The organism is Halococcus sediminicola (assembly GCF_000755245.1).
Classification (GTDB): domain Archaea; phylum Halobacteriota; class Halobacteria; order Halobacteriales; family Halococcaceae; genus Halococcus; species Halococcus sediminicola.
The window spans coordinates 57095-172437 of record NZ_BBMP01000005.1 but is presented as its reverse complement, the minus strand read 5'-3'; the positions used below and the strand labels follow the sequence as shown (position 1 = coordinate 172437).

Here is a 115343-nt window from a genome sequence, read left to right as displayed (position 1 = left end):
CCGAAGGATTTGAAGACGGCCCACACCGGCGTTTTCGGCCGCCATGACGTATCCCTCCTCCCGTCGCTGGAGCGTTTCGCTCCGGACGAGTCGGGCAACCCCACCCCAGCTCAGTAGTCCAAAAACGAGGACGATGAGGAACAGACTCCGGCCGAGAACGAACGTCAGGATGAGATAGACGAGAAACGCTGGCACAGCTTGCTGAACGTCGACGTATCGCATCAGCAGTTCGTCGACGAGTCCACCCACGTAGCCGGCGAGCGTTCCGACGGCTGTTGCGATGGGAATGATGATCACCGAGGTGATCAACGCGACTTGCAGGCTTACCCGCATTCCGGCAACCGCGACCGTGAGCATATCGCCGCCGCTTCTCGTCGTTCCGAGTGGATACTGCAGAGTGCCGTGACACCGGCTATCCGTTCCAGCCTGTGTCACCTCGCCGATGCAGTTCAAGGCGACGCTTCCTGCATCGGTCGTGAAGAACATCGGTGGCTGGTATTTGGCGAGGACGTCAACCTCCGGCTTCCCAAGGACGAGCGGGCCAGCCGTGCCGACGACGAGAAATCCAGCCAGATACAGGAGGCTTCCGACAGCAAGCCTGTTCGACCGAAGACGCAGCCAGTACTGCTTGGTTTGCTGGCGATTCTGAGCCAACGGAACAACGATATACGAGATGAGTGCGAGCAGCGAAAGGACGAACAGCCAGTCGAGTTGGGTGACATCCCAGTTGAAGACGCCTCGTGTTCCGAGCGTCGGTTCATTACTCGGAACGACAAACCGATCGTAGCAAAAGAGCACACCCAGAACTCCAATCGAAAAAAGGAATACAGCTGTTCGTCGGCTCACTAGGGGTTTCCTCGCACTCAATTCGTTCCAGTCAATGGATTCGAACTCGGCGTTGGCAGTGGAGTCAGTACCAGTCGCCATCGTTGCAATCTTTTTCTTAATCACTTCGGGTGTGACATAAGTTTTCGTGCGTACGGAATCATCGCCGTCGAACGGGGAGCATGGGACTGTGCTCGCTCGAAAGCGAGACGTAATTTCCGAAGCGGGCCATGAGCGGCCTCAATGCATATGAGAAAGTCTGCACAGCTCAGCAGCCGAAAATTTATTATCTATCAAATCACAGGATTGGTATCGTGTGGCTAATTGTGACGCACGATCTCGCGGCGTCCTTCGCAGTGACAGAGGTGAAACAGTGACTGCAACCGAAAGCTCATACACCGACCCATGAGTTTTCGGTGGCAACTCGTCCGCCGCACCGTTTTCGCGATCGTTGCCATCTATCTGGTTCTGACTGTCACGTTCGGATTCGTCACGCTTACGGGCGATCCGAATCAGGGGGCCATCGCTTGGGAAGCGGCCACAACGCAGGGAGAGGATGCGGCCCAAGCAGCGCTCGCTGAGTACCGCGAGGCAAGAAATCTCGACGACCCGCTGGCCGAGCGGTACGTGCGCTGGCTCGTCGATATGACAACGCTCGACTGGGGCACGTCGTTCAGTCAGAATGCACCGGTAACAGCGCTGATAGCGAAGGCGTTGCCGCAGACGCTGGCGTATGTCGTTCCCGCGATGGGATTCGCGCTCGTCGGCGGTATCGGTATCGGGCTGTATTCGGCGACTCAGCAGGGGACGATTCTCGCCCGTATAGGAGCTGGAGTCGCGTACATTGGTCTCGGTGTCCCGAACTTCTGGCTCGCCGGGATACTGCTGTTCGTGTTTACTGTGCCGCTCGGCCAGTACGGCGAGGCGACTATCGCATACTGGCCGGTACTCAAGACCGTTGTCCTCCCAAGTCTAGTGTTGGGCACCAGCTTGCTGGCTGGTCAGGCCCGCTACGCGCGGGCTGAATCCAGCGAGTACGTCAACGCTGAGTTCGTGAAACTCCTGCGCGCGAAAGGCGCAAGTGGATGGGCCGTTGCCCGCCATCTTCTCCGCAACGCGGCGATTCCGCTGCTCTCGCTGTTTTTCGCCGACCTGCTCATCATACTGGCGCTCAACATCTACGTCATCGAGGTCGTGTTTGGGATTCCGGGCCTCGGGCAGTTGAGCTATGGGGCGATTCAAAACCGGGATTTGCCTCTCATCCTCGGGACGACACTAGTGCTCGTCTTTTTCGGTATCGGTGGCAATCTTTTTCAGGATATCGCATACCGGATGATCGACCCGCGAATCGAGGCAACGAGTAGCGAGTGAGTAGCTTCTGAGCCGTTGTGTTCAAACAAACTCCTTTTTTATTTACGATAGTAGCGCCTGACCGGCACTGTCTAGATAAGCGAGTTCGGGTGAGTGAGTGTAGCTCTCTGGAGAATTCCTTCGAGTTCAGACGAAGATTCTTGATCAACCGGCTGATCGCCTCTCTAGCTCATCACCCGCCGAATCAGCTCTCGTCTCTTTCCATCTCTCACTCCGACCTCTCAAACCCCCGAAATCGTCCGATCCGTCTTAACTAGACAGTGCCAAAATGATTTTTCATAAGTCAATTTGGTAATAACATCAGACAACATGGTATCTGATACGCTTGAATTCTATGACATCAAACAATGTATGTTTTAACCTATGCTATGTTCTATGTATACACGGGTCATGTTCCAAAAGCCGTTGAGTTGGTGCCATAATGGGATAACCGGTTTCGCTGCACAGACAAACCCTCTGACAGGCATGATCCGGACAAAGGGTGCACCCAACAATGGAACCGACCTGCAGACAGCCGACCGAATCAGGAGATGGAGAGGAAGAAATCACGAGTTTCACCATGGAATTCACGATCAAACCACCAACCCATCAAGAGCTGCTGAGAGAGGTTCCCGGCGTACAACTCACACTCGAACAGATAGTAGCCTGTGACCCGGAAACCGTCTCGGCATCGTTCTGGGCGACATGTAGTGGTCCCGAGAGCTACGAGGTCGTGCTTCGACAATCCGATTTGGTGAGAAACGTAACCGTGCTAAACGCACAAGCTGATGAGCGAACGCTCTACCAAGTACATCTTCCCGCCACAGAGACTACTTACTGGTCATGGGCTAGTCTCGGAGGTATCCTCCTTGAAGGGGAAGGTACGCAAAGCGGATGGACACTTCGGATGCGGTGCCCGGACCGCGAGGCGTTGACCGCCTATCGTAAGCATTGCAAAGAACGAGGCATCGACTTCGGATTAGAGAGCCTCAACAGGGGTGCATCTCCTGAAAAGAGCCAATTGACTGCACCACAGTCCAGCTTGCTCAAAGCAGCTATCGAAGGCGGCTACTTTGATATTCCACGCAATATCACAATGAATGAACTCGCCACACAGTTCGACATCTCCAATCAAGCTGCCTCCGAACGCTTGCGACGCGCGCTCTCAAATATCCTCACGAGCCATTCTTTAAACAGCGAGGGAATCCCGTCCTGAAGCCCGAAGTACTCGGTCAAGGGCGCGGACCCTTCACCACCGCGACGGTGCGTTCTATCTTCACCTCTGTACAACAGCGGACGTGGACGAACCCGAACCCGCCGAGCACCCGACGGTCCTTGGCGTGGACCTCGGAATCAAGAACGTGGCGGTCACGTCGACCGGCGCGTTCTGGTCGGCGGCTTGCTCAGTTTGAAGGTACAACGCCACTGATCGACGTGCTTTGTCTGTAACGGGTCTTACCTTGTGTGACAATTAACCCTCGATGAGAACGACAATTCATATAAGACATTATTGGGGGACACCCCCCACTCCGTCCGGATAATTTGTTGAGTAGCAGCGAGCACTTCCCAACCGACTCGCGCTTTCTCCGATTACTGTTCTGGAGAGGTCTTAGCACCTAAGAGAAGATAATTAGTAGAATCCCCTCCCCCCACCATGTCCGCATAATCCGTCTAGATACCCACTGCTACAATCCTCGAAGAGACACGCAAACTCTACAAACTAGACACGACTAGTGCTGTAGGTTATCCGAACCTGAATACTACGGTCTAGGTAGACCACCCATCACTTATAGATTTCCCTCCAAATTGGTCGTCTGATCTCGGACTCTGCATTTCTTTCAGAATTATGCGGACGTGGTGGGGGGAGCGGGTAGAAACTATGCGGACACAGAGGACGCTCCGGACGAGGGGGTTTTATGTGGTAGCACTCTATTGGGTTCGAACAGGAAAACAGGATGGTGGGTGAAGATACGGATTCCGAGAATCCTTACAGCACACTCAACAGCAATCCGTACGGAAAATCTCTTGAAGTATTCGCTGACGAGAGCGTTTTGAAGGAAGATTGGCAACCCGAGCAACTCCCTGAGCGAGAATCCGAACTTGAGGAGATCAGAAATGCTCTCGCACCCGCCACAAGAGGAGTTAACGCTCACAATTTGTTTCTCTACGGAAAAACGGGGCAAGGAAAAACAGTAGCAATCGACCACGAGGTTGAGTTACTACAGGAGTATGCCGATAGTGAAAACGATCTTGACCTGAGTGTCATCAAAACAAGCGCGAACAATCAAACAACTAGCTATCAACTCTGTGCTCATCTCATCAAAGAAATTCGAGGCAAGACGAAGAAGCCCAGCGGAATCGACCAACAGTCTATGTTTGATCTTCTATATCATGAGATCAGTAATCTCGAAAAAACAGTCATCATCGTTATCGACGAGATCGATGCAATCGGAAGTAACGATGAACTCCTGTATGAACTTCCGAGAGCACGAAAGAACGGACACATTGAGGAACAATGGGTAAGTGTAATCGGGATCAGCAACAATCTTCAGTTTCGTGATAATCTTTCGCCCAAGGTCAAAGACTCTCTCTATGATTCCGAAATCGAATTTGCCCCCTACAATGCTGATCAGTTGACGACTATTTTAGAACGGCGTGCGGAACGCGCATTCGTCGAAGGTGCCCTTGACGACGATGTTATTCCGCTCTGCTCAGCATTCGCTGCTCAGGACGAAGGGAGCGCTCGTCAGGCTATTCGTCTTCTGTATAAGGCAGGCGAATTGGCACTCAATCGCGACGAGGAGATCATATTCGAACAACACGTCCGTGAAGCTCGCGACATCCTTGAACGGAAACGGATCGAAGAAGGAATGCGTAGTCTGACTACCCAAGATCAATTTGCGCTTCTTTCTATCGTCGCACTCGAGATCGACGAAGAGACTCCAGCACGGACACGACAAGTATTCCAAAAATACAAATCAATTGTTGACCGACTCAACGGCAACCAACTCGTCGAACGGCGCGTTCGTGATCATCTTCAAAGTCTCGGAATGCAGGGGTTCCTTCTCGTTGAAACACGGAACAAAGGTATTCAGGGAGGGTCTCACTATCGATTCGAACTGAAAACGGATCTTGAGGCTACTCTCGACATCCTTGGGGAGGATAGCCGTATCAACGATATTGTTGAAGATTTGATCGATATATCTGACGTGAAGAACATGTTGTAGTTGAAGACATGGATTAGGAAAGGAATACAGCGCTGTCGGTGACTTCCAGGGTCTGAAGATCGAGAGATTACCCCAGCTCTTGCTGTTGAGTTCGTTTGAGACGCAGGTAGAAAACAGCTGAAGCGGCAATTGCGGACCGTAATGTTCCCCTGCAATGTCCTCTCCTCGCGAGTGTTGGCGGTTCGACCTTGTGTAACGTTCGATAGCCTGCTGATCTTCGCTTGTTACATAAGGCAGCCGCGGTAGAAGAGCTTCTGCCGACACCGTCGGTATCGCTGCCAACGTTTCTCGTTAGATAACTGCCAAAGCAGGATAGTGACATACTCTGGAGCGTACGAATACATCGAGACGCTAGTTGAGAGTGGCGAGAAGGTGGTATAGAGTAGCTGAGAGCTCAGGGACAGCGTTCACTCTTTCCTTACCGGCGGAAGCCCACATCGCACGCTGTGCACCCGAGAAGGATCAAATCGGGCAACTGGTGGGGAGTTCGGCGATAGTCTCGGTTGCCTGCGGAAGCACACCGGAACCGACCACCACGTTGTACGACAGGCGGACCCACGGTTTGTCGAACAGGGTCCTCTCGCACCGGGCCACTACACCGTTTGTCCGCCGCTGCCGGCCTTCGTCCGGCGAACAGTAATACGCACCCCGCGGGTAGCGCCGCCGATGAACGTCGCACTCGTCGTTTGGATACGCTGCGCTTCGATGCCTTCCACGAACAGTTCGACTGGCTGCCGGGGATTCGGTTCACGAATACGTGGGCGACGAGTCACTGGACCGTCCCCGTTCACGCCTCGCTGTTCGCCGGGAAGTATCCAAGCGAACTCGGCATCCACGTCGACAATCAGACGCTCGACTGCCCGGAGCCCGTGATCGCGGAGCAACTCAGCGAGACCGGCTACACGACGCGTGCGTTCGCCAGCAATATCATCCTCGCTAGGCCGTTCGGCTTCGGTCGCGGGTTCGACGAGTATACCGGTACGTGGAAATTCCGTGCGCTCTCGGGCGACGTCTTCGACTGGGAGGCGTTCGCGGACGAGCAGCAGGGATCGGCTGCCTACGCACAGGCAGTCTGGGATTGTCTCACTGAATCCTACGAGACGAGCTGATATGAAGACCGCTTTGCAGCAGTACCATGATGAGTTCAATCAGGGGAACATGGGGTGGTGATATCGAACTCACATTCGGGCGGTCCTGCGAGATCTAGCGGAGATCCACCGACTTCACGATAATCATACGTATACAGCGTACTGAACGGTTTGAAGTCGGTCTGAGCGTAGAATTCGAAGCAGGGAAATGCATCGTGAACACCCGCGAGGCGAATGCCACCGTCGGATTTGACCGTCGCGTGTGTCTCATAGATCACTGGAGCGGCTGCTTCAACTAATGGATTTGCGGCTTCTGCACGCATGAGGAGTTCGCATCCCTCGCCCCAGACGATATCGGTAACCGTGACATTCGACGTGTCAGCTTTTCCCTCGTGGATTTCTGTAGTACCATCCGGTCGTTCTATGCGCTCTTTCGAACGACCGGTGTCTGCATGAGTCTGCACTTCCTCGCGCGCGAAGTCGATCACAACTTCCTGCTCGACGCGTGAACGACCAGTATTGACGGTATGTGGTGTAAAATCACGATCGTCTCCACGGAACTGGAGATTCTCCTCGCCCTCGCGTGGTGAGTCGAGCCAAACAAGGGGGATGAATGTCGCCGCACGGAGCTTGACGATAGCAGCCATGTATAGTGATCCGCGACCGATGAGAAAATACTTCGCTCATCTGATTACGATGACTCGAAGAGCGGTGTGTCCGGTTAAAACACTATCTCTGATCGGTTCTCACGAATCTCTGCATCTTGATATATACCAAGGTTAGTGTCTTCAATGGATGAACAGCAGCTCTTCGGTATCGAACGTCCTGTTTGCGACATTTTCACTTTCAGAAACTGAGGTTGAGTACCCAATTATCGACGAGCGACTTCATGCTTTTAATGGCATTTTCGGTAGGGTGCAGTAGTTAATTCTTCGTTGAAGTCAAGCTCTCGGCTGGAGAGTGCCTGTTCAACACTCTGGTGGGCGGTACGGAGCGTGTCAATGAGACTGATCGCGTCCGTCACCACAGGATAGGTCACCGAGAGCGACTCATAGAGATACTCGCTGAATTCGTGATCAATACGATGGGTACTGGGAACGCGCTGTTCGTTGAGAGTGGCCTGTCGATTAGCGAGTAGCTGCTCGCAGTCTCGTTTGCGCGAGCGGAGACGTTCGTCGACATCAGCGAGTTTCGTCTCGGTCCAGTTGTCGAACGAGCGCCCCCCACAACGTCATCGAGATCAGCACCTAAGCGCGTCAGTTTCTCATCGGCAGCCTCAAGAGCAGTGTGTTCGCTTTTGAGGCCCTGTAGAAGGGACTGACGGCTTTCACGCGCCTGTTGGCTACAATTGACGAGCCGGTCACGGAGCTGTGGTGTGAGCTGGTCGCTGGTTGTCATGGTAGTCGCGACTTCCGGTCCGAACTCCTGAGCAAGGCTTTCCTCTAACGTATCGCCGTAGAGATCAGTGTAGTGATCAACACTCATGACCGTCTCACGGTAGATGTCGCAGATTTCCTCAAGTGAGATTGCTGTGTTCGATGCGTGAGGCGGTGCGATCAACAGCTGTGTCGATGGCTGCTGAAATCCGTCGGTTGATGGGCCAACCACATCAATGTCGAGATCGCCGAGGCAATCAGCGAATGACGCGAACGCATCGCGCTCGTCGAGAGTCCATTGCTGATCCGTCTCGACGATCCCTCTTGCGGACCGCGTAGTGGTCGGGACGAAACGAGTGGTATTATTACTAATACGATGCAGAATGCTATAGTTCTATTCGCCGAATGAAGAGACGGCACAACCGACTCATTTCGTGGATTCGTCTTGTTCTTAATCGCCGGGTAGAATAGCCCTCCGAACTTATTCCATAGATGAGAGCGTTTCATAGAATTCGTCTCGCCCAATAGCCAATCCATTCAGGAAAATAGCGCACGATGTAGAAGGAAAAGAAGGAAATCGACTCATCCGTCTTTAGCCACCGAGGGATAAAGCGCACCTATCGTACTCTGTCATTTTTCTTGATATCGACCTCTATAGGGGATCATATAACTGAACGTGAGAGAGGAGAAACTACAGACGCTTGTTCCACTCGTCCGTCCTGAACTTTGTCTCGGCAAGTCGTTCCGCCGCCATCACTTCATTGTCCGTCAATGAACCCCTCACGCCGCCGTAATTGTCGTAAAATTCATCTTTGAGTCGTTCGATCACAGTCTTTCGGTCCCCGTTGACGTAGTCCGCAATACGGGTGACGCGTTTCTCGGCCGATTTGACAGCCTTATCGGAGAGTTTCTCTTTGCCGATACGAAGCGCTCGGAGCATCGCTTCGATGTCGAGCGCGTAGCTCATCGTGACGTGGTGCAACACTGCATTCGAGCGCCGGAGCTGGGCCGCACCGCCGATCTTTCCGTCCTCGTGAGCGATGTCGTTGAGCGGTTCGTGAAAGGCTGCGAGTCCGAGGTTGCAGAGTGCGTCGATGGCCCATTGGTTGAGTTGTTCATAGCTTCGTTCGATGTCATCAGAGACCATCTCACAGGGGAGGTACATTGAGTAGGTGATCACCGCGCCGGGCTCAGCATACATCGCGCCACCGCCGGTGATCCGTCGCACGACATCGATTCCCTGGTCACGGACGTACTCGTCCTGTACTTCGTCGGCGTATGCTTGAAAGCGACCGAGAGGTACTGCTGGTCCCGTCCGGTACCAAAACCGAATCGTGGGTGTTATCTCGTTATTGTTGAGACGACCGATCAACACTTCATCGAGCGCGTGGTGGGTCGGCTCGTCGTAGACTCCGTCATCAATGATCCGCCAGCTTTCGTCGAGGGTGGCGTCGAGATTGTTCATTGATTGACCGCCTTCCGAACAGCCTCAGCGAGATGGTCGGCCGAAAAGCCGATCAGCCGTGCATCGATTGTCTTGATTGCGTCGACCAATTCCTGTTTCGAAGTCTCTGTCGGTTGTCCCTCAATCACCCGTTCGAGATTCGCCCGTGCCTCGGGTGGTTCGAGAAAGAAATCACCGGTGATCGTCACCGATTCGATGGTGTCTTCGTAGGTTGCAGCCACGTTAACGAGCTTTCCGTTCGGTACCTTCACTGATCCAGTGCGTTCCATATCTACTCGGACGGTCGGACAGAGTGAATATCTGGCCCTGATCGTGTTCGCCCGATTTTTGAACAATTCTCGGTTCTATACCTCTATAGCGATTCAACTGTAATAGTGTTGATCACTTCTCGAAATATTGTCGTATGAGTCGAAGCGTGCTCGATCGGATTCGTCAACTCCGTAGCTTGATGATTGTCTAATCAGTAAGTGGAAAGAAAATCAACTAAGACAGCATCCAAAATTTCAATAATATTCTCTGCCACTCTCATGAGTTGTGGTACCCACCCACAACAACTATTATCTTCCGTTACGTTCGTGTAGCCGCAAATGCCAGCAATCGATCTCGAAACAGAGGAAGGGCGAACAGAAGCGCTACGGCGAATGCTCACGATTCGTGAGTTCGATACGAGGGCAGGCGAACGCTTCGCAGACGGTGAAATTCCGGGGTTCGTTCATCTCTATGTTGGAGAAGAAGCTATCGGGGTAGGAGCCTGTGCTGCCTTAGAAGAAGACGACTACATCACCAGCACTCATCGTGGACACGGCCACTGTATCGCAAAGGGTCTCGATCCGAAACTCATGATGTCCGAAATATATGGGAGACGGGAGGGATATTGCAATGGCAAAGGTGGATCGATGCACATCGCCGACGTGGACTCTAACATGCTCGGTGCAAATGGAATCGTCGGCGCGGGTCCACCGCTTGGGGCGGGTGCAGCACTCAGCATAAAGCAAAAAGGCGAGGATCGGATTGCTCTGTCTTTCTTGGGAGATGGTGCCGTCGCTCAGGGCCAAGTTCACGAGGCAGTGAACCTTGCATCGGCATGGGATTTGCCAGTCATATTCCTCGTGGAAAACAACCAGTACGGGGAAGGAACGGCAGTCAGTGACCAACACAACGCCAAAAACCTCAGCGACACATCTTCCGCATACGACATTCCAGGAATCAATGTCGATGGAATGGACATCACGGCAGTGAACGAGGCTGTCATTGAGGCACGCAAACGCGCTCGTAACGGCGATGGCCCGACGTTTATCGAAGCCGAGACCTACCGCTTCCACGGTCATTTTGAGGGCGATCAGGAACTCTATCGGGATGAAGAGGAGGTCGAAGAGTGGCGAAAGCGCGACCCCATCGATGACTTTTCCGAGCGGCTCATCGAACGCGACGAACTCTCCGAAGAGGAGTTAGAAGAGATGCGAGCAAACATCGAAGCGGAGATCGAGGACGCCATCGAGTACGCGAAAAATGCGGACGAGCCCACACCGGAAGAGGCCTACGAGGATATGTTCTCTCAGAGAGTGCCGGACATCGATCTCTTCGTAGAACAGGCGAATGCTCGCGCTGATGGCGGCACCAGAGGAGGTGAGTTCTGATGGCGAGCGCAGAACTCGAAGGTCGAGAGACCCAGACGATGACCATTCGGGAGGCCATCAGAGAGACAATGCGCGAGGAGCTGAACCGTGATGACGACGTCTTCCTCATCGGCGAGGACATCGGCGTAATGGAAGGGGTTCTCGATGTAACGGGAGACCTCTACCATGACTTCGGTCCCGAGCGTGTGCGTGACACGCCGATTTCGGAAGCGGGGATCATTGGTGCGGCAACGGGTGCAGCAGCGACCGGTTCACGGCCTGTCGCTGAACTCATGTTCTCGGATTTCATCGGTGTCGCAATGGAACAGACGATGAATCAGATGGCGAAAATGCGCTATATGTTTGGCGGCAAGATCGAAATGCCGGTAACTGTGCGTGCCACCGAGGGTGGTGGTATGGGCGCAGCAAGCCAGCACTCTGGAACCGTTCACTCGATGATTGCTCACTTCCCAGGCCTGATGGCTGTGACACCCGGCACACCTGAAGCCGCGAAAGGATTGCTGCGATCAGCGATTCGTTCCGACGATCCTGTATTCTTCTTCGAGAACAAGATGATCTACGAACAGTCAGGTGAAGTGCCGGTGGATGAAGACTTCACGATTCCACTAGGTGAGGCAAACGTTGAGCGAGAAGGAGACGATGTCACAGTCGTGGCGACGCAGCGCCTCGTTGGCGAATCACTATCAGTCGCTGACGAACTCGATGGTGATGTCGATGTCGAAGTGATCGATCTCCGCTCGCTGTACCCGCTCGATACGGACACTATTGTCGAGAGTCTCGATAAAACGGGACGGATGGTCGTCGCTGGAGAGAGCCCCCTCTCGTATGGAGCGCAAGCCGAAGTAGTATCGCGAGCTGTTGAAAACGCCTTCTACAGTCTCGATGCGCCAATTCAACGTGTCGGCGTCCCGGACACGCATATCCCGTTCAGCCCAGTACTGGAAAGCGAAGTCCTGCCGGACGCAGACGACGTTCGCAACGCTATCGAACGGATCGCCTGAGGTTGGCGATTCGTGTCTCATATCGGTGTCATAGTCAATCCAGCCGCCGGACGTGATATCAGGCGGCTAACCGGTGGCGCAAGTGTTGTGGACAACTACGCGAAGCGACGTGTTACCGAATGTGTTCTCTCCGGAGTCACTGTCCCGTCTGCTACGCCAGACGTAACACTGATGCCCGACACATCGGGAATCGCTGCGAACGTTGTCGAGGACGCTCCGGACGATGTTTCTGTGGAATTGCTCGACATGACTCTTACTGGAGAGGCAGCAGACACCCGACGGGCAGCCGAACGCTTCCAAACAGAAGCCGATGCACTCGTCGTTCTCGGAGGGGACGGAACGACCCGCGACGCAGCGCTTGGCTGCGATGACCTTCCTCTCCTTTCGGTGTCGACTGGGACGAACAATGTCGTTCCGTCGGCGGTCGATGGAACCGTTGCTGGAGCCGCAGTTGCGCTCGTTGCGAGCGGTACTGTCGACAACGAGGAAACCACCTATCGTCATGAGATGGTCGAAGCACGAACCGAATCAGGTGAGTCCGTGACAGGGATAGCGGCAGTCGAACTCTCGGACCGTTCGTTCATCGGAACTCGTGCATTGCTTGATCCCGACGAGATGTTGGGTGGAATCGTCTCCCGAGCGAATCCGTCGGAAATCGGTCTGAGTAGTGTTGCGGGTGCACTCGATTCGCTTGCGCCCGACGAACCGGGCGCAATTGCGTTACGACTCGCCGATGCCGGAATGTCCAACCAGACAGTGAGGGCGATCGTCGCTCCCGGCGTGACGACCAGAGTTGGAGTCGAGGAACATCACCGCCTATCGGATCAGGAGTCAATGGTTGTCGAGGTTGACGATGGTGTGCTCGGTGCTGATGGCGAACGTGAACTCGAAGTTGTTAACGAAACCGTTGAGTTTCATTCGGTACCTGACGGTCCACGACTCATCTCACACGAAGCAGTGTTCGAGTCTGCAGCACACACTGGCGTTCTCACGGATGGTTGAGGGTGTCGCATGCGAACTTAGGCATTATAGAATAGCTACTGTATTGATACAGTAAGCAATTGGAACGAAGATATAAGTGAAATGACGTTGCTTGTCGTCTATGGCTATTGATACCATACCAGACGCAGGGGTCGAAATTCCAGAAATTACGCAAGTCGGAATTGTAGTCGAAGATATAGAGGACGGGATGGAACGTTTTGATTCAATTTTGGGCATTAGCCCGTGGGAGGTTTATCGATTTGAGCCTCCAAAACTGTCGGAAACAACCTATCGTGGGGAGGATCACGATTATACCATGACACTCGCACTTGCTGATCTCGCTGGGATGATGGTCGAACTGATTGAACCCACAGAGGGAAAGAGTATCTATACTGAACACTTAGAGGAGCATGGTGAGGGCCTCCACCATGTTGCGTGCTTTGCATTCGAAAATACCGAGGAAACCGTCCAGCAGTTCGAAGAGGCAGGAATGGAAGTACTTCAGAGTGGAACGTTTGTCGACACCCCGTATTGGTATCTCGACACGCAAGAGCAACTGAACGGCATGATATTCGAGACTGCGACGAATTTAGAGTCAATGCCCGAACCGGACGAAACCTATCCGAGATAATTCAGAGGACAGTTGTCGATTACAACCGCTCTGTACTGTTTTACAGAGAGTCAAAAAGCAACGGCAGTGGGTTTTCGATGTGTTCTGTGAGTGTTGCGAGAAACCGTGCTGCGTCTGCTCCGTCCACAACCCGATGATCGAATGAAAGATCGAGTGGCAACTGTCTTCTGAAGGCTACTCCCTCCCCGTCAGGGACTGGCCGCTGCTGTATCGCGTTGACACCAAGAATGGCAACTTGGGGTGGATTGATTATTGGATCGAACGATTCGACACCTAACAGCCCGAGATTCGTCACAGTGAATGTGCCCCCTTGGAGATCATCCATCGTATACTCGCCGGAAAGCGCTTTCTCTGTGAGTTCTCGGCGCTCAGTTGCTATTCTCTCAATCGATTTGGTGTTGACTTCCCGTAACACCGGGGTGATCAGTCCTGCTTCAACGTCGACAGCAACACAGACATTATGTTCTTCATAGAGACGATGCAAATCATCTTCGAAGGTGGCGTTAAAATCGGGATGTTCAGAGAGACTGGCAGAGATAGCAAGCAACAGCAGATCAGGCATTGAGACGTCAGTCTCAAGTGCATCTGAAGCAGCTTCGACGGCTTCGAGAAATGCTTCGACGTCAACTTCACGGTGCTCAGTGACGTGAACGGCATTTTGATAGCTCTGACTGAGTCGGTTCGCGATGGTACGACGCATTCCGTCGAACGACTTCTCTTCCCTGATGGTACGGCCTGTTGATTGGGTCTCGGGAGTCTCGCTCTCCCCCACTGTAATCTCACTCTCGTCAGCCGCCATCCGAACGTCTGATTCGGTAATGCGTCCGTTCGCACCCGATCCAGAGAGAGTATTGATATCAAGACCATGCTCGCGCGCAAGCTGTCGAACACGCGGTGCGGCGAAGATACGGTCGCTCACCTGCTCTTCTTCAGCATCCATAGCCTCGACATCATCAACGGTGATCGCACTTTGTGGACCTGAACCACTTACTTCGGCAAGGTCAACACCGAGTTCCTCGGCACGCTGTTCTGCCCGGGGAGAAGCTCTTATTTGTTCGCTTTCTGCTTGTGTATCTGTGGCAGCTTCAACATCATCTGCGGTAATTGCTCCTTGAGGTCCCGATCCATCCACTTCAGCCAAATCAACACCGAGTTCCTCGGCACGGCGTTCTGCTTTTGGTGAAGATTTTATATTAGTACTTCCTCCACCGGCTGTATCTACTTGTTCTTCAGCAGACTTCGGTGATTCTTCGATCGTATCATCTGTAGCTGCCTGGGATTCAGTTGATTCTAGAGAATTCTCTGTTTCGAATTCGGATTCGAGATCAGCAATATCTTCGTCCGCATCCGCAATGATACCAATAGGTGTTCCTGGTGGAACAGTCGCACCCTCTTCAACCTCAAGCAAGCGGAGAACACCTCCCTCACGGGCATCAATCTCAGCAACAGTCTTTTCGGATTCAATTTCAGCAATCGCTTCACCTTCCTCAACCGTGTCCTCTTCTTCTACGTACCAGTCCAGGATTGTCCCCTCTTCCATCTCCAGTCCTAGTTTCGGCATCTTGACAACGTATCCCATACTATGCGATGAGTCTACAAACTACTAAAGTATCAATGATAGAAATTCTATATAACTCAGATATGCCAATTCGACAATTTTCAACTAAGTCGATATAGTAGTGATAGTCATTAATTAGAGTACTCGAAATGACAAAGATATAGCTACGATCCATCTGAGATGAGTGCAGACTTATGATCTACCGGATGACCAGTGCTGGTCGATCCGTTGTTCGACTGCAGCAATCACTGTCGAGAGTACATCGATTGGGTGGAGCGACGACCACGTGAGATCGACGATATCGTCTCCATCCGGTGGCTGATGGAAATGGAGGTGTGCATTATGCGGGTTCGGATGGCGGTCCCAGCGGCACTCCCATCGGTCGGCGGCCATCGTCTCGACGTAGTGTAGGGAGAAATCACCACTGGTGAACCAGCGGATGTCCAGCCGAGCGGTCTCGACTGCCGCTGGATACCGGCTTTCCTCACACAGTACATGAAGGATACGAGGCTCGTAGCTATCGGGTTCAAACGTGGTTGTGTCGACTATCGGCTCGTCCGCTAAGCGAGTCTCAATAAGCCTGAGCGTCTGGCGATCCGGCGGTCCGGTTGATGATGGCTCACCACTCGAAGATGGAGTCATCTATGCTGGCAGAAGGTGGCCGTCGTTCTGGGAGAGCTGTCGTGCGAGTTCGTAGAGACGGATGTCGCGCTCAAGGGATTGCCAGTCGCTAATGGCGTTCATTCGCTCGTGAATCGCGTCGTGGTTGTCGTGATCGAACACTGAGATCGAGGAGGGATCACTCGTCTCGAAGCGCTGTTCGAACTCCTCCCGGCGGTCTTCGAGCTGGTGGACTCGATCGATGATCTCCTCGACAGTGAGCTCGTCGGCGAGACGGCTCGCGTCCTGCCATTCGAGATATCCGTCGTTGCGTTCGTAGCGAGCGGGACGGCTCTGTCGATCAACTCGTCCGACTCCCATCTCTGCAAGGCGTTCGAGGTGCTTTTTCGCGGCGTTGGGCGAGCAGTCGGCTATCTCTGCGATGGTGGAATAGGTCGTCGGCTCGGTAATGCCGAGGAGAGTATTGTAGACACGCCCGAACGTATCCGTGTTTTCGGACCAACGCTGGCGCACCGCGTTGGTCTCGCCGTCGGATGGAGTGGGGTCGAAATCAGTCACAGAGTGGAATACACATCGCTTCGCAATATATGTTTGGTGCGCACAGATATTTGACTACTGCCGCTTAGAAGTTGAGATCAGTACTCTCAATGCATGAAGCAGTATGGAACTAGGTTCGCCTAACTAACAACGGACGCGACCTACTGCTAGTGCCGCCGAACGTACACGTAGCCGTCTTCGATGAGTGAATGAAAAACGGTTTGCGATCCGTTGTGTCGCTTATATCAGTCCCAAACGGTCTCGTAGCCGGCGTCGTGGATAACACCGTCTGTAGTGATGATCGCGTCCGTATCCTGTGCCCGGTGACTACTGACCATCAGGGCGTCGTGGATGCTGAGCTCGTCAACCACCTGTGCATACTCAACCAGTTCCGCGTCGTTGATCGGTGCGACAGCGATAGGTCCGTTTCCAACCAGCGCCTCTCGAGCATCCTCTGGCGTCCCTGTAAGGGTGATGCCTCGGATGTCTTTGTCGCGGGAGACCGAGTACAGCACTTCAGCGAGCGCCGTGCTCGGCGCCTGGATAATCGTTTTCGCGGCTTCGGCTTCGGCGAAGATCTGGTCAGCCTTTCCTGGGAGCGCATCAACGAGGTAGACAAGGAGGGAGACGGCGTCAGCGGTGTACGTCGCCATTCAGGCTTCCTCGTAGTTGTGATCTCGACGCTTGCGGACGCGGTGCTCCAACTCCTCGGCGATCTCCTCACGCTTCCCCTCGGAGGTATCGTCGGGCACGAGCATCCCGCGCCCACTGGTGTGAGTACGCTTTTTTACGACGATGCCTTCATCTGTATCCGACCAGACGACCTCGTCACCGGGCTCTAAGTCGTACTTTTCGCGAAGGTTCTTCGGGATCGTTGTCTGTCCCTTCTCCGTGACACGTGTCGATTTGCTCATACTCAGTAATACTCGGTGTATTACCTTAACCTTGCGGGAGTAGGAATCGGCCTATTGGATCTGATTTGGCGGCGGTCGAAACCACTATTCGTTTAAAATCGCCCATTCTAGCCCCTCTATCCCTGCTGTAGTCTCATCTTTCACCGTCGCGTGGATGTTGAGAGTGGTACTCCCAATGCATGGTCCCATGCCGAAGTTCGGATCCATCGGTTACTTCTGGTGTCTGCAATTTGCAATTACACCGTGTTCGACCTGCCGACTGTAATGGCGCGGAGAACATCCGGCAGAAAAGTACCTCCGAGTCCTCTCACGAGGATAGGAGTACCGGCTGGTTGGCATAGCCAGCGGTTCGTCTGTTCAACAAAACGCGAGGAACGTTCTCCCTGCGTCAACAGGCGACCCGCGAACCTTAATATCCCAATTGCGGTCGGGAATCCTCGCCGTTCACGGCGGGGAGGATGTCAACCTGCATCGGTCGGCCGGACGATCAGTTGTTCGACGTTTACGTGGCGGGCTGTGTGAGTGCGTATTGAACGGCTGCCGCGATGTCCTCGCCGTCGAGCGCTCGCATCGACGCGACGAGCGTTTCGATATTCGCCTTCATTCCCTCATCCGTAATCTGTTCCGGAAGTTCAGTATCGGTCACACCGGGTTTGAGGACAGTCACGCGAACGCCATCGTCAGCGACCTCGGAACGAAGCGAGTCAGCAAATGCCACGACGCCGGCTTTCGTGGCCGCGTATGCGCCGAAGCGCGCGCCCGGGTTCTGGATAGCGTCGGACGAGAGGGTGATGACGTGTCCACCGTCGCCCGCCCGGAGCGCGGGGAGTGCAGCGCGCGTGACCATCGTGCCGAGCAGGTTGACCTCGACCATCCGTCGCCAGTCGTCTGGGTCGGCGCGTTCGACCGGCGCGGGCAGCATCACTCCGGCGCTGTTGATAAGCGCGTCGAGCCCGCCGAACGTCTCGGTCGTCCGCCCGACCATTTCCTCGACGTCTGTCTCGTCAGTGATGTCTGTGGGTATCGATAACGCCGCGCTGCCAACGTCCTCGATTTCCGCTGCAAGCGCTTCGAGACGATCGGCCCGCCGTGCGGCGAGCGCCACGCTGGCTCCCGCCGTCGCGAGCGCTCTGGCCGTTGCTGCGCCAATGCCCGAGGATGCGCCCGTAACGAGTGCCACCGTCCCGTCGAGATCGCCGATCGAATCGTCCACAATCGAAACACTCCCGCTAAACGAATGAACCTATTCCTCGGCTCAGGGATCCGTCCGTTAGTGCATATCGAGGGCATACGCTCTTCGACATCGCGGTCAGGACCATTCTCACGGCCGGTGCGCTCGTTTGCGTGCCAATCTCCAACTATTGCAGCCTAAGTACGCTCGCAAGCGTCGACTGGTGAGTGAAAACCGATCGCCTCGAGGTTTCTGAGCTAGTCGGTCGAGACTTGGCGACGTGCTAAGCACCCCGATAACTCGTCAACTGTAGAAGAATCCCAACAGCAATCTAGCCAGTAAACTAAGCAGTAGTCTAGTAAACTAGCTGGCAAACTAGCCAGTAAACTGTCTAGCAATACAGCGGGACATATGTCTGACGCATCTTTAAGCCCCCTCGTGTTCCAGCTACCCTTATGACCAAAGCGTTCGTTTGGTGGTCGGAATCCGGAGGGCCCGGAAAAACCACGAATACAATGCAAACCGCTGCCGCCATTGGTCGCGATGGCTACGATGTCCTTGCGCTCGACCTTGACCCACAACGGGGTGCACTCACTCACTACGCTGGTTACGACCACCTTGATCACGACACCGCCGAGAACACTGTTGAACCCACCATCATGAATGTGTTCTTCGGAGACACCGACGTGCACGATATCATTGTCGAGACTCCACACTTCGATCTAGTTCCCGGCCACGAAGACCTCGCCAACTTCGAATCCAGCCTCAGCAATGCCGGGAAACGCGGCATGGATGAATACTGGGTTATCCGTGAACTGCTTGAAGACCTCAGCAGCGACTATGACGTATTCATCCTTGACGTCCAGGCCACGCTAAACAAACTCGTGGACAACGCCATCATCGCTGCCCGGAACATCATGGTCCCAATCGAACTTTCGCCGAAAGGGGATGCTTCCCAACAAGGTCTTGAATCCACTGTCGAGGCAATGGACTCCGGATTCTCTAAAATGGGTGTCGATGTAGTGATCAAAGGCACCGTTCCTACCCGCGTCGGCAACGCAAAAATCTTCGAAGACTATCGCGACACCATGAGCGACCGCGGTGTTCCACTTAGTCCGTTTTCCATCCCGGAACACTCCCTCCTTCGATACACGTGGAGCGAACAAATGGATCTGTTCTCCTTCATTGAATCATCGGATACCCGTGAACTCCGGCCTTATGAAGAGCATGTCCCACTCGCGTTCAAGGTTATCGGCCGATGGATGACCGGTGACTACAGTTACAATGAAGCTGTTGCGCAGTGGGATACGGTAAAAGACTCTGAGATGGGTGATGCGACACCCGAGAAACTGCTTGACACCAAAATGGAGCAGGAGGCTGAAGCCTAATGGGAAAATCTGATCGCTACGATATGGACGGTGCCGACGACGATTTCGACAGTAGCTCCTCATCGGTACAGACACAGGCCGAAACCAGCACGCTTGACGATTCACCGAGTTCAGCAAAATCGACGGAGAGCTTGGAGGAAATCCCACACCGTGTACGGTACGATAGTCCGAAGGACGGGCGAAAGGCGAAAACATTCTACCTGGATGCTGCCGAGGACCTGCAGCGCCTTCGTGAACTGCACACCGTTGCGGAGTCGAACTTTGACGAAAAAGTACACCGACTGGATGTGTATCTTGCTGCGTTCCGTTCTGACCTCAGCGATGAAAGCTTTCTCGCAGAGATGCAGCGTATCGGGTACGGATACTTCGATTAACATGCGAGAGACTGATCAAGAGTAGTGGCACGTTCGATGTGTGGTGAACAAGCTCATATAACTGCGCGCAATATTTGTCACCCACCCGTTCATGGAGTCGTTCATCTACGAGTGCGTCAACTGCGATCATCAACTCAGCGGCGATGAAGGAGCGTCACGGTCCTGTCCGGAGTGTCGGCGACTCATGAAACGCATCGATTCGTCGTGACTCGAAAGCTGACCGACTAGAAAGACGCGCTTGCACGCAAGTAGGGTCTCTCGTATCTATACCTTGTCGCCAGAAGCACTTAAAGAACAGACGAAGGCTCTCGATTCATCAATCATAGGGTCGGTGACGAATCTTTACCCATCGGTTGAGCAAAGATAGTTCCAGATGTTTGGTTCATCGATTGCATCGATTCCACTCGGAATGGAGTCTTTCAGTGTCGATAGATCCGGAATCAGCCGGTGCTTGAACCACTCGTAGAGCTGATTCCAGCATCCTTCCACTGGGTTGAGTTCGGGGAGTTTCGATGGGAAGTACCAGACCGCCAGCTTCTCTCCGCGCACGCACGAGACCGAACTGTCCCCGACAGTTTCGGTCTCGCGCTCACCACTCACGAACTCCCAGAGATCCCTCGCATAGAAGTAACCTGCACGATCAAGAAACACCACCAACTCTTCGCCAAACTCCTTTTGGAGTGCTTCTAACAAGCGAATTCCGTGGTATCGTGTGAGGTTTTCTTCCGTCCAGCAGTAGAAGCTGTCACCGTCGCCGGTGACAGCGCCAAGCACTGTCACCTTGTCCCAGGAGTTCGATGTCTCGACCGTTGGATCGGACCCAATCGGGTACCATCCATGCCGCTGGACGGTGCCGACGCGCTTGGTAAACTGGTCGACGACAACGACCGTCTTCTCGGCTAGTTCGGGGCGTTTTTTTCGACCGTCGCTTGGAACTTCGCTTCGTCTTCAGGATCGGCTTCGTGATTGCGAGGCCGCGCTGTCCGCCAGGACAGCCCGGCCTCAGTCAACAGATAGCGTGCATGGCGCTTGCTGTACTCAACGTCGTACTTTCTGGCAACGTAGTGGAGCAGAATCTTCGGCGACCAGGCCTGTTGGTCGTAGCCCAATTCAGTAGGTGAATCGTGGAGCACCTCTTCGAGGTGCTCACGCTGTTCTGTAGTGAGTTTTGAGGGGCCGCCGGGGCGAGGAGCGTCGTAGGGAGCCTGCTCGATCGGTTGCTCGACAAACCGATCCAGCCAGTTGCGGATGGTTTTCTCAACAACGCCGTGACGCTCAGCAAGGGTGTCGATCTGAGCGCCCTGCTTGCGGCCGATCGCCGCGAGAACGCGTTCTCGCGGCTTCTCACCTTCCGTTTGCTCACGCACCTCGTGGAGTTCTTCCAGAGTGATATCGTCGAGCCGACCCATTACATCGGGCTACTGTCTAGGTCGGTAAAGATCTTTAGCCGACCCTATCAGGCCGAACCGACAGTCAGTTCCGGCAGACTCGGATCACGATAGGGATTGCGGCCGTAGACTGCATCGTGGAGGTCCTGTTCATCGAGTTGGTCAGTCAGGGTTCGGCGGAGGCGATTGAGGTTCGTCACGTCGAGGTCGTGCTGTTCGCAGAGGGCGGAGAACTGCTCATCGTCAGTGATCGAGTGGAACTGCTCGTAGAGATCGGCAAGCCGTTCGGGCGGCTGGTCGGCGATCCACTCCTCATCGTGAAGTCCGAGATGGTGTTCGCGCTCGCGGTCGACGACGTGGCGAATCACGACAAGCGCGACCTTGGGGATAGCGCGCTGACTACCGAAGGCGGTGAGATCGAGTTTGACCATCGTACCGATGGCGCGATCGCGTTGCCAGGGGGTCAGGCCGAGGCTGCCACAGAGCGCGTGGGTGAGACGCAACTTTTCGAGGCGGTGAGCGCGCTTGCTGTAGCCTTCCATGGCGGGGTGGCGCTCTTCGTGAAGCCGACGGATGTTGTCACTGAGGTCGCCATCGGGCGAGTCCGCACGGCCAATGCGAGTCGCGCTCGGCGTGACCAGTCCCCAGCGGCGGGTAGTTTCGTCGCGCTGGAGATCGGCTCGTGAGACAGTACTATCACCGGGCTGGCGACTCAATTGACCGACTTCTTCCTCATCGGGTGGGACGGAAGTCGGGCGTGGAGCGGTTCCACCGTTGGGCATGGCTTAGACGGTAATGGCTGCGAAGAGTTGAAAGATGCGTCTGTGTCGAATACGATGGCACGCAGAATCCACCGAACCTCTCTCGTATCTATACCTTGTCGCTAGAAGCACTTAAAGACCGACGCGGACGAGCCGCTGGTCGGTCACGTCTCACACTGATGGTGCGAGTGGGCGTCTCCAGTTTGGGATGTGGACCCGAGTGGTGTATCTCGAAGCAGTAGAATAGTTCCCCAAAGGGTGCGGCTCTCACGGCTGAAGATTCATATACGGCTGGTTGGGAAGAACGTGTATGGATGAAAGGCGGCGAATACCGCCGTTCGTTGAGGACACGCTTGCGCTGTTGACCGAAGCAGCTGGCGGGACCGGCGAAGGCCTCCCGCGAGACGAGGTCATCGGAGTGATCACTGACGACGAGCGCTTCGACAAAGCCGACGCCGAAGCAGCGCTCGAGTCGCTGCAGAACCGTGGATATATCTATTACGTCGAAGAGAACGTCCGGATCACGCCGACCAACGACTGAGCAGCGACTCGCCGCAATCGGCAGAAGATTCTTGCGATATTTCACTTTCAGCCCGCTTGGAAAGGGTCTATAACTGGTTGGGAGCTATCCACGCCGAGGACCACAGTCTGGACCTCGAAAGAGCGCTGTCACACGCTCTCTTTCCCTTTCATGATACAGACAGTCAAACGGATGCTCTCACGCTCGACACAGGAGTCCGTCGTTGAGTGCCGCAACTGCGGGGCGAACGTCGAACCGGAGACTGAGTCATGCCCACTCTGCGCCTCGACTGAGATCGCATACTACGAGGTCGATCCATGAACTGAGTAACTTCTTAGCCGAACAGGAGGAGCATCCCAATCAGCGGTTGATGGACTCGGAATACGGAAGAAGCCGGACTTACACTCGGAAACAGGTGTGTGGGCCACGGTTCTTTAGACAGCGCCTCTCTGAGTAGTGGCATGACGATTCCGTTCGACGCGGCGTGGGGGACGCTGATCGAGCATTGCGAGGAACTCCCTGTAGAGGCGACGCTGATCACGCCGCTGGCGTCGAAGCGGTTCCGCGTTACCGACGTCCAAGATCACCGAATCGTTATCGAAGACGTCGATTCGGGCGAGACACAACCACTCCAACGCGAGCAGTTCGAAGCACTCGCAGAGCATACACGCAAGGCAAGCGAGGGCTACGAACTCGAACGCCTCCCACCGAAAGCCGAACCGTACGCAGCAGTGCTCGCTCTCCACCCGCGCTACGTGCTCGACGAACGCGAGAACACGTTAACCGAGCTTGACGAGGCTGACGAGAGCGCGGTGTTGGATGATGCACCCCACCTGTCGACGACTGCGGGTACAGACAATCAACAGGATAGTTCCCGCGAGGAGCCCGAGATCGACGCCTACTCGGACATGCTCTTGCTGATCGACGCGCTCGAACGTGAGAACATGACTGCTCTCGAAAGCGTCGACACACCCATGCTGGTCAACCTCTACACGCTGCTGTCGGATGTCCAGCGTAACGCGAACGACCTCCGCAAGGACGTGACGGACGTTCTCTTAGAGCGGGTTTGCCACGACCGGCCGCTACATGGTCAGTATGGGTCGGTCCAGCGAACGACGCGGCGGAACCGCTCACTGAAAGACGACAAAGAAGTGCTCGAGGCGTTCGCGAAGACTGGCATCGGCCACGAGCAACTGCTCGGTGTCGATCAGAGCAAGGTCGAGGAAGTGCTGGATGTCGTCCCAGTGTCCGAAGAAGACGTCTACGACGTGAGCGAAAGCGAGTACGTACGCAAGGCCGAGGTCGACGAAGAGCGCAAGGAGACGCGCTTGCAGGGGCTCAAAGATCGGTTAACAGTTTAGCGACGATCCCGAGGCGGATATCCTACGCCAGGAAGTCGAGCGCTTAGAGCAGGAGATCGAAGAGCTAACCGAGTTTTCGCCGGCGAGTTCGTTCGATGAGCAGGCCGAACGCGGCTGAGACGTCGACTCACCTGATCGGGGTTTCACCGGCTGGATTGATATCATCGGTTACGTGAAAGACAGGCGCAAAGCCTCGCCCTTTAGGGCGGGGATACGTGCCGTCCGCTTTGTCTCGGATGGTCGCAACCGCCAACAACGCGGTGGTGGCCGTTTGGATATTCCATCGGAACGCTTAGATTTGTATACCGTCATAGGTTACGTATGGCGGATCGTACGGTCACGCGCACCGACCATCGCACGCACTTTTCCACACGCTCTCAAAAGAAATTGTAGCAAAGTGCGCCGAACGTGGTGTTGGAACGGTATTCGTTGGCAACCTCGGCGGCATCCGTGACGGCGACGACGGCCCGAAAAATTGGGGCCGGCACGGGAATCTCGACCTCCACGGGTGGGCGTTCGACCGCTTCACGAAGATGCTCACGTACAAAGCGGAGATGCAGGGTATCGCCGTCGAAACCGTCTCCGGACGGAACACGTCGAAAACCTGCTCCGTATGCGAAACGAAAGCGGACAGCCAGCGCGTCGAGCGTGGCTTGTACGTCTGCGAGGAGTGCGGGACCGTGGCGAATGCCGACACGAACGGCGCGGAGAACATCAGGCAGAAAAGTACCTCTGAGTCCTCTCACGAGGATAGGAGTACCGACTGGTTGGCACAGCCAGCGGTTCGTTTGTTCGACAAAACGCGAGGAGGTTTCCTCCCGCCAGAACAGGCGACCCGCGAACCTTAATATCCCAACTGGGAATTCTCGCCGTTCACGGCAGGGAGGATGTCAACTTGTTGAGCAGTTGAAAGTGGGCGTGATTGGTAGTTGACGTGCAGCCACTCACACTGGTTCGTCGGCTGCTGTGGTGGATGACACGCTGGTTGCACAGGTGCTGTGGTTGGCAAGGCGACGCGTCATCATGGCGCTTAAACTCACAGGGATTAGCACTGATCCTCGGGATTTTCACATCACAGGTATTCGACTTGTTGAAATCGGTGTGCGAGATAGAGAGGGTGTATGCAGCAAGTGGAGGTCGTTTCGTTTATATTCTCATCAATGAAACAGCTGAGAGGTGGCTGTGCGTATTGCGGAGTCAGAAAGGGTTGCTTGCCGGAAAGATATAACCGACGAGAGCGTCTCCCAGAGCGTATGAGTCTCTCCCGTGATGAAGACGTACTCGGTGGCGAGCCGCGAATCGATGGAACGCGTATTAGCGTTCGCCACGTTGCCGCGCGGGTGATTGACAGCAGGCAATCTCCCGCTCACGTCGCGGACCAGTTCGACATCTCCATCGCAGACGTGTACGAAGCGCTCTACTACTACTACGCTCACATTGACAAGATGCGTGAACTCGAAGCAGAGAACGAAGCGGCGTTTGAGCGGGTTCGAGAATCTTCGGTGAAACCCAAAGAAACCGTGCAGTAACCCGGGCGAAGATTCTGCTCGACGAACACGTCGGTCGGGTTTTCGAATGATTGCTCCGAGAGCGCGGGCATGACTTACTTCGTTTCAGTGATTGTCAGCGTGTAGTCACCGGAACCGCTGTACGAATCGACATCGATCTGCATGGCTGTCGAGTCGTCGGGGCTGTCGATAGTGACTGTCTCTTGGCTATTGGTCGACCGAGAGGTGTAGTCGTAGTTGTTCGGTGAGGCGCTCTGAGTCGTACCCGTGTTGACGTAGAGGTCGAAGTCGGCGTTAGTCGGTCCATCGAGTTCGACGACGACCTGGCTCGGCGAGGAATACGTCCATGACCACGTGTAGTCGTCGTAGTCCGAGGAACTGTATAGCGTGCCGCTGACATTTCCAGACGTGGATTCGCCACCGCCGCCACCGCCACCACCGCCGCCGCCATCTGAAGGATCAGTAGTGACAGCCGCGAGGGCATCAACCTGACCACTACCCTGCTCGTTCTCGGGGAGACCGATATCTTCTGCGGTGTTCTTCAGATGAGTCCGGAGCTCGGAGTTAGTGAGGTCCCACTTTGCAAGCGTGAGCCCGGCGACGCCGGAGGTCACCGGGGTTGCCATCGACGTGCCCGAGAGTCGTTCGTAGGAGCCGCGCGTCTCGGTAGTCGTCGAGAGAACGTCAACGCCTGGCGCACACAGCTCAACCTTCTCGCCGTACTGGCTGAAGCTCGCCAGCTGCTCGTTGCTATCGACCGCCGAGATCGCGACGCACTCGCTGTAGGCAGCGGGATAGCTGACGGAACTGGAGCCGTTGTTCCCTGCGGCGGCGATCACGAGTGCGCCGTTGTCGGTCGCGTAGCTCACGGCGTTTTTCATCGTGCTCGTGTACCCACCACCACCAAGCGAGAGGTTGATGACGTCAGCCCCTTGGTCGGCTGCCCACTCAATGGCGTCAGCGATGTCCGACGTTGAGCCACTCCCGCCTTCATCGAGCGCACGGCCATTGATCAGCGAAGAATTGCCCTGGCCGGCAACGCCGGTGCCGTTGTCAATCACGGCAGCCGCACAGCCCGAGACGTGGGTACCATGGTACTCGTCGCTCGCTACATCTGGATACGGATCCGAATCGTCGTCAGCGAAGTCCTTCCCGGGATCGGACTTGTAGTTCGCCTGGAGGTCAGGATGATCGTACTGCGCGCCGGTATCGACAACCGCGATGGTTACTGACGAATCGCCCAGCGTGGTGTCCCACGCTTGGTCGGATTTGACCTGCTTCGGGGCGTATTGGTCGCCGAAGCGCGGATCGCTAGGATTGTAGAATACCTGATGGGTTGCGTTCGGCTCAGCGTACTTGATGTGGTCCTTTTTGGTAATTGCGTCAATGAAGTTCTCCTTCGCACGGTCTGTAGCTTGACTGGGAAACTTCACCGCGACGTAACTCAGCGTCTCGTTTCGGTGGACGATCTCCGCGTTACCGGGGACGGCCTGCTTGACCGCCTGATCCATGTCGGCTGCCGACGCCGACACCCCAACGAGGATTTCGTCCTTTTTTGGGCCGGGTTGGCGGCCGGGTGTCGCCGATGCGACGCCGCTCAGTCCGCCGAACAGCGTCCCTGCACCAATTGCTTTCAGGACTGATCGTCGATCTGGAGTGGGTTTTTCAACCATGTTCCAGACCTACAACCAACACGCTATTCCTTAAATCTTCTCATACAATCATGAAAGAAGTGATCGCGGGTTATGGTGTCGCCAGAATTTCTATGAGATCGTGTTCCAGATAGCGTGACGCATTTTGACTCATCTTTAGGGCGAGGGGAGGATCAAAGATCAGCGAGATCTGTTTCGGTGCGACCACACGGGGTTGCGCGTCGAGGTCTCTCACCGGTCCTCATTTTGCACATCAAATAGCCGAATTCCCCAATCTGATGTGTAATGTTGAGCGGGTCAGACGCTGATTTCGTCCTGAGAGATGACTAACGGGAGAGGATTTGGAAGCTGGGTCCGGTAAATGAGCGGTGAGTCACCCCAAGCAGGACATCTTTGATGAGCCGATGTGCAAGATACGCGCTTTGTATCTTACACGCTGTATCCCCCAACTACTGGAGAAGACTCGTGCAAAACTATGGGTTTAGTCTGAGAATCCCTATCAGTTTGCTCGGCCGAGTGAGTCGGATACGATCCAGTGTCAGTAAGCACGGCCAAAATATTAATGGTTGTATATGATAATGGTGAGTCGCGAGCAAACAACCCATGTACAAGATCATCTGTGAGACGTGTGGAGAGTACGGCTTTCACCCATCACGGGTCGGCGCAGAAACACAAGCTGAAACGCACACGCATGACACCGGCCACGCCTCGCATATCGAACCGATGACTGAGGCCACGCTCTCATAGTCTCGAACGCGGATGAGCGCTGACTTCAGCTCTTGAGGGAGTACTCATCTCCAGCGATGCCTTCGTATCTCGGGTGGACTCATTTCACGAATCGCAACTCGCCTGTGGGCGTGTCGATTATGCCGTGGAATATGGCTTGTCCGTGTATTTCGGGAGGTAATGATCGAGTCGGTAGGCGATTGAGGTGAGGGGATCGCGAGATCGATCGTGGGTATGTGCTGATCGTTCCGGGAGGGCGTCCCGGCGACGAAGTGACCGTCGAGATCACCGAAATGCGTCAGAACGTCGCGTTCGCAGAAACCTGAAACTGATCCGGTGTCTCTGAGAGTCTGTAGCTTTTTCAACCGAAGGGAGCAGTATTTATCGAGATATTCTGGTGTTTCCTAGGGTTCATATTGTTCCAGTCGTTACCCTGACCGGGCGATGACCAATACCCCTCTTCACGACCAAGACGACGATACGAACTCTGACACCGGTGAATCACTCCGCCACCGACTCCTGCAGTGCGCGCTCGCTCGTCTTGATACGCCGATGGTAGAATCTTCATACCACCTCACTCGAACAGGCGCGCGTCCGCGACCCCTCAGAGACCGCCTGAGGTGAGCGCATCGAAGACGCCCGGCAGTGATGTCGCCGCCGAGACGATGGCCAGTACCACCAGTGCCGCATTCAGCGCCGAGAGCGTCCGCGTGTTGCGGTGTTCGCCCATCACGTCGGAATCGTTGACCGCCCAGAAGAGGAAGACGGCCGTGATCGGCAGTCCGACGATGGCGTTGTAGGCCGGAAAGAGTAGGATCATGTCGATGATGCCGAGACCGAAGAACATCGTAATGAGCGGCGAGAGGCCGCTGATCGTGACCAGCACGGCGTAGATGGCCTTGAAACTCCGGTTCGCGGAGTCGGCCTCCTTCCCGCGGGCGTGCTGGATGAGATACGACGGCGTCCACATGATGGGGATGATGCTGTTGAACGCCGCCGCGACTGCCCCGACCAGAAAGACGGTGCGCGCCCACTCGCCGAGCACTTCCCCGAGTGCGAGCCCCGGCGTGAGGAACGTTTCGAGTTCGGTGTAGCCCGCCGGTCGGAGTACGGCCGCCGCGAGGACGAGGATGGCGATTGTCGTCACGCCGCCGACGGCGTAGCCGATGGAGAGGTCGCGGCGCATCGGCGCGACGTCCGAAATCCCCGTCCAACCCTTCTCGGAGACGAGGTTCGATTCGAGGAAGAAGTTCGGCCAGAGCGCGGTCGTGCCGAGGATCGACGCGACGAGCGTGAGCGCGCCGACGTTCGGCACGCTCGGGACGAACCCGCCGACGACCGACGACAGCGGCGGCGCGGTCGTGCCGGTGACGGCGAGATAGACGACGAGGAGACCGATCATCATCGCGGTCATCAGCTGCTCGATGCCTTCGTAGTTGAGCACGCCGACGACGACGGCGGCCAGCCCGACGATAAAGGCCAGCGGCATCCAGCCGATTGCGCCGCCGAGCAGCAGGGAGACTCCCTTGGCGACCGCGGCAGTCAGTTCAAGTGCCCACAGCAGACAGCCGCTCGACAGGACGAGCGCGAGAGCGGTCGCCAGCCGCCTGCCGATCTTCCGCCTGATAAACACCATCAGCGGTTCGCCAAAGATGCCGAGCCGCGCGCTCATGTCCTGGGCCATAAAGCCGAGCAGCGCCGCGCCGACGACCGCCCAGAGGAGTGCGTAGCCGAAGCGGACGCCCGCCGAACTGGCGATGAAGATCGACCCGGAGCCGAAGTAGCTGGCGACCATCACGAACGCCAGCCCGTACTGTTGGAAGAATCCCGATGCCGTGTCTCGAAGTTGTTCTCGATACGATGAGGTGGTTCCTGACATGATTTTTTGTGAAATCTGACTTTTCCGCTGTCCAACTGTCCTGCCGCTATTGGTGTCCGATCAGGACTTGCGAAGCATCCAGACAGTAATATGATACCACTGCTGGTTCCCTAAATGTGTTGTTTGCAATCCGGTGTCTGTCCTTTGCCATAGCGTCTGTGCCCCCAAATGTCATGGCTCGCTGAAAGACGACGAGGAAGTGCTCGACGCGTTCGCCGAGACCGGCATCGACCGCGAGCAACTGCTCGGTGTCGACCGGAGCAAGGTCGAGGAAGCGCTGGATGTTGTTCCAGTATCCGAGTCAGACGTGTACGACGTGAGCGAGAGCGAATACGTTCGCAAAGCCGAGGTGGACGAAGAGCGCAAAGAGACGTGCTTACAGGGACTCAAAGACCGGCTGGCAGTCAGCGACGATTCCGAGGCAGTCGTACTCCGTCAGGAAGTCGAGCGGTTGGAACAGGAGATCAAGGAGCTAACCGAGTTCTCACCGGGTAGTGCGTTTGAGACGCAGGCAGAGTCTGGCTGAGCTGAGTTGGCTGCATCGTTTTCGCTGAAATCCTGTCACTGTCGAGCGGATGCCATTATACAGCACTTGCTTTCATCTCACGGGGATCAGTTTGCCGAGCACGGGATTTGCAGGATTGGAGGGTGTCGGCCCAACCGTTATTCCGCTGGGGCTATAATTCCTATTTGGAGGAACTACTCATGCCTCTACGACAACTCTGGGCAGATCGGCCCAGTAAGGGGAGAGCACCAGACCTCAACGAGGTAATCAACCGTATCCTGAACGGCGGAGACGATCCGTCACCGACGCCGTCCAGTGCGTGACACACTGATGTTGGCCCTTCCCCTCTCTGAGGGGTGCGGATTTTGAAAGAGGACACAGAGCCAGCGATCGCGAGCATGATAATCGTCGCTCGCGGGCCGAAACGCCTGATCTGTGGTAGCGAAAGCGTTGGCTCGGTTTACTTCACTTCCACCCTCCTTTCGAGGAGTACGGTGAGCGGCTCAGTCCGTATCAAGAGGCGGTCATCGAAGCACTGGAAAGCCTCGATGTCGCCGACACACCATCAACTGCCACCACAAACGGGGCAGAATCGGACAGTTCGACTGGCGATTCGCCCGCTACTGCCGACAGCGATCAGGCCGACGCGGATGATCGCTCCCCCGCCGAAAGCGAGGAGAGTGACGTGAGTAACGAACCCGTCCAGAGTGAGGGCGAGGAGATCAGTCCTGACGATTCTTCGAACTCGGAGGAGTCGTCCGAGGATACTGGACTCGACGACTACGAATGAGCCAGTGTAGCTGCCTGCTGCTGGTCGTCCGGAGTAATATCTGGGCTCGATCACAATCTACAGCATGATCGATAAGCGGCGGATACCACCGTTCGCTGAGGACGCTCTTGGGGTGTTGCGGGAGACAGTTGATGAGGGTGCGGGCCTGCCCAAAGACGAGGCGAACGCTGTGTTGGTGAGTGACGAGCGATGTACGGAAGGCGACGCGGAGCACACGCTTGAGGTGTTGCAGAGTCGGGGGTACATCTATTTCGTCGACGAGCGAGTGTTCATCACCCCGCCCGACGACTGATCGCCTGAAGGGAGAGGAAGATCGCATCAGCTCTCCACCATCGCCGACAGCGTTCAGTCGGCTCGACGACGATGAGATAGCCCGGAAGATGACGATTTTCTCCAAGAGATTGAGGAGTTGACCGAGTTCTCGCCGGCGAGTTCGTTCGAGACACAGCCAGAACACAGTTGAGACGAGAGTATGGATTCTTCATCTCGTCAGTTGGTTCAGCGGTTGTGCGCTGCTGATTTTCACTTCGAAGCGTTCGTCCGAAAATAGGCGTGTGAGCTTCCCTATCATATTCATTCACGTGGACAAACACTAATATAACACAGAAGGTAGATATGGCTTCAATACCGATAGATATTCTATGACAATCACTTCGAACCACGTGGGAACATCGGTAGGTGAAAACTTTCGGACGATCCTTGCCGAGGAGAGCGGAGAGATCATGGCTATTGGTTTCGACGAGGATTCGACGCGCGAGTTCGTCGAGATACTCGCCGAGAGTGACGAGCCACCGAAAGCGCGTCTGCTTGTCGAAGAAGACGTGCTGAAATGGGTGCGCGATAATTTCATATTAGCGAGCACGGCGGCGGATTTGCTTGAAGCGGATACCTTGGAAGTACGGGCGGCCACCGATCAGTTAGATGGTGCGTTGATGGTGACCGGGGAGAGGGTCATTTCGCTGCTCACATCGGACGAGCACAGCGCCGCGCTGGTGACTGACGACGAGGAGTTCGTTGCGGCGGCTCGTAAGCAGCGGAACGACCTCTGGGAGGGTGGCGAGGAGTTCGATCTACGGACGCCGGCGTACACGCGTGTCCTGGACTCGCTCGCTGAGAGGTTCAGCTCGGAGATGGAGGCGGACTTTCGGACAGCTCTGGCATCGGTTGAGAGCATGGCCGATGACGGCGGATTAGATGAAGTAGGGTTGAGCCTGCTGCTGGCAGCCAAACACGAACAGCTGCTGTACGACATCTCGCGATGGGGTGAGGATGTGGGTGTCGCAAGCAAAGCGACGTTCTCACGGACGAAGACTCACCTCGAAGAGCGAGGATTGCTCGAGACCGAGAAAGTACCACTCGATGTGGGCCGGCCCCGATTGCGCTTACTAGTCGGTGACGAGCGCCTGGGCGAGGCGGATGCTGAGGAGTTGGTGAGCGTCGCTCGTGAGCTACTGTCGGCAGTTTCGGCCTAACCAGTGGAGCGGGTCGAATGACCTCGAGAGGGACGAGAACGCAGACATCGATTTCGCCGGAGGTCTCTGATCTGAACCTTCTGAGAGTGAGCCAAAGGGGAGGGGAGAGAAAGGTGAGCAATGACTAACTGGCCTAATGATTTAAGACCATCTCTTCTCTATATTGTTCAGAAAGTATCAATGGTGAATCTCTCAGATGGATACTAAAAACATAGTCGCTGATCCGTATGCATCACTCACGGTTCAGAACGTCATTGCTTCGTCAGCGCTCGATCAGGAGATTGACCTCGCATCAGTTGCCGCTGATCTCAGCGATGCAGAGTTCGATCCAGACCGGTTCCCGGGATTGATCTACCGGCCCAAGACCGCAGAAGCGACCTGTCTGATTTTCCGCTCGGGGAAGGTCACTTGCACGGGAGGACGAAGCGCCGAAGCAGCCCACGAGACGATTCAGGCGACTGTAGATGCTTTACGAAAGCTCGGCATCGACGCCGAGAGAATAGATATAACGGTCCAGAACGTGGTGTTGGACGCCGATCTCGGCGAGGCGCTGAATCTGGAGGCGATTGCGATTGGGTTAGGCCTTGAAGATGTCGAATACGAACCCGAGCAGTTCCCCGGTCTGATTTATCGGCCCGACGAATCCAATGGAGTGGTGTTGCTGTTCGGAACGGGGAAACTGGTGATTACGGGGATACGAACTCGAGATAAAGCTGAAGCAGTGTTGGAAACGGTCGTTAGCCGTTTGAGTGACCTTTCGCTTTTGAGTTGGATGGCGACTATCGGTACCAGCTCTGGCGAACGTGAGACGACGAGAAGCCCGCAGTAGCGTTCATCATACTGAACCCGAGTACGGCATGCAACCACTGACGATCCGACAATACGGCGGTGTATCGGCTACGCAGAAGACTGTGGCTACGGCAGACTGGTCGTCGGGAATCTGTTCGCGCTCCGGAGCACCGATTCACGTCTGATCGGGAGTTCACCGGCTGGAGTGATATCATCGGTTACCCAGTTGGGCAGTTGAAAGTGGGCGTGATTGGCAGTTGACGTACAGCCACTCATACTGGTTCGTCGGTTGCTGTGGTGGATCACACGCCGGTTGCACCGATGCTGCGGTTGGCAAGGCGACGGGTTCAGCATGGTGCTTGAACTCAGTTTGCTCGGCCAGTGACTCGGACACGATCCAGTGTCAGTAAGCATGGCCAAACCTTAATAGTTGTATATGATAATGGTGGGTCGCGAGCAAACAACCCATGTACAAGATCATTTGTGAGACGTGTGGAGAGTACGGCTTTCACCCATCACGGGTCGGCGCAGAAACACAGGCTGAAACGCACACGCATGACACCGGCCACGCCTCGCATATCGAACCGATGACTGAGGTCACGCTCTCATAGTTTCGAAATTGGATAGCGGGTTGCAGTCGGACCGTTTTTGAGAAATATTCCACTTCTCTGGATTTTCCCAGCCGAAATAGTTGAGTATCTTCAGTACGTACATACACCACTATGAAGAAAAAAGAGATACTTCAGATCCATTCGCTGCTCCACATACTGCAGCAGCATGCTATAGCAGAGTATGAGGTTGATGGTGAGGCGTTCGAGGAGTATGAGTCACTGGATATTACGCCTTATCAGGTCTACGAGCGGAAAGAAGAGCATAAGGAGGCGGTGTTTGCGCTTTCGGAGTCAATCATCGGTACGCTTGAAGAAGATAGTGGCGGCCACGATGATGATCGTACAGAGCCGATAGCTGCAAAGTAATGCAGAGTGCTGCGTTGAATAGGGGTAGGGCGGCGAGATAGACCGTCATATCGGTAAGAATGAAGCCATGGAAGTCGGTATGGCCGAAGTGGATCTGCTCGACTTTCTGAGGAATTGTAGAGTGTGATGTGCCCGCTGGGGGTCGATTATCGTTGCGTCACGTCCGGGTGTCGTCATCTGGGGCGAATCGTCTAGCGAGGTGTCCGACACCCGCGATGATGGCGACGGGAATGGAGACAATGACGAGTAAAACGACGAAATCAGTCAAACGAGTGGTCAGGCTGTTCGCTTCCCACGTCGAACTGAACGGGATCAGCGAGTACAGTAGGAGGGAAAGTGCGATTCCATAGGCAGCTTTCGAGACGGCCTCCTGGACGGTCCGTCGTCGGGCGAAATAAATCGTCGTCCCAAGCCACACGAGGAAGCCGGTAGCAACGCCGAGCGCAGCCGACAGCATTCCGGTTACGAAGACCAACAGCAAGACACCGACAATGAAACCACCGACGAGACCCACCGCGGCGGTCAAGAACGTGTCGGTCAATCTATCGGGATCGAGCAATGCTTTGTCAGTGGTGGAGTTTTCGGATGGCGTCGATGCGTGCGACGGTGACGATCGCTGCATGTCGCCGCGCTGTTCGCCAGTGCCGAGGATCGTGTCTTCGGAGTAATCGGTCAGATCAGCTGAACAGTGTATGCAGAAGGCGGACGTCATCCCGATGGGCTCGCCGCATTCCGGACAGCGCGGGTCGACGGGACTCATCGTATCCATCTAAGATTCACCGTCCGTCCACGAGAATTGTGTGACCTATCTATTGCTTGTATCAAGGGCGTTCAGAGCTTTCCTCTCGTGATATTATCACTCTCTATAAGACGATACTGTTTCGATAGAATCAATTGATCTCGGATTCAGAAATCATTCCGCTACGCTACACATGAGCGACGGTGGAAGATCAAGCACGCACGTCACTTGTTCGAATCGATTTCCGGTGCTGTCCGTCGAGAGCGTCGGGAGTGGCATCGCGTGACTGACGTGTGCGTGTTCCAGTCCACGGCTTTGAGGGAGTCATGCGTACGAGCCAATCGTACAAACCCGGCCGGACGGCAAGTTCTACGGGGAGGACCCCGTCGATGACATCGCCGACTTTGCTTGAGAACACGCGTGTCAGTGTGGTCGAAGCCTTGTTCGAGTTCACGCAGGTGTTGCTCCCGCACTCACCGAAGCCGTCGAACACCAGACATTGATCTCGAAATTGGCCGAGATACTCAGCACCCGCGTCGTCGATATCGAGTACGAGGGCGAAACTGACGTAACCGTGCGCTGAGAGCGCCCGGTCGAAGGGACCGCGACAGCGAGTGCGTCGGCGGGTGCCTGGCGGCTCTGATCTCGGCTTGCATCCGAGATACTCACGTCTACAACCGCCAACGAAAGCCATGTTCCGGCGCGCTCGCCGCGAGGTCTTCTCAATCGACTTCGTGGCGGGCGGAAGAAGAGAGACGAGGCCAACCTTTAGGACGTCCAGTGTGGTGGGTAACAGTATGTTATCGAGGCTGATACAGATTGACGACGACCCGGAGTCGGAAATCGAAGCACTGGGGTCGCTTCCACGACCGGGAAATCGACATGAGCCAGCGTGAATCGACTGCGTTGCCGTCGCGGTGTCTGGAATGCGGGTTCAAAGCGGCTGCCGGTAGTGACGAATGGGAGCACGTCGAGGCTCCTCCGCTCGGGACGATGACGCAGTGTCCGGAGTGTGAGAGTACGAATGTCTTGAGTCGCGGATAGCCAGCGGCATCTCTCTGTCCGATATCCGTCCCGTACTGGATCTGAACTCGATTGCATGGCATTCCTCGCTGTTGCCGAGTATTCTGATGGAGAGCGATAGGTGAGAAACTACTCGATGGTGGCGAGAACGCGGATGTCGGTGTCATCGTGGCGCTCGCGTTCGGTCCGTGCGCCATTGTTACGGAGGAAAGCCTCGACGCGCTGGGCGAGGTCGGTAGGCTGCTGACGGTCGATGTGGACGATGAGTGTCGAGTGCTCCGGGTCGCTGTTATCGATGACGAGTGAGAGTTCGTTGAACTCGTCAGAGTGTCGATAGTCGCTGAAATGCTTGGCAACGAGGTCTGCGAGATCGGCAAGTGGTCGATCAGATGGTGAGTGAGTCACGTTCAGCCGGATACTGACTGTGGTACAGCATTACGGCTATCGGTTGACGTGTGGAGTGATGGTGACTATCTGACTGGCGATTCGTGAGTTATATCACGGAGTGGTTGGTATCGCGAATGATGACAGTCACTGCTAGCCTTGCGGTTTCGCCAGTCGATGACCCAGATGTGGACTTTGATGCCGAGGTTGCCGCCGCTATCGATGCGCTTGAAGACTGTGATGTGCGCTATGAGACCCATCCGATGGAGACCACGCTTGAGGCTGAGAGCCTTGAGGCGGTGTTCACCGCCGCGCAGACTGCGACCGAAGCTGTCGATGCCCGCCGTGTCTCTACCACGCTCAAAATCGACCACTATCGAGAGGACTCGCTCTCCGTCGACGAGAAAGTTGATCGCGTCGAAGAATATCTTGATGGCGAAGCACGCTCGCAATGATGCGAGGGAATGTTACACGGCGCGACTATCTCGCTGGGGCGAGCGTGGGAACTCTCGGTGTCCTCGCAGGTTGTACCTCTTCGGCTGGGTCAAGTCCCGACACTCTCCGTGTTGGCGCACGTGAGGCGTACGTCAACGCTGTCAGTACCAGCGCCGGCGAGTGGGTGAAAAAGCAGTTCGAAAAACGCCACGGAACGACGATAGAATGGGTAATCAAAGAGCAAGGGATGAACGACTTCATCCAGCGCCGCAACGAGGGTGCACCGCTTGATGCCGACGCCTATGTTGGCGTTACCCCCACCGATATTGTGCGTGCCGAGCGCGTGCTTGACGACGATACCGCGCTGTTCTCGCCGTTGGATGCGATTGACACCGGATCTGTTGTCGATGAGTACTGGTTCGATCCACAGAAACGGATCGTCCCGACAGGTGCCTCCTATGTCTGTATCGTCTACAATGGCCGAAAGGTGTCTGAACCCACTTCGTTTGATGCGCTGCTTACTTCGGAATATTCAGGTGGGTTGTTGCTGGCGAATCCACAGACGACGGTCACGGGTCTCGATTTCCTTCTTTGGACCATCCATGAGAAGGGGCGAGACAGTTATCTCGATTACTGGCAGCGGCTCTTGAAAAACAATGTACGTGCTGTCAAATCATGGAATAGTGCGTACAGCGCCTACGAAAGCGGCGAGGCTCCAATGGTCGTGTCTTTCTCGACTGACCAGATCTACGCAACGAACGAGGGCAAACCGCTTGCCAAACACCGTATCGGTTTCCCGAACGACACGGGCTATGCTTACGTCAGCGGCATCGGGAAGTTCGCTGACACTGATCATGGCGATATGGTCGATACGTTCGCCCAGTTTTTGCTTGAACCCGAAACACAACGCCGGACGGCAGTTCTGAATGTCGGCTTTCCGGCTGTCGAAAATGCATCGCTACCGAAAAAATACCAGCCACATGCTAAGGAGCCTAAGGAGACAATTCAATATAGCGTGGACGAACTCCGCAAAAACGCGGACCGTTGGCGATCGAAGTGGGCTCGCCAGGTTGCCTCGAAATAGTGGTGTTTAGCTGAATCCGCAGGGCGCTAATCCCCCTTCCTCCGCGAGCGCCGAAGGCGCGAGCAGGGAGGGGATACAGCGCCCGTCATCATCTGACCATACGTCGTTTCTGCTTACCAGTGGGTTTATACGTTTTGTGTGCATAGTGTGCATACGGTGAAACGGAAGACAATCACCATCCGCGAAGATCAAGACGAGTGGATTGAGGAACAGCACCTCAACCTCTCCTCGTTCATCCGCGACCAACTCGACGAACTAATCGAGGAACGCGAGTAGCAGATGTACTACGCCTACAAATATCGTCTTGAACCGTCCGACACTCACCGCGAGGAGTTGGACCGCCACCGAGACATTTGTAGGCAACTGTACAATCACGCTCTCTACCGATTCAACCAAATCCCCGAGGATGCAGGCACGCTCAATCAGCGTGTTCGGTCCATCCGAGATGAACTCCCGTCCTTGAAAGACTGGTGGGGTGGTCTCTCGGACGTGTACTCGACAGTTCTGCAAACAGCAGTCATGCGGATAGAGCAGAACATCAAAGGCCTCTCCAAACTCAAGGAGAACGGCTACGGCGTCGGTCGCCTCAAGTGGAAGCCGCCTCGGGCGTTCCGCAGTTTCACGTACAGTCAGTCTGGCTTCAAGCTCGACAAGAAGGGCGGTCAGACTGTTCTGTCACTCTCAAAACTTGCGGATATACCGATACGGCTCCACCGCGCCATCCCCGACGACGCGACGGTGAAGCAGGTCACGCTCAAGAAGGAACCAACGGGCGAGTGGTTTGCCACGTTCGGCGTTGAGTTCGACCGAGCACCACCCGAACCACCGACCGGCCCCGAAAAGGTGGTCGGTATCGACGTAGGTATTCTGAAGTACGCTCACGACACCGACGGCGCGGCGGTCGAATCTCTCGACCTGACGGACGAACGTGAGCGGCTTGAACGCGAACAACGCGCTCTCTCACGGAAGGAACACGGGTCGGCCAACTACGACCGCCAACGTCGGCGAGTCGCGGAGTGTCACGCCGACCTGAAACGGAAGCGCCGAGACTTCCTGCACAAACTGTCGAACTACTACGCCCGCGAGTACGACCTCGTGGCGGTGGAGGACTTGAACGTTCGCGGGATGCTCGAAAGCCCGTCGAACAGCCGCAACACCGCGTCAGCGGCATGGCGGACGTTCCTCTCCATGCTCGAATACAAATGCGAGCGCGAAGGCACACACTACGTTCCGGTCGAACCGGCGGGGACAACCAAAGAGTGCGCTGCCTGTGGAGTTTCGTCCGACAAGCCGCTGTGGGTCCGCGAACACGCCTGTCCCTCGTGCGGTTTCACGGCGGACAGGGACGCGAACGCTGCATGGAACATTCTTTCTCGCGGCCTCGAACGTATAGGGGTGGGACACCCCGAATCAACGCCTGTGGAGACTGCGCTCCCTGTGGATACAGCCGTATCTGCAAAGCGCGTCATAGAGGCAGGAAGCTCCGCCCTCAACGAGCGCGTCAGCGCGAAGTAGGGCGGAGTAGTTCACTGCACTCACAAGTGTAGTGTCGATCTGCGGCTGAGCTTTGGTGATGTGGAGGAGGAATGCAACTGGAGAGCCGCTACAGCTTCTATCTATCGTTGGTGGGTGGGGAGAGGATTCTTCAGCGGTGCTGTCGCGGTCGCGTCTCAATACCGCGCGAGAAACGCGTCTGCTGAGTTTTTACCGTTCCAAACTACTTCCTTCGAAAGGGTAGGGAAACGAGAATAGGCGCGAGAAATGAACATCGGGCGGAAAGAACGGATCGTTCTTTGACCTCTCATCGATCCGTGTCGGGTCGATTTTCTCAGTCGAAGGACCACCGCCGGAACGAATGGAATGGGATTGATTGGCGGCGCTACCGGATCTCACCCCATGTCCCAACGAGCTCACCGTTGACGTAGCGGCGCTGTTCGAACCCGAGTGCGTTACAGACGAGCGTGTGACCCATGAACGACACCGCATAGTCAGCCATTCCGAACGGATGCAATTCCCGCTGGTTCGCCGGCGGGAGAACCGACCCTAAAACGTTGATTTCCGAGTCGCCCACCGTCAGCGTCCCGACACCGACCTCGCCGGGAACGGATATCTGTTCCCAGTTACCGTCCTCGTCTTGCTCCCAGTACGTTTCGCCGCCCATGGTTCCGCCGACGGTACCGCCAGCGGCCTCGAACGCGTCGGTGTCGACGGTCGTGACCGGCGAGTCGTCCCCGGTGGTGTAGCCGAGCTGTGACCCCTTCCAGACCTCTTGTTGGATCTCCCGGATGTCCGTGAGTAGCGGGTGGTCGAAGTCGCGGTTGTTGAGGTTGCCGATGTCTACCGAGGTTTCCTTGATGTCGTCAGCGGAGATGGCCGCCATGTCGCCGACATCAAGGACAGCGAGGAGGTTCAGCCCGGTGTCGGTGAGTACGAGGTCGCCACCGGCCTCGACGAACCTCTCGATTTCCGAGACGTACTCTGAGTTGTCGATCCCATCGTTGTGGGCGATCACCAGGTTGTCGTAGTGGCGCTTGCCCGATCGACCACGGAGCAGCCGACCGACCGACACGTGATGGACGCTCATATCGTCGATCTCCCCGTCTTCGAGGTTGGGCCGCAAGTCCTCGAAGAACCGCATGGGGTTGACCTCGTACTCGCGCTGAGAATAGCCCAGCGTCTCCTCGGGGTTAGGGTACTCATCCTCGGACTCTAGGAGAATCGTCTCGACGTCGACGCCGGCGTCGCCGTCGTACTCGACGATCCACTTGCCGTCGTCCGGATCAGGGATGTAGAAGGCGCTGTGGCTATCCGTTGTCGGGTCCGCGAGGTCGACCTCGCGGACGACCTGCCCGCCGGGGTTGACGAGCTGGATGACACCCTCGTTGATACCCTCCGCGTGGAACTCCGCAGCCAACGAGTGGGTTGATCCGCCGGACTCAGCGCTCACTCCGCCCGAATGATCCGATCGACCTCGGCTGCGCCGGACGCTGGCGTGCGGTGGCGGCCCCTGTCCGTTGCCGGGGCCGTCGTCTCCCTCGTCGGTGAACGGAAGGTTCGCGGATGAACGCGTGAGGACATCGGAGGCGACGTAGGCGGTGTCTTGGTCGCCAGTGGCTATCGTCGCGTCAGTGTCTGCGGCGGTCAACTGGGAGAACTCCTCCATCGATAGGCGGTAGGCCAGGCCGAGGTGGCGCTCGATGTAGGGCTTGAAGTCGTAGGCGTCCCGGAGGATCATCTCGGGGGCGACCGTGATGGCACCGAGACCGCCGAACTCCTCTGGCTGGCCTGCCCAGCCGAGCAACCCGCCGGTAATCTGGTAGCCCAGGCAGTCATAGATCGAGCCGTAGTCGATCAGTCGGTCGGGGACGTATCCTTCGACGCCGTGGATGTCCTCGCCGGCGCGCATGGTGTCCTCGGCGATTCTCTCGGGGCTCCCCCACTGGTCGTCCAGCGCGTCCACGATTCGTCGGTTCACCTCGTCGAGGTTGTGCGTACCGTCGTGATCGAACGGCGCGTTCGTCTCCAGATTTAACGTCATCGCATCCGACAGGTCCATCCCATGGTAGTCACAGAGATACTCGACGTTGTCGTAGCCCCGGAAATGCTCGACGACCGACAGCGCATCCGGAACCACGTCTTCGTAGCCCCGCCCCTCGGGATCATCGGGACGCACCTCGGGGGTGTCCTCTGGCTCGGCTGGCCAGTACCCGGGGTTGACCCAGCCCATCGTTGGGTACTGCCGGTTAGTGTCCCCGATGGCTGCGTTCCCGCGGTGATAGCGGAACCGTTCCGTTCCTCCCCAACTCTCGAATTCGTACTGTGGCTTTCGGACGACCCAACCATCGGGATTGACGTAGAGGAAGACAACGACGATGTCGTCAAGAAGGTCCTTGATGGCATCGGCCTCACCTCTTACTGCATCCTCAAGGAGGCGTGTGCCACCCACGCGGCCCGCGGGCTCGTCCCCGTGGATTGAAAGGGAAAAAACAGCTTTGTCCTTCTCTTGGAAGGACTCTTCGTCCTGAGCGTCGGCCGTCACTGCCGCGACATAGATGTCCTTACGGTCGGGGTCCTCGCCCGTGCGCAGGTTCTCCCAACCTGGTCCCTGGCCGATGGAGTGAGCGCGGATGCGGTCGGGGTACTCGTCCTCCAGATACTGGAGTCCTTGGCCAAGTTCGCTGTGGGAGACGAAATCACGCGCATCCTTAACCTCGGGGAAGACGCGGTCGCCGTAGGGGTTGTCCAACCTCCAGAAGGGGTTCGCACCTGGTGAGAAATCGACGAATTCAACGTCAGAAATATCTAGTGCCTGATCGAGCTCCTCGGCGGTGAGGTATGCGTGGGCCGCCGGAGTCGGCGACTCTCGCGTCTCCGCCTTCGGGGGAAGCGAATCCTCCTCGATGTTCCAATTGGGTTCCGCGTACGCGTCGGCAAACGTTTCGAGTGCGTCTCTGTCCGCGAACTCGAGGACGAGCGTCGCCTCGTAGTCGTCGGGCGTCGCGTTGACAACGTACTCGGCGATGTCGGTCAACGCGTCGTCGGTGACCTCGGCTGATACTGTACTGGGCAAGGCGAGCGCGGCCCCGGTCGCGGCCGCGATGCTCAGGAACGTGCGGCGGCCAATCGAGTCTCCGAATGCGTTTTCGTCGAGTTCTGCAGCCTCTTCGGCAGTGTATCGGTTGGTCGGATCGTGCGGATCTGCCTCCTCGTGGTAGTGTTGATCGTTGCTCATACTATTATTGCGTGAGTGATTTTCTCACACTACCCTCTCAAAACGCATACTATTAAGTTTTTATTCCATTTCAGAATGATGAAAACACGTTAAGAGCGCCAGTGTCTAGTTGAGGTGGCTTGAGGAACGAACGCCAGCTGAGGAGATTCTCAACTAGACAGTGCGAGTTCGGGGGTTTGGAGGGTGAGTCAGGAAGGAGTGGGTTTCGGCGGTCAAAAGCGATGCACGCGTGAGCTACGGTGGTGAACGGATCCGTGTCGGTGCGCTCGGCAAGCGCATCGACACAGTCCCGCGCACGATCAATGACCAAACCTACCATATCTGGACCCAGAAGCGCGATGTCAGCCGTATCGGCAAGGTGAAGTTGCTGATCACTGAGAAGGAACCGAGCGACAGCGAAGACGACGAAAGGAGCGTGAAGTACATCGTCTCGAACAAAATCGACGCGCCAGCGAGCCATCTCATCGAGTTGTACGCGATGAGATGGCGAGTGGAGACGTTCTTCAGGGACACCAAGCAGGACCTTGGTTTGGGAGACTGCGAGCTCCGACATGCCGCAGGTGCCAGTCAAACACTGGCACCTGCTGATGTTAGCCTACAGCCTCCTCAAGCTCGGTGCTGCAGACAGCGCTCTTGGAACGATTCTCGGACACGCGAGTTCACTTTGCAACGACGTCAAGCGTTCCTTCCGTGAAAGCGTTCAAAATCTGCTTTCTTGGGCACTCAACAGTCCTGACCGCAGCACCGACGAGCTGATGCACCAGATCGATGGGATGTTCGTCTAACGTGCGAAGTCAAGTAGTTAGACTCTTGGAGGGGTGTGAGAGTGTATCAGCGACTAGGTTCTGGAGCGTAGATCTGAAAGCAGTTCCTTGCAGCGGATCCCGAACTGCTCTGGTTGCTTGAACACCTGTGTGACGAACCATCCCCGCTCGAAGATGTCACCGACGCTTTGTAACTCTCGCAGGTGCCCTTCAACCATCGCTGGACGAACTTCCCGAGAGACACTGGACTGAACAAACCAGCGACGGCTATCGCATCATTACTCTCGGTGCATTCGTCACGGTGGAGTATCTCACGTTCCCCGATACGCTTAAGCAGATTGATGACTTCGAACAGTTCATCGAAGAGTTGCCGCCCGAAACAATCTCTCCATTCCATTCGATCTCACAGACAGACGCGTCCGAGAGTCGTGATGAGCGAGAATCGTAGATGATCCCGCTGATATCGACTTTGATTTCGACACCCGAAATACACGGCCATCACCGGTTTTTCGAGTGATTACGCGACGAACCAGTGTGATTGCCGTCAAAAATACGGAGTTCGAATCCGATGGAATGGCTGTGGTTAGTCGTCCGTTGCTGAGTATCCTGCCCCGTCGAGAGTTTCGGCCTCGACGCTTCCGGTGAGTTCGGTGTAGGGGTACGGCATGCCGATGCCCTCGACGTCGAAGCGTTTCTTGACCGCTTCGGTGAACGCGGCGGCCGTCGGTGCGTAGCCGGTACGGTTCGGATCGATCCAGACACGTCCCGAGAGCACGACTGCGGAATCGCCGAGGCTTGTGACGGGCGCGGCGGGTTCGGGTTCGGCGAGCGCTCCATCGAGTTTCTGCGCCTCGTCGAGAATTGCCGCACGCGCGTCTTCAATATTATCGTCGTACTCGATGCCGAAGTCGACACCGACCCTGAGCTGGTCGTTGCCCGTGGGGTTGGTCACAACGGCGCTGGCGAGGTCACTGTTCGGCACTGTGACTTCCTCATTGTCGAACGTATCGAGTTTCGTGACTCGGAGTTGGATTTCCCTGACGACACCGACGTTATCATCCCACTCGATCCAGTCGCCGATCTTGAATGGCTCGTCCTGAATGATGAAGATTCCCGCGACGAAGTTCGAGATGATGTCTTGTGCAGCGAACCCGACCGCGAGTGCGAGCGCACCAGCGAGCGTCGCAAATGCTGCGAGCACGACGCCAGCGCCTGCGATCGTTGCTGCGATCACGATTGCAAGCACAGCCGTGATCGCGACTACCGTGCTCACGAGTAATCCTGCAATCGTCTCATCAATGTCACGATTGTCGAGCGTGGCGTTCAACATCCGGACCACGATGGCCTTGCCGACGTAGTAGATGATGACGAACGAGACGAGGAACAGTACGATCGTCACGGCAGCGCTGACGAGTGCTGGTCCGTACTGATTGAGCAACGACTGTGGGTCGAGTGAAAACCCTTGCTGGAGTGGTATCATAGAACCCGCCTGAGTAGATAGACGTATTGGTAATTAATGTTGCGATTATTGTGTAGTACCGTGGAAGAATGTTGGAAATTAGAACTGATGGAGATGTTTTTCGAATCGTTTACCGAAAGCGAACTCCTCGAAGAGGAGACTAACTAGCCGAAAGGAACAATGGTGTGGGGTGCTATTATGCAAACAAAATCATGAGTGATCAATCAAGTGAAAAGATGAAAAGAAGCGACAGCAGGTTTCTCTGTTGTGATCAGTGTAACAACCTGTATCCTGCCAGAGTCACTAGTGATGGAAGCCTGGTTCCGATGAACACGACTCAGTGCCCGAGTTGCGGCAACGACCAGTTTGTACGGGTTATTCTCCACGGCGATCACCCCTCACATGCCTGAATGCCAGAACTGCAAGGCGTTCGTCACCGGTCAGTATGTCCGAGTGTTCGCACCTGCTGGAATGGAAACCGTACCGGCTGTCCGAACTGCTCGGGGAAGTTCGCGATGGGGCCGACATCCGCGATGCCCGATCACCGGGACACTGATGAACGACTCCGCGACAGGATCCACCGCAACACTGCTTGGCAGTCGGATGATGCTGTTCAGAGACGCACTACTGTCGAAAGAGAATGTCCCCGTAGCACACGTCTTGCAATAAATATATCATGACCCCACAAGCGATCAAACCTATCAGTAACGCGCGCGAGCGCGTCGAGCGAGAGCAAGCCCGAACACAGGTCGAAAAGCGTGCATTCCAGCGATTTCATACCCGCGTTGCCAATATCGAATGCAGTCACTCCCAGAACGGGGCGTGGAGACAACCCCAGCAACCAGTCCGCACACTCTCCGATACGGAGCCCGGTGGAGCGACGATCGAGCGAATCGAGGACGCCTTTCAGGAGACGCTTCTGGATACCGACCATTACGACGACGAGTACAACGACGCCTCGATCCACGAAGCCATTGCAGGAGAGCTCGGACCGGGTATTGCTCACGTCCTCAAGCAGAATGTTGACATCTCCCAAAACCTCCAGACGACGATTCTCGAAGCCGCAAAGCAGGCCCATCGCGATCGCAGGGCATTCTCGATGTGGCTCGATCGAGAAGCGACATCGCTCGTCGAGACTGACGAACAACTATGCAAGATTACCGCCACTGTCTCCGAGCTTGCCGATTCACCGTTTGAAGTCTGGTCCGATGAAAATCTCACCGCCGCTCGTGATCGACTCCACGCGCTTGAACATGACTGTGACATGCTTGCTGATCAGCGTCAAGCGTTCCTCAACGAACGTCCACCAACGGACAACCTGCATCTCGATGGGAGAACTTTTGACGAGTACCTCTATCACTCACAGGATTTCACGTATCCAGTATTATCAGAAATTGCGAGCTCTGCCGACAGAATACAACAAGTACGGGGCTGGATCACACAGTCGTTGACAGATTCGAATTGAACAATACCGGTATCAAATCCATCGTTGAACAATACAATCGGTGCTCGCACCTATCATTCAATTATAAACTACCACACTATTTTATTAGAGAAGCGTTCAAACCCGGAGTTGCATCCACTGGATAGCTCTCAAAACCATTGGATGTGAGAGGAGATGAAATCGATGATAACTCCACCCGCGCTCATAAGTCGTACCGCCTTGCAGGCCCAAGTTCCGAATTTCTTGCAAGATACCGTCGCAAACATCATCGGGTTCATACCAGCGGTTATCGGTGCAATCGTCATTCTACTGATCGGCTGGATTCTCGGCCGAGTTCTTGGTGGTGTCGTAACTCGCATTCTCGAAAAGATTGGACTCTCGAACTACACTCGCGGAACACCACTCGAAAGTGATACCGGCGTGGCGAGTTCGATTGGGACGCTGATCGCGTATATTGTCTACTTCTATGCGTTCCTTGCTGCGGCAGACGTACTCGGGATCGCAATCCTTTCGCAACTGCTCTCGGACATCGGTGCGTTCCTCCCTATTATCTTCTCAGCGGTCATCATTCTGGTGATCGGGTTCGTGATTGGGCGGAACCTCGGCGATATTATCGCGAATATCGTCAGTGGGTTCGGGCTCGATGGCTACGCCCGTGGCACGCCCCTGGAAGGCGTCACCACCTCCACGGGTGGGGTTGGAAACGCAGTCGGGAAACTCGTTGAGTACGTCGTGTACTTCCTCGCGCTCCTGGCAGCGGCGGATACCCTTGGAATTCCAGCGCTCTCGCAACTGTTGAACGAGTTCGCTGCCTTCGCCCCGGCGTTGATCGGTGGACTGCTTGTTCTGGTTGTGGGGGTTTTCGTTGCGGATCTCCTCGAAGGCATTGTCGCCAGCACCGATGCAAGCCGGCTGACCACTCTCGCGGGACTCGCAGTGAAGCTGTTCGTCTACTACATCACGATCACGATCGCGTTGGATACGGTAGGATTCGACACGGACGTGCTGACGACGCTGTTCACCACGGTCGTTACAGCCTTTTTCGGTGCGCTTGGAGTGGCACTCGCGCTCGCGGTCGGCATCGGCGTCGGTTGGGGCAGCAAGGACTACGTCGCCGCAAACATCGACGACTGGATGTCGAGTGCGCGGAGTAGTGCGTCGGACGTCGCCGAGGATTCGGAGACCGAGTCAGACGATAGCTTCGAGTCACCGGGATCGATGGACGACTGACTGCATCGAACACAAAGCAAAGGGTTCCCGGACCCTTTTAGAGGACGGCTCTAAAGCTAATCGCCCGATTCGAAGACTTCACGGAAGCAGCCGGACACACTGTTGAAATCGGTCGTATTATTGTGGCTGTTCTACAAGCCGGGAACCATGATGCAGTCACTCGCTGACCGACTCGATATGAGCCGTTTTGGCCGTTCGATGGACGTTCTTCGTGCAGTCGTGCACGAACTCCGCACAGAGAAAGTGACGTTCATGGCGGGCAGCATCGCCTACCACGCGTTCGTGTCGATGCTGCCACTGTTGGTATTAGTGCTGACGATCATCTCGACTGTGGGGGACCGAAGTCTCGAAACGGCGTTCATCTCGTTTGCCAAACGGGTTCTCACACCAAGCACTGGTGGGATTCTCATCGGCCAACTCGAAACTGCCGGGACATCCACGGGACTCTCGATCCTCGGGCTGGGAGTGCTGCTATGGGGAACCCTCCGGATTTTTCGTGGGCTCGACACCGCGTTTTCGGATATTTACGAGACGGGATCAGCGAATACCTTCGCCGATCAGCTCACCGACGGGGTAGTGGTGTTTCTGACATTTGGACTTGCGTTAGTGGCAGGATTGGCAATCAATTCGATTCTCTCGAGCGTCGATCCGGGAGTGATTGCGACCGTCATCCGTCCGGTAGTCCTCATCATCGGGTTAGCAGTCACGTTCGTCCCAATGTATTACATTTTCCCGGACACCGACGTGACACTGAAAGAAATCCTGCCTGGTGTGTTCGTGACCGCCGTTGGACTGACCACGTTCGAGTCAGTATTCCGGCTATATACACAGTTCAAATCACCAGAGAGTAGTGCGATTGCGGGTGTTCTCGTGCTGCTGACGTGGCTTTATTTTAGCGGGCTGATTATCTTGGTTGGCGTCGCTGTCAACGCCGTCCTCTCGAACCGGAGCGCGGATGTCGATATTGAGCCAGTAACGAGGGCAGCACGGACCAACAGCGAAGCCGGCAGGGCCAACACAGCAGATTCCCAGGACATTGTCGAGGCAGTGCATAGAGCCAAGAGAATCCTCCCTGAAAGTGATGAGATAAAACTGGTAGCGAACGGGAACGATGTTCGATTTCCATCTCCACACCATGTCGTTGCTTCCGATGACGACACGGAGCCTACGGCCGACGGTTCAGTGAGTCTTGAATTCCACTGGGACTGCTCCAGGTGAGAGGAAGGAGTCAGTTCGGGAACAACACTTAACATGCATCGTTCCATGATAACACACAATATGATCGATCGGATGGAAAAAGAGGTAGACATGCTGGTCCGCCATCTCCAAGTACTGCGGCTGGTCATCGCAAACGAGCCCATTGGGATTGTGAGGATGTCGAATGAAACCGGCTACGAGCATCACAAGGTACGCTATTCATTGCGCGTACTCGAAGAAGAGGGCTTAATTGAACCGACGAGTCAGGGCGCAACGACGACCGATCAAACGAGTGGATTCGTTGGTGAACTCGACACCAAGACCACCGAAATCAGCGAGCAGCTTGACAGTATGCGGCTCGAAAACACGGGCGAGAACGTCCAATAGCCTCAACCGTCAAGCGACTGGTTGGGGTGTTAGAGGAAACTGCAACAAGGGTGGCCATCATGGTCGGCATGACTTCAACAAGATCTCGCGCCACCAAAACAACCGATCCAGAGATTGAACCTGCGAAAGCCCTGCACGGTCAGGGTGCGCGTGAACCACAGGACCGTATACGTACATGATTACCACCACGTCGCTGACAAACCGCCAGCGCGTACAGAACGCGCTCGCGACCTTTGTTGACTCCGACCGGAACGACAATAGCTATCAGTATTTCCGGACGTCGGATCTGCAAGAGATTGACTCTCAGGTCTGCGGCCATCCCTGCTCGGACAACTTTCTCCTAACTATACAGAACCACTCTTATGAAGAAGATTGCTGGTAGAGCGCAACCGGGCGATTTCGTTCTTGAACGACCGAATTAGTAGAGTATCGATCCACCAGTTTCACTGCGTCTTCCGGTCTAGAGTATTCGCTCAAGCAACTCAGTTGCCACCAACAACGTGCTTCACAATACCATCTGACAACTGTCATGTGACGCTTATCAGTATTGCTCAATACACTACTGAATGCCAGTCATCTGCCATCCTGCAGCAGCGATTACTATCCCGCCCGTGGCTACCACCGCAAGTCCAGGTGTGAACGAGTCGGTGACATCACGGAGTGAACCAATCAGAAATGGCCCGAGAAACCCGCCAACTTCTCCAACAGCGAAGATGAATCCCACCGCTGTCGCGGTCAGTCTGGGGCCAATTCCCGCTAGTTCTACCGGAATGGCTCTGAGTAAGGGACCTACTCCACCGAGACCTACCCCAACGGCGACGATCCCGCTGGCTGCGAGGAGTAGTTCGGAATCGAATGCTAGCAGCATCATTGTCCCGCTGGACACGAGCAAACCTGCCAAAACGACCGCCCAACGGCGGATCGAAAATCGATCCGAAAGCGGTGGAATCGAGAGCGCCCCTATCACTTGGCCCGCAACGAGAACCGTTGTCGTCAGACCAGCGGGCGCCGGCCGGATACCGCGCGTTTCGAAAATCGTTACGAGCCAGCCCTGTAGCCCGTGGCTGACCATCAGGTACGCTATGCCGACCACCACAAGCAAGATCATATTCCGATTCGAAAGCACTCGGCCGGCATCCCGACGAAACGAGCCGATGGAGAAAGTCCGCTCGTCGTTGACCGGCTGGAAGGTCACACGAGCTGTCCCGACAAACCACACGAATGCAAATGCGACGACAACGAGGCCACTCCAGATGAAGACATGTCGCCAGCCGCCGAGTGCGGGACCCAAGATTGGCCGACCGATTGCGAACGCCGAGGCCGAACCAGCGTACGACCCGAGCACGTAGACCGTCGACGCGGACCCAACTTGCTGGGCTGGGAATAGTGCCGCGACCAGTTTCGGAAGACCGAACGTAATTCCGGTTGCCCCCACGCCCACAAGCAGCGTCATCGCGAGCAGCGACGGGAATCCGGTTGCGAAGCCTCTGGCAGTCCCCGCACACCCGAAGATGAGCAAGCCAGCTCCCATTGCCCATCGTGGTCCGACCCGATCTATCGCGAGTCCACTTACCAGCGAGAGGGGAATATATGTCAGTGGAATCGCTCCGGCGAGTATTCCTGCCTGCCACCCTGTGAGACCCAACTCGTCGATGACGGGTGTGAAAAACGCCGGCAGGAGGAACCAGATGAACAACAGACATCCGTAGCTTACACTCCCGAGACCGAGTGCGAGATAGACCCACCACCGGTTCGAGATTCGGCTGCTCACTCGATAAATACCTCCAGAGAGGGAGTGGCGTTTACGGATGGGGTAGTGTCGATAATTCCGGCGGGTGCGCGTGGGAGTGTCCCGACTGGGAGAGTCCTGAGCACTGTCCTGAACATGAACACGAGCGATATCGCGGAGAGTCCACGGGCCAGTGTGGGCACGTGGTTACGTGCATGGGACTGCATATCTCGCGATTGCGTCGCGCGCTGTTTGAACCTACTTCATCGGATTTTCGCAGGCAAAATTACTGTTTGTCACCGGTCGGCCTTGTGTAATACTTGATGGTGTTGTGCGCCCTCGGACGTTACCTAAGAGCGATGGTCCAGGAGAAGTTCGTTGATTTCATCTTCTCCTCATCGCGGTTACAGGTGATCGTCGTCTTGCGATTCGCCGTCTTTACTGACAGGAAGGTGATGACACTTATTGCAGTGTATCAAGGGAGGTTGTCAGCTTCTGCTGTAGCTCAAGGCCTGTCTGGAATCGTTCAATGGTATCTACTTGGTGCTCAGGACACGCAAGGACGGCAACTGCTCCGTTCTGGACTGGGATCAGGGGATGGTTTAGGTTGTACGGGGCGAGGTGACAGCTGGGACAACTGATACCGCCGGCTGGTCGGTGGGACAGGAGTTCAGCGCTATCTTCGGTAGTGAACCCACAAATGGTGGTGAACTGCCCAAGATGGCTATCGCAGCCAATGAGTGGAAGTGTGAGCTGATCCAAAAGGAGAAATGAGATCGTGCCGTCTCCGGAGGAGTGGAGAGCAGACTCGCATGCATCACACAAAATGGGCGGATGACGTTGGAAGTCTCCGTGCTGTTGCTGGGAAGCATTTGCTGGAGGCATAGTTGGGATTCGCCCGCCAACCGGGTAAGTGATGGGGACTTCACGAATTCCACCGCCAGAAACTCTTTGAGCGGTCGGGACACACTGCTCGATGAAGCGGGAGATCTTCGTCATGGATAACGCAAAGCTCTCGCTTCAATGCTTTCGGTTTAGCGACCCATCCTGCTGCAGTCTAGCGATTCACTGCAGCCGTCTCGTCTACTCCGTGGTGTTGAGATCTACTGATTGAAGGTCGTCTGCGGGAGTGAAATCGAAGACCTGTCCGTAGAAAGATAGTTCTGCCTCGGCGGCGCGTTGAATCGACTCCGCACGTCGGAATCCGTGTTGTTCGCCCTCGAATTCGAGGTAGGCATGAGGAACGCCGTTGTCGGTGAGTGCATCAACCATCTGCTTCGCTTGCGCAGGTGGAACAACGGCGTCCTCGGAACCCTGCAGCAAGAGGAGCGGACAGCGAATCTCATCAGCGTGATAGAGAGGTGACCGCTCGTGGTAGGTGTCTTGAGCCTCAGGTAAGGGACCGATAAGACTGTCAAGATACCGTGATTCGAATTTGTGCGTCTCACGAGCGAGAGCTTCGACATCCGCCACGCCGTAGTGGCTCACTCCGGCATCAAACGTATTGTGGAAGGTCAGCCCACACAACGTGGCATACCCACCGGCGCTTCCGCCTTCTATCGCTAGACGCTCACCGTCGACTCGGCCTTGCTCGGCGAGGTATTCGGCCGCGTTGACGCAATCGATAGTATCGACCACACCCCATTTGTTGGTGAGTCGTTCGCGGTAGTCCCGCCCGTAGCCCGTACTCCCGCGATAGTTGACGTCAGCGACGGCGATCCCACGTGTGGTGAGAAACTGGATCGAGGGAACGCCACTAATCGAAAGCGTTGGGAGTGTCTCGCTTGTCGGACCGCCGTGACTCAACACCACGAGTGGCGGTTGTTCGTCGATCGGTTCGTCTACGTCAGGGTTCTGTGGTGGGTAATACAACGCATGTGCTTGTTCGTCGTGACTGGTGGGAAAGGTGATGTGCTCGGGTTCGGGAAAGTACGCTTCATCGATATCGACTTCGGCTGCTTGACTGAGAACGGATAGCCCGTTCTCTCGGTGCGAGCGGACGATACTTCTCGGTTGTGTCGGACTCTCAGCTATGAACAGCATATCTTCGCCTTCTGTGTCGATGTGCGCTGCTGGGAAACGGTTGCCCGGAAGATTTAGAGTTTCTAGTTCGCCCTCTGTATCCAGTAATCCAAGTTGATAGTCACTAGCTTTTCCGAAACGAACGGCAATACGGCCGTCGTCAAGAAATGCGTATGTCGAGAGACCGAAAACCCACTGTGGCACACCGAACTCCGCCTCAGTTGGATAGAGCGCAATAGGATTACCATCGTCGACTCGGTAGAGGTTCCACCAGCCCGAACGGTCGGAGACGGCGTGTAACCCACCCTCAGGACTCCAGGCAGGCTGGAAGACGGATTCACCGTCACCGCCGAGGACCTGCTGGCTGTCAATGAGTTGGCCGTCGTCGGTAATGTTCGCAACGTGCAGTTCAGTTTCGTCCCACGGCATCGACGGGTGATCCCATGTCGTCCACGCGATCCGCGAGCCGTCGGGACTCACCTGCGGGAACGAGTAGAAATCATGGCCTTCAGCCACGACAGTGGGTGCGTCCGAGCCGTCGGCGGGGAGCGTAACGAGCGTGTTCGTCGGTTCGCTGCCGTCGTCAGTATGACGCTCGCGGACGCAGTAGAGGTGCTCGCCATCGGGGGTAATAGCCATGTCTGCGTGTCGGTCACCCTGATCGATTGTGGGCTTGGGCGTAATCGCCTCCGGGTCGTCACCCGGTTGTTGTCGGTAGAGTCGTTGGTCTTCGAAGTTGGCAAACCAGATGGTACCGTGATGAACGAGGAAATCCCCACCGCCGTACTCGTGGACAAGCGTCCGAACGTTGTATTCGGAGGGCGTGATATCTACCGATCCGTTTTCATCGTGACGAACGATGACTCCCCGCCCCTGTTCGGCAGGGCGTCGTTCGAGCCACCAGGCAGTGCCCTCATCAAGTGCGATATCGGCGAAGTGAACACCGCTTGAGGCAATCATCCCTGGTGTGATCGGTGAGGGCCACTCCCCGTAGTTCGTTCCAGTGGTGTCTGGCATGTGAGTAGATTCCACCAGTTTGGTAATCAACGTTCGCTCTCTAGTGGCCTCATGTTATCTTATGTAACGCTCGGTGAGTTTATGCACCCTTGCATGCTACATAAGGTGGCTATGACCGAACAGGATCCACCGGCCCCTCCGGGGCAGTTGCCGAAGTACCTCGCCGAAGGCCTGCCCAAACAGGACAACGAGACGCTGGCAGAGGCCCGCGAATACATCGAGGAGTTGCTCGCGTGGAGGGTGCGGCCGGTCGAAGAGGACGTGAAGCTTTTCCGGAGTGAGAGCGCTGTGGTCACAGAGATAAGCAAAAAGCGGTCTCGCCGATACCTACCGGACGCCTGAGGAACCGGGCGTCGGTGAAGCTAACCTGCCCGACCTCGACGAGCCATCTACACCGAATGAGAGGGATCGTAGTGCAAGCATCCTGTTAATTAGTGATTGTCCCCTATTGAAGCTGGCATGACGTACAAGAAAGTCAATTTGATCGGAACTAGCCCGGAAAGCTTCGAAGATGCGGTTGATAGCGCTGCTCAACGGGCAACCGATACTCTCGACAACGTTCACTGGATCGAAGTCGAAGGACTGAGTGTCGAGGTGGCCACTGAAGATGGCCACGAATACCAAGCCGAGGTCAAGGTCTCTTTCGAAGTCGAAGAATAGCGCTCTAGTGCGCCAGCAAGTCTCGATTGCTGAGTCGAATACCAGTCACGTTGATCGATTTTCACTCAACGGTTGACGCTTGCGAGCGTACTAGTAGCGGTGAGAACGCCCTGTAGAGTTATACTTCGATCATATTGTTACAGTGTGTACACGGAATCTGGTCTGAAGAGTCTGTCTCGTCGTATTCTGTTTCGTTGCCGCACTCACCACAGGTGGCTGTTGCCATACTCTCCTTTTGGCTTCCTTCTGTATGAACGTTCTGCGGATCCGTTCAACATTTTCAGATCAGCTATCGGTCATGAGAGCCACTACCCGACTGCTTATTCGCGTTGCAGCCATACGCAAGGTAATGACCAAAATCAACGAGAGAATCGTCTCAGAGGCTGAGAGCAGAAGCCAGAACCTTCTCGCTGAGGAACTCGTCGAGTTAGTTGAGATATACCATCCAAATAGAGAAATGGGGGTGAGTAGAGAGACAGTAGCACAGTACTCGGAAGCGTTAGCTAATGGTGCAGAAGAGAGCTTCAACAGCGGGGCATTTGATGAAACAGTAGATGCGCGGACCACTGACATTGAAACATGGGTTGATAGCAATACTATCTACTCTCTCGGCAACAACCGGATAAGTGTCTATCCGGCATCCTGGCATGGTGCGCTCTCGGGATCAACGAATATTCGCGAATACGTTCGGTTTCTGCGTGACGATGCCGAAGACTTCGAAGTCTTCGGCCCCCGTGGAACCGGGTATGGCGTCCCCGAGAGCAAACTCATTGATATCGTTGCCGTAATCGGACAGGCTGATCCTGACGCGGTTAAAGCTGGTATAGAAGAACTCAGAGATCGTGGAGAAATCGTTGAAGGCCCCGACCAGCACCCAGACGCACGTGTCCGGATTGCTGAGGACGCTGAGGAAATTCAGGACCCAACTCTCAACAAATAGCCATTCGGGAATGAGCTGATATCGAACTGGGCAACAAGCGTCGCACGATTTCGTAGAGTTTCTTTCGAGCATCTAGAAATATAGATGTTTTGTTACTCTTTCGATTTTCTGTAAGTCACCGAACGCAGACCGAACCGTGCACTAAGAAAGTAGCGTTTCTTCGCTGATCTGTTTCTATGTAAAAGTCCTCTTGTGTACCCCGTTATCACTGGCTGCACTGTACACACGAGTTTTGTGACAATCGCTGTCTCTTGTATCGTGCTATTACTTGCTGTTGCAAGCCAGTGACATAAGTGTGAAGCAGATCGATATAGTCTGTATGTCCGAATCAGAAGCGATGCCGGAAGAGTCAGGTGCGCCGTATCTCGCGTTTGCTGCTCTTGGTTCAGTAGCACTCGCATTGTACGAATACTACATCCGAGATAATCAGCAACGTGGAATGTTTGTGGGACTGTGGCCGCCCACGATGATTGGGTTCGCGATCTACCTCAAACAGCAAGATTCAGAGTGACCACGTAGAAGTACTGTTATAGTCACTATCGCGATTCGATCGTGAGGTGGGAGATCTAATCAACCCTTTTGCCTGTTGACCACGAGTACTCTGCATGTCCAGTGCATGTGTTGTTCGAGGCGAGATCCCAGCCGAGGAGTTCGCGCTCTACGAGGCGTTGAGTTCACTACCGGATGTTGAATTCGAAGTCGAACGCGTCGTGCAGAGCGGCGACGAAGCAGCTATGCCGCTCGTGTGGATTCGCAACGCCGACCGTGAAGCCATCACAACCGCCTTCGAGAACGATCCTAGCATCCGAGATCTCACGCTGTTGTCGTCGTTCGACAACGAACACTTGTATCGCATGGAATGGGTTTCTGAAGTGCAAGTCGTTCTCCAGATGCTGACGAACTCCAGTGCGACGATCACGGACGCATACGGAACTGATGGACGCTGGTATCTCCGCGTGCTCTACCCTGATCGCGACGCTCTGACGAAGACGACTAACTTCGTCGATGAAGAGGGTCTTACCTTTGAGGTGACTGCTATCCGGGAGATGGAAGGCGAACCTGCTGGCTTCTATGGGCTTACAGAGCCACAGTTTGAAGCGCTTAGCACCGCTCTCGTTGAAGGTTACTATCAGGTGCCTCGTGAGACCGAACAGAGCGAGCTCGCCGACGAACTCGGCATTTCGCATCAAGCGCTGTCCGAACGGCTCCGGCGCGCGACAGGCGCACTCATCGAAGACGCACTACTGGTTGGTGCAGTCCAAGCAAAACAAAATGAATCGTGAATTGGGCTACTATGGAATATCGACAGTCCCATCAGTCTTGGTTGAATCTCGATTCAATGAGAACTCCCAACTGGAGCCCGTCACTTGCAATGTCAGCCGTTAGAATGCTCAATACGTTTTTGGCTAGCTAATGAACATAGTTAGCATATTACCTTCCAAACCACTCAATCGTACGGAACGAAACCGGATACGGGCCCACGAGGAAGTCGAAGCGCTCATCATTCTCGGAACAACCTCGATCGACGAGCGACATGAGGAACGGACAGAAAACGCAACCAGTATGGTGATTTTGACGAACGAGACCGTCTACGCGCTCGAATATGAGGTGTCAAAGTGGTCAACAGAAGTCCTCCAACGAAACGCCAACCGACAGGATCACCTCGAACAAGCACTCGATCAAATGGAAGCCTAATACTGTTCGTAGCAGTGGGGTCGCACCCGCGAGTACGTCGGCCCACTTCTGGAAAATCATGGTAGAAATCAGTTAAGAGGTGTGCCATGGCACGGTTGCTGACTCCACGCTCTGGCAGCTGGGAGTTCTGGGTGGAGGTCAGAAAGGGGTACCTTTTGGACACCTAATTAGCCAACAGGCTATCGTAGCCTGTAGTACGACTGGAGAGCGTGTCATAGAATTCGTCATACAGCTCAGTAGCGTACTGAGAAACAGTGTCTGAAGCGCGGACGATATCGTCGTGATCCTGAACTAGCGGTAGCGAGCTTCTCGCACGGTGGCCCGAAACTATGCCAACCTTTCTATGACACGCTCTACGCATCCTGCTATACCGTAGCGCTTCATGTTGGTGCACAGCAACGGAATGCTGGCGACCTCGGCCGTGTCGAGATTGATACTGAGATCGATCGAGATGCTGATGATAACCTCGAAGCCATTCGATTTGCAGTAGCCGTCGAAGGCGATCTTGATGAGGAAACACTTGGGGCAATCGTTGAACGTGCGAACGCTCTCTGTCATGTACACGACGCGCTTCGGGAGGACCTCCATGCGGACGTCAGTATCCGCGGGAACGTCCATGGTAATCAAGCCACAGCGGTCTCGGTTGTAGTCTTAGCCTCAGGGAGCATCGCTGATGTGCGGGATTCGCGCAGCGGTCGCGTCCTCGTCGTCGACGCCAATACGGTCCTGATAAGTGTTCCCGGTGATGAGGAACTGCCAGGAGTTCGTCGTGAAGCCGCGGTCTGGAGCAGCGAAACCGGGTTCGCGGTGGTGCTCGTCAGGCTACTGGACGTGTGGTTCGACCAGTACATCAACGAGTGGTGAGGCGAGGGCGACAGCCTTTTCATCGTTGACTGAATAGTTAGTCTACATGGACGCGGACACGACCGACCAACCCAGTACGCAGTCGGAGATCATGGAAGCAACCTATCAGGCGCTCTGCGAGCACGGTTACGCCAATCTCACGATTCAGGCGATCGCCAACGAGTTTCCGAAGAGCAAATCGTTGCTGTACTACCACTACGACACGAAAGACGAGATTCTCATCGCTTTTCTAGAACATATGCTCGACGAGTTCACCATCGAGGACGCAATCGACACCGAAAACAGTCCCGACGAGCAGTTGTGGACACTCATCGACGAGTTCCTGCCGGCGTCGCCAGACGACGAGCAACGCGAGTCACAGGTCGCACTGTTCGAGTTGCGCTCGCGGGCGCTCTCGGATACGGCCTACTCCGAGCAGTTCGCCCGCGCCGACCATCTCATCTACGAGACGCTCGAAACCGTCCTCGCGGCCGGTGTCGACGACGGAACGTTCCGAGACGTCGATGTCGAGACGACCACGGAACTGCTCGTGTCGAGCATCAACGGGGCGATGCTTCGGCGTGCGACGACGGCTGAGGACCTCACGGCCCAGACCCGCGCAGCGGTAACAGGGTTCGTCGAATCACATCTCCTCACCGAATAGACGGACCGTCTCCAGTCGAGGACGGCGGACAGTGATTATTGCGACCACCGCCCGGCACGCCACTCCCAGAGGAGTTCGAACCCGATCCAGCCGACCGACCAGACGAGGACGACCGCCGAGACGAGTGCTGTCGTGGCGAGCACTTCGAGCGGCAGGGTAAGCTCCACGAGAAGCGGGTAGAACAACACTGCGAACCCGACGGCCAAAAGCAGGCTCCCGACGCCACAGAGGTGGTGCTCGACCGAGCCGACACGGTTCGTTCCCTCTCGATCACTCTCGGTGATGACCGATCGTTCTTTCTCGACCGTCCCATGTGGTGCGTACACACTTAACACCCAAATGAATATACGTTAACAATCCATCTTAGCTGTTTCGCCGGTAGCGAGTGCTTGTGTGGCGAATTCAAAAACGGAGAATATCGGGCGCTCGCTGCAGGTTATCGGAGATATCAGATGAATCCGCCGAAGACGATGAGTTCGAACGACTGACCCCCACATCTACTCCAACGAGGAAATGGCACGAGAACGCTCGCTCGAAGCAAACAGAGAGCGGTTCTGAGGCCAGTTATCCGCCGATTTCGCTGGCTGGCCGGTACCGCGGTAGTGCTCCTAACCGACCAGCGAGTGAGAAACGCTCGAGTGGAGGTTCTCCTCACTGTCTCGATGTCGGGGTTGTCCAAGCAACGGCGACACCACTGCGTAGCGGATGCACCGACAATCCACAGTTCCAGAAGTGCTGGGCTCACAACGAGACATACCAAACCTCCACCGCCGGCCATGTCACACCACATTTTATGCCAATGAGCGAACAAACCATTGAACAGTAGCCTCGATCTCCGCGGGAACCCTCCATGGTCGACACCACACAAACCGAACGCGTGGCAAGCGAAGACAGCACGGACGCAACCGAGACCGAACGCACCAGCGCCGGGCAGACACTCTCCGTCTGCCCGGAGTGCGACGGTCGTCTCGCACACGATCACAAACACGGTGAGACCGCCTGTGTTGAGTGTGGCTTCATCATCGATGAGAACGAGATCGATCACGGCCCCGAGTGGCGGGCTTACACCGCCGGCGAACGCGGCCAGCGCTCGCGCGTCGGCTCACCCACGACGAAGATGCTCCACGACGAGGGTGTCTCCACTGAGATCGGCTGGCGGAATCAGGATGCCTATGGAAACCGTCTGTCGAGCCGGCAGCGCCAGAAGATGAACCGGCTTCGGACGTGGCACACCCGCTTGCAGACCGCCAACGCCCAAGAGCGCAACCTCAAGTACGCCCTCGGCGAAATCGAGCGGATGGCGAGTGCTCTCGGCGTGCCGCAACCGACCCGAGAAACCGCGGGCGTGATTTACCGCCGGGCCCTTGACGAAGACTTGCTGCGTGGTCGGTCGATCGAGGGGATGAGCACGGTTGCGGTGTACGCTGCCGCGCGACAGGCCGGGATCCCCCGATCGCTCGACGAAGTCGCTGCTGTGTCTCGTATCGAGCGACTCCGGATCACACGAGCGTATCGCCACCTTACCCGCGAGTTAGGGCTCGAAATCGAGCCTGCGGACCCGTTGGATTACCTTCCCCGATTCGCTTCGGAGCTCGATCTGTCCGAAGAGGCCACCCAACGGAGCCGTGCCCTGCTCACCACGGTGATCGAAACTGAGGAGAGCTATCTGAGCGGGAAGAATCCCGTGGGGCTTGCAGCTGCTGCGGTTTACGCTGGAGCATTGCTCACGAACGAGAAAGTTACTCAGCCAGCCGTTGGCGAAGTGGCCGACATCTCGACGGTCACCATCCGCAAGCGATACCAAGACCTGCTCGAAATCGGCGAAGACCTACAAGTTCCGTAAGCCAAGCCCACGATGCATAACTCTTGCCAGAGTGTCGAGCACACTGCTATGAGAGCGGGTTCGTCGTACCTCCGCTACTGCGTTGACTCATCTCTTTCACAAGGCCGACCATGCGTCATGTATAGCTGGTTGAAAGAGGCAATACGCGAGTACTGGTGCTACACGCTACTGTAGCGCGGTGTAGAGTCATTTCGTAGTGAATTGGTTACCGCGAGTAGTCCTCGAGTTCGACATTCCTCTTGGTTTCCGACTGTGATGGCTCATCTGGCGTTTCGTCCATCACCTGCGCCATCTCACGTTCGAACTCGGCTTCACCGATCTCACCCTGAACGTATTGCTCTCTGAGTCGCTGTTGGCGGTCTTCCCTCGTCGGCTTGACCTTTTCAGCGATATCGAAGTGACGGAGAAGCGGGTATCGGCGTTCGACTCGCTCGACGATGGAGACCAACCGGTCGTTACGGGGGAGTGACGCGCTTCGGAGGACAGACACCACTGTCGCAGCAAGAAACATCAGTGCAACTATTCCAAGGGTAAGCACGGCTACAACCCATTCAGCAGCCGCTCCAAGCAGTTCAAGGAGAATGAACTCTTCGTTAGCGGGAACCCCGGCAGAGAACGCTGACAGACCTTCTAGTATGCCCAATAGACTGGCACCGACCAGCAGTACTGTAGTAACAACGAAGCCGCCGAAGTACAGCCAGTGGCGGGAAGTCATATCCTGCAGATTAGTGGTAGGCAGACGTAAGTCTGCGGGCGCAGCAAGGTGGCCATTCGGATTCTCGTAAAGGAGTATGGTTTAACCGACTCATGCCAAACCGAGCTCAGCTACACCATGGTCATGTTTACACGTGCACTTGGGATTAGAGAGCTAAGCACGAGTAAATTCGCAGATCCAGTACTCTCTGTACCTCATTAGGGCATTACTCCTATTGGAAAGCTCAACTGCTCGTTATAGAACTTACCATCCCGTTTCGATTATCCGTGACACCAGTGTTTCCTTCAGCATCGATAGCTATGATGCCGGCTACAGAATCGGTCAATTCGACAAATTCCTCAATAGCTTGGTCAACAGCTTGCTGAGGATCAAAGCCGTCAGATATATATCCAATAGTACGTTGAGAGAGGTTCGTCCGTGCAATATCTTCGCCAGCCCCAGTAGTACTTACACCGCCAGCGGGCGTACAATAAAATCCGGATCCTGGCTGCGGAACATCACCAACTCTGCCAGCCAGAGCTAGCCACCGCCCGCCTGTGGAGGTCGCCGCAGCGGTATTGTTGCCATCAGTAGCTACTGCACCCACAGTGTCAAAACCACCAAAGTGTTCTTGTAGCCATTCTAATTGTGTCTTTGGTGAGGCAGCTACTGGATGGTTAAGACTTTCCCACCTCTCACGTGATTCGTTTGTCCAGAGGTCCTCATCAGTACTTATGTCAAAGTCAGATGCGAGATTGACTGCATTCTTCCCCGAAATCAATATGTGAGGCGTTTTTTCTTTCACTACTCTAGCGACATCAATAGCATGCTCTATATTCGCCATTGAACACGCTGCACCAACTTCGAGATCCTCGGTCATTAGTCCAGCATCTGTCCGAATAATCCCATCAGACTGTACAGCGCTTCCAGTACCAGCATTGAAGAGATCACATGATTCTAAAATATGAATGGCGGAAATCACGGCATCGGTGGGATTATTTTCTTGTGTCCCTGCTTCTGAGGCCTTCTGCAGAACTGATTGTTGCTGAGAAGTCTCACTGGTGACGCCTCCGTGTACAATAGTTTTCATATTGGACTAGTTGGGCATTACAATCAAATAGTTTTCCCAATTCGATCACACATGGATCTCTTATACTGAGTGATTCTTGAAACCCTGCAGATATCGGGATTCAATCAATTCAACGCTGTAATCCTACAATACTTGACCTAAACGGCTAATCTTGAGACAGTGGCGCTATCTCAGTCATCTGTAGAAATCGTGCCATCCATCGTACCCTGGTCGAATATAAATGTATCAGTAAAAGCATATATCCATGCAATCATAAACCCAGTGTAGTTCATAATAGCCCATGGGGCATAGGAGAGCGTCGGAACTCCAAGTATACTTGAGAAATAAAGCCCCGCTGCAGACCAAGGAATCAGAGGTACCCAAACAGTCCCTGAATCTTCGAGTGTTCTAGAAAGGACTGATCTACTGACGCCCAAATTATCATAGCTATCTTTATACATTATACCAGGAACGATTTCCGAGAGGTAAGAGTTGCCAGTGCCCAAACCTGTGAGTAGACCTGTTATAGAGGTGCTAAACACAAGCTTTCCGGGATCGTCCCCGACGAAATTGTCTCGAATGGTAGATGTGATTATCTCGAACGTACGCGTGTATTCTAATTGACCTGCAAAGAGGTAAGCAAAGAAGAGTACGCTCACTACACCGGCCAAGAAATCAACACCCCCGCGAGTGAGCAACTCGTTCAATGCATCCACCTGAGTTGATATTTCTGGCCCAGATGCCATCACTTGGGCGATCTCAGCAATACCATATCCTTGGAAGAGTGCAAACGGCACCCCTGCAAAAATCGACACCCATAGAACAGGTACTGTGGGATAACGCAAATACGAAAGACCAAGAAGGAGTAGTGGTGGTATTAGCAAAATCGGTGTCAGGTTGAATGTCTGTTGCAAAGCTTGGAGAATAGCAGAAATATTTTCCGATTGAACAGACCCACCACCCATCTGAAGCCCTATCACAAGGAACACACCCAATCCCAAAATATACCCTGGAATTGTAGTGTAAAGCATAGATCGGATGTGGTCGATAAGATCATCCTCCGCAATAGCTGAGGCTAAAATGGTAGTATCCGATATTGGACTCAACTTGTCACCAAAATATGCCCCCATGACAACTGCTCCAGCAGTTGGAGCCAGTGGAATGCCTAATCCTTCTGCAACGCCCATGAGAGCCACTCCAAAAGTAGCTCCCGCGCCGTATGAGGTACCCGTTACGAGGGCACCTGCGCTAAGTATTATTGCTGTCGCAACTAAAAATATAGACGGACTAAGCACTTGAAGACCGATATACATTAAATATGGTATAGTTCCTGATATCATCCACGTTCCGATAAGAATACCTACAATTAGTAAGATGAGAAACGCGCCCATTGCTCTACTTAGCATAGGTATTGCACCGTTTTCTAACATTTCTTGCCAAGAGAAACCATAATAGTATATGTAGACTGTAGATGTAAACATCGAAGCTAACATTAGGAGAATAGCTATATCAACATCAAATACTAACGATCCAACAATCAATAATAAGAGAGTGACGGCCAATATCGTAACAGCGCCTGCAAACGTCACTGGGGTAGATTCAAGAGTAATCTGATCTTCCTGTGAAGAAGTCGGATTGTTTGTTTCAGCCACATAGCGGACATCTGATTCAATACATAAAAAGCTATTGTGATTCATAGAAACTCTAATCATAGTAAATTGTTGGACCAGGTAGTGTATCATAGAAAACGTTATGTACGAAGTTGCAGAGCGTGAGAATTGTGCCCAACAATGTCCAAATCCTGCAAAACATCACTTCTGTCGACGATTTCTTGAATGGCGCGGCGGCTGAGACAGTACCGCTGTTTGAGTATCTCTCTTTCGGATTCTGTTGGAGTACGATGTGTTCGTCCCTGCAAAGGAGCGAACATGAGTTCATGAGCCACTAAAACTCTTCAGAGGCTTTCTCCACTACTACGAGGACGTCTCGGCACTCGTCCTGTTGCACGAACACTCTAGAAGCCGCTGGTTTGGTTAAGCTGTGGCTTCGATCAACCGCTGCCGAGAGGCACGGTCGATTGCTTTCCCACCAACCTTAAACACGTTGTTGACGATGCGTTTGATCTCCTTGTCGAGTAGGCCGCCGTTCTGACCTGCCCGACTCTTCGTACCGGATCGATTTGACTAACGTCGAAGGGGTTGCATGGAACGACGAAGTTCCGTGGAACCACAACTCAACCACTGAAAAGCACTACTACGGCTTCGGGTGTACGATTGTCTCGGAAGGAGCAACGGTTCTCATCACAGCCGGAGCTCACGCCAGCAAAACAAGCTCCAGGAGACGGCGATGCGCGTCACAGCTGACGCACTCGTCGTCAGACACCCGATCTGGATGATCGGCGACAGTGCGTACGACACGCTGGACTGGCACGACCACCTGCTGGAAGACAGGGGTCGTGCCAATCGCCCCGTACGACCCCCCGCAACACCGACAATCCGCTTAATATTGAGTACAGGCTCGAAGACCGCATCGAAAAGCACAGCGAGGCCGTTCAGCTCAAACGGTCAATCTTAGACGAGATGTACAACCGCCGGACACCGGTTGAACGAACGAATGATGTGGTCAATGACTGCGGCCTTAAACCCGTCCGTGCCTGGGGGCCGCGTCCATGCACGGCCGCAGGTGTTCGTTGCACTGTGTCTCCGAATGATTGTCGCAGTCAGCAACGATGAACGAGGAGACAATCCGGGCCGCGAGATGTTCACGTCATGAGATGGATTCTATGACACGCTCTCTAGTATTAGCTAATTTTCAGCTCATCGTAGACCATTTCTTCTAGACGGTCCAGTGCGAGTTCGAGTTGTTCCATACTATTAGCAAAACTCAACCGAAGATAGCCTGAGCCTGCGGCCCCGAAACTGGTTCCAGGGACGGTCACTACCCCATACTCTAAGAGCAGCCGCTTAGCTATCTCGAAGCTGGACCCCTCAAGCGCACTAACATTTGGAAATGCATAGAACGTTCCTTGTGGATTTGCACAAGTTATTTCTGGTATTGAATCCACTCGTTTTACGAAGTAGTCTCGACGGCTCTGAAACGCCTGATACATCTCAGTACTCGGGGTTTGTGGACCATTCAGAGCCGCAAGTGCTGCATGTTGAGAGACACTAGAGACACAAGAGGTAGTAGCCTGGTGTAATTTTGCTCCTGCATCAATAATCGGTTCGGGTCCAATGAGCCAACCAACACGCCATCCAGTCATCGCATATGTCTTTGAAAATGAGTGTGCCAATAGCACGTTATTAGCATCATCAGCAATAGCTGAAATATTCGGTGACTTATCTGTATAGCTAAGATTCTCGTAAACAATATCGAATATCACGTAAGATCCATTTTCATTTGCTATTTCAACAACTTCTTTGAGATCTTCTTCGCCATACACTTGTCCGGTAGGATTACATGGTGTGTTTATTATTACACAACTAGTCTCGTCAGTTATCGCGTTTGAGAGGCGATCCGGAGAAATGTCAAATCCTTCATCTTCTGGCATAGGCACCTCGGTCAAGTTTATTCCTAACGCTTTGGCTTGTGTATAGTAGCTTGACCAAGCGGGGGTAGGAACAATAACCTCTTCTCCTGGATTTGTTGTAGTAAGGAGAGCGAAATAAATGGCCTCAATGGCTCCCGTCGTGATCAATACTTCTGAGGCCGAATCTGTTTTTCTTCCACTCTCTTGGGTCATCTCTGCGACAGCCTTTCGCAATTTCGGCATTCCGGCGCTATGTGTATATCGAGTAGCCCCGTTCTGAGCGGCCTCGTAAGCTGCATCTACAATATGCTCAGGAGTATCGAAGTCTGGTTCCCCAAGTTCAAGTCGAACGAGGTCGTCATCCTGCTCCTCTGCCAAATTGAACATTTTTCGAATCCCTGACTCAGGAAGGTTGGCTGCATTATCGGACAAAGAGGCAGGTATGTGTTGATCCATAGTACGTAGTCATAATGCGCAAATGAATAGTTCTACCGACTAATATTCCAGCCAGTGGGATAGCTTAAAAGACATACTTAAACTGCTACTTCCACCCACTTTTACAATCTTAGAGCAACTATGAAACCGAACCAAGAATATGCTTTAGTCACTACTGCTTTTTAACATTGGATCAGGGAGATCTTCAGGACGACCAGGTTCCATCCCTGCATTCTCTAATTCTTCGACAATAAGAGGGATTAGCTGACCTACCTGACGTAGGGCTTCTGACCTTATCGACCAAGAAATGTCATGACCAAACGCTACAATCCAATCAGTGATACCCTCTCTGGGAGTAACAGATATGTTGTGGCTGACTCCCCCATAAGTAGGTATAATATAGGCAGTATCAGGAGGAACGCTATCATTGACATATTCTCCATCTGGGGTGGAAGGCGCAATATAATCTTGGACTATCTCTATGTGTATAGTTATTTCTTTGCTTCTATCCAGTCTGTCGGAAGACCTCATACGTACTGATAGAAAATCGCGATCAACAGCCATAATAAAAGAGGAGATGGGAAATTCCTCTGTCTTCACGAGGGATGTAATCACGGTATTGAGCCTACTTTCCAAAGCCTCAAGATCCGATTCTGGAACTTCAATACCGAGAATTGAGCAAATTGTTTCCAGTTCTTCTTGAGTGAGATCACGATGCTTCTGTATCGTAGCGAGAAGTTCTCTAGCCTTCTGTCTAGAAAGAGTGGTTTCTTTGAGTTGATCAGGATCAGGTTCGAATTCACCTACGTCAAGAACGCCTGAACTGTCTGTATAGATGAAACCGAGTGATTTCATGGAACGGATCATATCCCAGGTGATCTCGTCTTCATGACGGAGACCACAGCTTTCGATTATCGAATAAGCCTCGGACTTGATTTTGTAGTTGATGTTTCCGGTGTCAGGTGGTCGGGCGTGAATATAGTAACCGGGGTTGTCCTTGTACTCCTTGACAATTGGCATATAAAATAGCACCAATCAACGGAGTAATAGTTTTCGCTGAACAGCACTGACTCTATGAGAATCCTGCTCAAGTCCCTCAAGTGTGAAGTACGAGAGGGAGTGCAAAGGTCGACAACTAGACCGCGCTTGAAGCGCGGGGCATTGGCTGATCTCACATGCGAAGAGACCGGAGAATTGGGCGCAGATCGGCTGACGTCGGTCACCTGGTCTGCAAGCCCGTAGGGACGACGTTCCGCTTCACGCAGACACTCCAGAGGCCACGCATGAACTACCTCGGAATCGATCTCCACAAACGCGAATCGCAAGTTGCAGTCGTTGATCAAGACGGTGGGACTCAGCGAGAGGTTCGCGTCGATAATGAGCTCGGTGGCATTGTGCCGCTGGGCAACATTTTCGGCGAGATGTCCTTCACGAACGGCCCAGCCACAGAACGCTGAGATGTACGTGTAGTAGGTGCGCACCGTGCCCGCGGTCCAGCCCTGGTGAGTGAGATGACGGGCATACTCGCGAAGGTGGCCCGAATCCAACTCGTCGAATCTGTCCCGTTTCGAGTACTTAAATCCGGTGTGAACCCGTCAGGCTTAGCCTGATGACGAATCAGGCACTGACAACTGCGGGTGAATTTTACTCGCTGCTCGACGTTAGGGTCTAGCATAACTTGAATCACCAGCGTCCATCCAGCAACGCTGTAGTACTTGCTCTCTTTCGAGACTGAGCTATTCTCGATCCCGATGGTCGATGGCATTCTCGTATATTTCCTTTGCGTCTCGCGCACTTCGAGCGAGATAGTTCGTATCGACGCCAACGATGACGAAGTCGAATCCCTGCCCAACCCACCGCTCGATATCATCGTTCGTGACCGCAAGCGTTCCCACGGGGACATCGCTCTCGTCGAGAACGGTGTCGATGGCGTCGGTTACTGTCGCATCCTCCCAGTCGCCGAGTGAGCCGAGCGATGCCGAAAGGTCTGCGGGACCGATCAACAGCGCGTCAACGCCTTCGACGGTGGCAATGTCGGCGGCGTTCGTGACGCCGCGTTCTGTTTCGATCTGAAGGATGGTGAGCAGCGACTCGTTAGCCGTTTCGACGTACTCCTCGAAGCGAATCCCGTACTCTGATGCGCGCGAGCTCGCCATTCCTCGGATGCCGTCTGGTGGATAGCGCATCGCTTCGACGGCTGCCCGCGCCTCGTCTTCAGTCTCTACCATCGGTATGAGAAGTCCTGCAGACCCCACCTCAAGGGTGCGCTTGATTCGGACGGGGTCGTTCCACGGAACGCGGACGATGGCTGCTGATCCACCAGATTCGACCGCCCGTACCAGATTTTCGACGGTTTCGAGACTGGTCGGTGCATGTTCGGTATCGACGACGGCGAAGTCGAACCCGAGCAGCGACGTAATCTCAGCCACTTGCGGATGTCCGATTGATATCCAACTGCCCGCTACTGATTCGCCAGCACGGAGTGCCGCTGTGAACTCACGATCCATGTCGTAGTCACCCATCCGACGAGTATGAAACTACTCGTTGGCGTGGTTCAACCAAGAGACGACATCGTACTTGTTCTCCACATCAATCTCTGCGTTCTCGTCTCCCCTAGTAAAGATGCCGATACCTGTACCGTCGGCCACTCTTGCTACTGTACCTTCACCGACTTTACAGTCACTTCGATACCGACGCTGCCCACTGACGGTGATTGCGATTGATCGCGGACGCATGGTAATGGCAAAGTTAGGAGAAACAAATCACCTCTGAGGAAAGGTTGTCAATATTACTTTTCTATTGCTACCGTCACAGGTAGCCGTTGACTTGTAATTTATATTCTTATCCGAATACGACTGCTCTATACTTTGATTATCCTCCAGTCCCCTCCCCCTCTTCAATGCAGCAGTTGGTGCTACTCTACACAAAATGACTAATGTGACCGTTAAAATGGAATCGGAATCTCTGTCTCTATCCGAATAGAAACATTTTTGTGTCTATACGGTAGTGTGGTAATACAGAACATGGCTAACGAGCACACAGAACAGAAACAGTCGAGATTCAACCAACGCGTCTGCCCGATCTCGGCGCTCGTCCAGAACGACCAGACGAGACGCAAATTTCTCACAGGGTTGGGGACCGCCGGAGCCGCCGGGTTGGCTGGTTGCGCAAGTAGTCCAGGAGAAGGGTCGTCCTCATCGGGTGGAGGGAGCAATAATAGCAACGGCAGCGATAGCAGTGGTAATAGTAGTTCTGTATCAGGGTCGAACGACGCGAAGACGCTTCGGATGAATTCCGTACAGCGGTTCGGAACTATCGACCCAGCCAAAGGGACCGATTACACTCAAACATTGGCGCTGTTGAACATGTACGATCCCCTTGTATTCCCAAATTCTGATGGGGAACTTGAGCCACACCTCGCATCAGAATGGACCGTTTCTGACGACAATCTGACCTACACATTCACGATCAGAAAAGGCGCAACGTTTCATAGTGGTGAGTCGGTAACTGCAGAAGACGTGAAGTTCACCCTTGATCGTTTCATGGATATCAATAAGGGCTTCGCATCCCTATTGAGTAACATACTCAGTAAGGAAAGCGTCACTGTCTCCGATGAACGGACTGTCGAGTTTACGCTTGATCAGGTTCATTCGCCGTTTCTCGCAACGCTCGTTTTGTTGTTTATTGTCGACAAAAAGACAATCCTCGACAACAAAAAAGATGGAGATTACCAAGATCGAGGAGATTACGGTCAAAGCTATCTCAATAATAATGACGCCGGATCCGGACCGTACACTCTCGATTCGTTCGAACGTCAATCCTCAATCTCGTTTGCAAAATACGATGATTACTGGGATGGGTGGGACAAAAACGCCTACGAGGGTGTCGAGGTCAATATTATCACCGAAGATTCGACTGTTCGTTCACTAATGAAAAATGGTGAGCTGGATATGACAAGCCAGTACCAGAGCACTGAGACGTTCCAGGCTTTGGAAAAGATGGAAGGTGTCAGAGTAGAAACGATCCCGACGGTAACTCTATTTTATATGAAAATGAACACGCAGAAATCGCCAACTGACGATCCCGCTGTTCGTAAAGCGATTTCGCATGGGTTCAATTACGAGACCGTCCGATCGGAGATTTCCCCTGGGTCGAAGCAAGCAATCGGACCGCTTGCTCCCTCGTTTAATGCCCACAAAAGCAACATTAAGCAACCGACCTATGACCCAAAACGGGCGAGGCAGATTTTATCCGATGCTGGGTATCAGGAGGGAGATCTCAAAATTTCCCAGGCCTATATTCAGAGTAATAATATGGAAGAAAAAGTGGGGCTACTTTTCCAAGAAAATATGAATGAGATTGGGATTGATGTCGAACTGAATCCACAAACGTGGGGAACGATAACAGAGTTAGCGACGAGCGTCAAAAAGACACCTCACGTGAATCAGGTATTCTACGGACCGGTGTACCCGTCTCCGGATACCGTGTTCTACAACCAGTATCACTCGGAGGCAGCGTCCTCGTGGATCAGTATGTCTCACCTCGAAAATGACAAGGTGGATTCCATGATCGAAGAGGCTCGACAGACCGTCGATGCAGACGCACGAGCTGAAATCTACGGGAAACTACAGAACAAACTAGTCGAGTTAGCCCCGGATATATTCGGTTTCGTTCAGGCCAAAAAACATGGGTTTGCCAAAAGCGTTCAGGGGTATACCTACAGGCCGTCACAGAGCTACGACTACTGGTTCCATAACTACCATCATCAATGAAGTACTGGCAGTATCTCGTCCGCCGGCTCGCTGGCGGTGTAGTCAGCCTTCTCGGGCTTTCTATCATCATTTTCGTGATATCTCGAATATTACCAGGGAACCCTGCACGAATGGCGTTGGGAGCACTAGCGTCAGAAAAGCAGGTTGCAGAGCTGTCTCGGGAAATGGGCCTCAACCAACCGATTTGGGAGCAGTACGTGCAGTACATGAGTGGATTGCTGACCGGCAACTTGGGCCAGAGTCTGGAGACGAAACGGGCAGTGACGACGGATATCGTTCAGTACCTCCCCGCGACGCTGGAACTGATTACCGTCTCAATTCTGTTCACGATCGTGATCGGAATCCCACTCGGTGTGGTCGCTGCACAGAACAAAGATGGGGTGGTCGACCATGGATCGCGATTTCTCGCGTTCTTCAGCGTCAGTATCCCCGGATTTTTCATCGGTATTCTATTCCAAGTTGTCTTTGGGTACCTCTTTCAGTGGTTTCCAATTACAGGACGGATATCCAACGAATATGCTTCAGAGGTCACCTCGACGACTGGGTTTTTATTGATAGATACACTGCTCTCGGGAAACCTACTGGCACACATCAACGCATGGCACCATCTCTTCCTTCCAGCACTGGCGCTCTCAATGGCAGGTGTCGGCCAGATCATGCGATTGACGCGGTCGTCGATGATCGATGTTCAGGACCAAGACTACGTCGAAGCCGAACGAGGATATGGGCTCCCCGACTGGTTAGTCACCTACAAGTATACGCTCAAGAACGCGTTTATCCCCACATTGACCGTCCTCGGGCTACTGTATGCGTCACTGCTGGGAAACGCATTCCTAATCGAGCTCGTGTTCTCGTGGCCCGGCCTCGCTCGGTACGGCGTCACAGCTGTCATGAACAACGATTTCAACGCTGTCGTTGGGGTGACAATGACTATTGGCGTGGCGTTCGTCGGTATGAACCTCTTGATCGACGTGTTGCTAGGCCGAGTCGATCCACGGATCAGACTCCGAATTGAGGAGGCAACCTGAGATGAGTACAGCTGACAACCGTTTCTTAGACACCGTCGTCTCCGAGCAGCGTTGGGAACTCTGGAAACGTGGCTGGCAGCGATTCACTAGTAGACCGATGAGCGTCATCGGTTTGGGAATCATCATCGCAGTCGTCATCGCTGCAGTACTGGCACCAGTTATTGCACCGTACCCGCAACATGCTGGATCGTACACCAATTTCCAGGATGCACTGACCTCTCCGAGTCTCGACCATCCTTTCGGGACTGATAACGTCGGTCGCGACGTCCTTTCTCGAGTCCTCTTTGGCTACCGCCTATCGTTGACCATGGCTGTAGTCGTTCTCGGCTTCGGAGTCCCTTTCGGTGTGTTTTTGGGACTCGTCGCTGGCTACTATGGAGGTTGGGTCGAGACGGTCATCATGCGAATGACGGATACTGCGCTCGCACTTCCACCGCTGGTGATGGCGCTGGCGATTACGTCAGCACTTCAGCCGACACTGTGGAACGCAATGTTAGCAGTTGCGGCACTCTGGTGGACATGGCACACCCGGCTTGTCCAGAGCATCGTCGCAAGCGAGCGTAACGAAGAGTACGTCCAAGCGGCTGAACTGGCGGGTGCAAGTGGTCCACACATCATGTTCCGAGAGATACTCCCGAACTGTCTCTCACCAATTCTGGTCAAGGTAACATTAGACGCTGGGTTTGTCATCCTCATCGGTGCGGGGCTCTCGTTCATTGGGGTTGGCGTCCAGCCGCCACAGCCTGGCCTAGGGACAATGGTGAGTCAGGGAACAGACTATCTTCCGAATTCGTGGTGGTACCCGATTTTCCCAGGAGCTGCCATCTTCGTATTAGTGATGGGATTCAATATGCTGGGCGATGGCCTGCGTGACGTATTTGACGTGGAGGTTGACCGATGACACTAGACGAACCAATCGCAGAGGATCCGTTGCTTTCTGTGAAGGATCTTCGCGTCGGTTTCGAATCGTTCGACGGCTTCGCAGATGTTGTCGATGGAGTGAATCTCTCGGTTGGGAAAGGCGAGGTCGTCACCGTTGCTGGCGAGACTGGTTGTGGGAAATCGGTGACGATGAAAGCAATCCTTCAATTATTGAACGAGCCACCTGCCCGTATCGACGGCAGCATCGTGTTCGACGGAGAACACCTCCGTGAACTCTCCTCAAAGGCGTTCGACCGCATCAAGGGGCAACGGATGAGCCTGATTTTTCAAGACCCCATGTCTAGCCTGAACCCTACATTTACGATCGGAGAACAGTTGACCGACACCGTGCAGTTCGGTGGACGTGGTAATGTCGGGGTCGTCGAATATTTCCGCCGGAAACATCTCGGCGGTAAACGAACCGAGGCACGTGAACGGGCTATCGAAATGTTGGAACAAGTGAAGATGCCCGCCCCCGAGGATGCAATGAACTCGTACCCGACTCAACTCTCCGGAGGAATGTGCCAGCGTGTTCTCATCGCGCAAGCACTGTTGAACGAGCCAGATTTGCTCATTGCTGACGAGATTGGGACTGCATTGGACGTGACAATCCACGATCAGATACTCACATTGCTGGAGGATCTCATCGAGGAGCATGATCTGAGTGTCCTGATGATCACCCATAATCTGGGCGTCGCACGGCAAGTGAGTGACCGTGTCTACATCATGTACGGTGGACGGACGGTCGAAACGGCACCGACACAACAGCTATTCGACGACCCTAAGCATCCCTACACACAGGGACTCATTGCGTCTATTCCGCGCCTTACAGGAGAAACGATGGCAGAAGGGATTGACGGTTCGGTCCCTGAGTACCTCGATCCACCGTCGGGGTGCCGATTCCGTCCGCGATGTCCCTACGCCCACGAAGCATGTGCACAACAGCGTCCGGAGATGACAGCGCTCTCCGAACAGACCGGTGTTGAGTGTGTTCTCTACGACGAGAATGCACGCGCATCGTATGAACAACCATCACTCGAACAGACGCGTCAGCAGATGGGGACACTCGACTCGGCCGAGTCATCTCGGGAGGAAGCGGATGACTGAGTCGACGGCTCCGTTGCTAGAGGTCGATCGCCTGAAGAAATATTTCCCAGTGAAAGAAGGGATCCTAAAGCGAACTAACGACTATGTCAGAGCCGTCGACGGTGTCTCGTTCGATATCCGATCGGGTGAGACAATGGCATTGATCGGTGAGTCTGGGAGCGGAAAATCCACGGTTGCAAAGACGATCGTTGGTCTCCACGAACCGACGGATGGGACAATACACTTCGACGGTACCGACATCACACATCCGTCCGGCGAACAACTAGATCAAATTCGGTCGCGTATGCAGATGGTGTTCCAAGACCCAACAGCCAGCTTAAATCCTCGGCGTACTGTCGGAAAGTCAATGGGGGTACCGATGAAAGCACGTGGTGTGCCGACCGCCGAACGTGAGGACCGAATCAGTGAACTTCTCGACTTAGTCGAACTCAACGACGAATATCTGTATAAGTATCCTCACGAACTGTCTGGGGGGCAGAAACAGCGTATTAATATTGCACGCGCTATCTCGATTGAGCCGGAACTGCTCCTACTTGACGAACCGACGAGTGCTCTCGACGTGAGTGTACAGGCCAAGATTATCGGCCTGCTCGAAGACCTGCAGGACGAACTTGGATTGACGTATCTGTTCATTACTCACGATCTCTCACTGGTCAGAAATTTTGCCGATGAAACCGCGGTAATGTATCTTGGGCAGATCCAAGAGAAAGGTGAAACAACAGAGGTGTTCCATCACCCACGACATCCGTACTCTCGCTCGCTACTGTCAGCAATTCCAGTAACGTCCGAGGAAGAAGAAGCGTACAAGCCACGGCACGAGCCACTAGAAGGAGAGATCCCTAGTCCTCGAAATATTCCGTCCGGTTGTCGCTTCCATACTCGCTGCCCCTACGCTCAATCGTCGTGCACAGAGGTCGACCCGGCGTTCACGCGCGTGGAGTCGGGACCACGTATTCGTTGCCACATCTATGATGCTGAGTTCCGAGAGGAATTCGACGACGTGCCAGACGTGGCGTTATCGCCGTCACCGATGGAAGGCACGAGATTCGAACATCAGCAAACCGAGGACACTACAGATGACTGAACGAATAACTGAAAAAACGCTTGGTGACTACGCTACTGGAGCAGCGGTTCTTGGCACTGGTGGTGGCGGTGACCCATATGTTGGAGAGTTAATGGCAAAGCAGGCAATCGAGGAACATGGCCCGGTCGACCTGATCGATCCCCGAGACGTCCCGACCGATGCACTGATCGTCCCAAGTGCGATGCTCGGCGCACCGACAGTAATGGTCGAGAAAATTCCCCGTGGTACTGAAAGTATCGCCTCGTTCGAGGCGCTCGAGACACATCTTGGAGAGGAAGCGTTCGCCACGATGAGTATCGAAGCGGGAGGACTCAACAGCACTGTCCCAATCGCTGTCGCTGCGGCACTTGACCTCCCGCTCGTGGATGCCGACGGAATGGGCCGGGCGTTTCCTGAAATGCAAATGGTGACGTTAACACTTGGTGGTATCTCGGCGACACCAACGAGCGTCGCCGACGAGAAAGGGAACTCGGTGTTCATTGATACGGAGAACAATCGACGTGCCGAGCAGTTCACCCGGACGACAAGCATCGAGATGGGTGGTGCGTGTATGATTGCAACGTATGCTCACATGGGCGCTCAACTGCAAGAGCACGCGATCCTCGATTCGATGTCGCTCGCTCGAAATATCGGCGAAACGCTTCGAACAGCTATTTCGCGAGGTGCTGATCCCGTCGCCGAACTTCTTGAACTAACCGATGGGTTCGAACTATTCGGCGGGAAGGTTATTGACGTCGAACGCCGCACCGAAGGCGGGTTCGCAATCGGGACAGCTACTATCGATGGTTTCGGGCCATATGACGGGCGTACGCTCCAACTGGAGTTTCAGAACGAAAATCTGGTCGCTCAAGATTCGGATCTCGGAATCGTCGCGAGTACTCCCGATCTTATCACCGTCCTCGACGCTGAGACGGGACAACCGGTGACAACGGAGGGACTAATGTATGGCCAACGAGTACGGGTCGCGGGTATGCCGTGCTCGGAGAAGTGGCGGACGGATGCGGGACTCAACCTTGTCGGACCTCAGCAGTTCGACTACGACATCGACTACGAACCAATCGAAATCATTCATAACCATGAACGGACATAGACTTGGAGTTGACGTTGGCGGAACGAACACAGACGCGGTCATCCTTGATGAGAAGGACGATCCGATCGCGAAAACAAAGACACCAACCACCGAGAACATCTCCTCGGGGATACTGGACGCGGTCGATGAAGTCATCGATCAGAGTGGTGTCTCCGTCGGTGATCTCACCTACGTAATGTTGGGTACGACACATGCGACGAACGCTATTACTGAACGGCGCGGACTCAACGAGGTCGGGATGATACGACTCGGCGCTCCGGCGACAGAGAGCATTCGGCCACTGCTGGAATGGCCGGACGACCTAGCCGCGGCAATCGGAAACAACACGGCAATTCTTGATGGAGGCCACGAGTTTGACGGCCGGCAGCTCAACGAATTTGATGAAGAGCAGGTTCGAGACTGCGTTCGGTCATTCGACCACGTCGATGCCTTCGCCGTCGCCAGCGTGTTCTCGCCAGTTCGTGACGACCACGAACAGCGGGTTCTGAAGATCATCCGTGAGGAAGTGGGACCTGACGTCCCGGTCTCACTATCGAGCGAGATTGGAAGCGTGGGTATCTTAGAACGAGAAAACGCGACTGCAATGAATGCGGCGCTGACGAGTGTTGCTGCAGAGGCGGCCAATGCGTTCATCGAGGCGATGGACGAACGAGATATCGATGCCCAACTATTCTTCGGACAGAACGATGGGACGTTAATGGCGGTCGATTATGCTCTGGAGTATCCAATCTTCACCGTCGCATCCGGGCCATCTAACTCCGTTCGTGGTGCTGCGTACCTCTCTGGGATCGAAAACGGCATCATTGTCGATGTCGGCGGAACAACGACGGATATCGGTGCACTTACCGACGGGTTTCCGCGCGAATCTAGTGTAGCCGTCGAAATTGGCGACGTCAAGACGAACTTCCGTATGCCCGACCTCATCGCATTGGGGATCGGTGGGGGTTCGATTGTGGAGCAACGCGACGACGAGTCTGTAACTGTCGGGCCGGAGTCGGTCGGATACCGGCTCACTGACGAGGCGCTCTGTTTTGGTGGGTCGAAACTCACAGCAACCGATCTGGAAGCTGCTGCAGGCACAGTTGACATCGGAGAGACCACACCAGATGTCGACGGTGATACCGTCTCTGCTGCTCGTGAGTACATTCGAACGAAGATTGAGCGAGCCGTCGACCGCATGAAGACCAGCCCAGAACCGGTCCCTGTAATCGTCGTTGGTGGTGGGAGCATTCTTGTTCCAGACGATCTTGAAGGGGCAACGCAAGTCTACAAACCCGATCATTACGAGGTGGCGAATGCAGTCGGGGTTGCCATTGCACAGGTCTCCGGAGAGATCGATCGTATCTATAGCCTCGACGACCAGAGCCGGGATGAGGCGATGGACGACGCCAAATCTGAAGCGATCGGGAATGCTATTGAAGCAGGGAGCGCGGAGGATTCTGTAGAAATCATCGACATTGAGGAGGTACCGCTGTCATACCTTCCCGGAAACGCGGTTCGAATCAAAGTGAAAGCAGCAGGAGACCTCGATCATTGATGAAGATCGGACCTGCAGCACTCGAGGACATTGCACTCGGTGCGACCGTCCTCGGAACTGGGGGCGGGGGCGACCCCCATGTCGGGAAGCTCGTTGCGCGGCAAGCGATAGAGGAGTGTGGACATGTTAAGATGCTACAACCTAGCGAACTCGACGACGACGCTTTCGTGCTGGTCTCCGCTCAGATGGGAGCCCCGACCGTCGCAGTCGAAAAATTACCGGGGGGTCCAGAACCAATTTCGTCGGTTGAACGCGTCGAAGCCGAATTCGGTCGTGCCGCCGACGCAATAATGCCAATGGAGTGTGGCGGGATCAACTCCACGTTCCCGTTCGCCGTCGCCGCTCGGAAAGGCATTCCTCTCGTTGATGCTGATGGGATGGGCCGGGCGTTCCCAGAGCTCCAGCATGAAACATTCAATGTGTACGGTGTGTCGGGAACACCCGCTGCGGTCAGCGATGAGCACGGTAACACATGTCTCCTCGATACAAATGACAATGAGCAACTGGAATGGCTTGCCCGAGGAGTGACGATTCGAATGGGTGGGGTGGCGTACGTAACGGATTACCCCATGTCGGGAACCGAAGTCAAAGAGACTGCGATTCCAGGGACGATGACGCTCGCACGATCGATTGGTCGTGCAGTTCAGACTGCGGACGGGTCGACTGTCGCCGCTATTCGAGAGGCGACACACGACTCGATTTACGGCACGCCGCAAAGTCTCTTCGAAGGAAAAATTGTCGACGTAAAGCGGCGAACAGAGGGTGGTTTCGTTGTCGGATCAGTGATGGTCGACGGACTCGATTCCGACGACGACCGAACGATGGAGGTTAAATTCCAGAACGAGAATCTAGGAGCTCGTATCGACGACAAGTGGGTTGCTACCGTTCCCGACCTCATCACCATCCTTGATCGCGAAACCGGTGATCCCATTCGCACAGAGGCATTGCGGTACGGAGGCCGGGTCGAAGTACTGGGCATCCCAACGCCAGAAATCATGCGCACTGACGCCGCCCTCGGCGTGTGGGGGCCGAAGACCTTTGGGATCGACACCCAGTTCGTACCTCTTGAACAATGATATTTGACGTTCCTACCCTTGAACGAGTATCGGTAGACGAACTAGAAGCACTCGGCATCGGCGCAGGAATCCTTGGAACAGGCGGTGGGGGTCATCCCCGTGTCGGGAAGCTGCGTATCCAAACACTGCTGGAAGACGAGGCCTATCCTGATTCGGTTGAGGTGATTCAACCGAACGACTTAGAGAGCGGTGCGACGGTCGCCAGTGTCGGTGGAATGGGCGCTCCGACGATCGGTGTCGAGAAGTTACCGAACGGTGGCGAGGAGCTGCGGGCTCTTGAAGCAATTGAGCAATTTTCAGGGCGAGAAGTCGAGGCGCTGATACCAGGTGAGATTGGTGGGGTCAATAGCATCGTACCGCTGTGCGTGGCTGCGATGACTGACTTACCAGTTCTCGACGCCGATGGAATGGGCCGAGCATTTCCGGAACTCCAAATGGACACGTTCTTTATCTACGGCCATCCGGTGAACTACGCTGCTATCTCCGACGAACACGGCAACGTCATCAGCTATCAAGATATTGACACTGCAAAGCGGTTAGAGAAGTTTGCACGTTCGGCTGCTGTCGATATGGGCGGTCGAGCTGGCTACGCTTTCCCACTGATGGACGGAGATTTCGTCACAAAGTATAGTATTCAACGAACGCTATCGCTTATCAATACTCTCGGACAGAACGTCCTTGAGGCGCAGAGCAGTGGACGTGATCCAGTAGAAGTAATCTGCAATGTGGTCGGTGGCCAGCATTTGTTCACGGGCAAGATCGTCGACGTCCTCAGACGAAATGAGGCTGGCTTCGCCCGAGGGACGGTGGAACTCGCAGGACTCGATGATGACGCGACGCTGACTATCGAGTTCCAAAACGAGTTCCTCGTTGCTCGCAAAACAGATGATGAAGTCCTTGTGTCCGTTCCAGATTTGATCTGTCTCGTTGATAAAAACACGGGAAAACCAATTACAACTGATGCGCTCCGCTATGGACAGCGAGTAACGGTTTTGGGTGTGCCGGCACCAGAACTACTCACCACTGGTGCTGCTTTAGACGTGGTGGGTCCCGAACCATTCGGTTACAATATCGAGTATTCCCCACTTTCAAAGAAATGAGTAATATACCGATAACAATGACCCGACGATTAGCCGGTTGCGGTATCAGTATTTGCCAATACATCACAAGAACATACCTATGAGTGGACCAGCACTAACCGGATCGGAGTCAGCAGCATCCGACAAACACTCGCCACAGCGAATTTTGGAAGAACACCTTGACGAGTTGGACTACCAAATCTTCGAAGCACTCAACGAGAACGGACGAATGTCTGATACAGAACTCGCCGACCGTGTCGGACTGTCTCGTACTGCAGTCCGACGTCGCCGAGAAAACCTGACGGAGTCCGGTATACTTGAAGTCCTCGCAGTAGTTGTGCTTCAGGAAGCTAACTTGGCTTATGCAGACGTGCGGATCTCTCTCAACAGAGGCGTCGATTCACAGCAGCGCAACGAATTCATCAGAACGTTGATCGAAGCCGAGTTACTCTACTCAGTTGACTCTATTATGGGCGATCACGATCTGTTTGTCCGTGGTTGGCATAGTACACTTGGGAATCTCAAGACATACCTCTGGAAACTACTTGAGAGCCAGCCCGCAGTTGCTGACTTCACTATCTCTCCAGTTGTCCACACATGGAAAGCATGGGATCGTGAGCTTGATCTTCCACAGGAAGAACAGCATTCGGAGTAGCTGTCTTTGGTACAGACTGTAGATTTTTCGGGAGTGTACCGCAAGAAGCAGTATTCTGGGTAGAGGGTATATTTCGTGCTTCATGTATAGCGGCGACAGGGCTATTTCTACTCATGACTGATGGCTTGATTAGAAGGGTAACCTATGCCCACCCCATTCATTACTGAAGCTGCCCTGCTGATCGGCTTCCTCGAAAGCGTTGGTCATCTGGTCGGCAAGGTCACCGGCTTCGATATGCGAGTAGTGCTCGCGAACGACCTCTTCAGAGTTGTCGAGGGCACGAGCGGCAGCTGCATGACCTGACGTACGGACAAGGACCTCGCCGGCACCGCGCCGAGCACCATGGGGCATGAGATACTCTTCGTCGTCATCGAGTTCGATACCCGCCTCCTCGCAGAGCTGTTTGAGAACGTGCCGGCCAGCGTCGGTCGTTATCGATGGCGGTTCGATGTCGTACTCAACACAGACCTCGATTAACGAATGGTCGACACATATCTCCTCGATCTCCATGGCGGTATATCCACGACTGTCCAACTCGTCCTTCACTCGTTGAGAGAGTGTCGGGCGATGAAACGAGGGAAACACCGGCCAGCTCTCACTCGGTGCGTCGAGGATTTTCCGGTACATCTGTAGCGGATGGATCATCGGGCTAGGAAGACCTCGATCGTCGAGGCGCTGCTTTTTGGCGAAGACCGTCGCATAGCGGTCTTCGAGGTGGACGTCATCCCACCGAAGTCCCTTGACGGCGCTCGTCGCTCCGATCATGAAGAATCTCCGCACCACGCACGCTAGAGTACGAGAGGAGATAGACCAGCGCACGGTCGCGGCAGGTTTTGATTGCCGCCTCACGGTTTTCGCTGACGTTGTCGATTGCAGTGCTGGCCTGCTCGTCGACGAAGCTGGTGAGTTGCTGGCGATCTTCAGCGGACCACGCCTGTTGGTCGCCGCTCTTGTGACCTCCGTCGTCGGGAATGGGTTCGGTGGCGTTGCGCCGCTGAGCGACGTTTTCAGCGAGATGGCCTTCGCGGACGGCCCAGCCACAGAACGCCGAGACGTACGCGTAGTAGGTGCGTACTGTGCCCGCAGTCCATCCCTGGCGGGTGAGGTGACGGGCGTACTCGCGCAGGTGGCTCGAACCCAACTCATCGAACGACGTCGGGCTATCTTCGTGGCCGGTGAGGAAGCCGACGAACCGATCGAGCTCTCGGCCTGCGTCCTGACGATAGTTACCGCTCTCGCCACCCTGACCTTTGCCTTTGTCCGTCAGGAAGTCCTCGATGACTGCATCGATCTGTACCACGCTATGCGCCTCCGGAACGTTCGCTGGCTCGAACACTGTTCTCGCGGCGAGTAACCGTGGTTCTGGGTCGTGGCATCGTGTTCGTTGTAGGGGAGGGCGGGGAGGTGAATAAATTTACGTGCCCTTATTGGACTAAACACAAGAAGTAAGAAATTGTATTATTTCTACCAATTCCAATTCACTCAATTCAGTTCGTCTATACCTACCGTCCTGCCGAGAAACGACTCGTCTCCGTTACCTGCTGGTACTGGACTGAGTGCGACCACCGAGAGATCGACTATTTCACCAGGGATATTACGAATGGCTAGTCGAAGCGCGCCTCGCCATAACTTCAGACGTCGCCACCCAGTCGCACGCGCCAACGCTCCTCAATATCGAGAGTCTCGACGAATCCCCTCCTGAGGAGGCCGGACAATGATCGACTCGCCATCCAATATCCATAGAAAGCACGCGCCACCGACCTCGGAGCTTCGTTCGCCACACGTTGCGTGACCTCCTTCACTGCCCGTCCCCCTGCGAGTGGCCTTTAGCGGACTCGCCAGTATGGTTCGGAATCGAAGATAGCTCTGTCAACAGCGAATCACGCTGACAGAGTCGCGAGAAACGGGTGACGGAGGCCCTGACTCTGAATCCGCCTGACTACGCAGCGGTAGCACCGGAAACGGTGGTGTGCTCTCGCTATGCCTTAGGTAACGTATTGTTGTTTCCCGAAGACCAAATGTTACACAAGGCGCGAAAATGGATTGCTCATCTACGTCGCCGAACCACGACCTCCATCCCATCGCCATTGGTCCGTATGACCGGCGAGTGCAGCTCGTCGATATCGACAGCAGCCCGGTCGGCAACCACGGCGAGAGCACGCTCGGAAGAATCCTCGCCGGCGGCGTAGATATCGGCGCGCTCTTCCCATGACAGCGAAACGAGCCAGTCGTTCTCGCGGTGCTCGACGTTCACCACTCACCGATTTTGTCTGCCGGCAACTGAAAGCCCAGCGATTTAGCATCCAAACCCGCAAGACACCGTGAGGGAGGAGGGCATTCCTTCCCTCACAATTCCTGCTTACAATTCCCAATAGCACAGAGTGACTACGTATCGGTCGCGCTGAAATGGTGGATCGTGCTGTAGCACTGCGAACATGAGAAACGGTCACCGATTGGTGGAGGCAGTGACGGTACGAGCAAGTCCACAGCCATCGTTGTCGCCGACGATACGGCTTACTGGATACACGTCAATGAAACCGTACAACGCTTTAGTATTCGTAGAGGGAGTTGTCAGTCATGGCAGAACCCGACGGACCTGTCTTTCACGAACTTGTGCCTCAAAACGTACGGGAGTACTGGAAACATGAAGCTCATAACTTCACTCCGTGGTTAGCGAACTCGATTCGAGACGAGGAAGGATCCTACTTAGAGGACGTACTCGGTCTGGATTTGGAAGTGATCGAGACAGAGCGGAGTGTTGGACGATACAATCTCGATATTCTTGCTGAGGTCGTTGATGATAGTCGACAGGTCGTTATCGAAAACCAGTTGGAGCAGTCTGACCACGATCATCTCGGAAAATCTATCGCGTATGCGGCCGGCGTGGATGCCGATATTATCGTCTGGATCGCGCCCGAATTCAGCGACGAGCACCGCGATGCGTTCCAGTGGTTGAATCAAAACAGTCGAGAAGGCATTGACTTGTTCGCCGTTCGGTTGGAAGTCTGGAAGATTAGTGACTCTCCACCAGCGATCCGGTTGAATCCCGTCGAAGATCCAAGCGAGTGGAAGGAGAAGGCCCAGCGGTCGGATGGCGAAATATCGGACGTCAAGCAGCTACAAGAGGAATTTTGGACCCAATTCCGTGACCGAATCGAGCACTCATCGACCCGACTCCGATCTCGCACACCAAAGGCACGCCACTACTACAGCAACCCGATCGGGAAGGGTGGATTCCATATCTCATTTGTTAATCTCTTCGAAGAGGACATATTATGTCTGGATCTCATCATCGAAGACAACGAAGAGGCGTTTTGGGAGTTGAAAGACGAAGAGGACGCTATCGAACGGGAGCTTGAATGCGAAGTTGAGTGGGAGGAACCTCGAGAAACACGAGGCGGAAATATGCGGAGCAATCTCAGAATCACACGGCATGCTGACCTCGAAAACCGCGAGAAGTGGGAGGAGTATCTCGATTGGCTACTGGAATATGGTGACCGATTTCATAATGTGTTTCGACAGCGAATTCAACAGTTCTGACTGGTATAGGAAGCATGCTGATACCGCGCCAGTTACATCTGCCTGCAAGCGCCGTTAGAGGCACTGAGTGGCAGACTATCACAGTATTCGCAGAGATCGGTAAGGCGGTACTCGATGGACATGGAGTAGAGAGCAGGATATGCGTCGACTTTCCAACCATCGTCAGATGTTCTGAGACCATGTGCTGTTTGCTTGTGCTGAGATACGAGACTCAGCGACTCATCAGCGTACAGCGGTCGAGACTAATTTGAGTGGTGCTCACTATCTTGCACATGAGTGTTCGCTGCTTGCGCAATTCGAATATGCTGAAAGGTGCACAAACATAGTCCAGACTATCGTTCCATTTTGGCCCGCTTTTCATCCCTCAGCTACTCTCGAAGCCCGTTAGATCACGATGGGCACTCAAAAAAAGCGGGTGTGGCTTGTACTCGTTTTCCGGCACCTGCAGTTCCGTGCCCTCGAGCGTCTGAAATTCTTCGTAGCCAGTCCTCGAAGGAGCCTCCCGAACAACAATCCCACAGTCATCAGAGAATCCGAACCAGCCGGCGTCGAATGCCCAGTGATGCAATCGACAGAGAGCGAGTCCATTACGTGGATCATCGCTCCCACCCTCCCGTTTTGGATAGATGTGAGCGGCTTCAACTTCGGGGATTCCATCGGGTGATTCGCGTTGACTCCCACAGACGGCACAGGTATTGCTGTATGCATCCTTCACGATGGTAGCGAACGCAGTGTCTCGTGCTCGTCGCCGATGCTCGGTATACTCGATTGTCTCTTCGATGAGAGTTGGACTCGTTTCGAGAGCAGTCGCTACCCGTTCTTTCTCGCGGTCAACTGCGATGGGATCCGCGTTAGTCACTACTGTTGGAGATGGATTGAGCACAGCTTCGACAGCTCCCAGCTCAGCGATGAGTCGGTGAACCCGTTCGGTACTTGCTCGTGTGAACCCTTGCACGACCTGGCGGCCTTCGTAACCTAATGCTGGCCAGATTCGTTCGATTGACAACGGATTGTCGGTGTACTCTGTGAGGGTGAAGATGTGTTTGCTGGATGGATTTGCCCATATCGAAGTTCCAAGAGAGCGACTTGTGAGAACCATACCAGCGCGACCAGCCGCGATGAATTTACCGCTATAGTAGAAAAGCATGATGTCACCGGTTTCCAGTTGGTCGATGGCACGCTGCTTTTTCGACGAATCAGTCTCAGTGGTTCCCCAGATGCGTACTCTATCGGGTTGCGTTACTTCGTCGGGTAGGGCAGTTACATCAGCACTGTCGAAAGTATACGGCGAGACGACTGTTCGCTCGAATTCGCTGTACCACTCATCACTGATCGGCACGAGATAGAGTCCTGGTCTCGATTCGCTCTCACTAACGTGCTCCGCAGACGCTTTATGCGCCATTTGAAACACGAAGACGTTGCGGCCATCTCGCTCAGTATAATCGTGTCCTACCACCTCTACTTGACCCTGATATTCCCAGTGGGGTTCGCCTGTACCCTTGTAGAAAAAGTAGATCGGCACCGGATTCAACACAGCATCGATCAACACTGCGTTCCCTGGGGATGAACTGGATTGATCGCCGTTCAGTCCTTCTCCAATATACTCGAATTGACCAGCTTGTACGGTATCGCTATACGGACCGTCTTCGTTGGCGAAAACGAGTACATATCGTCGGTCACTATCGTCACGGCGAGGGTTGATCCCCGAGATCTGATAGCCAAAGCCCGTATCAAAGAGTGCCTCAATATCGGCCTGATCGAGCTGATCACCTTGGGAGAGATTCTCTGGTGGGTGAGTATTCATACTTCTCGATCAGAAGCAGGTTGCAATATAACCCACCAAAAACAGCGAGCATAATTTATGTAAGCGATAAATGGAGAGTACCAATGCCAATCGATCTAGGGCTCTGGAGAATCGGGGGCGACGATACCTTTCATCGTGTCTCTTCTACGAATCTGGACAGTGAAGACCGTTTAGAACGGTTCCTCCTCCAAGATCCAAATGTCCTCGGCCAGCCGCTCCTCGTTATCGACCGACAGATAACGACACCAAGCGGGAAACGCCTCGATATTTTAGCGATAGATGAAGGCGGTGATCTTCACGTTGTTGAACTGAAGCGAGATCGCTCACCACGAGATGTTACTGCGCAGATTCTTGACTATGCGTCATGGGTTAGACGCCTTGACTATCAGGCTGTAAAGGATCTTTATGAAGCATCTGACGAACACACCAATACGTTCGAAGCGGGATTCGGCTCTGCTTTCTATCCCGCTCGAGACGACGCGCCAACCGGACCTGAAGAAGTGAACAACCAGCATAAGTTGACGATTGTTTCTTCCGAATTAGACAGCTCTACGGAGCGCATTATCGAGTATCTTTCCGAAGAATTTGAGGTTCCGATAAACGCGATTCGATTCAACTACTACATGGAAGAGGGCCGGGAGTACATTGCCCGCACCTGGCTAAAGGATCCCTACGAATCAGAAGAAACAGAGGAAGAGGCCATCCAAGAACCCTGGAATGGATACGATTTCTACGCAAATTTCGGACAGAACGAGTACCGGAAATGGGAAGATGCTCGTGAATACGGATTCATTACCGGTGGCCACGGCGAGTGGTATCATCGAACGATGGAGAAAGTGGCGGAAGGCAAACGCATCTTTGTCTATAATCCTGGAGAAGGATATATCGGAGTGGGGATTGTCACTCAAGAAAAGACGCCGGCACCGGAATTTATGGTCAGTGTTGAAGGTGAAGAAGATGAGATTCCAATCACTGAAGCGCCCCTCAAAGGCGATTTAAGCCGAGACGAAGAGGACCCCGATCTTCGGGAGTATCTGATCGGCGTTGAGTGGGAGAAAACGCTTGACGTAGAAAATGCGTTCTGGGAAAAGGGACTATACGCCAACCAGAACACGGTTACAAGATTGCAAGATCAGCAAACACTTGATCGGCTCTATGAGGTTTTCGACGTTGCTGCCCCTTAAACCCAGAGTAGGCGGTGGTACAGAGGCTCCTTCTTTGATTCTCGTAGATCGTTGGTACTGATAACATCAAATTTAATCTAAACTACCAAAATGCCAAGTAACAGGACGTAGAATCATGCTCATGGTGAACGTGTGGGTCACGAATGGAAGTACTACACTCAAGGCAATTGTCAATCCGATCAACGCTGCCTGTGAGCAGGGATTCATCCCCGACCGTCTGCATATCCTCGAAAATCCTGGCGTCTCCGAACAAGTGGATCAGGCGCTCGATATCGCGACGGAGATCATCACTGCATATGGTGGGGACGAACCGGAGATCAGACTAACCTCGATCGACAACGAACTCGAGTTCGACAAAATTCAGGCACATGCTAAGGATGCAATCGACGACACGGACGACACCGAGGGAGAGGTGGCGATCGATTTCACTCCCGGGCGGAAGTTCATGTCGGCGATCGCATTTGCCGTTGGAATGATTCATGACGCCGATCGCGTCTACTATTTCCATCTCAAATCTTCCGACTATCATGGCCGATCCTATCCCGAAATTCCACGAACTGAGAGCGAGCTTATCGATTTCAAGGAGGTCTACTGAATGCAACTCGCACGTTCTCGACTGACGGTTTTGCTGAACGCGCTATACGATAGTGGTGAGACGACTATCCCAGTCAGTCATCCCGGGAGTGACGTTGGCGAGCTGTTCAGAATCGAACTCGGTGGCCCACAGTCGAGTACTGTTCGCCTGTCGAAGGACTTTCAGACGTATTCCGATGCCCGCAGTGCCGTCAATAGCTCCTATGGCGCACCAGCGGTCAACGAACTACCGAGTCCACGATCGTATCTCAGTGCCTTTCTCGCCGGGGGACTACTGTCGCCAGGGAACGACTCGGAGATCGCGGACTTTCTCGATCGCTATGGGAACCCAGACCTCAACGCGGGTGCTGACCCTGTCTTAGCAGGGTTCGATACCAATATCATGCCCTGGCGACCAGCACATATGCTTGGCTTACGTTCCACTGACGAGCCAGTTATCAACGGGTTTGCGCTCGCCACTGGCATCCGCGATGAGCTAGATTGGGGCGGCAAGCGAAAAGACACCCAATCGCTTGTTGAAGCGTTCGGCCCCGAATTCGAAGCACTCTGGAACCAACCTGCGGGGGCGAGTCGCGAAGGTCGACTGGGCGAACTCTGCTATCGCCAGCTGCGCGACCAACAGTACGGTGATGAGTTCACGACGGACACGGGCGATGAGGAGATCATCGAAGGCTACGACGAATACGAACGCGAAACCCGCAAGGAAGTCTTGCTATTTAGCAACGACCGCGACTTCATCGAGCGTGCTCGCTCACATCGCATCCATGCCCAGCGGGTTGAGTTCCCGGAAGGACTGCCACGAAAATTGACTGGATCCTGGCAAGAGATACAGGACACCCTCTATCTTCTGAGTATTCTCTTCGGTGTCCTCACGCTGCCCAAAGTGACGTTGTACGGCGTCTGGAAAGGAAAGGGAGGAATGGCGTGGCACGATGAAAAACTCGAAGTCGACTGTCGGAGCCCGAAAGTCGAACCCCTCATCAAGCGCGACAATGCGATTATCGAAGCCCACGATCAGTAGTCGTCGTTCTCTCCGACGATCTTTTAATCCAGCTCGATAGCGTCACTACAAGCGAGATTTTGGTGAGCACAGTATTGGCAATGGTCTCCAGCTTGGTAGTCACCGTAGGAGCTATGCTCGGCTGCCTGAAGGCGCTCTCGAAGCTCTTCGCGAGCAGCCTGTAACTCCTCCCGGGCAAACGTTCGCGTCACGACCTTCGGGCCGTAACGACCCACGTACGCATAGCCGGCGGTGGCGATCGATTCCCCAAAGAGGTCGCGAGCAGCAAGGAGATAGATCGGCAACTGGAGATCCGAATCGATCGATCGGTCACGATCGGTTGCTTTGTAGTCGATCACGACTTTCTCGCCGTCGGTCGTGTGATACAACGCATCGATCTGTCCGACCACGGTGTTGCCCTCGATTGTGAGATCGAAATCGACCTCCGCACCACGAATGGACCACTCACTGACGACCATCGTGAAGTAGCGGTCGATACAGTCGATAACACGATCGAGAGCGCCACGTTGCCCCCGAGCAGCGGCGATCGACTCGGCGGCCTGTTTCCACCGCTCCGGCGTCTCGTAGCCACGTTTGGCCGCTCGCTCCGCAACAGCATGAAAGAGGAGCCCTACGACTCGGACGCTCGGTGTTTCCGGCCCACCAGTAGAACCTCTCTTAGCAGAACCCTTTGACGAGATCGCTGCACTCGGATCACTATACGCTCTGATGACATGATCGAGGTAGTGCTGCCGGGTGCAAGTGGTGAGTGTATCCAGGGAGGTGTAGCTGTGTCGTCGCTGAAGGCGCTGACCACGTGGCTCGCCGAGGACAGAGGGGTCTATTGGACTGTCTTCTCGGCCGGTCGAAACCAGATCACCAGATAGCATTGCTCGTGCGAGTTCGAATATCCGCTCTTGGGCCTCCGAGCGCGAGAGAGAACGACCGTCGTCGATCGCTGCTACTCGCTCGGTCGTTTCGATCGGTGTTGCGAGAGTATCCGTCCCATCGATCGCCGTCGACGGTAGGCTCGACTGAATCGTCTCCCAGATCGGAAACGAGACGCCTGCAGCACTCCAGGGGACGGTAGTTCCGAGTATCTCGTCGACCATTTCGGCCGAAATCCCGTCATCCTCGTCGGTTTCGTCGGCTTCCTCGTGACGACCAACGAGAATCGACCAGTCCTCGGCCCGCGTGATCCCAACGTGGAGCAGCCGGCGTGCCTCGCGTTCGTCGGGACGAGCGAAATCCACCGTTGCAGGATCGCCCTCCGTGAGGGCGTGTTCGATGTCGTCGTACGTCCGGGTGCTTGGCTCCCACTGGTCGGCTTCGAGGCGGGGGAGAACGGCGACAGGAAATTCGAGACCCTTGCTCTTGTGGATCGTCATGATCGAGACGGCAGTCGCGTCGGTCTCGGGCTGCTGTTCCATGCTCCGGCTGGATCCTTCCGTAATCGATCCGTGGCGAGTGAGAAACTCGATGAAGTCGGTCGATAGCTCGGGCTCGATCGTGCTCTCGTCGAACGAATCGATAATCTCGTCGATAGCCTTGAGATCACGCCGCTCTTGTTCCGAGAGGAACCACTCGAGATTCAGCGTCGATTTCAGCTCCCGATAGAGTTGCGAGAGCGAGTATGTCGATCGGAGCGACCACAGTTCCTGCAGATCCTCTCGAGCCTGTTCGATTCGTTCGGGCTCCTCGAACGTCTCCAGCGGCAGTTCGAGGAGTCGCTCCTGAAGTGTGCCGCCGCCACCGCTTGGACGCCTGATATTGAGCCGCCGCAGATCGGATTCGTGCAGCCGGTAGCGCATTCGTAGGAGTCGGTTGAGACTAACCTCATCGTTCGGATCGGCAAGCACCTTCAGGCCAGCAACGACGGTTTCGACACCGACTGACTCTGCAGCGAGATCGCCACCGAGTTCGTACGGAATGCCGCGCTCGGAAAGGCCGTCGATAATCGGTCGCGCATGCCGGTTCTTCCGGACGAGAATCGCGATGTCGCCCGGCGAGTACTCCTCGTCGATCTGTGACCCATCGCCGCTCAGCAGCCGCGTGATCGCGTTCACGATCTGCTCAGCCTGGTCGTCCGACTCCTCGGCCCCCTCCATCGTGATCACTCCCTCAGTGGCGTCGGCCTTGTCTTCGACCGCCGTGAGTTCCTTGTCACTGCCACGCTCGTCGAGTTCGTCGAGTGCGTTGTTCGCGAGATCGAGAATGGGCTGGCGCGAGCGGAAGTTCTCTTCGAGCGTCCGGTCGGTCAACGAGGGGAATGCTGCATCGAGGCGTGGCCCGATATTGTCGACGTCCGCGCCACGCCATTCGTAGATCGCCTGATCATCATCGCCAACCACGAATAGTTGGTCGTCACGAACCATTCGCTGGACTAGCTCGAACTGGACGGCGTCGGTATCCTGATACTCGTCACAGAAAACGTAGTCGTACTGTCCGGTGATCCAGTCGTTAACCGAATCGTCCTCGAGCAACTCGACGGTTCGCAACACGAGGTCGTTGAAATCGAGGAGATCCTCCTCATGAAGCCGTTTTTCGTAGGCTTCGTATCCCTCGACGAGGTCCGAGACGGTCTGACAGCTCTCGACGAACGTTCGGAGTTTCTTGGGGAATTCGTACGATATCGAGGGCATACCCGATGGCGCGTTACTGTACGATCCGAACAGATGGGCCGGAAGCTTCAGGGCTGCTGTGAGATCGCCATCGACGATCTCCGACGATCGCCGCTCGAAAAACTCCATTAGCGCATCGCATGCTCCGTCCATCACGTCGAGATAGCCGGCGATATCGGCTTCGATACCGTCGTCGGCCAACGCGTCGTGTTCGGCCTGCAGTTCGTCTTGGAAGGTCTCTAGTCGGCTCTGTAGCTCTTCGATTCGCTCGTCGGTCATCGTCTGCCAACCGACCCGAAGATGCTCTTCGACGGCAGTCTCGATGCGTTCGACGAGGCCTTCGAGCTCGATCAGACGGGCCGGTTCGACGAGGTACTCCCGAAGATCGGCAGGCATGATGCCGGCCCGCTTCATCACTTGGACGAATTTCAGGAGCCGGTCGGTCGCTCCGTCGGCGAATGCGACCCCTTCGTAGACATCCGGGTTCGTGAACCGATAGGGCACGTCATCGAGTACGTCGTAGACGATCGCCAGTCGATCCGCGTCCGTTGCGATCGAGTAGCGCGGATCGAGATCGGCGTGATACGCGAAATCCTGCAGCAGTTCGTGGCAGACTGCGTGATAGGTGTAGGCCTCGATATCGTGGCCTTGGGGCCCCACTCGATCGACGAGCTTCTCGCGCATCGAGTCGGCAGCTTTGTTCGTGAACGTCAGCGCGAGGATTCGATCCGGTGCAGTGTCCCCTTCGAGCAACTGCTCGATTTTCCGCACCATCGTGAACGTCTTCCCGGTCCCGGCACCGGCGAGCACGCGCATCGGATACTCGTCGGATTCGATGATCGCTTCCTGGTCTGGCCGCGGGTCCGGCATGCCTTCAGCGTCGCCGTTGGGAGCCGGATCCTGAGCGCTCTCGTTCATGGGTGGGTCCTCGTTAGCCATCGATACGCACCTCCCCACTGAGGTAGTCGCCACACATCGACTGGTAATCACAGTCCCCACACGCGTGCTCACGGATCTGCTCCCAGCGCTCGGGCTCGTAGTGCTCTCCGATGATTCCCCTGTAGCAGTTGGCGATTATCTCCCAGATGTCCTCCCGATTGTCCTCGTAGATGTCGGTGACCTCGCGCTCGCCGCCGGAGACAGTGACTCGAATACCCTCCGTGTGCGGCGTCCGGGTTTTATCCTTCAATAACGCGTAGAACGAAAATTCGACATCCATGTCTGGGTCGTACATCTCGAGTTGTTTTGCGCCCTCGATGTACGTCGCCGCCTGAAAGACGCTTTTGAGGATTCCTGCAGCGTACTCCTCGCCCGCTCGATGCTGACTGATCTGATCGGCCGAGTACCAGCTGACGATCCCGTTGAGTGAGCCTTTGTAATCGACGACGCGAATCCCGTCATCGGTGCGAACGATGTTATCAGCACGACCGCGCAACTGGACCCCATTGTGCTCGCAGGTGAGCCATTCTTCAGTCACGACTGAATTGCGAACGTGGTCTAGTCCATCGGTGTCGAAAAACGATTCGAGCGCGGCACTCGTGAGATCGCGATCGTAGTGATACTGAGCATCGGATGCGTACTGCGCTCGATCAGTCTCGGTCACCCATCGCTGATCGAGGCGCTCGAACGCGAAGCGCCGGATCTCCTCGTTAGTTGCTTCCTCGTCTCTGAACTGCTCACAGGTGTCTTCGATTACTCCGTGATAGACGAGCCCTCGATCGAGATAGCGGCGGGAGGCTTCGGGTGTCTCGACTTGCCACCGTTTATCGTATTCGAACTGGCGCGGACAGGTGGCGTACACTGCTAGACTCGACGGCGAAACGGGCTGTCGATCGTCACTCACGACGAACTACCCCCTCGGCGAAATCGACCCGTGCTTCGATCGCATCCGATAGATCCTCCGGCGGATCGGCTTGGAGCAGTTCCTGGACTCCAGCGAAATCCGCTTCGAGAGCGTCGAGATCGACAGGGTCTCGGACTAAGCCCGCTCGACGAACGTTTTCGAACGCATCGTCGACACGGTTCAACGAAAATCGCACTGCCCGACCGTGGGTGTGGATGTCGTCGTGATCGAGACGGTCGAGTTCGCCGAACGTGTCTTCTACTGCGTCGAGAAATCGTGACTGCTGGTGGTTGCGGCCACTCCCGGTACGGTCCTCTCGATAGGTACCGAAATACAGATTTGTCGTCGCCGCTCGTGCCCCGATCGCGAGCATTCGGCGACTCAGTGCTGCATAATAGGCATGCAGCGGCCGTGTAATCTCCTCTCTGGCGTATTCGAAGGTACGCCGAACGTCGCTCGAATCAGGGGTCGTGAAGGCAGGATACTCTTCCAACTGTTCGATCACTGGGGGTGGAAACAGCGAGTTGAGCTGTGGATCGGCGGGGTATTCTTGGTCGACGACGCTCAAAAGGAAGACTGCCTCCTTGCTGGTGTTTTTCAGTACACGAGCTGCATCGACGAGGACTCCACCCTCTGGGAGCTCGAGTTCGGTAGCGATCTTGTCGCTCGTTGCTCGTTGCATCTCCCGCTCGAGGCCCCTACCGAGAGATTCCCACGTTGCATCGAGAAGGTCCGAGTCATCCAGTGTTTGCGCCAGCGACCGGACGGTATCGACGTGTTCGAACTGGGATTTCGCTTGGAAGGGGTCTTCGTTGGCAGCGGTCCGGTGTTTCAGATTCGACCGTAGCAGCCACATGTCGAGGGCTGCGGTGAGGCTCTCATTACGACCGCATTCAGCAATCTCGGCCAGCGTCTCGTTAGAGAGATCGGGGACGCGTGCACTGAGCACAGTTCGGGCCCGGTCCGTGGACCACCCGACATCTCCCTCTCCGACTGTTGTGCCGACCGTCTCAAGACACCAGCTCGTGAGTGCATACAATTCACGCGCTGCAGGATCTTGCTCGAGTCCACTGACAGTCGCCGATCGAACTGGAATGCCAGTCGTCCGTAACAAGCGAAGGGTTTCCGGGATTCGCGAATTCGAATCGCGCAGGACGACCGCCATTTCGTCGTAGGGAATATCCTCGACTCGGTGGAGACGCTCGATTTCTTCACCGACAGTCCCGACTTGCTCTTCGAACGTCGTGGCTTCGATGACTGTCGCTAATCCATCGTCGGGCTCTCCAGCAGTATCACCAGTCGCCAAGAAGTCAGCAATCGCCGCCGGAGTCGTTCGTGGGGTCGTTCCCTGCTCAGTAGTGGTATGCAGATCCGGCGTATAATCGGAGATTCGACCAGGCTCGTTCCACGTCCGCTGAATGGCGCTGTCGCGCTCGGCAACGCAAATCAATTCGCAATCATGAGTGATACGGGCCAGGTACGCACGATCAATTGCTGTGAATTCCTCGAATTCTAGTGCCAAAACTGCGTCATATGTTTCCTGGACTCGATTCTGGAGGTCGGTATCGGCAAGTGCATCTAGCAGGTAGCTGAATGTCCCTGGTGACGGCAAGAGATCCGCATCAGCGAGCCACTCGTGATAGGTATCGTTGACCTTCGCGAGTTCCGCGAGTACAGGGTCGTCTGTATTAATCACATTGCCCTGCCACGTCGCTTCTTGGACGAGTCTCTCGACGTCGAACTCAAACGAGTCTCTCTCAGATGCTCGCTCAAGGTATTCGGTAGTCCAGTTCCGACGCTTGATAAACGAAGATAGTAGTAGCGATGATTCAGTGATATCGAGTTGGCGAGGCGGATTCGGGAGTTCTTCTAAAGTATGGATTGCGTGAGCCGACAGTCCTACGACGTTCGGTCGCTCAATACCTTCGATTGCATTCCCAAGGGACTCAGCGATATCGTCTGTCTCAGTCGGAAACCGCTTTACGACGAGGACATTGTCAATCCCGTATTCTTCAGCAAGATTTGCATACAACGGTGCAATCTGATCACCAATATCGGTGGAGAGAAACGGATATTCGTATAGCTTGCCAGAGAGAGCAATGTCGTATTCGCTCACGGAGGGCATACTGCTCAATAGTGAGAGCCTGCTGCTTGAATGTAGGGGGGGGGGAGTACCAAATATCACACAACCGCTTACAGAGAGGGTATGCTACTGGTACCGGATGAAATCGCCAACGAAACAACTCAGCGGCCACGAATTCGTTTCCACAACTTCGCTAGTAGACCTTCCGATTGTTGCCACTCAAACTCGCTCAATCTAGCAGTTCCCTGCAAATTTGAGTCCTTGTTCTCAATAGCGGGAGTTTCTCTTCTCCGAGTCTTGTCGGAATATCGATTACTGCTCCTAGAGGTATCGGTGATGGATATTGGTTGCTGAGGTGATTTCGGCTCTGCGTTGATCTCTCCTTTCCCCTCCGGATCATCGCATTTCTTAGACTGTCCATGGCTTACACACTTGTCATCGGACTTTCCATTACTACCGTTAGCGCGTATTGTATCCTGCTGGCCGACATCTGGTGGTCCCGATTGTTGAGCGGATTCCAGAGGCTCACTCTCATTGAGATCTTGGTCAGCTTCAACGTCTTTTTCATCCTCGATCGCTGATTCTTGCTCACTCGTAGTGGCTGTCGAAGTCTTCCTATCATCTCCCTTTACACGAACGACCTCAACCAACAGCTCGTCCAGCTCCGATGGCCGTTCCCGATATAGCGGGAACAGCCACCAGACCCGCTGCAATACTGGAACCGGTAGTAAATCCTGTTCACGGAGTTCCTCCATCGTAGCTTGCCAGGTGTCCCTACTTAGCTCATTATCGTCTATCTCAAGGTGGCTTCTAATCGTTCCAGCAGCTGGCCCAGTTAGATCCTCAAGAACCTGATCGAGATGGATGGTTCCTTGAACCGTTTCAACGCCAATATCGTTGAGAAGGTCCTGTGCCCAGAGTTCGTTACCACGTTGTTCTGCATGATGGATAACGTCCGGATTGACCGTCGCGTCATCGATGATTGGCTGTTGGCCGATCTTGGTCCCTAACTCACGAACCCAGTTGAGTTCCTGTGCGTACTCCTTTGAGTCGAGCCCCTCGAGATATTCTTCGTCGGGAACCGAGATGTAGTGATGGAAATGGGGCTTCTTATCGCCATGTTTGCGAAGAATCCGACCCATCCGTTGGACAAGCTGAAGCTGTGTTTTCGTTCCTGCGACGTTGATACCTACCTCAGCGTCGGGAACATCGATACCCTCATCAAGCAATCGCGGGGACACGAGCACACCGTTCTGTGCTTTCGCGAAGCCATCGATATTCTGCTGGACGAGCTTTGTATTCTTCTTCGACGAACTCGCGAGTTTACTGTGGGCTAAGAAGACGTTATCAGAGATCTCACGAAGCTCCTCAGCAATCCTGTTTGCCGAGGCAATATCCATCGAGAAGATGACGAGCTTCACCTGCTGATCCGAATCGATCAGGTAATCTTTGGCGAGTCGGATGGCATCGTCGAGCTTCGGGCGGGACCGGTGGCGGATCCAGTTACGACTCTGGATCGCCGCTTGCAATCGTTCCCAGGAGTCGGGAACGTTCCCGTTTCGTTCAATGCCTGCAGCCTGAAACGCCTGGATGAAGTCACCCAGGTCTCGCATCTCGGTAAAGGGAACACTCAGTCGTTCAAGGGCGCGCCGTGTTTCAGGGCTCGCTTTGATCGCTCGGAAGGTGTTCGTAATAGAGTCGGTCGTCTTTTGCCATTCGCTCCGTTCGTGTGGATCGAGTGCCGTGGGATGGACGGTCCATTCAAACTCCGGAATGATACTATCGGCCAACGCCTCCTGTAATCCATACGTGTAGACAACTGGAGCGAGGACCTGCTCCAACTGACGGCGCTTCGGTCCGTCCTCATCGCCGATTGTTGCCGAGAGCCCGATTGCAGCTTTGTAGTTGGGCCGAGTGATGGCCTTGCCGAATCCTTTGACATTCGAGTAGTGATGGACTTCATCGTAGATCACAAGATCGTACTCGTCTTCGAGATCGCGATCATAGCGGGGCAGCAGTGACTGAGCCGTATAGAACTCGACCTTGCCAGTGGCGAAATGGAGCTTGTCGGGGAGATCCGCGTCGGTGCGCTCGGGCATCGGCAGCCCGAGTTTTTCCTGGATTTCGCGCTCCCACTGTTTGAGGATCGCGTTCGAATGAGCGACAACGAGGATTTTGGCGTCGTTAGTAGCGGGCTCTTGGTCGGGATGTTCGGGAAGGTCGCCACAGAGGTATGCTATTGCTGCGATACCAGCGACGGTTTTGCCGGTCGCAGTTGCCATCTCAAGAATACCTTTTTGATCGTTCTCTAGCCACCGGTTGAGTCCGTCACGTTGGTTTTTCCACGGAGTGACCATCAACACCGGGTAGTTGAGTAGCTCTGAAACTGAATCTTGATTCCCCTCTCCGAGGGTACTAGCTTCGTTGAGGAGTGTCGTCAGCAATGGCCCTCTGTGTAGTGCCTGCTGCTGTGCAGCGGAGACGAATAGCTCAAGGAGATACAGTCCACCACCTCGCTCGATATACGATAGCGAGAGGTCGTCCGGATTGAAGCCGGATTGTCGAAGGCGCTTGAGGAGTATCCGTTCGGCTGGCTTCGCTAACGTTGTGGTAGTAACAGACCGTTGTGTCGGGAGATGTCGGTTGAGCCTTGCAATACCATGGCGAAATTGGTGGAAATCTCGTTTGTGTGTCTCAACCGGTGTTGTATCGACAATCCCCGTGATCCGGTCGAGGAGGAATTTGACGAACAAGTCATCATAATGACTTTCTAAATATCGCCATTCGAACGAATCGACCGGTCCCTGGTACCGACTAAGAACCGCCTTATTGGCGATTTCATCGTCCAATACAGCCAACTGTTCAATCGAAGAGAGTCTCGATAGCATTTCATCCCGGTAGTCGATGAAGAAGGGATATTCGGGGAGGAGGCTGACCATTCTATATGGAATGATCCTAAGATATCATAAAAATTGCGCACAAATAGACGGCAGCAATTGCAGATGGGAAGTCACGAAAATCGACGGTTGCGGTCTTCTGCTTTCTGAATAAGCCCACTGTTGATTCCATCACCAGCTTCTCCATAGTGTGTCTCTCGATGACAGTTAGGACAAACTGCAATAATGTTCTCTGGATCGTCAAGACCGCCGTCGCTTCGGCGATGAATATGGTGAACTTCTAGAAATGGCTTCCCCATATTAGTTCTAAAGGGCGCATTCTTTTCACAGGCCTGGCAAACACCATTAGCAACTGATAACGCGAAGTCTCGTACCAACTGGCTCCGAAAATACGATTTCTCGTTCGAACTACCGTATGTTGTGGTTTCGGTAGTGTCCTTTGTGGAAAGAGCTTGCTTTGCTCTCCGAAAGAGATCGTCTTCGGAGAGCGATGCAGCCTCTGCTTCGGTGATATCAGCTTCGATCCCACCAAGAGGAGCTAGCTTGAACCGGACAGCTCGCCTCAAGTTTCCATTCACATCAGGGGCTTGTTCCCAGAAGTGGTCTACATACTCGCATTGGCCATCATACGAGAATACGTCTGCACCGCTGATGTCTCCCACTTTCTCAAAGACATGAAGTACATCACCGCGGTCTTTGTGATTGAGTATCCGTTCATTCCCCCCTTCCATAGCCATGTCTCCTTGCTGACCCTCTCCAGAGTAGACGAAGATTCCATTGTCGAAGAACTGGTCGCTGTAGCCATACTCCTTGCTTTCAACATCTGTGAAAATGAGTATAACAGGGAGATCAACTGGTGTTGAGATTCCGTGCTGACGCTGACCCTTGAATTCCGAGAAAGAATGGACGGCCACGCCCATTGAGTACCTGACACCCGACGGCGAATGGGAAAAGGACGGTGACGCGCGATTTGGCTCCATCTCGATGGCGATTCAGTCTCGCGGCGAAGTCTCGCGTAACGAGTTGCTTCGGATCGGCAGGTGGAAAAATCGAAACCGGCGGAATGACCGCCTTGTCCACCGAAACGATGAAGAGTCGGTTACACGGCTCACCCGAACAGCCCTGCAAGCCCACGACCCCGTTGTGGCGGTCGAGACGTTGTCTCGCTTAGATGGCGTTCGGGTTCCGATCGCCTCCACTGTACTGACGGTGGCCGACCCGGAAACCTACGCCATTATCGATTATCGGGCGCTTCGCGCTCTCATCGCAGTGCGGCCCGACCTCGCTGCCACCGACAGCTACGCCACCTTTGCTGAATTTCTGGAACATTTCCGCAATTATCAGAAGCGGCCCCGGACCTATGACTTCTACCTAAACGAGGTGTGGGCCATTGCTGATGAACGTGACTTCACACCGCGAGAGGTGGATATGGCGCTATGGGCGCTTGATAAGCACACAGTATGAGCGTCGTCAAGACGGTCGAATGGCTCTGAATGCGGTGACAGCTCCGCCGAACAAGAGCTCTTGACGCTTTTAAAGAGTTTTACACCTTTTAGCAGGTTTTCCAGGAGTCGAAAGGTTAATCCAGAGAGAAGATGTCTTCATAGGGAATCAACCGAGTATTTCGACTGTAGGAATTTTCCACTTGGATCCCAAGCTGAGAGGATTTCTTCCTCGCCTCATAATTTATAAGCAAGATTGCCTACTACGGCAAACAATGGGTGAACGACTACCCGAATCTCTCGTCAGGGACAATCTCTACAACTGGCTCGGATACGGAAACCTCAATGGCCGCTATTGGTTCATTGGACGGGAGGAGTACGATTCGATCAAGCGATGTCAATATTTGGAAGACCTATCGGACTACTACCGCGTTCGACGCGGATTCGATCACGCAGAGGATTTCGTAGACGTATGGGAGATGGCCTATGGTCGCTCTGTCGAAAAAGGTACTCGTACATCGACCACTCGACATTATCAGGCCGCATTTCTTTTGGCCCTCGAAGGAACCTCACCTAAAGGACGGAACTCAAAGACAGGGAAAAGCAAGACGGCGTCCTACCTATTCGCAGAGCAACGGTTTGGGCGCCAAGATAGCAATCATTTCAGTGGGGAAGCTTTCCCTCTCAGATGTCATCCTGATAAACCTGAAACATTCGAACCATACCAGCGGGTTTGGGATTCCCTCGAGGATTACGAGGCAGAAGTACTCCCAAACCGGATAGATCTCTATTTCACCAAACTCAAAGAAAACCCGAAGGTAGAGGTCATCATTAGCTACGCTGACACCGACGAGTTCGTCAAGCCGATGCAGAAGCGTCTCGATTGTGACTTAGTTGGCACGCGACCCGCGAACAAACGAAATGAGTTCGAGATAACAAGGTGTCATTTCGATGGTGGACGGTCAGTTCTCCTGATTGACGCACCGTTCTTTGGGCAAGGTCATGTCGGGTATTCAGAGATAGAAGCATTAGCAGAGGAGATTCCAAACCTCACCGAAGCCACTCAATAGCGTAGAGGAGAAAAGAGGGTCACGAGTCACTTGCTATTAGATAGGATAGTTGACGACTCACCGATAGAGCGATTGAAAACTGGGGTGCAGAGATTGAGATCTCATGAGATGGAGAGGCGGCCCAGAAAGGCTTAGCGCCCCCGCCAAGCACCTATCGTATGACCATCGAAGTGTCGACCACCGAGCGCATCGATATCGTGGATATCACTAGCGAAGTTGCCGAAGCAGTCCCCGCAGATGTCTCTCATGGAGCGTGTCTGGTCTTCGTCTCGCACACGACTGCAGGAGTGATCCTCAACGAAAACGAACATCGGCTACTGAACGATATCATCCAAGCAGTCGATAACCTCGTTCCAGCCGACGAAGATTACGAGCACGACGTTATCGACGACAACGCTGCCGCGCACCTTCAAGCGATGATACTCGGCGAGAGCGTGACGGTACCCATCGTTGATGGAGAGTTGGATCTCGGACGCTGGCAGTCGGTGCTATTCGTCGAGTGTGACGGCCCGCGGACCCGTCGTGTCTCTGTTACCGTCATCGAAGGATAATACCCGACGCGTCTCCAGCCGAGAGTTCACTCGATCTGTAACGTGGCTTTGACCGGTGCGTGGTCGCTCGGCGTGACGCCATTCTCGAATCCGTTCGCCTCGATGTCGTCGCCGACACCGTTCTGGATTTCGCAGCTACTGACGGTGAAGTGGTCGTCAGCGAGGATGTGGTCTAATCGCTTGTTAGGTGGATTTCCATTATTGACGACGTGAGTGTGGTCGTCGGTGCTGGGTAGGCTGAGGCTATCATCAGCATGCCAGTAGGCATCCCTCATGTCCCAGTCACTTTTCTCTACATCGAAGATGTAGCTCTCTGCGTTCCGCCAGCGCTGGTTAAATGAAAACTGTTGGGTACCTCCCTCTCCATCCTGATAGCGGTATGGATCTCCGTAGAAGGGTTTGTCGAGATGCTTTGAATCTGGACTGTGGGGGTGTATCTGAACGTTTCCCTGTTCGTTGGTTTCTTTCCAAGGTGCGTTGAAGTCGCCACCGAGAATGATTTTCTTGTCCGTCTTTCGATTCTGGAGATAGATTCTGCTGTAGACTGTTTCGAGTGCTTTGATTTTCTCTTCTTTCCAGCCTGCACCGTGGATGATGCTCGTATTCCAGACTTCGAGTCCCTCCTTGTCGGTAGTGTCTTCGTCCGGGAGATGGATGTCGGAGACGAACGGACCAGTGAGGAAGCTGCTGTAGAAATAATTGAGGCCCCGTGGTTTCCCATTTCCATTGTTTCTCAGATCTAACTCTTTTCTATCGAGTGGCCAGCGACTAGCGGTGATTTTGCATCGTTTGAACGGACTCGTAATGTTGTGGTAGGGCTGGACGTCGAGGTCGTGGAGCTGACGGTTCCAATCACGGTTGTCTGCCGTGTGGAAGCCGCGATCCTCAAAGTGCTTCTTGATCTGCTGGAAGTGACTGAAGTCTTTGGTTTCGTCTTTCTTGCTATAGTCGACAGCTTGGAGAAGAAAGAGGTCCGTGTCCCCAGAGGGAGGTTCATCCTCTTTAGAGGATCTGTTCTCGTGGTGATGTTCTTCCAGGAATTCTATCTGCTCTGCTATCGTTTCTCTGGAAGGATTGTTCTCTCCGTGCAGATTCCAAGTCATAACGGTGATAGCGTCGACCACTGTGTGAGACCTTCTTGGAGATGCAGTGGATGGGTAATATGGGTTAGGGTCACACAGCTACCGAGACAGAGCGAATTGAATGATCGACGGTCGACTCGTACTTGTACAGGATGTAATCGATCACGTAGTGACCCAATCCAGCGTCTCGTTGTGGCGATTGAGGTACTCTGCATCCGGTTTCTGATTTCGGAACGGTACTGGCGCTCCATCGTTATCGACGATAGTGGTCCGTAAGATTTCGCTCTCAGTATCGAATTCGGGATTCACTTGGAGGCGATAGTCCTGATCGATGGTAAAGAGTTCTCGATCGAATGCAGCATGGTGTGTCTTACTGAGCGGAAGCACGTTTGTCGGGTCCGCTCTGCAATCGGGATACTCACTCCACGAGAGAACGTGAGCTACGTCCAGCAGTGCGGGATAGTCGACGCCTGAAACGGGGCACGTAGCACCATATCGTTCGAGAATTGTGGCTCGAAACTCGGGATCGACTGACCGAGCCTGGACGGTCGTCTCATATGTGCTGGCCGCTATCGGCGACTCGTCTTCCGTAGCTACTGTCGAGTCGTTGGACCACTGTTCGATAGCTGATTCGGTGAATTGCCATCCTTCGTCAGTGAGCGTGTAGTTATCGTCATCTCGCTGTACAAGACCGAAGCTACGCAGCCAGTTGGCACGCTGTTTCGGCATGTCCAGTTGTGATGGATTCCATCCCAGAACCGAGTGAGTTCGCAGCTGCTGTTGACCGATGTCTTCGATCGTCATTGAACCCGCTCTGAGGGCGTACAGGAGACTTCGAAGACCGACGTTGCGCCGACACATAGTTTCGAGCAGCCTGTCCGTCGAACGGGTAGTGGCGTATGCCTGACCCTCCTCACCGAGCGTCCACCGACCGCTGGTGACATCAAGGAAGCCAACGTCTTCGAGATAATCGATTCGACGGCGAATCGACTTCTCACTCGATACATTCTGGAATCGGCTGCGATGCCAATCAACGAACGCCTTCGTTGTCGGCTGCTGAGTCCCGACGAACTCTAGTATCTCAGTGAGTGTGTCGACATAGTTGGTCGCCCCACCGAACATCGGAACGATACTACGGAGTCTATCTGGGGGCATTTTCTTCTCCGAGAGAACTCAGCGTACCTCAATGAAAGTAGGGGAGGGCCACCCTTTAGCACGCAGAAAGAGATATCGTTAAGAGAAACGAATAGGAGAACTATGGTAACTCCCGCTCTAATTGCCGTCAGTATCTCCACCGGGAGTAGCGTCGCGCTAGCAGTGATGCAAAAGCAGCTTCGCAACCGACGCGACGAGCAAATTCTTGGGCGAATGGAAGAAATTCAACGTCGGGAGACTACCGACGCCTCGAATAGACGATTCGAGACCGAGAACAAGAGTGGGATCCCGAAAAGTGGTACCCTCAACACGAACAGAAAGCATCCACGAAGACAGACGGAAGTATTCTTGATAGAGCTAGAGAACGAGCGGATCGATGAAGACGAACGCAGGGACGACCGGTCAGGGAGACTTCGATCCATCGTGAGTGGTTTAGGTGCTATCGAACTCGTTGGGGATCCTCGCCCCTATCGTGGAACTCATCATCAGATGGTCGAACAGGCAGCAGACGGATTCAAGCGACTCACCGGCGGGGTCAACGAGCTGGTCGACCACATCGGCTGGGAGGGAGGTCGTCCGGATCTCGTGGCGGGGCACATCCCGGACATCTCTCTTCCGAATGCAATCGTCGAAGTCGAATCGAATCGCGGTCTTACGGACAGCCATACCTGGGAACAGATGACTGCCCTTGCGAGTTCCTCGGGGATGCTCATTTTGGCTGTTCCTGAGGAGAGCCGTGCCGAAGCCAAGAGGCTATTTGGCGATATTGCAACCGTCACGAGTACCCCGTGGGAATCAACTGCCGTTTCGGGCCTTCAGGGCGTCATTCCCTACCTCTCAACCAAAGCTGCTGGAGTTCACCCTTGGATGCTCAACGTGATCGGTATCGTCGAACTATACCAGTTCCTGCATACTGAAAACTCGCAAGACGAGCGGCGACTGCTGGAACTCGCCAAAGAAAACGACCTTGAGGAGTTGGCGATGTTCGCTATCCTGGAACTCGACGCTGAAAAGCAAGCACAGCGTGCGAGTCTCACCGGCCGGATCACGGAGATGCTTCCCTTCGGCGATCGTGACGAGCCGGTCGAGATCGAGGTCGTACAGGACAGTCACTTCGAATCTCCACGCGTGCACTGAGATCGTAGAATGGGATTTCTACCCCGAAACTACCGTTCACGTGATCATTGGGACCCCTGAAGACCGCTTTCATCGCTATTCACGGCAAATACTTTTCCCATCAACCAGATGTTATTGATCTAAGTCACCTCTTTCCATGAGAATCGAACCATCAATCGACCGAGATCTTGCTGACCATATCCCAAACTTTGCGATCCAGGTTTTCGAAAAGAGCAGTCATATGCTCTACTGGGAAAGAATCGGATACACATCACGAAGTTGTTGAATCCTTCTTGTCGAGCGACCAAGCCCAGGTCACTGCACTTCTGATGTGTATATATCATCTGACGGATCGGCGAGCGTTGTAGACTCCGACTCACTATCTATGCCTTCGGCGTCTAAGGTCACTTATAGTGGGGTCTCGAAACGACCAACAATGCATTCGGAAATAGCGGTGGTCGGTGGTGGAGCAATCGGTGCTACCGCCGCGGCTGATCTCGCTGCCAAAGGCTTTCACGTAACCTTGTACGAAAAGGGTGACCTCGCAGCCGGAAGTAGTGGAAGAGCAGCAGGGGTCTGCTACGATGCATTTGCTGATCGGACCGACGCAACGATCGGGAGTCGCTCGCTGGAACGGTTTCGGGAACTTTCGAATGTGTTCACCGAGTGGCCCTACGTCTGGTTCGCCCATACCGACGATGAAAAACGAGCGAGCGCGATTCGACGACAAGCAAAACGGATGCGTGATTTGGGCAGAGACGTCACGCTTGTCGAGCCCACTGAACTCGGCGAGCGATTTCCGGGGCTAAAGACGAACGACATCAACGTAGCGGCGATGACGCATGGTGCTGGCTATGCGAACACGACGGAGTACGTCGAAGTGATGGTCGACCGAGCCCGTCAGAATGGTGCCTCGGTGCAGACCGAAACCCCAGTTGAACTCACTACTGATCCACCGGGAATCGTTTCGGACGGGGGTGAGCAATTGTTCGACGCGGTCTTGGTCGCTGGGGGTGCACATACAAAACGCATTCTCGCTACAGGCAACGTGTCAATCCCGATGAAGCCGTATCGAGTGCAGGCTCTCGTGACGGAGGCGACACCGACGACCGAGAGCGTGCCGATGTGCTACGACGCTACTGACAGCTACTACTTCCGACCCTACGAAGACGGTCTGCTCATCGGCGATGGGACCGAGCGGGTCGAGAGCAACCCCGACGAATGGAATCGGGCAGCCGACGAGGAGTTCGTCGAGAAAATGCGCGGTCATCTCGATGACCGAATTCCGGACAAATTAGAGGTGCGTGATACGTGGGCGGGGCTCTGCACTGCAACACCCGATGGAGATCCATTGTTCGGCGAGATTCGGTCTGGAGTGTTCGTTGCGACCGGGTTTCATGGTCATGGATTCATGCGCGCTCCGGCGCTTGGCGAACATATCGCAGAGCAGATTCTCGGTGGCGATGGCGTCAGTCGATTTGATCCGACACGATTCGACGGGAGTGAAACGTTCGACATCATTGCAGGAATGGATATCGAGTGACTGTCGCTGCCAACGAACGGAAATCACCTACGGTGGTGTCGTATCATCAATTGTATCTTCTGGTCGGCCGAGAAAAGCAGAGGCGTACCCTCACTGACGTGATTGACGTGCCACAGTCTTGAGTCACGAGATTCGTGATTCGGGCAGTACTGACCTAGTCAGTCCCATCGCGAGCATCTACCGGCCCCTTCTGGAACCGAGCATCGGCGTATGTGATCCGCGACGAATCGCGACTCGTCTGCTGGAGCGGAGCCCTGTCGTCGGTAAACGCGAGCACGAGCGGCGCACACCGTATACGCTGCCGTTGCCCGCGTTCGATCTTTCCGAGCGGCCTTCCCAAATCTATTGGGCGGAAGTCACTTCGGTCGCGGCGCGCTCTCGTATTTGAGCATCTTCTCTGGCTTGTCGGAGGTCGTCTCGTAGATGCGTTGGAGCGTTTCCTCAGACTTCAGCAGGTTGTGTTCGTCGAGGAACTTCCACCCTGCATCACTCACGCCGTAGAACTTCCAGGGATATCCCTGCCGACGCTCATCATCAGGAAGCGCAGCCTCCTCGACGATACCAGCATCGATCAGTTTTTGGATGTGCTTGTAGACTGTGGCCTCGCTGATGCTCGGGTTCAACTGCTCGAGTTCGTACATCGACGGCAGCTGATGGGGATGCTGGAGAATATTGTTTAGCAGCGTGAATCGTGTCTGCTGAGTGACGAAGTGGAGGAGTTCACTTGCTTCCCTCTCCTCAGTAGTCCCCACATCGGTGCTCATACGAACGTCTACACGCTGGCGCAGGAAGTAGTTTACCCCTGAGTGAATTACTGTAGAGTAAAATATGGCGTGGTTGACTTAGTAGTTTACGTGGTAAACCATATTCCTCCGCGTAGGGCAAATGTGGTATGTCCGATGAGGAGTCGCCAGTTCCCGACCAGATCCTCACGAGCGCCAAAGAACAGATCGATCAGGAAGAGCTCTCGCTGGCAGACAACGAGGAGATTCTGCACACGCTGAGTAAACTCACGCCGATCTACGAGAACGATCGGTCGTACTTCATCCTCGGGAACTACGACCAGGAGCCGATTCGACGACTAAATCTGGTGGTCGACCGCCTCAACCGTCGTCAGGACGCCTACGCGTTCCGGATGGTGGATATCCGTGGGGAGTGGGACAACAGTATCCAGAAGTTCTGTCTCATCGCCGATCTCGTTACGTCTCTCGTCGGTGTCGCCGAGAAGAATCCCAGTGACTTTCTTGTCGAGCAGGGCCTGCTCGTCGGTACAGTCGAATATTTCTCGAAGAGCCACGTCCTCAAACGGGTCTACGAGGACGCAGAGCACCCGTTTGGCTGGATGCAGGACGGCGTCTTTGGCCTGTTCGAGGAGGAAGGCCGGCTCTATCGGTGGCAAACCGAAGAGAAGCTTATCGAAGTCACCGAGCAGCTTCCGTGAACTACTCGTGGTCAACAGCGAACCACGCTGACAAAGCGGTGAGAAACGAGCGGAGGAGACCCTGACTCTGAATCCGCCTGACTACACAGCGGTAGCACCGGAAACGGTGGTGTGCTCTCGCTAGACCTGAGGTAACGTCTCGTGATTCCTGGAAGGTCAAATGTACACAAGGCGCAAAAATAGACTGCTCACGGGTGCACGAGAAGCGAAGGAGATATTCGACATAGCTAATGAGCATCGAAATCGAAACGACACGTGAGATCTGCCTCGTCAGCGATAGCCAACCGCGCTCCCAGCAGCGGGTGGTTCAGCAAACTCTATGTAAAATATCGCTGAGAATCAAAACACAATATCAACTCAAGTAGATTTAAGACAGTGCCATCGGTTCACAAGCTGTGGACCGAAGAACCTATTTAAAAGCAGTGGGGGCGACAGCAGTCATCGGTAGTATTCCGCAAGGAGTGGCAAATGCACAAACGGAGAGGGATCCACGAGCGGCTTACGATCCAAATGCATACCTCACAAACGCTCAGTTGACACGTCGTTTGAAACTTCTCAATCAAGAGAGTGATCTCATTACACTGCAACAGATCGGTCAATCTGCAGAACTGAACGATCCACTGTGGGAGGTGAACATTGGAGAGGGAAAAACGAACGTTCACCTCATCACACAGATTCATGGCGATGAACCGGCGGGAACTGAAGCCGTTCTCCAAATGCTTCAACATCTGAGTGTTTCAGCATCCGACGAAATCGAACGCATACTAGAGAACATCTCTCTGACGATTGTTCCACGAGTCAATCCAGATGGAGCGATGTTCGGACAGGATGTAGATGGGGATGGAGAAAAAGAGCGGATAACTCGCCGAACAAACACTCAGCCATGGTCTTCCAGTGATTCACTGCACGAACCCTATTATCATTATACTCCGTCGGATGCCTCAAACGGCTACGATTTGAACCGTGATTTCAATATCCGCCCTGACTTCGAGCCTAATTCGGATAGTAAAGCAGAGTGGTGGGAAGAAGACGAAGACCTCTGGCAGCTAAATCTTCCCTACGAAGGCCACACGCTTTCGGCGAGTGGTCTTCGGCTATCTCCCGAGGTGGCGGCTGTAACTAAATCGTTCTTACGAGCAGATCCAGATTTTGCTATCACGCATCATCATCAGGGAATACCTGCAGTTCCAGATACGGAGCCACCTGAACCGTCTATTATGAGCGTCATGGCACCGTTTGGACCTGCATTCAAAAAGCAGGCACCAGGGTACGAAGCATCGAAGCCGATTGCTGACTATGTCAATCCCTTCTTGGATGAATCCACAAGCCGTCGTTCACTTCGCTTGAACCTGCTTGTCGCTGAGCGACTCGCGAATACTACCGGGCCATGGGAGGTTTTCGATAGCGTGACTCGATACGGATACTCGACACTGTGGGGATCGTATTTGGACACGCTTTGTCCGCAAACCAATGCTGCAGGAATCCTGTATGAAGTGTCTGGAAACTCATCATCATACGGATCACGTGCCTATGGATTGAAAGTCGAAGCTTCGAGGATAGGGTTCCTTGAATCCCTTGCCTTGATTGCCTCCGATCCGACGTTGAGCGCAGTCAACGCGGAGAACTACTTCGACATCCCACTAAAGGGCGACTCGATCTATGACGTCGAAGAAACTGATGATACCGACGACGCCTACCAGGGGCCAGGTGACGACGATGATGGCAACGACATAGACGATGATGGTGATGGTCACATAGATGAAGACGATGAGGACGAAGATGACGACGATGATAGTGATGGTGATGGCATCGACGGTGATGGCGATGGAGCGATAGACGAAGATAGCGATCTTCAGTATTTCTCACGATCTTAGTCGCTATTGTTCTCGTGCTATCCAGTTGAAAGATGGACACTTTTTTGATTCAATGTCCCCTATTGAAGCCGGCATGACGTACAAGAAAGTCAATTTGATCGGAACCAGCCCGGAAAGCTTCGAAGATGCGGTTGATAGCGCTGCTCAACGGGCAACCGATACTCTCGACAACGTTCACTGGATCGAGGTTGAAGGACTGAGTGTCGAGGTGGCCACTGAAGATGGCCACGAATACCAGGCTGAGGTCGAGGTCTCTTTCGAAGTCGAACAATAGCGCTCTAGTAGCGGTGAGAGCGCCCTGTAGAGTTATACTTCGATCATATTATTACAGTGTGTACACGGAATCTGGTCTGAAGAGTCTGTCTCGTCGTATTCTGTTTCATTGCCACACTCACCACAGGTGGCTGTTGCCATACTCTCCTTGGCTTCTTTCTGTATGAACGTTCTGCGGATCCATTCAGCGGGAATCTCGTACCGAGAAACGGCCGCCGCGCTTGAAAGCATCGGCATCAAGAGGTCGCATCAGGCGGTGTATCAGTGGACCCCGCGTTGGTGAGAAGGCTCCTGACCCGCCGCGGAGCTAGGGGCTAGCGTAACCTTTTGACGTTCAGGATCGATGAGTAGGCGGCGATCAGCGAATACTTCCAGACTAAGCGAAACCGAGCATCGAAAAGTTCTGCCAAACCCTACCGCAGAAACAACCGTCCTCCTCTAACATCCAAACCTTGCGCAGATCACTCGAGGCGCAGCAGCACTCGCCAAATCGCCACGGTGAACCTATCGAACGCTTTGACTAACGTCGAATGATGAGGGAGATCGGCCGCTTCAGGCCGATTTCCCCGTTATTTGTGGCATCTCGCTCAGAAGATCCAGCGCGACCCGGTAGGATTTCTCGAGGTAAACTCGGAGACAGTGGAGCGAAACGAGAGCGTGATCGGCGAATCCGCCGCCTCCAGTAGGGGCGACGGATTCGTCTCTGTCATCGACAGCGTTTTTGGCCAACGTAACTGCGCGAGTCGTGAAGCGGGAAACTTCGGACATAGCATCTCACGGTTTCCCGCTTCAGACACCTTCGTCTCACGGTCCATCCTGCCGCTATATAGTGGTTCACCAGAGCCCTTCGAACAGTTCATCGAAGAGTTGCCGCCCGAAACAATCTCTCCATTCCATTCGATCTCACAGACAGACGCGTCCGAGAGTCGTGATGAGCGAGAATCGTAGATGACTCCGCTGGTATCGACTTTGATTTCGACACCCGAAATACACGGCCATCAAGCCCATCCAGATGTAGAACCGGTCAATCGGGAATCGCTCTGTCATGATCAACATAGGGGACATTTGTATTCTATCCGACAAGAAGCTGACCATGCATCGCTTTGTGTCGTCCCCTTGAACGCCATAGCTAGCATCCGAATTGTTTCAGCAAAGACGTAAAACTGAGAATAGCTCTGAGTCACCTACTGGAGCAGCCATTCCGTGGAATGTCGGTTTGGATTCCCAAGTTAGGTGATTATCCAGATGACGAGGGTTAGTACAGTTATGACCGAAACGCAGGATATGGACAAGAGCGCGGGCGTGTGTAACGATTGTGGCGGCATCTTTGTGATCGCCACGTCCGACGCTGGCGATTTCATGATGGGGATTCCAGATTGCCCTAGTTGCAGATCGGACGATTTCGCTCCGATGGAATACAGAAGTTCGTGGGATTAGCTCGCTTGCTGAAGATTGCTGCTGTTCGCGTTGTTCGAAGAGGAAGCGGGTGAAAACGCGAGCGAGGGTAGCTAAGTATATGTTGGTAGATAGATTTTTGTGATGGTGAGGTAGAGAAAATCACGGGCTGTGACAGCCCTCCGTTGTTTTATTGTTGTCGAGGCCGAAAAAGACGGACATGGAACTACGCGAGGCTGAGACCAATGATACCGAACGGATACGCGCGCTGATCGAGAGTACGCTGACCGCCTCATATGCGCTGAGTCCACGAGAGATCGACGCGCTTCTCGAAGACAATTTCGGCGAGGGGCGGCTCGAAGACGCATTTGGGGATGATTCGGTCACGCTCGTCGCGGAGAGTACCGTCAACGGGACTGAAACTACGGTCGGGGGCATCGTTGAAGCGGCCCACGACGGGGACGGAGGCACGGGCGAAGTTCGTTGGTTGTTTGTCGACCCAGAACACCGTGGGAAGGGAATCGGCACCCGCTTGTTCGAGACCGCAGTTGAGAGACTCCGCAAACAAGGTGCCGAACGCATCACAGCAACCACGTTCGAAGCCAACAGGGAGGGTACCCAGTTTTTCGAGCAGTTCGGGTTCGGGCACACTGACGACCGACAAGTAGAGGTCGAGGGCGAAACGCTCGTAGAGCACGTCTACGCTGAACACCCAACGGAAACTGAAACAACGAGCGAGTCCGATTCGGAGGGCCACTCTGATGCCGACCTTCCGAACACGGAAACGAGGAATGGCGTCACGACTGCAACAGCCGATGACGGCCAGCAAATGTATATCGACCTCACTGAAGAGGACTCAGGCACTGAAGGATCATTTTTCGTCGCGTATACTGACGAAGAGCACACCGATCAGTTCGGGTACTACTGCACTAACTGCGGGTCATTGGATACAGCGATGGATAACATGGGTCGGATCGAATGCAGCAACTGCAGTAACGTCCACGCAGAACGCTCGGACGAAGCCTACGACGATTCATATCTATAGATTACAAATAGAGCGAGCAACCCTGCTCGAATACTATTAGAAATTGCTCCGTTGCTCGGTGAGTGGGAGCCTGCTGTTTAAAGCCGAATACTGAATCAAGCGGCGATACTGATGATTCACTAAGCGATGTGAGAGTACCAATAACCCAATTATGCACGAAACCGAATTCCTCAGTGCTACCACCGATACAGCCAGTATTTCTGATCCGAAAGTCATCGATGATGACTCGGCCTGCTGAGCTCACATGAACACTATCCGATTGCGTGTTGCAGAAGAAAATCGAGAAGCAGTTTTCGACGCGCTCAACGAGCGAGACATCGATTTCGTCACTGTTCCAACCGAAGACGACGAATCGATTGTCGAAGCTCCGGTTCCTACAGACGCCCTCGGTGAAGTGCTCGATGCGACCCGAGAAGCGGGTCTCGATGATGATTATATCGTCGTACTCAACGCCATCAATACGACGACCCCGCACATGGAGGAGCTACAGGATCACTATGCAAACGACTACGATCCGCTTCGACTGCCCGAACTCCGGTCGAAAGCTCGCGATTTCAGTTCGGATCCGCGTTCGTTTGGCATGATGGTCTTTCTGAGCGCTGCGATTGCTGCAATCGGTTTGTTGGTTGATTCGCCAGCAATTGTGGTCGGGTCGATGGTAATCGCGCCGCTGGTCGGGCCGGTACTCACCGCTGCAGTAGGCGCGATTGTTGGCGACCGCGTGATGTTTGCCGATAGTATTCGCATGCAGGCCCTTGGGGTCGTTGCAGCCATCGTCGGTGCATTCGTGACGGCTCTAGGTCTCCAAATCAGTGGATTGGTCCCCGCACCAGTTGCCATCAGTTCAATCGAGTTGATCGGTCTCCGCATGGCACCGACCCCTCTGTCGGTGCTTGTTGGGTTCGCTGCTGGCATCGCTGCTGCAGTAGGGCTGACCACGAAAGGAACGAAATCCCTCATCGGGGTATTGATTGCTGCCGCGCTTGTGCCTGCTGCCGCTGCTGCCGGTATCGGGACTGCCTACGGTGCACCGCGCGTTGCGATTGGAAGCGCGGGCCTCCTAATCGGAACCATGGCAGCGGTTGATATCGGAATGTACGCGACCCTTCACGTACTGTATCGCTCGCAGGATCTCGATGCAGCACTGTTGACCGACCGGGATCTCTCGCGAGCAGCCGTAGTAACCGTTGCAGTGATCGTTCTCGGGGCTGCTGTCGCCGGCTACACGGTCATCGAACAGACGACGTTCCAACGCACTGTCGCTCAGGAGACCGCAGACACGCTCAATGAACCAGCATATACGAATCTCAGTCTCGTCTCGCTTCGCTACCAGTACGGTGGGCCGCTCTGGCTCCACGGATCGCCAAACGTCACCGTGGCTGTTACACAGCCACCGAACGGATTCTATCCTGAGTTACCGGATCGACTAACCGACCGAATCGCGGACGCGACCAACCGGAACGTAACCATCCACGTTCAATTTCAGTCTACCGGGAAACCAGAAGCAACTCCAGAATCTAACGTAACAGCACGCTTCAGACCGACATCTGAAGGTTCCGTCGGCTCCGAGGCCAGTATAGATAGTGTTCTCTCTCTCTACATGTCCTCTAAGAGAAATGTTTGACAATCAATTCCTGGTCGAAGCTGTGGACTAAGTTGAGAGCCTGACTGTTTTCTATTAGGATAACACATTAGAGGTCGCCACGCAGGCGGACTACTTCTCCGGCTGTTGACTGCACCATTTCATCATGAATAGGATACACATCCTCTCTGGGGTTACTGAAGCCGAGCGCAGATTTGACTTCTCCGCCAACGCTGGGATCTAAATCTACGTATCCAGTGCCATCTTCCACTTTTACAATCTTTCCAATGTGTTCGTACACCTCATCATGAACTGGTTTTCCCTCATCCTCTTGAGTGAAGTCCGTGCGCATACCACTTCTAAGCGACGTTTTCTGATAGTAGTTTGGCTTGCATGATTCCGACAACAGCTTTCTATTAGAATTTTCTTCCGGAGTCTGTTGCGTAATAGCTCGGCGCACATTGAGAGCGCTTACGAGTGCAAAGTCAACGACTAAGACTGCTGCACCCGTTATCTCCCACCCATGTCAATCGTTGCAACGCTCAGTACCATGCCTGTCCGAGACGAGGGTTCAACTGAAGAGATCGCCACAGCCATCAGAACGCTCGACAACTACGATGTAGAGTACAAAATCAACCCGTTAGGGACGACCATTGAAGCAAGTGATATTAGCGAGCTTTTCGCTGCTGTGCAGGCTGCCCACCAAGCTATCGAAGCAGACAGAGTGAATACGAAACTGGAGATCGATCACGAACGAAATCGTGATCGAGATGCCGATGAACGAGTTGCTACCGTCGAAGATGCTCTTGCTGATAACACGACGGATAATGAAGAAATGGACGAGACAACAGAGCCAGACGAAGAGCGGGACATTGTCGACATGAGCGGCCATGCGCCCGAAGACATCGAAAGCGAAGCAGAAGAAGACGAGATCAATATAAAAGGTGGTGATTACAAGACCGACGAAGTCGACGAAACAGAGGAGGAGTCTCTCAGTGAGAAATACGATAACTCTTGAACTCGGCTAATTGATTCATCATTTCATACTTCTAAGTGGATTCAAACTATAATCGGTTCCAACAATACTCTTGGCCCTGTTCGATGACATCGTCTCGTGTCACGCAGTTTCATCTCTGTCTTTTTGTTTCGAGTGCGATTAAACGGCGGAGAGTATTCGTCTCTCGCGAGTGTCTCACATTATTAGGAATATACTGGTATCGTTTCGCTCTAGGGATTAGCACTGATTTTCGGAGTTCTTCTCAAGTATCCAGCAACGCTCTTGTGAAGCACATTGTTGGTGAGTCAAAGCACTTTTCGAAGAATGTGCCTCAACGCTTCTAAACCAGGTTTGCGGTAGATTCTGCGTCGT

The 115343-nt window shown here is 54.4% G+C and carries 96 protein-coding genes and 17 pseudogenes (2 of these 113 running past the window's edge); 69 read left to right on the top strand and 44 right to left on the bottom strand.

The window, feature by feature from the left end; genetic code table 11:
* A protein-coding gene (locus ACP97_RS02680; protein ID WP_237561073.1) for an ABC transporter permease crosses the window boundary here: on the bottom strand, window positions 1–846 show its 5' portion. 282 nt of this gene lie to the left of the window's left edge; the window shows 846 of its 1128 coding nt (coding positions 1–846); the start codon lies at window positions 844–846; its stop codon lies off the left edge, out of view.
* 384 nt (window positions 847–1230) lie between these two features.
* Between ACP97_RS02680 and ACP97_RS02675 the strand changes: the two genes are divergently transcribed.
* From ACP97_RS02675 to ACP97_RS02665, 5 genes and pseudogenes are all read left to right on the top strand, one after another.
* Complete coding sequence (locus tag ACP97_RS02675) at window positions 1231–2196, top strand: ABC transporter permease (protein ID WP_049996291.1); 966 nt, start codon at window positions 1231–1233, stop codon at window positions 2194–2196.
* A 493-nt stretch (window positions 2197–2689) separates the two neighbouring features.
* On the top strand, window positions 2690–3391 hold the full coding sequence (locus tag ACP97_RS18905) for a helix-turn-helix domain-containing protein (protein WP_079977520.1): 702 nt from the start codon (window positions 2690–2692) through the stop codon (window positions 3389–3391).
* Between the two features lie 28 nt (window positions 3392–3419).
* Window positions 3420–3572 (top strand): annotated as a pseudogene (locus ACP97_RS21215) (RNA-guided endonuclease TnpB family protein); the annotation flags it as partial.
* Window positions 3573–4130: 558 nt separating this feature from the next.
* Window positions 4131–5402: a Cdc6/Cdc18 family protein gene (locus ACP97_RS02670; protein WP_049996290.1), complete on the top strand. Its 1272-nt coding sequence runs from the start codon at window positions 4131–4133 to the stop codon at window positions 5400–5402.
* Between the two features lie 686 nt (window positions 5403–6088).
* The gene (locus ACP97_RS02665) at window positions 6089–6511 is read left to right on the top strand and encodes a sulfatase-like hydrolase/transferase (RefSeq protein WP_049996289.1); all 423 of its coding nucleotides are present in this window, start codon (window positions 6089–6091) and stop codon (window positions 6509–6511) included.
* Window positions 6512–6546: 35 nt separating this feature from the next.
* On the opposite strand, the gene ACP97_RS02660 is transcribed toward ACP97_RS02665, so the two are convergent.
* The 5 genes and pseudogenes from ACP97_RS02660 to ACP97_RS02645 all read right to left on the bottom strand — a co-directional run bounded on the left by ACP97_RS02660 (window position 6547) and on the right by ACP97_RS02645 (window position 9552).
* The gene (locus tag ACP97_RS02660; RefSeq protein WP_049996288.1) at window positions 6547–7137 is read right to left on the bottom strand and encodes a DUF3238 domain-containing protein; all 591 of its coding nucleotides are present in this window, start codon (window positions 7135–7137) and stop codon (window positions 6547–6549) included.
* A 248-nt stretch (window positions 7138–7385) separates the two neighbouring features.
* Window positions 7386–7652 (bottom strand): annotated as a pseudogene (locus ACP97_RS21385) (DUF7260 family protein); the annotation flags it as partial.
* 122 nt (window positions 7653–7774) lie between these two features.
* A pseudogene (locus ACP97_RS21380) lies at window positions 7775–8185 on the bottom strand (DUF7260 family protein); the annotation flags it as partial.
* A 372-nt stretch (window positions 8186–8557) separates the two neighbouring features.
* On the bottom strand, window positions 8558–9331 hold the full coding sequence (locus ACP97_RS02650; RefSeq protein WP_049996287.1) for a lipoate--protein ligase family protein: 774 nt from the start codon (window positions 9329–9331) through the stop codon (window positions 8558–8560).
* Window positions 9328–9552: a hypothetical protein gene (locus ACP97_RS02645; RefSeq protein ID WP_237561072.1), complete on the bottom strand. Its 225-nt coding sequence runs from the start codon at window positions 9550–9552 to the stop codon at window positions 9328–9330. Before ACP97_RS02645 ends, ACP97_RS02650 begins: the two co-directional genes overlap by 4 nt.
* A 366-nt stretch (window positions 9553–9918) precedes the next feature.
* Here ACP97_RS02645 and ACP97_RS02640 point away from each other — a divergent pair, with 366 nt between their 5' ends.
* The 4 genes from ACP97_RS02640 to ACP97_RS02625 all read left to right on the top strand — a co-directional run bounded on the left by ACP97_RS02640 (window position 9919) and on the right by ACP97_RS02625 (window position 13581).
* The gene (locus ACP97_RS02640; RefSeq protein WP_049996285.1) at window positions 9919–10968 is read left to right on the top strand and encodes a thiamine pyrophosphate-dependent dehydrogenase E1 component subunit alpha; all 1050 of its coding nucleotides are present in this window, start codon (window positions 9919–9921) and stop codon (window positions 10966–10968) included.
* A complete protein-coding gene (locus ACP97_RS02635) occupies window positions 10968–11969 on the top strand; it encodes an alpha-ketoacid dehydrogenase subunit beta (RefSeq protein WP_154019916.1) in 1002 nt (333 codons plus the stop codon). Before ACP97_RS02640 ends, ACP97_RS02635 begins: the two co-directional genes overlap by 1 nt.
* A 12-nt stretch (window positions 11970–11981) precedes the next feature.
* On the top strand, window positions 11982–12971 hold the full coding sequence (locus ACP97_RS02630) for an NAD(+)/NADH kinase (protein WP_049996283.1): 990 nt from the start codon (window positions 11982–11984) through the stop codon (window positions 12969–12971).
* A gap of 100 nt (window positions 12972–13071) precedes the next feature.
* Window positions 13072–13581: a VOC family protein gene (locus ACP97_RS02625; protein WP_049996282.1), complete on the top strand. Its 510-nt coding sequence runs from the start codon at window positions 13072–13074 to the stop codon at window positions 13579–13581.
* Between the two features lie 40 nt (window positions 13582–13621).
* On the opposite strand, the gene ACP97_RS18900 is transcribed toward ACP97_RS02625, so the two are convergent.
* The 6 genes and pseudogenes from ACP97_RS18900 to ACP97_RS02595 form a co-directional block, all read right to left on the bottom strand.
* A complete protein-coding gene (locus ACP97_RS18900; protein WP_079977519.1) occupies window positions 13622–15160 on the bottom strand; it encodes a 2-oxo acid dehydrogenase subunit E2 in 1539 nt (512 codons plus the stop codon).
* A 171-nt stretch (window positions 15161–15331) separates the two neighbouring features.
* Window positions 15332–15781: a hypothetical protein gene (locus ACP97_RS21210; RefSeq protein WP_079977518.1), complete on the bottom strand. Its 450-nt coding sequence runs from the start codon at window positions 15779–15781 to the stop codon at window positions 15332–15334.
* Window positions 15782–16318 (bottom strand): winged helix-turn-helix domain-containing protein, encoded by a 537-nt coding sequence (locus tag ACP97_RS02610; RefSeq protein WP_049996279.1) that lies wholly within the window; start codon window positions 16316–16318, stop codon window positions 15782–15784. It lies immediately after the preceding gene.
* Window positions 16319–16542: 224 nt separating this feature from the next.
* Complete coding sequence (locus tag ACP97_RS02605) at window positions 16543–16950, bottom strand: hypothetical protein (RefSeq protein ID WP_049996278.1); 408 nt, start codon at window positions 16948–16950, stop codon at window positions 16543–16545.
* Window positions 16951–17211, bottom strand: coding sequence for an AbrB/MazE/SpoVT family DNA-binding domain-containing protein (locus ACP97_RS02600; RefSeq protein ID WP_049996277.1), 261 nt, complete (start codon window positions 17209–17211; stop codon window positions 16951–16953).
* Window positions 17212–17672: 461 nt separating this feature from the next.
* Window positions 17673–18424: pseudogene (locus tag ACP97_RS02595) on the bottom strand (SDR family NAD(P)-dependent oxidoreductase).
* Between the two features lie 413 nt (window positions 18425–18837).
* Here ACP97_RS02595 and ACP97_RS02590 point away from each other — a divergent pair.
* Together ACP97_RS02590 and ACP97_RS02585 are read left to right on the top strand one after the other, a co-directional pair.
* Window positions 18838–19770, top strand: coding sequence for a ParA family protein (locus ACP97_RS02590; protein WP_079977517.1), 933 nt, complete (start codon window positions 18838–18840; stop codon window positions 19768–19770).
* Entirely contained in the window at window positions 19770–20144 is a 375-nt protein-coding gene (locus tag ACP97_RS02585; protein WP_049996276.1) for a hypothetical protein, read from the top strand. The genes ACP97_RS02590 and ACP97_RS02585 overlap by 1 nt, the downstream gene beginning before the upstream one ends.
* A gap of 342 nt (window positions 20145–20486) precedes the next feature.
* Here ACP97_RS02585 and ACP97_RS02580 read toward each other — a convergent pair.
* The 3 genes and pseudogenes from ACP97_RS02580 to ACP97_RS02570 form a co-directional block, all read right to left on the bottom strand.
* A pseudogene (locus tag ACP97_RS02580) lies at window positions 20487–20972 on the bottom strand (IS630 family transposase); the annotation flags it as partial.
* Between the two features lie 71 nt (window positions 20973–21043).
* Window positions 21044–21553, bottom strand: a complete 510-nt coding sequence (locus ACP97_RS02575; protein WP_049996274.1) for a winged helix-turn-helix domain-containing protein — start codon at window positions 21551–21553, stop codon at window positions 21044–21046.
* A gap of 47 nt (window positions 21554–21600) precedes the next feature.
* Window positions 21601–22314 carry a hypothetical protein gene (locus ACP97_RS02570; protein ID WP_049996273.1) on the bottom strand — a complete coding sequence of 238 codons (714 nt, stop codon included), beginning with the start codon at window positions 22312–22314 and terminating at the stop codon, window positions 21601–21603.
* Window positions 22315–22603: 289 nt separating this feature from the next.
* Here ACP97_RS02570 and ACP97_RS02565 point away from each other — a divergent pair, with 289 nt between their 5' ends.
* From ACP97_RS02565 to ACP97_RS02550, 4 genes and pseudogenes are all read left to right on the top strand, one after another.
* Window positions 22604–22834, top strand: a complete 231-nt coding sequence (locus tag ACP97_RS02565) for a hypothetical protein (protein ID WP_049996272.1) — start codon at window positions 22604–22606, stop codon at window positions 22832–22834.
* Between the two features lie 440 nt (window positions 22835–23274).
* A pseudogene (locus ACP97_RS02560) lies at window positions 23275–24292 on the top strand (hypothetical protein).
* Window positions 24293–24516: 224 nt separating this feature from the next.
* Window positions 24517–25022: pseudogene (locus ACP97_RS02555) on the top strand (RNA-guided endonuclease TnpB family protein); the annotation flags it as partial.
* A 405-nt stretch (window positions 25023–25427) separates the two neighbouring features.
* Window positions 25428–25703 carry a DUF433 domain-containing protein gene (locus tag ACP97_RS02550; RefSeq protein ID WP_049996271.1) on the top strand — a complete coding sequence of 92 codons (276 nt, stop codon included), beginning with the start codon at window positions 25428–25430 and terminating at the stop codon, window positions 25701–25703.
* A gap of 74 nt (window positions 25704–25777) precedes the next feature.
* Here the strand turns inward: ACP97_RS02550 and ACP97_RS02545 are convergent, their stop codons facing one another.
* The gene (locus tag ACP97_RS02545; protein WP_049996270.1) at window positions 25778–27355 is read right to left on the bottom strand and encodes a S8 family peptidase; all 1578 of its coding nucleotides are present in this window, start codon (window positions 27353–27355) and stop codon (window positions 25778–25780) included.
* Between the two features lie 876 nt (window positions 27356–28231).
* Here ACP97_RS02545 and ACP97_RS19640 point away from each other — a divergent pair.
* Window positions 28232–28386: pseudogene (locus ACP97_RS19640) on the top strand (TRAM domain-containing protein); the annotation flags it as partial.
* 278 nt (window positions 28387–28664) lie between these two features.
* Here ACP97_RS19640 and ACP97_RS02540 read toward each other — a convergent pair.
* A complete protein-coding gene (locus tag ACP97_RS02540; protein ID WP_049996269.1) occupies window positions 28665–29939 on the bottom strand; it encodes an NRAMP family divalent metal transporter in 1275 nt (424 codons plus the stop codon).
* A gap of 178 nt (window positions 29940–30117) precedes the next feature.
* On the opposite strand from ACP97_RS02540, the pseudogene ACP97_RS02535 reads away from it, so the two are divergent.
* The 6 genes and pseudogenes from ACP97_RS02535 to ACP97_RS02515 form a co-directional block, all read left to right on the top strand.
* Window positions 30118–30465 (top strand): annotated as a pseudogene (locus ACP97_RS02535) (hypothetical protein); the annotation flags it as partial.
* 833 nt (window positions 30466–31298) lie between these two features.
* Complete coding sequence (locus tag ACP97_RS02530) at window positions 31299–31526, top strand: hypothetical protein (protein WP_049996268.1); 228 nt, start codon at window positions 31299–31301, stop codon at window positions 31524–31526.
* 349 nt (window positions 31527–31875) lie between these two features.
* Window positions 31876–32706: a transcriptional regulator TbsP gene (tbsP, locus tag ACP97_RS02525; protein ID WP_049996267.1), complete on the top strand. Its 831-nt coding sequence runs from the start codon at window positions 31876–31878 to the stop codon at window positions 32704–32706.
* 196 nt (window positions 32707–32902) lie between these two features.
* Window positions 32903–33535 carry a TATA-box-binding protein gene (locus ACP97_RS02520; RefSeq protein WP_049996266.1) on the top strand — a complete coding sequence of 211 codons (633 nt, stop codon included), beginning with the start codon at window positions 32903–32905 and terminating at the stop codon, window positions 33533–33535.
* A 51-nt stretch (window positions 33536–33586) separates the two neighbouring features.
* Complete coding sequence (locus tag ACP97_RS21205; RefSeq protein ID WP_202593543.1) at window positions 33587–33733, top strand: DUF1643 domain-containing protein; 147 nt, start codon at window positions 33587–33589, stop codon at window positions 33731–33733.
* 484 nt (window positions 33734–34217) lie between these two features.
* Entirely contained in the window at window positions 34218–34472 is a 255-nt protein-coding gene (locus ACP97_RS02515) for a UPF0058 family protein (RefSeq protein ID WP_049996265.1), read from the top strand.
* Between the two features lie 157 nt (window positions 34473–34629).
* Here the strand turns inward: ACP97_RS02515 and ACP97_RS02510 are convergent, their stop codons facing one another.
* Window positions 34630–35241 (bottom strand): zinc ribbon domain-containing protein, encoded by a 612-nt coding sequence (locus ACP97_RS02510; protein WP_049996264.1) that lies wholly within the window; start codon window positions 35239–35241, stop codon window positions 34630–34632.
* A gap of 1122 nt (window positions 35242–36363) precedes the next feature.
* Window positions 36364–36639: a hypothetical protein gene (locus ACP97_RS02505; protein WP_049996263.1), complete on the bottom strand. Its 276-nt coding sequence runs from the start codon at window positions 36637–36639 to the stop codon at window positions 36364–36366.
* 119 nt (window positions 36640–36758) lie between these two features.
* Here ACP97_RS02505 and ACP97_RS02500 point away from each other — a divergent pair, with 119 nt between their 5' ends.
* From ACP97_RS02500 to ACP97_RS02490, 3 genes are all read left to right on the top strand, one after another.
* Window positions 36759–37073, top strand: a complete 315-nt coding sequence (locus ACP97_RS02500; protein ID WP_049996338.1) for a thiamine-binding protein — start codon at window positions 36759–36761, stop codon at window positions 37071–37073.
* Window positions 37070–38137 (top strand): thiamine ABC transporter substrate-binding protein, encoded by a 1068-nt coding sequence (locus ACP97_RS02495; RefSeq protein WP_336884750.1) that lies wholly within the window; start codon window positions 37070–37072, stop codon window positions 38135–38137. Before ACP97_RS02500 ends, ACP97_RS02495 begins: the two co-directional genes overlap by 4 nt.
* A gap of 279 nt (window positions 38138–38416) precedes the next feature.
* A complete protein-coding gene (locus ACP97_RS02490; RefSeq protein WP_049996262.1) occupies window positions 38417–39652 on the top strand; it encodes an RNA-guided endonuclease InsQ/TnpB family protein in 1236 nt (411 codons plus the stop codon).
* A 364-nt stretch (window positions 39653–40016) separates the two neighbouring features.
* On the opposite strand, the gene ACP97_RS02485 is transcribed toward ACP97_RS02490, so the two are convergent.
* Window positions 40017–42869 (bottom strand): M14 family zinc carboxypeptidase, encoded by a 2853-nt coding sequence (locus tag ACP97_RS02485; RefSeq protein ID WP_049996261.1) that lies wholly within the window; start codon window positions 42867–42869, stop codon window positions 40017–40019.
* Between the two features lie 229 nt (window positions 42870–43098).
* Between ACP97_RS02485 and ACP97_RS21200 the strand changes: the two are divergent.
* A pseudogene (locus ACP97_RS21200) lies at window positions 43099–43380 on the top strand (IS701 family transposase); the annotation flags it as partial.
* Between the two features lie 40 nt (window positions 43381–43420).
* Window positions 43421–43654 (top strand): hypothetical protein, encoded by a 234-nt coding sequence (locus ACP97_RS20695; RefSeq protein ID WP_237561068.1) that lies wholly within the window; start codon window positions 43421–43423, stop codon window positions 43652–43654.
* Window positions 43655–44216: 562 nt separating this feature from the next.
* On the opposite strand, the gene ACP97_RS02475 is transcribed toward ACP97_RS20695, so the two are convergent.
* Complete coding sequence (locus ACP97_RS02475) at window positions 44217–45113, bottom strand: mechanosensitive ion channel family protein (protein WP_049996259.1); 897 nt, start codon at window positions 45111–45113, stop codon at window positions 44217–44219.
* A gap of 381 nt (window positions 45114–45494) precedes the next feature.
* On the opposite strand from ACP97_RS02475, the gene ACP97_RS21375 reads away from it, so the two are divergent.
* The 6 genes and pseudogenes from ACP97_RS21375 to ACP97_RS02455 all read left to right on the top strand — a co-directional run bounded on the left by ACP97_RS21375 (window position 45495) and on the right by ACP97_RS02455 (window position 49350).
* A complete protein-coding gene (locus ACP97_RS21375; RefSeq protein ID WP_449404916.1) occupies window positions 45495–45761 on the top strand; it encodes a DUF7563 family protein in 267 nt (88 codons plus the stop codon).
* A 7-nt stretch (window positions 45762–45768) separates the two neighbouring features.
* On the top strand, window positions 45769–46557 hold the full coding sequence (locus tag ACP97_RS02470; RefSeq protein WP_049996258.1) for a DUF7260 family protein: 789 nt from the start codon (window positions 45769–45771) through the stop codon (window positions 46555–46557).
* A 153-nt stretch (window positions 46558–46710) separates the two neighbouring features.
* Window positions 46711–46905: pseudogene (locus tag ACP97_RS20690) on the top strand (membrane protein); the annotation flags it as partial.
* Window positions 46906–46956: 51 nt separating this feature from the next.
* Complete coding sequence (locus ACP97_RS02465) at window positions 46957–47766, top strand: mechanosensitive ion channel family protein (protein ID WP_237561077.1); 810 nt, start codon at window positions 46957–46959, stop codon at window positions 47764–47766.
* 177 nt (window positions 47767–47943) lie between these two features.
* Window positions 47944–48984 carry a YihY/virulence factor BrkB family protein gene (locus ACP97_RS02460; RefSeq protein WP_079977530.1) on the top strand — a complete coding sequence of 347 codons (1041 nt, stop codon included), beginning with the start codon at window positions 47944–47946 and terminating at the stop codon, window positions 48982–48984.
* A 60-nt stretch (window positions 48985–49044) separates the two neighbouring features.
* Window positions 49045–49350, top strand: a complete 306-nt coding sequence (locus ACP97_RS02455; protein WP_049996255.1) for a hypothetical protein — start codon at window positions 49045–49047, stop codon at window positions 49348–49350.
* A gap of 559 nt (window positions 49351–49909) precedes the next feature.
* Here ACP97_RS02455 and ACP97_RS02445 read toward each other — a convergent pair.
* Together ACP97_RS02445 and ACP97_RS20685 are read right to left on the bottom strand one after the other, a co-directional pair.
* Complete coding sequence (locus tag ACP97_RS02445; RefSeq protein ID WP_049996253.1) at window positions 49910–51121, bottom strand: MFS transporter; 1212 nt, start codon at window positions 51119–51121, stop codon at window positions 49910–49912.
* A 1041-nt stretch (window positions 51122–52162) separates the two neighbouring features.
* Entirely contained in the window at window positions 52163–54118 is a 1956-nt protein-coding gene (locus tag ACP97_RS20685; RefSeq protein WP_049996251.1) for a S9 family peptidase, read from the bottom strand.
* A gap of 111 nt (window positions 54119–54229) precedes the next feature.
* Here ACP97_RS20685 and ACP97_RS20275 point away from each other — a divergent pair, with 111 nt between their 5' ends.
* From ACP97_RS20275 to ACP97_RS02390, 8 genes and pseudogenes are all read left to right on the top strand, one after another.
* The gene (locus ACP97_RS20275) at window positions 54230–54460 is read left to right on the top strand and encodes a hypothetical protein (RefSeq protein WP_154019912.1); all 231 of its coding nucleotides are present in this window, start codon (window positions 54230–54232) and stop codon (window positions 54458–54460) included.
* 117 nt (window positions 54461–54577) lie between these two features.
* A complete protein-coding gene (locus tag ACP97_RS02425; RefSeq protein ID WP_049996249.1) occupies window positions 54578–54778 on the top strand; it encodes a dodecin in 201 nt (66 codons plus the stop codon).
* A gap of 349 nt (window positions 54779–55127) precedes the next feature.
* Window positions 55128–55718 (top strand): hypothetical protein, encoded by a 591-nt coding sequence (locus ACP97_RS02420; RefSeq protein ID WP_049996336.1) that lies wholly within the window; start codon window positions 55128–55130, stop codon window positions 55716–55718.
* A 319-nt stretch (window positions 55719–56037) separates the two neighbouring features.
* Window positions 56038–56229 carry a hypothetical protein gene (locus ACP97_RS02415; RefSeq protein ID WP_049996335.1) on the top strand — a complete coding sequence of 64 codons (192 nt, stop codon included), beginning with the start codon at window positions 56038–56040 and terminating at the stop codon, window positions 56227–56229.
* 94 nt (window positions 56230–56323) lie between these two features.
* The gene (locus ACP97_RS02410; RefSeq protein ID WP_049996248.1) at window positions 56324–57001 is read left to right on the top strand and encodes a helix-turn-helix domain-containing protein; all 678 of its coding nucleotides are present in this window, start codon (window positions 56324–56326) and stop codon (window positions 56999–57001) included.
* 670 nt (window positions 57002–57671) lie between these two features.
* A pseudogene (locus ACP97_RS18865) lies at window positions 57672–57938 on the top strand (OsmC family protein); the annotation flags it as partial.
* Between the two features lie 150 nt (window positions 57939–58088).
* The gene (locus tag ACP97_RS02395) at window positions 58089–58277 is read left to right on the top strand and encodes a hypothetical protein (RefSeq protein ID WP_049996245.1); all 189 of its coding nucleotides are present in this window, start codon (window positions 58089–58091) and stop codon (window positions 58275–58277) included.
* Window positions 58278–58323: 46 nt separating this feature from the next.
* Complete coding sequence (locus tag ACP97_RS02390) at window positions 58324–58920, top strand: TetR/AcrR family transcriptional regulator (protein ID WP_049996244.1); 597 nt, start codon at window positions 58324–58326, stop codon at window positions 58918–58920.
* Between the two features lie 35 nt (window positions 58921–58955).
* Here ACP97_RS02390 and ACP97_RS02385 read toward each other — a convergent pair whose 3' ends face one another.
* The gene (locus ACP97_RS02385) at window positions 58956–59246 is read right to left on the bottom strand and encodes a hypothetical protein (RefSeq protein ID WP_049996243.1); all 291 of its coding nucleotides are present in this window, start codon (window positions 59244–59246) and stop codon (window positions 58956–58958) included.
* A 524-nt stretch (window positions 59247–59770) separates the two neighbouring features.
* Here ACP97_RS02385 and ACP97_RS02380 point away from each other — a divergent pair.
* A complete protein-coding gene (locus tag ACP97_RS02380) occupies window positions 59771–60763 on the top strand; it encodes a transcription initiation factor IIB (RefSeq protein WP_049996242.1) in 993 nt (330 codons plus the stop codon).
* Between the two features lie 205 nt (window positions 60764–60968).
* Here the strand turns inward: ACP97_RS02380 and ACP97_RS02375 are convergent, their stop codons facing one another.
* From ACP97_RS02375 to nhaC, 3 genes are all read right to left on the bottom strand, one after another.
* Window positions 60969–61478, bottom strand: a complete 510-nt coding sequence (locus tag ACP97_RS02375) for a hypothetical protein (protein ID WP_049996241.1) — start codon at window positions 61476–61478, stop codon at window positions 60969–60971.
* A 223-nt stretch (window positions 61479–61701) separates the two neighbouring features.
* Entirely contained in the window at window positions 61702–62547 is an 846-nt protein-coding gene (locus tag ACP97_RS18860; protein ID WP_079977514.1) for an isoaspartyl peptidase/L-asparaginase, read from the bottom strand.
* A gap of 170 nt (window positions 62548–62717) precedes the next feature.
* Window positions 62718–64178 (bottom strand): Na+/H+ antiporter NhaC, encoded by a 1461-nt coding sequence (gene nhaC, locus ACP97_RS02370; protein WP_161782613.1) that lies wholly within the window; start codon window positions 64176–64178, stop codon window positions 62718–62720.
* A 128-nt stretch (window positions 64179–64306) separates the two neighbouring features.
* Here nhaC and ACP97_RS02365 point away from each other — a divergent pair.
* Window positions 64307–65298 (top strand): annotated as a pseudogene (locus ACP97_RS02365) (transposase).
* 28 nt (window positions 65299–65326) lie between these two features.
* On the opposite strand, the gene ACP97_RS18855 reads toward ACP97_RS02365, so the two are convergent.
* The 4 genes and pseudogenes from ACP97_RS18855 to ACP97_RS02360 all read right to left on the bottom strand — a co-directional run bounded on the left by ACP97_RS18855 (window position 65327) and on the right by ACP97_RS02360 (window position 68919).
* Complete coding sequence (locus tag ACP97_RS18855; protein ID WP_079977513.1) at window positions 65327–66511, bottom strand: pyridoxal phosphate-dependent aminotransferase; 1185 nt, start codon at window positions 66509–66511, stop codon at window positions 65327–65329.
* Window positions 66512–66655: 144 nt separating this feature from the next.
* On the bottom strand, window positions 66656–67510 hold the full coding sequence (locus ACP97_RS19635; RefSeq protein ID WP_154019910.1) for a hypothetical protein: 855 nt from the start codon (window positions 67508–67510) through the stop codon (window positions 66656–66658).
* 350 nt (window positions 67511–67860) lie between these two features.
* Window positions 67861–68046 (bottom strand): annotated as a pseudogene (locus ACP97_RS19630) (phage integrase SAM-like domain-containing protein); the annotation flags it as partial.
* A 180-nt stretch (window positions 68047–68226) separates the two neighbouring features.
* Window positions 68227–68919 carry an aldolase/citrate lyase family protein gene (locus tag ACP97_RS02360; RefSeq protein ID WP_237561067.1) on the bottom strand — a complete coding sequence of 231 codons (693 nt, stop codon included), beginning with the start codon at window positions 68917–68919 and terminating at the stop codon, window positions 68227–68229.
* A 594-nt stretch (window positions 68920–69513) separates the two neighbouring features.
* Between ACP97_RS02360 and ACP97_RS02355 the strand changes: the two genes are divergently transcribed.
* The 10 genes from ACP97_RS02355 to ACP97_RS02310 all read left to right on the top strand — a co-directional run bounded on the left by ACP97_RS02355 (window position 69514) and on the right by ACP97_RS02310 (window position 80839).
* Window positions 69514–71262, top strand: coding sequence for an ABC transporter substrate-binding protein (locus tag ACP97_RS02355; RefSeq protein WP_049996240.1), 1749 nt, complete (start codon window positions 69514–69516; stop codon window positions 71260–71262).
* Window positions 71259–72290 carry an ABC transporter permease gene (locus tag ACP97_RS02350; protein ID WP_049996239.1) on the top strand — a complete coding sequence of 344 codons (1032 nt, stop codon included), beginning with the start codon at window positions 71259–71261 and terminating at the stop codon, window positions 72288–72290. The genes ACP97_RS02355 and ACP97_RS02350 overlap by 4 nt, the downstream gene beginning before the upstream one ends.
* Before the next feature lies 1 nt (window position 72291).
* Window positions 72292–73191 (top strand): ABC transporter permease, encoded by a 900-nt coding sequence (locus tag ACP97_RS02345; protein ID WP_049996238.1) that lies wholly within the window; start codon window positions 72292–72294, stop codon window positions 73189–73191.
* On the top strand, window positions 73188–74318 hold the full coding sequence (locus ACP97_RS02340) for an ABC transporter ATP-binding protein (protein ID WP_049996237.1): 1131 nt from the start codon (window positions 73188–73190) through the stop codon (window positions 74316–74318). The genes ACP97_RS02345 and ACP97_RS02340 overlap by 4 nt, the downstream gene beginning before the upstream one ends.
* Window positions 74311–75402, top strand: a complete 1092-nt coding sequence (locus ACP97_RS02335; RefSeq protein ID WP_049996236.1) for an ABC transporter ATP-binding protein — start codon at window positions 74311–74313, stop codon at window positions 75400–75402. Before ACP97_RS02340 ends, ACP97_RS02335 begins: the two co-directional genes overlap by 8 nt.
* A complete protein-coding gene (locus tag ACP97_RS02330; RefSeq protein WP_049996235.1) occupies window positions 75395–76492 on the top strand; it encodes a DUF917 domain-containing protein in 1098 nt (365 codons plus the stop codon). The genes ACP97_RS02335 and ACP97_RS02330 overlap by 8 nt, the downstream gene beginning before the upstream one ends.
* The gene (locus tag ACP97_RS02325; RefSeq protein ID WP_049996234.1) at window positions 76479–78029 is read left to right on the top strand and encodes a hydantoinase/oxoprolinase N-terminal domain-containing protein; all 1551 of its coding nucleotides are present in this window, start codon (window positions 76479–76481) and stop codon (window positions 78027–78029) included. Before ACP97_RS02330 ends, ACP97_RS02325 begins: the two co-directional genes overlap by 14 nt.
* The gene (locus ACP97_RS02320; RefSeq protein ID WP_049996233.1) at window positions 78029–79105 is read left to right on the top strand and encodes a DUF917 domain-containing protein; all 1077 of its coding nucleotides are present in this window, start codon (window positions 78029–78031) and stop codon (window positions 79103–79105) included. Before ACP97_RS02325 ends, ACP97_RS02320 begins: the two co-directional genes overlap by 1 nt.
* Window positions 79102–80205: a DUF917 domain-containing protein gene (locus ACP97_RS02315; protein WP_049996232.1), complete on the top strand. Its 1104-nt coding sequence runs from the start codon at window positions 79102–79104 to the stop codon at window positions 80203–80205. Before ACP97_RS02320 ends, ACP97_RS02315 begins: the two co-directional genes overlap by 4 nt.
* Before the next feature lie 79 nt (window positions 80206–80284).
* A complete protein-coding gene (locus tag ACP97_RS02310) occupies window positions 80285–80839 on the top strand; it encodes an Lrp/AsnC family transcriptional regulator (RefSeq protein WP_049996231.1) in 555 nt (184 codons plus the stop codon).
* A 129-nt stretch (window positions 80840–80968) separates the two neighbouring features.
* Here ACP97_RS02310 and ACP97_RS02305 read toward each other — a convergent pair.
* Window positions 80969–82139: pseudogene (locus ACP97_RS02305) on the bottom strand (tyrosine-type recombinase/integrase).
* Between the two features lie 738 nt (window positions 82140–82877).
* On the opposite strand from ACP97_RS02305, the gene ACP97_RS19625 reads away from it, so the two are divergent.
* Together ACP97_RS19625 and ACP97_RS02295 are read left to right on the top strand one after the other, a co-directional pair.
* Window positions 82878–83051 carry a hypothetical protein gene (locus ACP97_RS19625; protein ID WP_154019909.1) on the top strand — a complete coding sequence of 58 codons (174 nt, stop codon included), beginning with the start codon at window positions 82878–82880 and terminating at the stop codon, window positions 83049–83051.
* A gap of 365 nt (window positions 83052–83416) precedes the next feature.
* Window positions 83417–84379, top strand: a complete 963-nt coding sequence (locus ACP97_RS02295; protein ID WP_049996229.1) for a DUF4268 domain-containing protein — start codon at window positions 83417–83419, stop codon at window positions 84377–84379.
* Window positions 84380–84743: 364 nt separating this feature from the next.
* Here ACP97_RS02295 and ACP97_RS02290 read toward each other — a convergent pair whose 3' ends face one another.
* Window positions 84744–86183 (bottom strand): HNH endonuclease, encoded by a 1440-nt coding sequence (locus ACP97_RS02290; protein WP_049996228.1) that lies wholly within the window; start codon window positions 86181–86183, stop codon window positions 84744–84746.
* A gap of 83 nt (window positions 86184–86266) precedes the next feature.
* Between ACP97_RS02290 and ACP97_RS02285 the strand changes: the two genes are divergently transcribed.
* From ACP97_RS02285 to ACP97_RS02275, 3 genes are all read left to right on the top strand, one after another.
* Entirely contained in the window at window positions 86267–87367 is a 1101-nt protein-coding gene (locus tag ACP97_RS02285; RefSeq protein WP_079977512.1) for a PDDEXK family nuclease, read from the top strand.
* Between the two features lie 253 nt (window positions 87368–87620).
* Complete coding sequence (locus ACP97_RS02280; protein ID WP_237561066.1) at window positions 87621–87962, top strand: hypothetical protein; 342 nt, start codon at window positions 87621–87623, stop codon at window positions 87960–87962.
* The gene (locus ACP97_RS02275) at window positions 87963–88982 is read left to right on the top strand and encodes a hypothetical protein (RefSeq protein WP_049996226.1); all 1020 of its coding nucleotides are present in this window, start codon (window positions 87963–87965) and stop codon (window positions 88980–88982) included. It abuts the gene before it with no gap.
* Window positions 88983–89005: 23 nt separating this feature from the next.
* Here ACP97_RS02275 and ACP97_RS02270 read toward each other — a convergent pair whose 3' ends face one another.
* From ACP97_RS02270 to ACP97_RS18850, 5 genes are all read right to left on the bottom strand, one after another.
* Window positions 89006–92521 (bottom strand): ATP-dependent helicase, encoded by a 3516-nt coding sequence (locus ACP97_RS02270; protein ID WP_202593539.1) that lies wholly within the window; start codon window positions 92519–92521, stop codon window positions 89006–89008.
* Window positions 92514–93425 (bottom strand): PD-(D/E)XK nuclease family protein, encoded by a 912-nt coding sequence (locus ACP97_RS02265; RefSeq protein WP_079977511.1) that lies wholly within the window; start codon window positions 93423–93425, stop codon window positions 92514–92516. The genes ACP97_RS02270 and ACP97_RS02265 overlap by 8 nt, the downstream gene beginning before the upstream one ends.
* Window positions 93418–95541 carry a PD-(D/E)XK nuclease family protein gene (locus ACP97_RS02260; RefSeq protein WP_154019907.1) on the bottom strand — a complete coding sequence of 708 codons (2124 nt, stop codon included), beginning with the start codon at window positions 95539–95541 and terminating at the stop codon, window positions 93418–93420. Before ACP97_RS02260 ends, ACP97_RS02265 begins: the two co-directional genes overlap by 8 nt.
* 128 nt (window positions 95542–95669) lie before the next feature.
* The gene (locus ACP97_RS02255; protein WP_049996222.1) at window positions 95670–98447 is read right to left on the bottom strand and encodes a DEAD/DEAH box helicase; all 2778 of its coding nucleotides are present in this window, start codon (window positions 98445–98447) and stop codon (window positions 95670–95672) included.
* A 71-nt stretch (window positions 98448–98518) separates the two neighbouring features.
* Complete coding sequence (locus ACP97_RS18850; protein ID WP_161782612.1) at window positions 98519–99325, bottom strand: HNH endonuclease; 807 nt, start codon at window positions 99323–99325, stop codon at window positions 98519–98521.
* Between ACP97_RS18850 and ACP97_RS02245 the strand changes: the two genes are divergently transcribed.
* From ACP97_RS02245 to ACP97_RS02235, 3 genes are all read left to right on the top strand, one after another.
* Window positions 99291–99869, top strand: a complete 579-nt coding sequence (locus ACP97_RS02245) for a hypothetical protein (RefSeq protein ID WP_049996220.1) — start codon at window positions 99291–99293, stop codon at window positions 99867–99869. The two genes, ACP97_RS18850 and ACP97_RS02245, sit on opposite strands and share 35 nt — an antisense overlap.
* A 253-nt stretch (window positions 99870–100122) precedes the next feature.
* The gene (locus tag ACP97_RS02240) at window positions 100123–100917 is read left to right on the top strand and encodes a hypothetical protein (protein WP_049996219.1); all 795 of its coding nucleotides are present in this window, start codon (window positions 100123–100125) and stop codon (window positions 100915–100917) included.
* Between the two features lie 158 nt (window positions 100918–101075).
* A complete protein-coding gene (locus ACP97_RS02235) occupies window positions 101076–101468 on the top strand; it encodes a secondary thiamine-phosphate synthase enzyme YjbQ (protein WP_049996218.1) in 393 nt (130 codons plus the stop codon).
* A 26-nt stretch (window positions 101469–101494) separates the two neighbouring features.
* Here the strand turns inward: ACP97_RS02235 and ACP97_RS02230 are convergent, their stop codons facing one another.
* Complete coding sequence (locus ACP97_RS02230; RefSeq protein ID WP_049996217.1) at window positions 101495–102592, bottom strand: endonuclease/exonuclease/phosphatase family protein; 1098 nt, start codon at window positions 102590–102592, stop codon at window positions 101495–101497.
* A 120-nt stretch (window positions 102593–102712) separates the two neighbouring features.
* Window positions 102713–103354, bottom strand: coding sequence for an HNH endonuclease (locus ACP97_RS20680; protein WP_237561065.1), 642 nt, complete (start codon window positions 103352–103354; stop codon window positions 102713–102715).
* Window positions 103355–104290: 936 nt separating this feature from the next.
* Between ACP97_RS20680 and ACP97_RS20675 the strand changes: the two genes are divergently transcribed.
* Window positions 104291–104842: a hypothetical protein gene (locus tag ACP97_RS20675; protein ID WP_154019906.1), complete on the top strand. Its 552-nt coding sequence runs from the start codon at window positions 104291–104293 to the stop codon at window positions 104840–104842.
* 415 nt (window positions 104843–105257) lie between these two features.
* Entirely contained in the window at window positions 105258–106364 is a 1107-nt protein-coding gene (locus ACP97_RS02215) for an NAD(P)/FAD-dependent oxidoreductase (RefSeq protein ID WP_049996214.1), read from the top strand.
* A gap of 356 nt (window positions 106365–106720) precedes the next feature.
* Here ACP97_RS02215 and ACP97_RS02210 read toward each other — a convergent pair whose 3' ends face one another.
* A complete protein-coding gene (locus ACP97_RS02210; protein ID WP_049996213.1) occupies window positions 106721–107128 on the bottom strand; it encodes a helix-turn-helix domain-containing protein in 408 nt (135 codons plus the stop codon).
* A gap of 128 nt (window positions 107129–107256) precedes the next feature.
* On the opposite strand from ACP97_RS02210, the gene ACP97_RS02205 reads away from it, so the two are divergent.
* From ACP97_RS02205 to ACP97_RS02190, 3 genes are all read left to right on the top strand, one after another.
* Complete coding sequence (locus tag ACP97_RS02205) at window positions 107257–107805, top strand: hypothetical protein (protein ID WP_049996212.1); 549 nt, start codon at window positions 107257–107259, stop codon at window positions 107803–107805.
* A 395-nt stretch (window positions 107806–108200) separates the two neighbouring features.
* Window positions 108201–109679 carry a M14 family zinc carboxypeptidase gene (locus tag ACP97_RS18845; protein ID WP_079977507.1) on the top strand — a complete coding sequence of 493 codons (1479 nt, stop codon included), beginning with the start codon at window positions 108201–108203 and terminating at the stop codon, window positions 109677–109679.
* Window positions 109680–109752: 73 nt separating this feature from the next.
* Window positions 109753–109953, top strand: coding sequence for a dodecin (locus tag ACP97_RS02190; protein WP_049996209.1), 201 nt, complete (start codon window positions 109753–109755; stop codon window positions 109951–109953).
* A 466-nt stretch (window positions 109954–110419) separates the two neighbouring features.
* Here the strand turns inward: ACP97_RS02190 and ACP97_RS18840 are convergent.
* Window positions 110420–110720, bottom strand: a pseudogene (locus ACP97_RS18840) (IS5/IS1182 family transposase); the annotation flags it as partial.
* A gap of 847 nt (window positions 110721–111567) precedes the next feature.
* Between ACP97_RS18840 and ACP97_RS02180 the strand changes: the two are divergent.
* Window positions 111568–112392, top strand: coding sequence for a GNAT family N-acetyltransferase (locus ACP97_RS02180; RefSeq protein WP_049996207.1), 825 nt, complete (start codon window positions 111568–111570; stop codon window positions 112390–112392).
* A 244-nt stretch (window positions 112393–112636) separates the two neighbouring features.
* Window positions 112637–114016, top strand: coding sequence for a DUF389 domain-containing protein (locus ACP97_RS02175; RefSeq protein ID WP_079977506.1), 1380 nt, complete (start codon window positions 112637–112639; stop codon window positions 114014–114016).
* 67 nt (window positions 114017–114083) lie between these two features.
* Here ACP97_RS02175 and ACP97_RS02170 read toward each other — a convergent pair whose 3' ends face one another.
* Window positions 114084–114326 carry a hypothetical protein gene (locus ACP97_RS02170; protein WP_049996206.1) on the bottom strand — a complete coding sequence of 81 codons (243 nt, stop codon included), beginning with the start codon at window positions 114324–114326 and terminating at the stop codon, window positions 114084–114086.
* Between the two features lie 171 nt (window positions 114327–114497).
* Here ACP97_RS02170 and ACP97_RS02165 point away from each other — a divergent pair, with 171 nt between their 5' ends.
* The gene (locus tag ACP97_RS02165) at window positions 114498–114992 is read left to right on the top strand and encodes a thiamine-binding protein (RefSeq protein WP_049996205.1); all 495 of its coding nucleotides are present in this window, start codon (window positions 114498–114500) and stop codon (window positions 114990–114992) included.
* 284 nt (window positions 114993–115276) lie between these two features.
* On the opposite strand, the pseudogene ACP97_RS02160 reads toward ACP97_RS02165, so the two are convergent.
* Window positions 115277–115343 (bottom strand): annotated as a pseudogene (locus ACP97_RS02160) (IS1595 family transposase); its annotated part runs 371 nt beyond the window's last position; the annotation flags it as partial.

Bases quoted from the DNA above. Each gene is read 5' to 3' on its own strand.
- ACP97_RS20275 (WP_154019912.1), top strand. From the start codon at position 54,230: ATGACCGAACAGGATCCACCGGCCCCTCCGGGGCAGTTGCCGAAGTAC.
- ACP97_RS02460 (WP_079977530.1), top strand. From the start codon at position 47,944: ATGAGCCGTTTTGGCCGTTCGATGGACGTTCTTCGTGCAGTCGTGCAC.
- ACP97_RS02275 (WP_049996226.1), top strand. From the start codon at position 87,963: ATGCAACTCGCACGTTCTCGACTGACGGTTTTGCTGAACGCGCTATAC.
- ACP97_RS02425 (WP_049996249.1), top strand. From the start codon at position 54,578: ATGACGTACAAGAAAGTCAATTTGATCGGAACTAGCCCGGAAAGCTTC.
- ACP97_RS02675 (WP_049996291.1), top strand. From the start codon at position 1,231: ATGAGTTTTCGGTGGCAACTCGTCCGCCGCACCGTTTTCGCGATCGTT.
- ACP97_RS02315 (WP_049996232.1), top strand. From the start codon at position 79,102: ATGATATTTGACGTTCCTACCCTTGAACGAGTATCGGTAGACGAACTA.
- ACP97_RS02190 (WP_049996209.1), top strand. From the start codon at position 109,753: ATGACGTACAAGAAAGTCAATTTGATCGGAACCAGCCCGGAAAGCTTC.
- ACP97_RS02500 (WP_049996338.1), top strand. From the start codon at position 36,759: ATGACAGTCACTGCTAGCCTTGCGGTTTCGCCAGTCGATGACCCAGAT.
- ACP97_RS02455 (WP_049996255.1), top strand. From the start codon at position 49,045: ATGATCGATCGGATGGAAAAAGAGGTAGACATGCTGGTCCGCCATCTC.
- ACP97_RS02310 (WP_049996231.1), top strand. From the start codon at position 80,285: ATGAGTGGACCAGCACTAACCGGATCGGAGTCAGCAGCATCCGACAAA.
- ACP97_RS02175 (WP_079977506.1), top strand. From the start codon at position 112,637: ATGAACACTATCCGATTGCGTGTTGCAGAAGAAAATCGAGAAGCAGTT.
- ACP97_RS02270 (WP_202593539.1), bottom strand. From the start codon at position 92,521: ATGGCTAACGAGGACCCACCCATGAACGAGAGCGCTCAGGATCCGGCT.
- ACP97_RS02340 (WP_049996237.1), top strand. From the start codon at position 73,188: ATGACACTAGACGAACCAATCGCAGAGGATCCGTTGCTTTCTGTGAAG.
- ACP97_RS02330 (WP_049996235.1), top strand. From the start codon at position 75,395: ATGACTGAACGAATAACTGAAAAAACGCTTGGTGACTACGCTACTGGA.
- ACP97_RS02295 (WP_049996229.1), top strand. From the start codon at position 83,417: ATGGCAGAACCCGACGGACCTGTCTTTCACGAACTTGTGCCTCAAAAC.
- ACP97_RS02470 (WP_049996258.1), top strand. From the start codon at position 45,769: ATGACCCCACAAGCGATCAAACCTATCAGTAACGCGCGCGAGCGCGTC.
- ACP97_RS02640 (WP_049996285.1), top strand. From the start codon at position 9,919: ATGCCAGCAATCGATCTCGAAACAGAGGAAGGGCGAACAGAAGCGCTA.
- ACP97_RS02350 (WP_049996239.1), top strand. From the start codon at position 71,259: ATGAAGTACTGGCAGTATCTCGTCCGCCGGCTCGCTGGCGGTGTAGTC.
- ACP97_RS02670 (WP_049996290.1), top strand. From the start codon at position 4,131: ATGGTGGGTGAAGATACGGATTCCGAGAATCCTTACAGCACACTCAAC.
- ACP97_RS02575 (WP_049996274.1), bottom strand. From the start codon at position 21,553: ATGGGTCGGCTCGACGATATCACTCTGGAAGAACTCCACGAGGTGCGT.
- ACP97_RS02180 (WP_049996207.1), top strand. From the start codon at position 111,568: ATGGAACTACGCGAGGCTGAGACCAATGATACCGAACGGATACGCGCG.
- ACP97_RS02210 (WP_049996213.1), bottom strand. From the start codon at position 107,128: ATGAGCACCGATGTGGGGACTACTGAGGAGAGGGAAGCAAGTGAACTC.
- ACP97_RS18855 (WP_079977513.1), bottom strand. From the start codon at position 66,511: ATGGATCAACACATACCTGCCTCTTTGTCCGATAATGCAGCCAACCTT.
- ACP97_RS02585 (WP_049996276.1), top strand. From the start codon at position 19,770: ATGGGAAAATCTGATCGCTACGATATGGACGGTGCCGACGACGATTTC.
- ACP97_RS02520 (WP_049996266.1), top strand. From the start codon at position 32,903: ATGGATACTAAAAACATAGTCGCTGATCCGTATGCATCACTCACGGTT.
- ACP97_RS02530 (WP_049996268.1), top strand. From the start codon at position 31,299: ATGATCGATAAGCGGCGGATACCACCGTTCGCTGAGGACGCTCTTGGG.
- ACP97_RS02635 (WP_154019916.1), top strand. From the start codon at position 10,968: ATGGCGAGCGCAGAACTCGAAGGTCGAGAGACCCAGACGATGACCATT.
- ACP97_RS02355 (WP_049996240.1), top strand. From the start codon at position 69,514: ATGGCTAACGAGCACACAGAACAGAAACAGTCGAGATTCAACCAACGC.
- ACP97_RS02550 (WP_049996271.1), top strand. From the start codon at position 25,428: ATGAGTCTCTCCCGTGATGAAGACGTACTCGGTGGCGAGCCGCGAATC.
- ACP97_RS02390 (WP_049996244.1), top strand. From the start codon at position 58,324: ATGGACGCGGACACGACCGACCAACCCAGTACGCAGTCGGAGATCATG.
- ACP97_RS18905 (WP_079977520.1), top strand. From the start codon at position 2,690: ATGGAACCGACCTGCAGACAGCCGACCGAATCAGGAGATGGAGAGGAA.
- ACP97_RS02290 (WP_049996228.1), bottom strand. From the start codon at position 86,183: ATGAATACTCACCCACCAGAGAATCTCTCCCAAGGTGATCAGCTCGAT.
- ACP97_RS02590 (WP_079977517.1), top strand. From the start codon at position 18,838: ATGACCAAAGCGTTCGTTTGGTGGTCGGAATCCGGAGGGCCCGGAAAA.
- ACP97_RS02570 (WP_049996273.1), bottom strand. From the start codon at position 22,314: ATGCCCAACGGTGGAACCGCTCCACGCCCGACTTCCGTCCCACCCGAT.
- ACP97_RS20680 (WP_237561065.1), bottom strand. From the start codon at position 103,354: ATGACGATCGAAGACATCGGTCAACAGCAGCTGCGAACTCACTCGGTT.
- ACP97_RS02600 (WP_049996277.1), bottom strand. From the start codon at position 17,211: ATGAGCAAATCGACACGTGTCACGGAGAAGGGACAGACAACGATCCCG.
- ACP97_RS02660 (WP_049996288.1), bottom strand. From the start codon at position 7,137: ATGGCTGCTATCGTCAAGCTCCGTGCGGCGACATTCATCCCCCTTGTT.
- ACP97_RS19625 (WP_154019909.1), top strand. From the start codon at position 82,878: ATGGATTGCTCATCTACGTCGCCGAACCACGACCTCCATCCCATCGCC.
- ACP97_RS02420 (WP_049996336.1), top strand. From the start codon at position 55,128: ATGACCAAAATCAACGAGAGAATCGTCTCAGAGGCTGAGAGCAGAAGC.
- ACP97_RS02485 (WP_049996261.1), bottom strand. From the start codon at position 42,869: ATGAGCAACGATCAACACTACCACGAGGAGGCAGATCCGCACGATCCG.
- ACP97_RS02170 (WP_049996206.1), bottom strand. From the start codon at position 114,326: ATGCGCACGGACTTCACTCAAGAGGATGAGGGAAAACCAGTTCATGAT.
- ACP97_RS02255 (WP_049996222.1), bottom strand. From the start codon at position 98,447: ATGGTCAGCCTCCTCCCCGAATATCCCTTCTTCATCGACTACCGGGAT.
- ACP97_RS02545 (WP_049996270.1), bottom strand. From the start codon at position 27,355: ATGGTTGAAAAACCCACTCCAGATCGACGATCAGTCCTGAAAGCAATT.
- ACP97_RS02650 (WP_049996287.1), bottom strand. From the start codon at position 9,331: ATGAACAATCTCGACGCCACCCTCGACGAAAGCTGGCGGATCATTGAT.
- ACP97_RS02345 (WP_049996238.1), top strand. From the start codon at position 72,292: ATGAGTACAGCTGACAACCGTTTCTTAGACACCGTCGTCTCCGAGCAG.
- ACP97_RS02285 (WP_079977512.1), top strand. From the start codon at position 86,267: ATGCCAATCGATCTAGGGCTCTGGAGAATCGGGGGCGACGATACCTTT.
- ACP97_RS19635 (WP_154019910.1), bottom strand. From the start codon at position 67,510: ATGCCAATTGTCAAGGAGTACAAGGACAACCCCGGTTACTATATTCAC.
- ACP97_RS02605 (WP_049996278.1), bottom strand. From the start codon at position 16,950: ATGGCGACGTACACCGCTGACGCCGTCTCCCTCCTTGTCTACCTCGTT.
- ACP97_RS18900 (WP_079977519.1), bottom strand. From the start codon at position 15,160: ATGGGATACGTTGTCAAGATGCCGAAACTAGGACTGGAGATGGAAGAG.
- ACP97_RS02380 (WP_049996242.1), top strand. From the start codon at position 59,771: ATGGTCGACACCACACAAACCGAACGCGTGGCAAGCGAAGACAGCACG.
- ACP97_RS02540 (WP_049996269.1), bottom strand. From the start codon at position 29,939: ATGTCAGGAACCACCTCATCGTATCGAGAACAACTTCGAGACACGGCA.
- ACP97_RS02625 (WP_049996282.1), top strand. From the start codon at position 13,072: ATGGCTATTGATACCATACCAGACGCAGGGGTCGAAATTCCAGAAATT.
- ACP97_RS02415 (WP_049996335.1), top strand. From the start codon at position 56,038: ATGTCCGAATCAGAAGCGATGCCGGAAGAGTCAGGTGCGCCGTATCTC.
- ACP97_RS02320 (WP_049996233.1), top strand. From the start codon at position 78,029: ATGAAGATCGGACCTGCAGCACTCGAGGACATTGCACTCGGTGCGACC.
- ACP97_RS18850 (WP_161782612.1), bottom strand. From the start codon at position 99,325: ATGGGCGTGGCCGTCCATTCTTTCTCGGAATTCAAGGGTCAGCGTCAG.
- ACP97_RS02490 (WP_049996262.1), top strand. From the start codon at position 38,417: ATGTACTACGCCTACAAATATCGTCTTGAACCGTCCGACACTCACCGC.
- ACP97_RS02240 (WP_049996219.1), top strand. From the start codon at position 100,123: ATGGGTGAACGACTACCCGAATCTCTCGTCAGGGACAATCTCTACAAC.
- ACP97_RS21210 (WP_079977518.1), bottom strand. From the start codon at position 15,781: ATGACTCCATCTTCGAGTGGTGAGCCATCATCAACCGGACCGCCGGAT.
- ACP97_RS02325 (WP_049996234.1), top strand. From the start codon at position 76,479: ATGAACGGACATAGACTTGGAGTTGACGTTGGCGGAACGAACACAGAC.
- ACP97_RS02410 (WP_049996248.1), top strand. From the start codon at position 56,324: ATGTCCAGTGCATGTGTTGTTCGAGGCGAGATCCCAGCCGAGGAGTTC.
- ACP97_RS02565 (WP_049996272.1), top strand. From the start codon at position 22,604: ATGGATGAAAGGCGGCGAATACCGCCGTTCGTTGAGGACACGCTTGCG.
- ACP97_RS02215 (WP_049996214.1), top strand. From the start codon at position 105,258: ATGCATTCGGAAATAGCGGTGGTCGGTGGTGGAGCAATCGGTGCTACC.
- ACP97_RS02235 (WP_049996218.1), top strand. From the start codon at position 101,076: ATGACCATCGAAGTGTCGACCACCGAGCGCATCGATATCGTGGATATC.
- ACP97_RS20695 (WP_237561068.1), top strand. From the start codon at position 43,421: ATGCCGCAGGTGCCAGTCAAACACTGGCACCTGCTGATGTTAGCCTAC.
- ACP97_RS02335 (WP_049996236.1), top strand. From the start codon at position 74,311: ATGACTGAGTCGACGGCTCCGTTGCTAGAGGTCGATCGCCTGAAGAAA.
- ACP97_RS02375 (WP_049996241.1), bottom strand. From the start codon at position 61,478: ATGACTTCCCGCCACTGGCTGTACTTCGGCGGCTTCGTTGTTACTACA.
- ACP97_RS20685 (WP_049996251.1), bottom strand. From the start codon at position 54,118: ATGCCAGACACCACTGGAACGAACTACGGGGAGTGGCCCTCACCGATC.
- ACP97_RS02205 (WP_049996212.1), top strand. From the start codon at position 107,257: ATGTCCGATGAGGAGTCGCCAGTTCCCGACCAGATCCTCACGAGCGCC.
- ACP97_RS02165 (WP_049996205.1), top strand. From the start codon at position 114,498: ATGTCAATCGTTGCAACGCTCAGTACCATGCCTGTCCGAGACGAGGGT.
- tbsP (WP_049996267.1), top strand. From the start codon at position 31,876: ATGACAATCACTTCGAACCACGTGGGAACATCGGTAGGTGAAAACTTT.
- ACP97_RS21375 (WP_449404916.1), top strand. From the start codon at position 45,495: ATGCCTGAATGCCAGAACTGCAAGGCGTTCGTCACCGGTCAGTATGTC.
- ACP97_RS02510 (WP_049996264.1), bottom strand. From the start codon at position 35,241: ATGGATACGATGAGTCCCGTCGACCCGCGCTGTCCGGAATGCGGCGAG.
- ACP97_RS02495 (WP_336884750.1), top strand. From the start codon at position 37,070: ATGATGCGAGGGAATGTTACACGGCGCGACTATCTCGCTGGGGCGAGC.
- ACP97_RS02515 (WP_049996265.1), top strand. From the start codon at position 34,218: ATGAAGAAAAAAGAGATACTTCAGATCCATTCGCTGCTCCACATACTG.
- ACP97_RS18860 (WP_079977514.1), bottom strand. From the start codon at position 62,547: ATGAAAACTATTGTACACGGAGGCGTCACCAGTGAGACTTCTCAGCAA.
- ACP97_RS02475 (WP_049996259.1), bottom strand. From the start codon at position 45,113: ATGATACCACTCCAGCAAGGGTTTTCACTCGACCCACAGTCGTTGCTC.